The 88633-nt window shown below is 60.0% G+C and carries 77 protein-coding genes; 29 read left to right on the top strand and 48 right to left on the bottom strand.

Translation table 11 applies throughout. The features are described from left to right. Window positions 1-4: 4 nt before the first annotated feature. Complete coding sequence (gene dusA / locus C1X29_RS20000; protein ID WP_102718187.1) at window positions 5-991, top strand: tRNA dihydrouridine(20/20a) synthase DusA; 987 nt, start codon at window positions 5-7, stop codon at window positions 989-991. An 84-nt stretch (window positions 992-1075) separates the two neighbouring features. Further along, entirely contained in the window at window positions 1076-1447 is a 372-nt protein-coding gene (locus C1X29_RS19995) for a DUF2388 domain-containing protein (RefSeq protein ID WP_039772759.1), read from the top strand. Here C1X29_RS19995 and C1X29_RS19990 read toward each other — a convergent pair whose 3' ends face one another. Next, window positions 1448-2281, bottom strand: coding sequence for an undecaprenyl-diphosphate phosphatase (locus tag C1X29_RS19990; RefSeq protein WP_007951638.1), 834 nt, complete (start codon window positions 2279-2281; stop codon window positions 1448-1450). Window positions 2282-2787: 506 nt separating this feature from the next. Here C1X29_RS19990 and C1X29_RS19985 point away from each other — a divergent pair. From C1X29_RS19985 to C1X29_RS19975, 3 genes are all read left to right on the top strand, one after another. After that, entirely contained in the window at window positions 2788-3528 is a 741-nt protein-coding gene (locus C1X29_RS19985) for a winged helix-turn-helix domain-containing protein (RefSeq protein ID WP_102718186.1), read from the top strand. A gap of 290 nt (window positions 3529-3818) precedes the next feature. Then, on the top strand, window positions 3819-4478 hold the full coding sequence (locus tag C1X29_RS19980; RefSeq protein WP_102718185.1) for a helix-turn-helix domain-containing protein: 660 nt from the start codon (window positions 3819-3821) through the stop codon (window positions 4476-4478). 383 nt (window positions 4479-4861) lie between these two features. Next, on the top strand, window positions 4862-6256 hold the full coding sequence (locus tag C1X29_RS19975) for an undecaprenyl-phosphate glucose phosphotransferase (protein WP_074689221.1): 1395 nt from the start codon (window positions 4862-4864) through the stop codon (window positions 6254-6256). Window positions 6257-6644: 388 nt separating this feature from the next. Here C1X29_RS19975 and C1X29_RS19970 read toward each other — a convergent pair whose 3' ends face one another. The 6 genes from C1X29_RS19970 to galE form a co-directional block, all read right to left on the bottom strand. Further along, window positions 6645-8723, bottom strand: coding sequence for a YjbH domain-containing protein (locus tag C1X29_RS19970; RefSeq protein WP_102718184.1), 2079 nt, complete (start codon window positions 8721-8723; stop codon window positions 6645-6647). Next, window positions 8720-9451: a capsule biosynthesis GfcC family protein gene (locus C1X29_RS19965; protein ID WP_102718183.1), complete on the bottom strand. Its 732-nt coding sequence runs from the start codon at window positions 9449-9451 to the stop codon at window positions 8720-8722. The genes C1X29_RS19970 and C1X29_RS19965 overlap by 4 nt, the downstream gene beginning before the upstream one ends. A gap of 29 nt (window positions 9452-9480) precedes the next feature. Next, window positions 9481-10146 carry a YjbF family lipoprotein gene (locus C1X29_RS19960; RefSeq protein ID WP_102718182.1) on the bottom strand — a complete coding sequence of 222 codons (666 nt, stop codon included), beginning with the start codon at window positions 10144-10146 and terminating at the stop codon, window positions 9481-9483. An 11-nt stretch (window positions 10147-10157) separates the two neighbouring features. After that, window positions 10158-11273, bottom strand: a complete 1116-nt coding sequence (locus C1X29_RS19955; protein WP_173940200.1) for a polysaccharide biosynthesis/export family protein — start codon at window positions 11271-11273, stop codon at window positions 10158-10160. Between the two features lie 90 nt (window positions 11274-11363). Then, on the bottom strand, window positions 11364-11600 hold the full coding sequence (locus tag C1X29_RS19950; protein WP_003226528.1) for a hypothetical protein: 237 nt from the start codon (window positions 11598-11600) through the stop codon (window positions 11364-11366). Between the two features lie 227 nt (window positions 11601-11827). Then, a complete protein-coding gene (galE, locus tag C1X29_RS19945; protein ID WP_039772766.1) occupies window positions 11828-12844 on the bottom strand; it encodes a UDP-glucose 4-epimerase GalE in 1017 nt (338 codons plus the stop codon). A 380-nt stretch (window positions 12845-13224) separates the two neighbouring features. Between galE and galU the strand changes: the two genes are divergently transcribed. Both galU and C1X29_RS19935 read left to right on the top strand, forming a co-directional pair. Further along, a complete protein-coding gene (galU, locus tag C1X29_RS19940) occupies window positions 13225-14058 on the top strand; it encodes a UTP--glucose-1-phosphate uridylyltransferase GalU (RefSeq protein ID WP_011335161.1) in 834 nt (277 codons plus the stop codon). Between the two features lie 46 nt (window positions 14059-14104). Continuing rightward, a complete protein-coding gene (locus C1X29_RS19935; protein ID WP_007951628.1) occupies window positions 14105-14512 on the top strand; it encodes a hypothetical protein in 408 nt (135 codons plus the stop codon). A gap of 3 nt (window positions 14513-14515) precedes the next feature. Here C1X29_RS19935 and C1X29_RS19930 read toward each other — a convergent pair whose 3' ends face one another. From C1X29_RS19930 to C1X29_RS19895, 8 genes are read right to left on the bottom strand one after another with little or no spacing between them, the layout of a single operon-like run. Next, entirely contained in the window at window positions 14516-15664 is a 1149-nt protein-coding gene (locus C1X29_RS19930; protein ID WP_102718180.1) for a GDSL-type esterase/lipase family protein, read from the bottom strand. Window positions 15665-15676: 12 nt separating this feature from the next. Next, window positions 15677-16720, bottom strand: a complete 1044-nt coding sequence (locus C1X29_RS19925; protein ID WP_102718179.1) for an acyltransferase family protein — start codon at window positions 16718-16720, stop codon at window positions 15677-15679. Window positions 16721-16732: 12 nt separating this feature from the next. Further along, complete coding sequence (locus C1X29_RS19920; protein WP_011335164.1) at window positions 16733-17836, bottom strand: hypothetical protein; 1104 nt, start codon at window positions 17834-17836, stop codon at window positions 16733-16735. After that, the gene (locus C1X29_RS19915; RefSeq protein WP_102718178.1) at window positions 17827-19059 is read right to left on the bottom strand and encodes a polysaccharide biosynthesis C-terminal domain-containing protein; all 1233 of its coding nucleotides are present in this window, start codon (window positions 19057-19059) and stop codon (window positions 17827-17829) included. The genes C1X29_RS19920 and C1X29_RS19915 overlap by 10 nt, the downstream gene beginning before the upstream one ends. Next, window positions 19056-20168, bottom strand: coding sequence for a polysaccharide pyruvyl transferase family protein (locus C1X29_RS19910; RefSeq protein WP_039772772.1), 1113 nt, complete (start codon window positions 20166-20168; stop codon window positions 19056-19058). Before C1X29_RS19910 ends, C1X29_RS19915 begins: the two co-directional genes overlap by 4 nt. A 14-nt stretch (window positions 20169-20182) precedes the next feature. After that, the gene (locus C1X29_RS19905) at window positions 20183-21259 is read right to left on the bottom strand and encodes a glycosyltransferase (RefSeq protein WP_102718177.1); all 1077 of its coding nucleotides are present in this window, start codon (window positions 21257-21259) and stop codon (window positions 20183-20185) included. A 41-nt stretch (window positions 21260-21300) separates the two neighbouring features. Then, on the bottom strand, window positions 21301-23523 hold the full coding sequence (locus tag C1X29_RS19900) for a polysaccharide biosynthesis tyrosine autokinase (RefSeq protein ID WP_102718176.1): 2223 nt from the start codon (window positions 23521-23523) through the stop codon (window positions 21301-21303). Window positions 23524-23561: 38 nt separating this feature from the next. Then, the gene (locus tag C1X29_RS19895) at window positions 23562-24002 is read right to left on the bottom strand and encodes a low molecular weight protein-tyrosine-phosphatase (protein ID WP_102718175.1); all 441 of its coding nucleotides are present in this window, start codon (window positions 24000-24002) and stop codon (window positions 23562-23564) included. A gap of 290 nt (window positions 24003-24292) precedes the next feature. Here C1X29_RS19895 and C1X29_RS19890 point away from each other — a divergent pair, with 290 nt between their 5' ends. Then, window positions 24293-25237, top strand: coding sequence for a glycosyl hydrolase family 5 (locus C1X29_RS19890; RefSeq protein ID WP_102718174.1), 945 nt, complete (start codon window positions 24293-24295; stop codon window positions 25235-25237). A gap of 188 nt (window positions 25238-25425) precedes the next feature. Then, window positions 25426-26352, top strand: coding sequence for a transaldolase (tal, locus tag C1X29_RS19885; protein ID WP_102688112.1), 927 nt, complete (start codon window positions 25426-25428; stop codon window positions 26350-26352). Window positions 26353-26425: 73 nt separating this feature from the next. Here tal and rssC read toward each other — a convergent pair whose 3' ends face one another. The 3 genes from rssC to C1X29_RS19870 form a co-directional block, all read right to left on the bottom strand. Next, window positions 26426-26908, bottom strand: coding sequence for an anti-sigma factor antagonist RssC (gene rssC, locus C1X29_RS19880; RefSeq protein WP_003226553.1), 483 nt, complete (start codon window positions 26906-26908; stop codon window positions 26426-26428). Beyond that, complete coding sequence (gene rssB / locus C1X29_RS19875; RefSeq protein WP_041475374.1) at window positions 26908-28089, bottom strand: two-component system response regulator RssB; 1182 nt, start codon at window positions 28087-28089, stop codon at window positions 26908-26910. Before rssB ends, rssC begins: the two co-directional genes overlap by 1 nt. A gap of 322 nt (window positions 28090-28411) precedes the next feature. Then, window positions 28412-29101 (bottom strand): VacJ family lipoprotein, encoded by a 690-nt coding sequence (locus C1X29_RS19870; RefSeq protein ID WP_085748352.1) that lies wholly within the window; start codon window positions 29099-29101, stop codon window positions 28412-28414. Between the two features lie 186 nt (window positions 29102-29287). Between C1X29_RS19870 and C1X29_RS19865 the strand changes: the two genes are divergently transcribed. Continuing rightward, complete coding sequence (locus C1X29_RS19865; protein ID WP_102718173.1) at window positions 29288-29908, top strand: phosphatase; 621 nt, start codon at window positions 29288-29290, stop codon at window positions 29906-29908. 108 nt (window positions 29909-30016) lie between these two features. Next, window positions 30017-30280, top strand: a complete 264-nt coding sequence (locus tag C1X29_RS19860; RefSeq protein WP_039772780.1) for a DUF4404 family protein — start codon at window positions 30017-30019, stop codon at window positions 30278-30280. A gap of 63 nt (window positions 30281-30343) precedes the next feature. On the opposite strand, the gene queF is transcribed toward C1X29_RS19860, so the two are convergent. Beyond that, window positions 30344-31174 carry an NADPH-dependent 7-cyano-7-deazaguanine reductase QueF gene (gene queF / locus C1X29_RS19855; protein WP_085608218.1) on the bottom strand — a complete coding sequence of 277 codons (831 nt, stop codon included), beginning with the start codon at window positions 31172-31174 and terminating at the stop codon, window positions 30344-30346. A gap of 61 nt (window positions 31175-31235) precedes the next feature. Beyond that, complete coding sequence (locus C1X29_RS19850) at window positions 31236-31769, bottom strand: plastocyanin/azurin family copper-binding protein (protein WP_102688110.1); 534 nt, start codon at window positions 31767-31769, stop codon at window positions 31236-31238. Window positions 31770-31923: 154 nt separating this feature from the next. Between C1X29_RS19850 and C1X29_RS19845 the strand changes: the two genes are divergently transcribed. Next, window positions 31924-32604, top strand: coding sequence for a heavy metal response regulator transcription factor (locus C1X29_RS19845; protein WP_007951608.1), 681 nt, complete (start codon window positions 31924-31926; stop codon window positions 32602-32604). Beyond that, window positions 32604-33941 (top strand): heavy metal sensor histidine kinase, encoded by a 1338-nt coding sequence (locus tag C1X29_RS19840; RefSeq protein ID WP_102688109.1) that lies wholly within the window; start codon window positions 32604-32606, stop codon window positions 33939-33941. Before C1X29_RS19845 ends, C1X29_RS19840 begins: the two co-directional genes overlap by 1 nt. A gap of 119 nt (window positions 33942-34060) precedes the next feature. On the opposite strand, the gene C1X29_RS19835 is transcribed toward C1X29_RS19840, so the two are convergent. The 3 genes from C1X29_RS19835 to C1X29_RS19825 form a co-directional block, all read right to left on the bottom strand. Next, the gene (locus C1X29_RS19835) at window positions 34061-35305 is read right to left on the bottom strand and encodes a lipoprotein-releasing ABC transporter permease subunit (protein WP_011335181.1); all 1245 of its coding nucleotides are present in this window, start codon (window positions 35303-35305) and stop codon (window positions 34061-34063) included. A gap of 63 nt (window positions 35306-35368) precedes the next feature. Next, window positions 35369-36052, bottom strand: coding sequence for a lipoprotein-releasing ABC transporter ATP-binding protein LolD (gene lolD, locus C1X29_RS19830; RefSeq protein ID WP_167443782.1), 684 nt, complete (start codon window positions 36050-36052; stop codon window positions 35369-35371). A gap of 7 nt (window positions 36053-36059) precedes the next feature. After that, window positions 36060-37310, bottom strand: a complete 1251-nt coding sequence (locus C1X29_RS19825) for a lipoprotein-releasing ABC transporter permease subunit (RefSeq protein ID WP_039772786.1) — start codon at window positions 37308-37310, stop codon at window positions 36060-36062. 94 nt (window positions 37311-37404) lie between these two features. Between C1X29_RS19825 and C1X29_RS19820 the strand changes: the two genes are divergently transcribed. Continuing rightward, entirely contained in the window at window positions 37405-37986 is a 582-nt protein-coding gene (locus C1X29_RS19820; protein ID WP_039772787.1) for a PilZ domain-containing protein, read from the top strand. Window positions 37987-38000: 14 nt separating this feature from the next. After that, a complete protein-coding gene (locus C1X29_RS19815; RefSeq protein WP_007953017.1) occupies window positions 38001-38723 on the top strand; it encodes a glycerophosphodiester phosphodiesterase in 723 nt (240 codons plus the stop codon). A gap of 42 nt (window positions 38724-38765) precedes the next feature. Here C1X29_RS19815 and sthA read toward each other — a convergent pair whose 3' ends face one another. Together sthA and C1X29_RS19805 are read right to left on the bottom strand one after the other, a co-directional pair. Continuing rightward, window positions 38766-40160: a Si-specific NAD(P)(+) transhydrogenase gene (gene sthA / locus C1X29_RS19810; protein WP_102688107.1), complete on the bottom strand. Its 1395-nt coding sequence runs from the start codon at window positions 40158-40160 to the stop codon at window positions 38766-38768. Window positions 40161-40357: 197 nt separating this feature from the next. After that, window positions 40358-41407, bottom strand: a complete 1050-nt coding sequence (locus C1X29_RS19805) for an FAD:protein FMN transferase (protein ID WP_173940199.1) — start codon at window positions 41405-41407, stop codon at window positions 40358-40360. A 53-nt stretch (window positions 41408-41460) separates the two neighbouring features. Between C1X29_RS19805 and C1X29_RS19800 the strand changes: the two genes are divergently transcribed. Further along, a complete protein-coding gene (locus C1X29_RS19800; protein ID WP_102718172.1) occupies window positions 41461-42753 on the top strand; it encodes an MFS transporter in 1293 nt (430 codons plus the stop codon). A 65-nt stretch (window positions 42754-42818) separates the two neighbouring features. Here the strand turns inward: C1X29_RS19800 and C1X29_RS19795 are convergent, their stop codons facing one another. Further along, window positions 42819-44282 carry a glyceraldehyde-3-phosphate dehydrogenase gene (locus C1X29_RS19795; protein WP_007953026.1) on the bottom strand — a complete coding sequence of 488 codons (1464 nt, stop codon included), beginning with the start codon at window positions 44280-44282 and terminating at the stop codon, window positions 42819-42821. 354 nt (window positions 44283-44636) lie between these two features. On the opposite strand from C1X29_RS19795, the gene mfd reads away from it, so the two are divergent. The 3 genes from mfd to C1X29_RS19780 are packed head-to-tail and all read left to right on the top strand — an operon-like array spanning window position 44637 to window position 51365. After that, window positions 44637-48086, top strand: coding sequence for a transcription-repair coupling factor (gene mfd, locus C1X29_RS19790; RefSeq protein WP_102718171.1), 3450 nt, complete (start codon window positions 44637-44639; stop codon window positions 48084-48086). Window positions 48087-48096: 10 nt separating this feature from the next. Next, window positions 48097-48663 (top strand): CsiV family protein, encoded by a 567-nt coding sequence (locus C1X29_RS19785; RefSeq protein WP_007953029.1) that lies wholly within the window; start codon window positions 48097-48099, stop codon window positions 48661-48663. A gap of 11 nt (window positions 48664-48674) precedes the next feature. Further along, a complete protein-coding gene (locus tag C1X29_RS19780) occupies window positions 48675-51365 on the top strand; it encodes a DEAD/DEAH box helicase (protein ID WP_007953031.1) in 2691 nt (896 codons plus the stop codon). Window positions 51366-51406: 41 nt separating this feature from the next. Here the strand turns inward: C1X29_RS19780 and C1X29_RS19775 are convergent, their stop codons facing one another. The 3 genes from C1X29_RS19775 to C1X29_RS19765 all read right to left on the bottom strand — a co-directional run bounded on the left by C1X29_RS19775 (window position 51407) and on the right by C1X29_RS19765 (window position 54033). Further along, on the bottom strand, window positions 51407-52144 hold the full coding sequence (locus C1X29_RS19775) for an S-methyl-5'-thioinosine phosphorylase (protein ID WP_102718170.1): 738 nt from the start codon (window positions 52142-52144) through the stop codon (window positions 51407-51409). A 12-nt stretch (window positions 52145-52156) separates the two neighbouring features. Further along, entirely contained in the window at window positions 52157-53155 is a 999-nt protein-coding gene (nagZ, locus tag C1X29_RS19770; protein ID WP_169432674.1) for a beta-N-acetylhexosaminidase, read from the bottom strand. A gap of 170 nt (window positions 53156-53325) precedes the next feature. Beyond that, window positions 53326-54033 carry a TetR/AcrR family transcriptional regulator gene (locus C1X29_RS19765; RefSeq protein WP_007953037.1) on the bottom strand — a complete coding sequence of 236 codons (708 nt, stop codon included), beginning with the start codon at window positions 54031-54033 and terminating at the stop codon, window positions 53326-53328. Window positions 54034-54263: 230 nt separating this feature from the next. On the opposite strand from C1X29_RS19765, the gene lexA reads away from it, so the two are divergent. Beyond that, window positions 54264-54872 (top strand): transcriptional repressor LexA, encoded by a 609-nt coding sequence (gene lexA / locus C1X29_RS19760; RefSeq protein WP_007953044.1) that lies wholly within the window; start codon window positions 54264-54266, stop codon window positions 54870-54872. 10 nt (window positions 54873-54882) lie between these two features. Next, on the top strand, window positions 54883-55356 hold the full coding sequence (sulA, locus tag C1X29_RS19755; RefSeq protein WP_085748343.1) for an SOS-induced cell division inhibitor SulA: 474 nt from the start codon (window positions 54883-54885) through the stop codon (window positions 55354-55356). Between the two features lie 86 nt (window positions 55357-55442). Here sulA and C1X29_RS19750 read toward each other — a convergent pair whose 3' ends face one another. The 7 genes from C1X29_RS19750 to C1X29_RS19715 all read right to left on the bottom strand — a co-directional run bounded on the left by C1X29_RS19750 (window position 55443) and on the right by C1X29_RS19715 (window position 63891). Further along, on the bottom strand, window positions 55443-55676 hold the full coding sequence (locus C1X29_RS19750; RefSeq protein WP_007953047.1) for a hypothetical protein: 234 nt from the start codon (window positions 55674-55676) through the stop codon (window positions 55443-55445). A 106-nt stretch (window positions 55677-55782) separates the two neighbouring features. After that, a complete protein-coding gene (locus tag C1X29_RS19745; protein WP_085748342.1) occupies window positions 55783-56307 on the bottom strand; it encodes a DUF6586 family protein in 525 nt (174 codons plus the stop codon). Between the two features lie 172 nt (window positions 56308-56479). Further along, complete coding sequence (gene topA, locus C1X29_RS19740; protein ID WP_007953057.1) at window positions 56480-59110, bottom strand: type I DNA topoisomerase; 2631 nt, start codon at window positions 59108-59110, stop codon at window positions 56480-56482. Window positions 59111-59224: 114 nt separating this feature from the next. Beyond that, on the bottom strand, window positions 59225-59461 hold the full coding sequence (locus C1X29_RS19735) for a DUF1653 domain-containing protein (protein ID WP_007953059.1): 237 nt from the start codon (window positions 59459-59461) through the stop codon (window positions 59225-59227). 99 nt (window positions 59462-59560) lie between these two features. Further along, window positions 59561-60736, bottom strand: a complete 1176-nt coding sequence (gene fadA / locus C1X29_RS19730; RefSeq protein ID WP_007953060.1) for an acetyl-CoA C-acyltransferase FadA — start codon at window positions 60734-60736, stop codon at window positions 59561-59563. A gap of 29 nt (window positions 60737-60765) precedes the next feature. After that, window positions 60766-62913: a fatty acid oxidation complex subunit alpha FadB gene (fadB, locus tag C1X29_RS19725; protein WP_102718169.1), complete on the bottom strand. Its 2148-nt coding sequence runs from the start codon at window positions 62911-62913 to the stop codon at window positions 60766-60768. A gap of 540 nt (window positions 62914-63453) precedes the next feature. Further along, window positions 63454-63891: a hypothetical protein gene (locus C1X29_RS19715; RefSeq protein ID WP_102718168.1), complete on the bottom strand. Its 438-nt coding sequence runs from the start codon at window positions 63889-63891 to the stop codon at window positions 63454-63456. 103 nt (window positions 63892-63994) lie between these two features. On the opposite strand from C1X29_RS19715, the gene C1X29_RS19710 reads away from it, so the two are divergent. Further along, window positions 63995-64432, top strand: coding sequence for a universal stress protein (locus C1X29_RS19710; protein ID WP_011335197.1), 438 nt, complete (start codon window positions 63995-63997; stop codon window positions 64430-64432). 76 nt (window positions 64433-64508) lie between these two features. On the opposite strand, the gene C1X29_RS19705 is transcribed toward C1X29_RS19710, so the two are convergent. Continuing rightward, on the bottom strand, window positions 64509-66431 hold the full coding sequence (locus C1X29_RS19705) for an ATP-binding cassette domain-containing protein (RefSeq protein ID WP_102718167.1): 1923 nt from the start codon (window positions 66429-66431) through the stop codon (window positions 64509-64511). A 215-nt stretch (window positions 66432-66646) separates the two neighbouring features. On the opposite strand from C1X29_RS19705, the gene C1X29_RS19695 reads away from it, so the two are divergent. After that, on the top strand, window positions 66647-68575 hold the full coding sequence (locus C1X29_RS19695) for a transglycosylase SLT domain-containing protein (RefSeq protein WP_102718166.1): 1929 nt from the start codon (window positions 66647-66649) through the stop codon (window positions 68573-68575). Between the two features lie 93 nt (window positions 68576-68668). On the opposite strand, the gene C1X29_RS19690 is transcribed toward C1X29_RS19695, so the two are convergent. Then, on the bottom strand, window positions 68669-70462 hold the full coding sequence (locus C1X29_RS19690) for an ABC transporter transmembrane domain-containing protein (protein ID WP_173940198.1): 1794 nt from the start codon (window positions 70460-70462) through the stop codon (window positions 68669-68671). Window positions 70463-70721: 259 nt separating this feature from the next. Here C1X29_RS19690 and C1X29_RS19685 point away from each other — a divergent pair, with 259 nt between their 5' ends. After that, complete coding sequence (locus C1X29_RS19685) at window positions 70722-70901, top strand: PA1571 family protein (RefSeq protein WP_102688099.1); 180 nt, start codon at window positions 70722-70724, stop codon at window positions 70899-70901. 57 nt (window positions 70902-70958) lie between these two features. On the opposite strand, the gene pdxB is transcribed toward C1X29_RS19685, so the two are convergent. After that, the gene (pdxB, locus tag C1X29_RS19680) at window positions 70959-72101 is read right to left on the bottom strand and encodes a 4-phosphoerythronate dehydrogenase PdxB (protein ID WP_102718164.1); all 1143 of its coding nucleotides are present in this window, start codon (window positions 72099-72101) and stop codon (window positions 70959-70961) included. A 180-nt stretch (window positions 72102-72281) separates the two neighbouring features. Between pdxB and C1X29_RS19675 the strand changes: the two genes are divergently transcribed. Next, window positions 72282-73691, top strand: coding sequence for an MATE family efflux transporter (locus C1X29_RS19675; protein WP_007953077.1), 1410 nt, complete (start codon window positions 72282-72284; stop codon window positions 73689-73691). Window positions 73692-73741: 50 nt separating this feature from the next. Here the strand turns inward: C1X29_RS19675 and tusA are convergent, their stop codons facing one another. Further along, window positions 73742-73993: a sulfurtransferase TusA gene (gene tusA, locus C1X29_RS19670; RefSeq protein WP_011335204.1), complete on the bottom strand. Its 252-nt coding sequence runs from the start codon at window positions 73991-73993 to the stop codon at window positions 73742-73744. Window positions 73994-74058: 65 nt separating this feature from the next. Next, window positions 74059-75132 (bottom strand): 23S rRNA (cytidine(2498)-2'-O)-methyltransferase RlmM, encoded by a 1074-nt coding sequence (rlmM, locus tag C1X29_RS19665; protein WP_102688096.1) that lies wholly within the window; start codon window positions 75130-75132, stop codon window positions 74059-74061. 222 nt (window positions 75133-75354) lie between these two features. On the opposite strand from rlmM, the gene acnA reads away from it, so the two are divergent. After that, window positions 75355-78096, top strand: coding sequence for an aconitate hydratase AcnA (gene acnA, locus C1X29_RS19660; protein WP_102688095.1), 2742 nt, complete (start codon window positions 75355-75357; stop codon window positions 78094-78096). Between the two features lie 289 nt (window positions 78097-78385). Here the strand turns inward: acnA and C1X29_RS19655 are convergent, their stop codons facing one another. Beyond that, a complete protein-coding gene (locus C1X29_RS19655; RefSeq protein WP_085748365.1) occupies window positions 78386-79201 on the bottom strand; it encodes an aminoglycoside phosphotransferase family protein in 816 nt (271 codons plus the stop codon). Continuing rightward, window positions 79194-79682, bottom strand: a complete 489-nt coding sequence (locus C1X29_RS19650) for an SRPBCC family protein (protein ID WP_102688094.1) — start codon at window positions 79680-79682, stop codon at window positions 79194-79196. Before C1X29_RS19650 ends, C1X29_RS19655 begins: the two co-directional genes overlap by 8 nt. A 196-nt stretch (window positions 79683-79878) precedes the next feature. Between C1X29_RS19650 and C1X29_RS19645 the strand changes: the two genes are divergently transcribed. Together C1X29_RS19645 and C1X29_RS19640 are read left to right on the top strand one after the other, a co-directional pair. Then, window positions 79879-80796 carry an ADP-ribosylglycohydrolase family protein gene (locus tag C1X29_RS19645; RefSeq protein ID WP_102688093.1) on the top strand — a complete coding sequence of 306 codons (918 nt, stop codon included), beginning with the start codon at window positions 79879-79881 and terminating at the stop codon, window positions 80794-80796. Window positions 80797-80854: 58 nt separating this feature from the next. Further along, the gene (locus C1X29_RS19640; protein ID WP_007953090.1) at window positions 80855-81259 is read left to right on the top strand and encodes a lysozyme inhibitor LprI family protein; all 405 of its coding nucleotides are present in this window, start codon (window positions 80855-80857) and stop codon (window positions 81257-81259) included. 114 nt (window positions 81260-81373) lie between these two features. Here the strand turns inward: C1X29_RS19640 and peaD are convergent, their stop codons facing one another. The 5 genes from peaD to C1X29_RS19610 all read right to left on the bottom strand — a co-directional run bounded on the left by peaD (window position 81374) and on the right by C1X29_RS19610 (window position 86750). Next, window positions 81374-82495 (bottom strand): quinohemoprotein amine dehydrogenase subunit beta, encoded by a 1122-nt coding sequence (peaD, locus tag C1X29_RS19635; protein WP_102718163.1) that lies wholly within the window; start codon window positions 82493-82495, stop codon window positions 81374-81376. A gap of 23 nt (window positions 82496-82518) precedes the next feature. Then, entirely contained in the window at window positions 82519-82842 is a 324-nt protein-coding gene (qhpC, locus tag C1X29_RS19630; RefSeq protein ID WP_008016081.1) for a quinohemoprotein amine dehydrogenase subunit gamma, read from the bottom strand. A 1-nt stretch (window position 82843) separates the two neighbouring features. Beyond that, window positions 82844-84274 (bottom strand): quinohemoprotein amine dehydrogenase maturation protein, encoded by a 1431-nt coding sequence (peaB, locus tag C1X29_RS19625; protein WP_102718162.1) that lies wholly within the window; start codon window positions 84272-84274, stop codon window positions 82844-82846. Between the two features lie 94 nt (window positions 84275-84368). After that, window positions 84369-85949, bottom strand: coding sequence for a quinohemoprotein amine dehydrogenase subunit alpha (gene peaA / locus C1X29_RS19620; RefSeq protein WP_085748331.1), 1581 nt, complete (start codon window positions 85947-85949; stop codon window positions 84369-84371). Window positions 85950-86552: 603 nt separating this feature from the next. Further along, window positions 86553-86750 (bottom strand): hypothetical protein, encoded by a 198-nt coding sequence (locus tag C1X29_RS19610; protein WP_007953098.1) that lies wholly within the window; start codon window positions 86748-86750, stop codon window positions 86553-86555. 356 nt (window positions 86751-87106) lie between these two features. Between C1X29_RS19610 and C1X29_RS19605 the strand changes: the two genes are divergently transcribed. Continuing rightward, window positions 87107-88597 carry an aldehyde dehydrogenase gene (locus tag C1X29_RS19605; protein WP_102718161.1) on the top strand — a complete coding sequence of 497 codons (1491 nt, stop codon included), beginning with the start codon at window positions 87107-87109 and terminating at the stop codon, window positions 88595-88597. Window positions 88598-88633: the final 36 nt, after the last annotated feature.

The raw sequence follows: 88633 nt of genomic DNA, 5'->3' as shown, positions 1-88633 counted from the left end.
CCCAATCACCGCCACACCCGCCCCACTCTCCCGCCGTTTCTCCGTCGCGCCGATGATGGATTGGACTGACCGTCACTGCCGGTTCTTCCTACGCCTGCTGTCGAAAAACGCCCTGCTTTACACCGAGATGGTCACCACCGGCGCTCTGCTCAACGGCGATCACGAGCGTTTCCTTCGTCACAACGAAGCCGAGCATCCGCTGGCGTTGCAGTTAGGCGGTAGTGTTCCGCTGGACCTGGCCGCTTGCGCGCGTATGGCGCAGGAGCACGGTTACGACGAGGTGAATCTGAACGTTGGCTGCCCGAGTGATCGGGTGCAGAACAATATGATCGGGGCGTGCCTGATGGGGCATCCGCAGTTGGTGGCGGATTGTGTGAAGGCGATGCGGGATGCGGTGTCGATTCCGGTGACGGTGAAGCATCGGATCGGGATCAACGGGCGGGACAGTTATGAGGAGCTGTGCGATTTCGTCGGGACGGTGCGGGATGCCGGGTGCACCAGTTTTACGGTGCATGCGCGGATTGCGATTCTGGAGGGGTTGTCGCCGAAGGAGAACCGGGACATTCCGCCGTTGCGTTATGACGTGGCGGCGCGGTTGAAGGCGGACTTTCCGGAGCTGGAGTTCATTCTGAACGGCGGGATCAAGACGATGGAGGCCTGCCATGAGCATTTGCAGACCTTTGACGGGGTGATGCTGGGGCGCGAGGCGTATCACAATCCGTATCTGCTGGCCGAGGTGGATCAGCAGTTGTTCGGCAGCAGCGCGCCGGTGATCAGCCGGGCCGAGGCGCTGGCGCAGTTGCGGCCTTATATAGCCGAGCATTTGCTGGCCGGCGGCGCGATGCATCACATCACCCGGCATGTGCTGGGCCTGGGCACCGGTTTCCCGGGGGCGCGCAAGTTTCGTCAGTTGTTGTCGGTGGATATCCACAAGGCCAAGGATCCGCTGGCGTTGCTGGATCAGGCGGCGGAGTTGCTGGCGGGTCGTTGATCGATGCGTTGAATGTGCGGGCAACGAATGACTGTTGCCCGCTGATGTAATTCTTTTGATGTACTGACAGGATGTCTTTTGTTTATGCCCGCGTTGAATTTCTCTGGTTTCAAGCGTTGCACCCTCCTTGCCTTGTTTTGCGCCACGTCTAATGCCCAGGCCCACTGCGACGGGCTGTGTCTGGGTAACACCGATACGCCATGGGAGGTGACCAAGTTGTCTGGTTTCTCGCTTGCTTCCTTGCTGCTCACGCCTTTTACAGCCTCGCAAGAAACCACCGACAGCCATAAACGCGTTTACTCCGCCGAGGAGCTGGAAGACGCGCGGCTTTATCTAGCCAGCGACGGAATGCTGAAGGCTGCGTATTTCACTTCAGCCTTGCAGCGGTTTCGTCATGAATCGCCCGATACCGAGTTAAGCGACCTCGCCGTCGCTGCACTGATCAGCAGTCAGTGATCAGGCGGCTGCGGCAGCCGTCCAGTTCACCCAGCCAAATTGCCAGGTGGCAAGGATCAGCAAGCCGAAGGCGATGCGGTACCAGGCGAAGGTGGCGTAGCTGTGGTTTGCAATGAACTTCAGAAGGCCGCGCACGGCGATCATCGCGAAGATGAATGCTACGACAAAGCCCAAGGCGAAGACCGGCAGGTCGCTGCTCTGGAACAGTTCGCGGTACTTGTAGCCGGAATACACTGCGGCACCGACCATGGTCGGCATTGCCAGAAAGAACGAGAACTCCGTGGCGGCCTTGCGTGACAGGCCGAACAGCAAACCGCCGATGATGGTGGAACCGGAGCGCGACGTGCCTGGAATCATCGCCAGGCACTGTACGCAACCGATCTTCAGCGCGTCGGCCCACTTCATGTCGTCCACATGGTCGACGCTCACTACATGATCGCGCTGCTCGGCCCACAACATCACGATGCCGCCCACGACCAATGCAACCGCTACGGTGATCGGGTTGAACAGGTATTCATGAATCGTGTCGGCGAATAACACGCCGAGAATGACCGCCGGGAAAAAGGCGATCAGCAAATTGCGGGTAAAACGCTGGGCATTGCTTTGGGTCGGCAGGCCTTTGACGATCTCGAAGATCTTCGGGCGAAACTCCCAGACCACGGCCAGAATGGCGCCCAGTTGAATGATGATGTTGAACGCCATGGCGCGTTCGCCGCCGAACTCCAGCAAGTCGGCAACAATAATCTGGTGGCCCGTACTGGAAATGGGCAGGAACTCGGTCAGGCCTTCTACCGCCCCAAGAATCAGCACCTTGAACAAGGTCAGTAAATCCATTAATCCTCCGTCAGAACGCTCTTTGCGGGCGCCCTGTTAAATGCATTCAGGCATTGAGTATCTGAAGTAAAACAATTGGCAGATGTACACCCATTGCCCGACTCGGGGACGGAGAATATGTCTTATCAAAAGCCACACTCAAGGCATGTTAATAAACGTCCGTGTGTGAACTTGTCGACGTTATAGCCAAAACACAGGCCTGCCCATAAAATGTGACCCACCTCACATTGCTCTGATACGTATGCAGTTGAGTGATGGCCAAGGGACATAAAAACAGCTCGCGATAATCACAAAATAGTGGCACCATTCCATATTGCCACCATCTAACGACCTCAATTCCGTTAGTTCACAGCCCCGAAAAAATCAACTAAAAGCTTGAATCGCTTAATTATTGTTAGAAAACTCGGGAGCCACGTCTAAAATTCGTCCAAATGTTACCAATTGTCAGTCACAGATGAGAACCGGTGCTTTAACATCCCGATGTCAGCACCTTTTCGAGTCAATGCATGATGCTCACAGGTAACTTAGCGACTAGAAGCCCGCGCCGCACAAGCGACGAACCAGGTGTTCTCACCCTGGGTCGTACCCGTGGCGTGGCTGAACACTTTAGCGCGCTAATCGCAAAGCATGTGCAGAGCGGTGTGGCTGTTGAAGCCGACGCCTACATTAGTTCATATCAGCACAACGAATATCACGGGCTGTATCGGGCGATCTTCATTATCATCGACAGCCCTCAGGCACTCGAAGATAACCTTGCCCTGGTGGAAAACCTGCGCAACGACAACTTGAAGCCGATTATTTGTGCAGTGATCACAGGTCGTGGCGCCCACAACAAGATCAAGTATTTTCTGGCCGGTGCCGACTTCTGTATCAAACTCAATACCTTGTCCGATGAAAGCGGCGAGCTGCTGGGCGAGTTCTTCAACAGTGAAGAATGGCAGCGCGATATCAATCTGGTGCTGGACCCCACCCGCATCTGCCTCTCGGACACCAGCAAGAAACTGGATATCTCCTTTGCCGAAATGAAGATCCTGCAAGCCTTTGCGCAGACCGGCAATCACATTCTCAGCCACGATGAAATCGCCAGCATCATGGGGCTGAATACCCAATTCTACGACCCTCGGGCGCTGGAAAAATCCATCAGCCGCTTGCGTGGGAAAATCAAGGACGTGTACGGTACGAACGCCATACAGAGCATTCGCGGGTATGGCTATCGTCTGATGAGGGGTTTGATCTCAACCCCTTGATTCAGGGAAACACTCTTTTGCAGCATACGAGGGAACGTCTGATGCAACGCTTCAAACATCCGCTTTCTCATAGTTTTAACCGCGTCACATATCTAATAAAAAGCTGTCAATTGCATGAGCGCTGCAACACTTAAACATAACAATAAACCATTACTCTAACGCAGACCGAGTGGAACTTATCGAGGCCATCTTTGGGCCCAGACCCTGCCTGATCGATTAATTCCGAGGAAAACATTGCTCGCCTGCCATTATTTTTTCGCCAAATTTGGTGTGTACTTTAGGAGAGAGACATGGAAACCAGCACGACCCTCCCAAGAAAATACTTTGTTGTCGTGACTAACAGCTCAGCGTCGCAGCGCGAACTCGAGAGCATTCTCTCCAGTGAGCGTTTCAATTCGTTTGGCACGTCTCAGGCACAAATGTTTATTGAAGGTGTTGCTTCGCCCTCTTCCACTCCGATGCTGATGGAGTTCACTTACCCACGCGGCACAAGGAAGCATGTCGCACGCAGCATCGAACATGATACCCAGCGCATATTGGCCACCCTCGAATCGGAATGGCTGGCAGCACAATCGGCGCATTCATTCCACAATTCCACGGCCATGTCCGAAAACCCCACTGACACTTCCCGAACGATCGAATCCGACGCGCCCTGCACCGAAGCCTGGCATCTGGACAATGATCAGGGTGCATTGACCAAAGAAGGCGTCGAGATCAGTCTCACCGGGCTCGAAACCGCACTGGTCCGCAAGATGCTGCACCATGAAGATCGTGTTGTCAGTCGCGACGATCTGATCCTCAGCATCGGTCGCGAGCCGGAACAATATCGGGGGCTGGAAATGTGCCTGAGCCGTCTTCAAGACAAATTCAAGAACGCCAGCAACGGTGAACGATTGTTTCGTGCCGTGCGCAATCGCGGTTATTGCCTGATCCAGGAAGTTGTTGCCTAAACAACATCCCCCCCCTACAAGACAAACAGATACAAGTGCGATTACAAAAATAAAAAAGCACTCTGTTTGGTTTCACCCCTCCCTGGTTATACCCGCCTCCTGACCCCACCTACGATAGCAAACACAATATTGATTATTCACCCCCTGCCTTTCGACCTTTTCTAACGTTTGAATATTGGAAATTCAAATAAGTTGGCACTGTGCCATCTTGTTAGAACTCGTCAGACAGCATCCCCGACAATAACTTAGTCTATTGACTGACGACAGTTCCGCATTCCGGCGTTGTTACCTCAGGACACTGGCTCAAACAACAATAACAAGTCTGCTTAACAACTCGGTTTTCTACTGTCGAAACCTGAATGGACGTCTTTTGGGGATATCGTATGGATCTTTCTCTTCGTATCAATCGAAACACCGGCCTCAAGGGACTGACCTTTTGGGGCCAATGGGCGCTGGCACAGAGTTTCATTGTTTCCCTGTTGTTCATACTGGCCGAACAGCACACGGGCACCGTCGAGTTCTACTATCGGATGTGCACGATCCTGGCGGTACTGGCCTCGGTGCCGGCTTATACCTTCAGCGGCGCGTATCGAAAGCGAGACAATTACCTGACCGGGCTGGGTCGACTGTTCATGGGCTGGTTCATGACCATGGCCGGGCTGGCGTTCATCGCCTTCATCTGCAAGGCCGATGCGCTGTTCTCTCGCCAGGTCATCCTTGAGTGGGCGGTATACGGTTTCCTCGGTCAGGCGCTGCTGTACGCACCGCTGCATGCGTTCTCGAAGTTCTACCAGCGGTCGCGCAAAAGCGAACACAAGACCCTGATCGTCGGCACCGGCGAACTGGCGTTGGGCCTGGCGAAGAAGCTGAGCCAGCACGAAAACCTGCCGCTGGTTGGTCTGGTCAGCAACGGCGATACCCCGTCGCTGGAAGCGGACGCCCCGCGCGTTGTCGGCGCTCAGGACGAACTGCTCGAACTGATCCAGACCCACGACATCCGCCGCTTGTACATCACCCTGCCGCTGTCGGAAGCCGCCAAGATCGAGGCGATGTATGTGGACTTGCTGGATGCCAACGTTGACGTGGTCTGGGTGCCGGATCTGAACAGCCTGACGCTGCTCAATCACTCGGTGAAAGTCGTGGACGGCCTGCCGGCGATCTACCTCAACGAAAGCCCGCTGACCAGCCGCCCGACCGCTGCGCTGAGCAAGAGTCTGGTGGAGAAAGCCGTCGCCCTGCTGGCCATCATCCTGTTAAGCCCGGTGCTGCTGGCCGTGGCCCTGGCGGTGAAGCTCAACTCGCCGGGCCCGGTGTTCTTCAAGCAAGATCGCCACGGCTGGAACGGCAAGGTGATCAAGGTCTGGAAATTCCGCTCGATGCGCGTTCACGATGACCGTGACGTCAAGCAGGCCAGCCGCAACGATTCGCGCATTACCGCGGTCGGTCGCTTTATCCGTCGCACTTCGCTGGATGAGCTGCCGCAACTGTTCAACGTGCTGCAAGGCCACATGGCACTGGTCGGCCCACGCCCGCACGCCGTGGCGCACAACAACTACTACTCGGGCAAGATCCTCGCCTACATGGCCCGTCACCGAATCAAACCGGGCATCACCGGCCTGGCACAGATCAGCGGTTGCCGGGGTGAGACGGACACCCTCGACAAAATGGAAAAGCGTGTCGAGATCGACCTGAAGTACATCAATAACTGGTCGCTGTGGCTGGATCTGAAAATTCTGGTGAAGACGCCGTTCACCCTGCTTTCGAAGGATATTTACTGAGACGCAGCGCCTTGAGAAGGCAACATCGCAAGGGGACGAAAGTCCCCTTTTTTGTGGGCGGGATTTGGGGTTGGCGGAGGGTTCTGCGGCCTAGGAGAGTCTGATGTTTTGATGTCGGCTGAGCGGACGCCTTCGCGGGCAAGCCCGCTCCCACAAGGATTAGGGGAATGCCGAAGATTGCGGCCTCACCCGATAACCTGTGGGAGCGGGCTTGGTCCGGGCGGCGATCCGACGATGGCGCCGGATCATCCAACACCAGACTTGAACCTGCCAACCACCCGCAACACACCGACTCCCCCAGCAATCACGGCTGCATCAAGATCCCCCTTCACCACAAACCAAAACGGGAGCCCACAGGCTCCCGCTTTAACTCCCCGCTCCCCCGAACCTACTCAGTAATCTTCCCGAAGTTGCGGTAGAACATGTCCCCTTCCCGACTATCCGTCATGGAGTGCAGCTGGAAGCTGCGATTGAGCCGCGCGCCACCGTCACGGGTCAGCGGTGCCCACACCAGGTTGGCGCGGCGCATGGTCGACATGCTCATCATTTCGTCGAACGGAATCGACAGGTACAACCCCTTGTCGAAACTACCCTCGCCATACTCGGCGCTGCCGGCGGTGGTGATGGTCGCCCAGGCGCCAAAGCGCACGCCGTTGAAGAACTCGCGGGAGATATCCACCGTGCCGCCAAAGTCGCCCGCCAGGTAACGCCCGACGCTGACTGCGGCCAGCGTGTCGAACGGCAGGTCGGTGTAGCCGGTGATGTGACCGGTCCAGACCGAGTAATCACGCAGGCCGAAACCCTGGTCGAACTCACGCTGACGCACATAGTTCAGGTCCGCACCGATCGACCAGCGCTTGCCGGTCGGGCGAAACAGCACCTCGCCCCCGACCCCGGCGAACATCGATTCCAGATAACCGCCGTAGACCATGCCGTACAGATCCTTGTCCAGTTGCTCGGCGTGGCTGACCTGGAACAGCGGCATGGTGGTGTCCGACGTGGTCAGGTACTGACGCAAGTCGGTGCGCACACGCGGCAGGCCGCTGGGGGCGTCGTAGGTGAATTTGTCGAAGTTGTTGATCAGGTTCTGACTCAGCAGACCGTTCCACCAGGTGTTGCGGTTGAAGCGGTACTCGGCATCCAGATCCGCCGTGAACTGATAGAGCAAACCATCGGGGCCGCCGACGTTCTGTTTGAAGCCCAGGCCGACGCCGTAATTGAAGTGCTGCGGCGCTTCGGTGTAGAGGGTTTTCTCGTTGCGCGGCATCGCCGGGTTGATCTCGGTGGTGCGGTGCAGCGACTCCAGCGGTTCTTCGTTGTTGATCACTTCGCGGAAGGTCTGTCGGGGCACGCTGGTTTCTTCCAGCGGCAGGTCGTAGCGCTTGTTGACCACGGTGAACCAGTCGATGTCGTCGTTGACGCTGTTGTCGAGAATCCGGCTCGCGCGGCCGACGGCTTTGGGCGAATGGAAATAACGCTGCTGCTCGCCGTACACGATCAGTTCGGAATCGCGCTGGGTGATGCGCTCGACCTTGTAGCCCGCGTTCTGCTGCAAACGGCGCGACACGTCGGCCCAATTGACCTCTTCCATGGACGCGGTCGGCGCCTTCGCCGGCAGCGGCTCGGCCGGCGGATCAAAGGTCTTGGCCGGGGCCTTGCGGCTGACGAAATTGGTGTGGAACGTGATGCCGAACATCGCCGTGTTGCCGCGCTCCCAGGCCGCACTCACATCGACGGAATCGGTCACCTTGAACACCGCGCCGAGGTTGATCGGCGAGTCCTGCTTGATGATGTTGTCCTTGGGCTCGTGCTTGTAGTTGTTGCCTTCGTATTCGAGTTTCAGGCTGAGGCGGTCCCAGGGCGTCTGGTAACTCACGCCGCCGAAAAACGACGGCTTGCCGCGAAAGTACGAGCCGGCGTTGACGTCACCGGTGCCCTCCAGGTCAGGGCGGGTGTTGAAGCGGTCACTGATCGAACCCAACGGGTTGTCGACATCGCCGCGATTACCGATGTAACCCCAGGCGATGCCGGCGCTGAAATCGAAATTGTCCCAGCGCTTGTTTGCGACGAAGAATTCACTGGCAAACAGACCGGTACCGCCGATGTCTCGAAAGCCCAGCGCCACTTCCGGCGCCCAGTGGCTTTCCTGCCACAGCCGGACCTTGGCGTCGACCGCCTTGTCCTTATAGCTCTGGCTGCCGCTCAGCGCTTCGGAACCGTAGGGACGGTTGGTGATGGCGGTGTAGCGAAACGAACCTTCCAGCCAGTCGAGCGGCTGCAACGAAACGCTGTATCGGCTGTACGGTTCGGTGCGGTTGGCGTTGACGCTCAACTCACCGGCGGGCGACATGCGCGCGGTCGGGGTCTGCAACAGACCGACGCCGCCGAAGTCATTCTGGGTAATCCGTGGCTCGGCATGCACCAGGCCACACGGCAATAACAGCACAGCTGCAAAACGCAAATTCAACGAACCACCTCAGCCAACTGCGTGGCAATCAATTCGGCCAACTGCTGATTCAGTTCAGGGACAGGCGGATCCAGATCATCGTTTTTCACCGGCACCAGAATCTTGCTGCCGGCCACGGGCATCTGCCCGCTCTCGCGGTTCCAGTGGGCGATGCCGACCCGCCGCGATTCGCCGTTGGGCTGGATCAGCCACAGGTAATCGGCATCGGCGTCCGCCGTCAGCAACGTGCAGCCCTGCAGGTATTCACGGGCCTCCTGCAACGGCTGATAAGGCAGGCGGCACGGCTCGGCGACGGCGCCCAGCACTTCGACTTCGTCGACCCGTTTCGGGTAGATCAGTTGATCGCCATCGTCGAGACGGATGTTGCGGGCGAAGCCAACTTCCACCGCCACCGGATCGAGATCGGCGATCTGCCGCCCGGTCACCGGCATCTGCCGGACCTGCTCGGCCAGGCGCTGGGCCAGCGCCGCACGACTCGGCTTGTCGAACAGCATCGCCATGCGTTGCAGCACATCCAGATCGAACAGCACGCCGACCTTCAGCCGCGCCTGTTCCTCCAGCAGCGACTGACGCAACAGAACGCCCGCCAGCCAGTAGCCTTCGGCATTCGGTACGGCCTCGCCGATCACGTCGCGCAAACGCCCGCCCGCCGGCAATTCGATCGGGCCCGGGTTGGCGACATCACCGCTGACGATGACCGCTGCTTCGCTGCCCCCAGCGAGCAACATCAAACACGCCGACAGCGCTCTGAGCCGCTTCACGGGAGATGCCTGCGGTCAGGGGTCAGCTGCACGATCCTGACCCGCAACTGCGAGGTCAGTTGCTGTTCACTCTGCACAATGAAACCGTCCACCGGATCGACCCAGTAACGGTTGGTTGCGCGCAGGCCGATGGCCGGCGCGTCAATCTGCTCATCGACACGCAGCACGGAGTATTCCTTGTCGAGAATCTCGAGGGTTTCCAGGGATTTTCGGGCGAAGCGGCTGTTGACGATGATCCCGACTTCCTGACCCTTGTAGAGGTCGATCCAGCGGCGGCTGGTGTAGCCGTCGGTGATGCGATGCAGGCCCTGTTTGAACGGCGAGTCATCGGACAGACGCGTGCCGTCCAGATCGCCGTCCACGCCGAGGCCGACAGTGCGCATGGCCAGGCCGTCGCGCATCAGCAGCACCTGCTTGCCGGAGGCGACCCAGAACTGCAGGTCCTCGCGCTCGCGCACCAGCGCCAACACCCCGGAACCGGACGGTGTGGTCAGTTTGAGCTGGGGATACTTGACCCCGGCCACCTGCTCCGCCGACACATCGAGTTCATCCGGTCCGATGACGGCGGACTTGAGGTTGTTCAACGAAGCGCTCATCAGCGGATTGCAGCCACTCAACAAAACGGCCGCCATCAGGCACACGCCCACTTTCAACGTTTTCACAGTCGGCGGCCTTATTTGCTGTTGTTACTGTATTCGCTCCAGTTCTTCGCAGCGGAAGCCCCCGTCCCGACAATCGATGCCGACGGCACCAACTGGCTGATCAGGCGATTCCAGCGCGTCACGTTGGCAGGCCCGACATAGACCACGTCCTGAGGCCGCACTTCGAAGTGCGAGGCGAGCGCCATGGCGGTCGGCGATTCGGCTTCCAGCTGATAGATTTTCGCCGGCTCGACGTCGAGGTTTTCCACCCCGCGAATCACATACACGGCGTTGCCGTTGGAGGTGGTCTGGCTCAAGCCGCCAACCGAGCCGAGCACGTCGGACAGGTTCATGGTGGCGGTCTTGAAGCTCAGCGCACGGGGCTGGTTGACCTCGCCCATCACGTAGATGCGCTTGTTGTCGTTGTACGGCAGATACAGCTGATCGCCTCCCTTGAGGTAGACGTTCTGCAATTCGGAATCCTGCTGATTGAGCGCATCGAGATTGAGCGGATAGACCCGCCCGTTGCGCGTCAGCATCAGCCCGGACAAGTCGGCATTGTTGGTATCGACACCGGCCGAGCCGAGGGCCTCGACCACGCTCAGCGGGTTGGTCGATATCGCCTGGGGGCCGGCCTTGGTGACGGCGCCCGAGATCACGACTTTCTGGCTGGCGAAACGCAGCACCGCGACATCCACTTGCGGCTCGGCAATGAACGCCGAGAGACGTTGCTCGATGTCCGAACGCAGTTGCTGGATGGTTTTGCCGGCGGCCTGGACTTCCTTGATGTACGGGTAATACAAGGTGCCGTCGGAACGCACCAGACGACCGTTGGCGTCGATCTGCTGCTGCGCACCCGAAGGGGCTGTCAGCTCGGGGTGATCCCAGACCGTGATGTACAGCACATCGTTGCTGCCAATGCGGTATTCGGCCGGGGTCGCCAACAACTCCGCCGGCACCGACTCACGCTTGTACGTGGCGCGGTTCATGGCGATGAGCTTGGGGGTGATCGGAATGAGCTCGACCCGGCTGCTTTCGCTGGCGCCCTGGCGCGTGATGCTACTGGTGCTCAGGTACTGGCCGGGGGAGAACATGCAACCTTGCAAAGCGATACTTGCCAACAATAAAAGAGAAAAACGACGGGTCATAATGGCACTACGCTATTCAAGGGCGAATCCAAAAACAAAGTCACCCGACTTTCGTCGGGCGACCCTGTACTGCACCAACAGATACTTCAGTTAGTTGTGCGTGCCGGTTGTACCCGTGGTACCGGTGGTACCCGTTGTACCGCCGTTGGCACTTCCACCACTGTTGGACGCCGCGACAGCACTGGCGACCATGGCAGTACTGGCAGCAGGCGCTGTAGAAGCCGCAACACTGCCAGATACATTGGTCACTGCTGTAAGCGGCGCTTCAGCTGCGGAGGCCCAGTTGCTCAACATCGTCAACAGGGCGATCGCCATCACTTTCTTCATATCAACTCCTTTCTAACATTGCACCTGAACATCGGGTGTTGGTTAGAGGTGGTAGAGTTCAAGTCGCAAAAAGCGCGAACAAGATCCGTTGTTCTTTCACAGTCTTACGCAACTGATAAAAGTCGAACGGCAGGTTTATATCTACGGACTTGCAAAAGGCATTGCCAGTCTAATTTCCCGACGATATCTAACAACCTGACTGAAACTAACATTGCACTAAAACGCCATCATCCCTGATAACCCCGGGGATGATTCGATTGCCAGCGCCAGGTGTCGGTGACCATGTCCTGCAAGTTGCGTGTGGCTTTCCAGCCGAGTTCCTTGGCAGCCTTGGAGGCGTCGGCCCAGCTCTCGGCAATATCCCCGGAACGCCGTGGCATCACCCGGTAAGGTACCGGCTGCCCACAGGCCTGTTCGAAAGCCCGCAGCACCTGCAACACGCTGTAGCCGTCGCCGGTGCCGAGGTTCCAGGTATGAATGCCGGTACGGTCGGCGATGGTTTGCAGGGCTTTCAGGTGCCCGTCCGCCAGATCCACTACATGGATGTAATCACGCACGCCGGTACCGTCGACCGTCGGGTAATCATCGCCGAAGATCGACAACTCCTTGAGGCTGCCGACCGCCACCTGGCTGATGTAAGGCACCAGATTGTTGGGGATGCCGTTGGGGTCTTCGCCCATCTGCCCGCTGTGATGCGCGCCGATCGGGTTGAAGTAGCGCAGCAGCGCAATGCTCCAGCGCGGTTCGGACTGGCACAGGTCGCGCAGCACGTTCTCGACGATCAGCTTGGACTGGCCGTAGGGATTGGTCGGAGTGCCGGTCGGGAAATCCTCGCGGATCGGCATCTGCGCCGGCTCGCCGTAGACCGTGGCGGACGAGCTGAACACCAGCCGGAACACCCCCGCCGCTGCCATTGCCTGGCACAGCGTGATGCTGCCGCTGACGTTGGTTTCGTAGTATTCGAGCGGCTTGCGCACGCTCTCGCCCACGGCCTTGAGCCCGGCGAAATGCAGCACGGCATCGATGGCGTGCTGCTGGAAAATCCGGTCCAGCAGGGCCCGGTCACAGACATCTCCGCGAATCATCAGCGCACTTTTGCCGCAAATGGCTTCCACCGCGTGCAAGGCGGCGTCGCTGCTGTTGCAAAGATTATCCAGAACTACAACTTCATAACCTGCTTCAAGTAGTGCAAGTGTGGTGTGCGAGCCGATATAGCCGGCGCCACCCGTTACCAGAATCTTCATAGCGCGGTCCATAAGTGGGAAAAGTGCCAACTCGCGTGTCAAGCGCTGTTTGTTTAATGTGTGTCTTGATTCACACAAACAACGCGACAACAACCAGAAACAAAAACAGTTCAATCACTGGCTATAAATATTTTTACAAGCCAAACTGTATTGCCTGGTACTTATTAGCACTCCCGCGCATTCATCACTATCAACGGATGCCGACTAAAAATAACCAATAAGTGTCAAACCGACATCTCATAACATTGTCGTGTTTTACACTCATTGCTATTTGCCACTCATCTCCCGAGTCAGGTATTAAAGTACAGCTTCAATAACTTGCAACCTTTCGTTATTGCAATAAACGATGGCAGTGCGCCATGAATGACCAGGAAACTTTTATGATCCGTAAATGTTTGTTCCCCGCTGCCGGTTATGGCACGCGTTTCTTGCCGGCCACCAAAGCCATGCCCAAGGAAATGCTGCCGATCGTCAACAAGCCGTTGATCGAATACGCCGTTGAAGAAGCACGGGACGCCGGCCTGCAACACATGGCCATCGTCACCGGACGGGGCAAGCGCGCACTGGAAGACCACTTCGACATCAGCTACGAACTCGAACACCAGATTCGTGGCACCGAGAAAGAGAAGTTCCTGGCCGGCACTCGCGAGCTGATCGACACCTGCACGTTCTCCTACACCCGTCAGGTGGAAATGAAAGGCCTGGGCCACGCGATTCTCAGCGGCCGCCCGTTGATCGGCGACGAGCCCTTCGCCGTGGTGCTGGCGGACGACCTGTGCCTGAACCTCGAAGGCGACGGCGTACTGACGCAGATGATCGAGCTATACAAGAAATTCCGCTGCTCGATCGTGGCCATCCAGGAAGTGCCGCGCGACCAGACCCACAAGTACGGCGTGATCGCCGGCGAGGCGATTTCCGAGGGCATCTACCGGGTCAACCACATGGTGGAAAAACCGGCCCCGCAAGACGCACCGTCGAACCTGGCGATTATCGGCCGCTACATCCTCACGCCGGACATCTTCGACCTGATTGCCGACACCGAGCCGGGCAAGGGCGGCGAAATCCAGATCACCGACGCCCTGATGAAACAGGCGCAGAACGGTTGCGTGCTGGCCTACAAATTCAAGGGCCTGCGCTTCGACTGCGGCGACGCCGAGGGTTACCTGCAGGCGACCAACTTCTGCTACGAAAACGTTTACCTGAAGGGCCGCTGAGCGGCCCCACTGATCCATCGCAGCACGCACAGCCAACGAGGCAACCATGAACATTGCACAACATTCCGCAGAGATTGAACGTGAGGTGGACAACCTCGGGGTGATGAGCTGGTTATCCCGCCATCAGCCATTGCCCAGCGCCAACGGCCCGTGGCTGGGCACCCTGCTGCTGGTCGATCGCCTCGGCGTGTTTCCCTCGTCCGGAGACATACGCCGAGCGATGCGCGATCCCTATCCCCTGCTCGCCCACCTGAAACGAATCTACGGCGAACAGGCGCTGGAGGTCGATGACCGCGACGGCCTGAAAGTGATTTTCAGCGACTGGCGTTTTCGCGTGCGGATCTGCTGCAACGACCCGGCGATCATCGTCAACGTGGAAACCCGTTGCGTGACGCAGTTGATGCCGCAGAAAACCGCAGAGCTGCTGAGCCATCTGGATCTGTTCGACAACTGACGGCTACTTCGAAGTCTCGCCACAGTTGTCCTGTGGCGAGACTTTTTGCTGTCCGCCCACGAACCAGCGATAGAAGTAATCGGCAATCACCCGCCCACCCGTGGCCGGCAGCGGATGAATCTTGTCCGGCCCGATCATGGCCGCTGCGTAGCGTTTGACGTCCGTACCGAACGCGCATTGCAGATTGGCGTAACCCAGACGCTGCTCACGGGCCCAGGGCTCGATGACCTGCGCATAAGCCGACATCGGATAGGCGCTGGAGCGGGTGGTGTCCTGACGCAGGATCAGGTTGATGCTCGCTGCCGGTTGTATCTCGCGGAGCATGCCGACCAGCCCCTGAACGTTATGCAGATACTGCTCGGGCTTCACGCCAAAACCCTGATCGTTGCCACCGAGCATGATCAGGTAAATGTCTGCGGGTATCTTCGACACCACGGCTTTCCACTGCGCCTGCCAGCGAGCATCGTCGTGATAGAAATCAGCAGATGCCGCACCCGACGCGGCCAGTTTCGATACCCGAACCCCGTTCTGATCGTTACTCAGCCACAGGCCGAACAGGGTCGGTGCGCCCTTCACTACTTCCAGTCTGAACGCCCAATCGGTCGCTGCCGACGTGCCGGATAGCCGGACTTCCTGAACACCCTCGCCTGCGAGTTTCAACGGCTGCCAGTCGGCGGAGGGTGACCAGCGATAACGCAATTCACTGGACTCACCGTTGCCGAGGTAGAGCAGTTTCGCCTGAGTGACGGCGGTGTTGATGGCAGGCGTCGGGCTGGCGTTGACTTGCAGCCAGGCGCCGGGGCGCCCAGTCACCGTGCGGCTGTCAGGACTGGCCTGGCCGAGGCCGGAGACCTGCCAGTCGCCGCCGAAGTATTTCTCGCTAGTGCGGGTGTATTTGAAATGCGTGCCGCCCAACGCTGCGCCGTGGTTGAACCCGACATACCCCGGCCCGGAAAACCCGACCTCTCCGGCCACGCGCTGCACCAGTTTGTTCAGGTAGAAGTCCTGCCCCGCGCTGTAGCTGTCGCCGATCACCGAGATCGACAAGACCTTGCCGGCCTTGCCTTCACGCCACTGGCCAAACCGCTCGCGAGCGTCGCCGACTTGCACCACCGACGCCGCCACCGGCGGCACATCATCAACAGCCAGCATGAATCGCTTCCTTCATCGGATCTGCACCACCGGCGCGATGGTCGCCGCAGGTTTCTTCTTGGTCGCGGCACGTTCGCCGAGGAACAGCACGGAGGTGAAGTTGAACCGACTGAAAATCATCGACAACACCACCGGCCCGAGCAAGCCACACGTCACGCCGCAGAACACCAGCACGCTTTCGTCTTTCACGCCCAAGCGGCCGAGGATCGAGCGCGACGCGGCGGCGAACAGCACATGAAACAGGAAAATCGCATAGGAGTAACCGCCGAGCCAGGTCAGCGCCTTCGAACGCATGTCACTCGACAGCAACGCGATGCACGACACGCAGCCCACGGTCAGGCCGATCAGGCTGCGGCGGTCGACAATCAGCTCACGGTCCACCGACGCCACGTACAGCAGCGTCAGCGAGATCAGCACAAACACCAGCGGGCCGATCACCTTGAACGTCTGCTTCAGCTCGCTGACTTTCTCCTGGCCGATCATGCCCGCCACGAAGAACGGCAGCAGATAAATCGCCCCGTTGATACCGAATGCGTCCAGCGGAAACGGCGGCAACAGGAACACCGCCGCCGCGAACGCGAACAGCAAATACAGACGCGTCGGTGTACGCAACAAACCGCGCCATTCCAGCAGGCCGACGAACATGAAAATGATGAACACCGCCTGCAGAAACCAGAAGTGGTTGATCGGCACGTAGAACGACAACAGCGCGTCCATCACGCTGACGTCCTTGTTCACGCCCGGCCCGACCGCCTGCAACACCGAGAACGGTACACCCACGCAAAACAGCGGCACGATCAGCCGCCGCACCTTGCCGCTGAAGAACGCGGAAAAGTCATTGCCGCGAATCTTGTAGATGGAATAGATGTAGCCGGAGATGAAGGTGAACAGCGGCATGCGCACGTACACCATCGAATCGGCGATCACCCGGAACGGCGAGCCGATGTCGATTTTCAAACCACCGCCCAACGGCCCGATCACGTGATAAAGCACCAGCAACAGGCACGCCAGGCCACGCAGGGTTTCGATCTCCAGGGACTTTTTCTTGCTCGACATAAAGCACCCGCCTCAATTCAGAATTCTTGATTCAACCTTCACCGGTTTGTTCGCCCGCAACATCAACCCCAGGCCCACGAACAGCACCGGTACCACCATCGAAAAGTGCCGGGCGAACGAGCCGAAGTCCGGTTCGAACAAGCCTTGAACCAGCAGGAACGCCAGCGGAATCGCGATCAGTTCCTTGGGTTTGGTCTGGATCGGCGCGCCCTTGTAATCGGTCGAGGTGATGACTTTGAACAGCAGCAGCGCGGTCATGATCATCAACGCGACGAAGATCACCTGACCCGGCCCCGACAGCAGGATCAGCTCAACGGGGAACGACAAGCGGAAGAAAATGATCATCGAGTCCAGGGCCTGCGAGACGAAGTCGCTGCCGCTGAGCCACGACACGATCAGCGATTTGGACCCCTCCTCGCCCGCAGTGCGCAGTTCGTTGTTGCTGGCGCGAATCGACGACACCGGAAAGCCCAGCGCCAATTGGATCGCCATTGCAACCGCGAGATAGAACAGGAACAGCATCAGGAAGAAGGTGGTGCGCGAGACGTATTTCTTCATGACGCAGACGCCGACCCAGGACAGCGAAAACAAAATCCAGTAGGGCCGGATCAGCACGCCGTAGATCACCGCCGAGAGGAAAAATCCGCCGCGATATTTGCGTGTCAGCGAGCTGAACAGAATGCTCAACACCGCCACCGACACGATGATTTCCTTGGTCAGGTTTTCCAGGAAAAACGAACGCACGATGCCCCACAGGCACAGGGTTCCGAAGATGGTCAGCGGCATGCGCCGGAACACCACCACGGGAATCGCCGTGAGGAAAAAGTTGCAGAACATCCCGTAGGCCCAGGCGTTGGTCAGGTTGATCCCGGTGGGCCGCAGCAGGAACGCCGAACACTCGTAGGACGAGCGATCCGGCGAGAACGGGTTCCAGAAATTACAGTTGTCGGCCCGGGCATAGGACGACCACAGGGTCATCGCGTCCGGGCCCGGATCGCGCGGCACCAAGAGCGGCATCGCCACGGACAGAAACAGCCCGGTGAACAGGATCAGGAACGACAGCGACGAATCGAGACGGCGGCCGCGAAACTCGATGCACGGCAGTTTCAGGCCCATGACACGACAGCCTTTTTCGCGCGCGTGGCACGAGTCAGCAGCGCAATCACGGCGAGCTGCACGATGATCGCGAAGACGTTGCCCCAGGCCGCGCCGTAAATCGAGTAGTGCTTGATCAGCAGGTAACTGACCGGCACTGAAACCAGCAGACAAATGGCCGCGCTGGCCAGGGACACCCGACTGTTTTTCGAGGCGATCAACCCGCCCCAGACGATGTCGCCAATGGCGCGCAGGGCGAAGGAGAAAATCAGCACGCCGAGGATGCCGTTGTCCGGACGCGGAACGCTGGTGGCGACGTAATCGAGCACCACGTTGAAGAACAGATAAATCCCCACCGCGACTACCGCCGACACCGCCAGCGAACGTGCGACCCACTTGTTCACGAACAACTGCCGGACCGTGAACGGTTGCTGATCGGCCTGATAACGCTTGGCGAGCAGCGGAATGCCGACCACCGCCACCACCGCGTAGGACAGCGCTTGCAAGGTGTTGGCCGCCGACCACGCGTACACGTATTTACCGAGACTGGCGTAGGGCTCGAGATCAATGATCAGAAAGCGTTCGGCATACTGACTCAGGGCGATCAGGCCAGTGCCGAGGTAAAACGGCAACCCGGCTTTCCACACTGCGGCGGTGGCCAGCGTTCCCTCTTCCCGCCCACGATGAACATTCACCACGATCAGGTAACCGGCGACGATCACCAGCACGTTGGCGATGACCCACAGCCACAACACGCTGGCGATTGCGGACACCCAGCCGAGCGCCATCCCGCCCACGGCCAGCAACGCCCAAAGTCCGGTCTTGATGAAAAACAGCAGCGCACCCGCCGTGGCTTTCTGTGCGGAAAACACGAACGAGTTGATCTCGAACGACAGGTGTTCGGTGAGCAGCACCAGCGTCACGCAAGCGATCAGCGCGGTGGTTGCCTCCACCGACTGGAACAGTGAATAAATCACCACCGTCAGCACCGACAACGCCAGGCCCACGGCCAGGTACAGCAGCAGCACCTTGTCCACGACCCGTCGCGAACTGCCGCCCACGCTGATCAGCCGATTGATTTCGGAACTGAAACCGACGCTGTAGAACTTCGACGCGATCAACGACGCCGCGACCACCACGCCGTAAAAACCCAGCGCCTCGTAACCGAGGTAATGGGTAATGGCGAGCACCAGCAAGAACTTCGCGCCCAGTGCCCCGCCCCGCAGCAACAGCCGGAATATCATCGAATGACGCCCTTGATGATGTCGTCCATGGCCACGGTTTTCGCCTCGATCTCACGGCAGGTGTCGGTCAGGCGTTTGCCGAAATTCGACAGCGCGTCAGGCGCGTAAACCGTGTCGATGATGGTGTCGACATTGATGTCGCCGCCGTTGATGACCCAGTCTTCGACGCCCATGTCCTGATAGGCGCCGAAGCCTTTGCGCTCGTAGCTGATGTGATACGCCGGGACACCCGAGAGCAGCGATTCGATCGCGCCGTGCAGGCGTACGGAAATCACCAGGTCCGGTTGGTATTTGGCCAGCGTTGCCTTCAGCGGCAACAGGTCTTCGGTGATGCCCAGCTCGCGATAGAACGCGCCGTCATCATTACCGCGCACGGCGCTCTGTACGGCGCAGACCACTTTGCTTTTGTTCTTCAAACGCTGCAGCAGCACTTTCAGGTTGGCCACATAGGCGAGTTTCTTTTCCTTGCTCCACGCGGGCGGTTTGCGCAGCACTACGCACACCGTGGCCGGCGTCGAGGCGCAGCGGGTGAACTTGGGTTGCTGAAGGATCTTGCCGGCCAGCGCCTGCACCGCGAGGTCCGGTGCGCGGTAGACATTTTCACAGGCATCGAACAGCGCCGAGGAACGGTTATCGCGCACGAACACCGCGTCGGCGCTGGCGTAATGGCCGACGATCTTGTCGCTGTCGCCGTGGAACGGCCCGATGCTTTGCGGCAGGTACACCGACGGCACTTTGCTGAGGATCGCGGTTTCCAGCTGCTTGGCGTGGCCGAGTTTCAGCTTGATGTGCTCGAAGGCACTTTTCGAGCGCATGTAGCCGCCGCCGACACCGACGATCAGATCGGTTTTCTTCAACAGATCCGCCAACCCGGCGTAGGACTGATTGAGAAACACCGCCTGTTTGACTCGGCCCAAACCCTTGGCCGCCATCACCGGCGCGTCGAAACGCGGGTGCGGCAGGTACTTGAAAGAGTCCGGATCGGACGCCACGACGCTGATCGCGGTGTCTTCGCCAAAGTTGCGCTGCACCAGCGCAATGGCCAGATCGACCAGCAGACCATCGCCGGAATTGGAGGCACTGTAGCCATGCAAAATCGTTACGTTCATGAGCGGAGTTCTACTTAATAAGAGGGAGCGGAATACACGTCGTAGGTCTGGCGGATCATCAACGCGGCGCTGAAACGCTCGCGGACGATGCGCCGACCTTCGATGCCGAGAGCCGACAACGCAGGCTTCTGGATTTTCTTCAGGCGCTCGGCCAGCGCCTGGTGATCACCGGCGGGGAACACGTAACCGGACACACCATGGGTGACCAATTCGGGCAACGACGTGCAGTCGCTGGCAATCACCGGCAGGCCCAGAGCCATGCCTTCCAGCGGCACCATGGCAAAGCCTTCCCAGCGGCTCGGCACGATCAGCGCATCGGCTTTCTGATACAGCGCGTGCACTTCGGTTGGCGTCACCCAGGGCAGGTATTCCACCCCGTCCAGCGGCGGACATTCGACGACGTCCTCGTTCACCGCACTGCCCACCACCGTCAGTTTCAGGTCGCTGCGTTTTGCTTCGCTGTAGGCCTTGAGCAATACGTCGAAGCCTTTCTGGTAGTCGAGGCGACCGACGAACAGCAGATGAATCGGTGCCGGATCGTTGGCCTTGCGTTCTTCATGCTTGTGATCGATGCCGTTGTAGATCAGCGTCATGCGCTTGCGCTCGATGCCAAACTTCGCGGCCTTGTCCAGTTCGAACTGGCTGACGCAAATGATCTTGTCCGTGACCTTCTGCAGCACCCGCTCGATCCACGCATAGACTTTCTGCTTGATCGGCGAGCTTTCCATCAGGAACGAAAACGCATGGGGGCAGTAGACGATTTTCGGCTTGCGCCACGGCCGCAGGAGCACGCACACGCAACGGCCGATCACCCCGGAAAAGGTGCTGTGCAGATGCACCACATCGGGTTTTTCCTTGAGCAGGACCCGCGCCAGTTGCCAGGCAAAACGCAGCAGCGACGGCACATTCCGCCCGCTTCGGGCGAAGGTGCGGATCTGCTGTGCATCGATGCCGTGCAGTTCTTTCTTCTGGTCGAGCGGGACCAGATACACCAGCTCATAGCGCCCGTCTTCCGGAGCCGCCGAAATCGTGCGGATGACCGTCGCCACCCCACCTTTGATCGTTTCCGCCACGTGCAGTATTTTTTTCACAACCCACCCACTTTCATGCCTGTAAGGACCGTCGCTGAATTTCAGGACTGGTCGGACGCGTATTCGTAGTTGTAATAGCTGCCGTTGCCGTAATAGCTGGCCGCACGCTTCTCGACGCCGTTGAACACCGCGCCCTTCAACTCGATACCGTTCTGGGCGAAACGACGGATCGTCATTTCGATTTCCTTGGCCGGGTTCACCCCGAACCGCGCGACGATCAGGCTGATGCCGGCTTCGCGACCGACAATCGCCGCATCGGTCACGGCCAGCAGCGGTGGCGTGTCGATGATCACCACGTCATAGCGCTCGCTGAGTTGCGCCAGCAGTTCGCGGAAATTGGCGTGCATCAACAGCTCGGAAGGGTTCGGTGGAACCTGGCCACGGCTGATGAAGTGCAGGTTGTCGACTTCGACCTTGTTGATTGCCTGTTCGAGGGTGCAGCGCTTGACCAGCAGATCGGACAAACCGTTGGTGATCGGCGTGTTCAGCGTCTTGTGCAGATGCCCCTTGCGCATGTCGGCGTCGATCAGCACCACGCGCTGCCCGCTTTGCGCCATGACCGCTGCGAGGTTGGAAGAGACGAAGGTCTTGCCGACCTGCGGGCTCGGGCCGGAAATCATGATGCGGTTGTTGGTCGAATCCAGTGCGGCGAAGTGCAGGCAGGTGCGCAGGCTGCGGATCGATTCGATGGACAGGTCCGTCGGGTTGCGCAGGGCCAGCAGATACGCCGGCGTGTCCGCCGCGACTTTGGCCCGGACTTTTTTGCTGTCCTCTTCCTGTTGCAGGGCGCTGTAGGGGATCGACGCGTAGACCGGCAAGCCGAGCTGCTCGATGCCTTCCGGCCCTTCCAGGCCCTTGCTCAGGGATTTGCGCAACAGCACCAGCGCCACGCCGACGAAGGCGCCGAGGAAGGTGGCGATCAGCACGATCAGGGCTTTTTTCGGTTTGACCGGGCTGGTCAGGTCGACGTCCGCCGTATCCACCAGGCGCACGTTACCCACAGCACCGGCGCGAACGATGTCCAGCTCCTGGGATTTGTTCAGCAACTGGGTGTAGATCTGCGAGGCGACTTCGACATCGCGGGTCAGGTTGAGCAGTTCCTGCTGCGTGGCTGGCAGGTCCTGAACCTTGCCTTCCAGCGAGCGCTGTTGCTGGGTCAATTCGCCAATCTGGGTCATCAGCGCGCGGTAGGCCGGGTGCTGTTTGGTGAACTTGCGATCCATCTCCGCCTGTTGCAGTTTCAGCTCGGAAATCCGCGTTTCGAGCGCCACGGACTGGCCGAGCACCGATTGGGTTTCCAGCGAGATGTTCACGGTCTTGCCGTGGGTCTGGTAGGCGTTGAGCGCATCGCTGGCCTTGGCCAGATCGCGTTTGACCTGCGGCAACTGGCTTTGCAGGAAGGCCAGGCTCTGCGCCGCTTCGGCCGAAGTGCGGCGCACGTTCTGATCGACGTACAGCGAAGCGATCTTGTTGAGGATCTTCACCGCTTCGGCGGCGTCGCTGCTGGCCAGGGCCAGGCGGATGATGCCCGACTCCTTGCCTTGCTCGGAGATGTCCAGCGCGTCCTGATAACCCTGGATGGTCACGATGCGCGGGTAGCGCACCACTTCGAAACGGGTTCCGGGATTGGCCAACAGTTGCGCGACCTGCCCTTCTACGCCGTCCTGGGCGAAGGCTTCGCCCGCCACGCCTTCTACCAACAGGTTGTCGTTGTCGTCCAACAGCTGAAAGCGATGTTGTTCGCCGGCAATCAGGGTGAGTTTCTTGCCCAGCAGTTCCTTGGGCAGATTGAGCTTCGCAAACTCCAGACGCTCACCGCCCCAGGCGTAGCTGCTCAGGCCGAAACGCGGCGGCGCGACGCTGAGTTCGGTCTCACCGCGATAGCGCCGGGAGAGAAAGCCGCCGATCAGTGGAAAGGTGTTGGGGGTGACGTCGATATCCAGGCGCAGATCGTCGACCGTCTTGCCGATCACTGCGCGGGATTTGATGATGCCGATTTCGGTCACCGACGGCGATTGCCCGCCGAGCATGCTGTTGAGGTCGGAAAAACCGAGCATGTCGTTCTTTTTCGGTTCGACCTGCACCAGCGCGTTGGCCAGATACACCGGCGTGGCCAAAATCGCATAGGCCACACCGGTCATCATGAACGCGCCGGTGAACGCACCGATCAACCACTTCTGATCGATCAGGCTGCCGAAGATGCCGAGAAGATCAATACTGTCTTGATCATTTTCACGGGTGCCGATTACTGACGGTAACTGCATAAGTCTTTCTTACCATTCACTGAACTGAAGAATATTCATCAACGCGCCAGGCGTTGCGCCCATGAGCTAACAGCATCTTCAATCAATGCATGGGCATGAATAAAAGCGGCTTGCCCCTGACGATACGGGTCCTGTATTTCTCGTTCGCTCTGCCACTTGCCCAGCAGAAACACTTTGCCCCTGGCGTGAGAGGCAATCTTCAGTACTTGATTAACATGTTGTTTTTCCATGACCAGAATCAGGTCTGATTCATTGACGATGTCCGCTGTCAGTTGCCGCGCCGTGAACCCTTCGGCACTGTGTCCGCGGTCTTCCAGCACCTGGCGCGCGGTCGACTCCATGCCTTCGCCGACCCGTGCAGACAGGCCTGCGGAGGTCACGCTGATCGCCGAAGGTGTCAGTGCTTTGCGCAACAGAAGTTCCGCTGTCGGACTTCGGCAGATATTGCCTACGCAAACGACAAGAATCTTTTTGAACAAGGTTTACTTTCCCGTGTAATGTCAATCGGCCAACATGCCTTGCACATTCGAATGAACCCGCAAGACCTTCCCTCACTCGGAAATAGATTCACCCTTAATACCGATGCATTAAGTACCACGGCCTCTAAAAGTCCCCCAACCAGAATTACCGGACTAAAAATAACTGTGATTTTCGGGCGAAAGTTTTCCGACAAAAAATAACATTCGTGCACTTCGCGCCCTCTTCGTCATCGAAATACAGGCAACGAGATAACAATTGGCTAGATGTCATTCTCATCAGGAGAGCAGACATGAAATCAGCACATCTCAAACATCTTGGTGCCGCCGCCCTGTTGATGCTCAGTGCTACCGCGCAGGTTCACGCCAGCACGTTGTTCCCGTCACTGCCCGCCAGAACCATCGGCGTTCAGGTCAAGATCCAGAACTTCACCCCGGCCGACGCCGAGCAGATCAAGGCGGCGGGATTCAGTTTCGTGCGCTTCGGCGTGTGGAGCGACAGCCTCGGCGCCAAGGCCTATCAGAAACAGATCAGCGATGCGTTCGCGGCGGCGAGGTCCGCCGGCTTGCCGGTCTTGATGACTGTGCGCGCCACCAAGCCGTTGACCGGCGACCTGACAACCGCCGGTGAAGCGTTCGCCAACGCGGTGAGCGGGCTTGAGCAAGCATGGAGCACGCAATTGGTGGGGATCGAAATCTGGAACGAGCCGGATCTCGACACCTACTGGCCCACCGGAGACTTCAAAAACACCTTCGTGCCGTTCATGACGGCCATGTGCAAGACGCTGCAGGGCAAACCGCAATCGACGCCTCTGGTAGGCTTCGGTTTTGCCCGCCCGCCGACGGCCGGTTCCGCCTCGACCGTGGCACTCAACAGCATTCTCGGCACCTATCCTGAGTGCCTGGACGCCATTTCCTACCACCCCTACGGCATGACCGCGACACAGATCATTAACGCGCAGAACTTCATTCAGCAAAACTTCCGTCTGCCGGGCGTCATCAGTGAATGGGGCATCTCGGCGCTCGCTTCAAACGGTGGGCCGGAAGGGCAAGCCAGTAAAATCTCTGCGTTCATCGCGGATGTTAAAAAACTCAACATTCCGCTGACGTCGATTTATGAATGGAAGAACAGCGAGTCGGGGAGCAACGACCGGGAGAAGAATTTCGGCCTGCTGACCTCCGATGGCCAGCCGAAACCGGCACAGGCGGCGGTCTCGACGCATTTGAACGCCGATTAAGCCGTACAGCGGGTCGGTTGCTTTGAACCTGTGGTTCTTTTTGGCATCGTATTGATCGATAACGCGCCCCGCCTTTCAAACAGCCGTTTTCAGGTTGTTGCCACCGGGGCGCTCGATACGCCGACATGCCCTTGAGTGGCTGTCGGCGCTCGGGTAATGTCACCAGACCCATAGGACAGAGCACGCTCATGACTTCCAAGCTGGAACAACTCAAACAGTTCACCACCGTCGTGGCCGACACCGGCGACTTCGAAGCGATTGCCCGGGTCAAACCGGTCGACGCCACCACCAACCCTTCCCTGCTGCTCAAGGCAGCCGCGATTCCGGCCTACGCCGAACTGCTGAACGCCAGCGTGCGCGACTGCAAGGGCGATGTCGGCCTGGCCAGCGACCGTTTCGGCGTCGCAGTCGGTCAGGAAATCCTCAAGGTCATTCCGGGCCGCATTTCCACCGAAGTGGATGCGCGCCTGTCGTTCGACAAGGACGCGATGCTCAAGCGTGCCCATCGCCTGATCGAACTGTACGACAAGGCCGGCGTCGGCCGTGACCGCGTGCTGATCAAGATCGCCTCGACCTGGGAAGGCATCCGTGCCGCCGAAGTCCTGGAGAAGGAAGGCATCCAGACCAACCTGACCCTGCTGTTCTCCTTCGCTCAGGCCGCTGCCTGCGCCGATGCCGGCGTGTTCCTGATCTCGCCGTTCGTGGGCCGCATCTACGACTGGTACAAGAAGGCCAACGGCAACGACTACACCGGTGCCGACGATCCGGGCGTGCAGTCCGTGACGCGCATCTACAATTACTACAAGGCCAATGACTACAAGACCGTGGTCATGGGCGCGAGCTTCCGCAACCTCAATCAGATCGAGCAATTGGCCGGCTGCGACCGTCTGACCATCAGCCCGGACCTGATCGACAAGCTGGCAGCCGACACCGGTAAGCTGGAACGCAAACTCGCTCCGGGCCATGCCGGCGAAGCGCGCCTGAGCCTCAACGAATCGCAATTCCGCTGGTTGTCCAACGAAGACGCGATGGCCACCGAGAAACTGGCCGAAGGCATCCGTCAGTTTGCCCGTGACCAGGAAAAACTCGAGGCGCTGCTGCAAGCCAAGCTGTAATCGGCCGAGCGCAAATGCAAAAAGGGCGAACCCTCACAGGTTCGCCCTTTTTTGTGCCTCGCGTTCTGGCTGATCAGTGCCGTTCGAGGGCATTCACCAGGTCATGGAAGGCTTCGCGGTTGGAGTCGTTCAGGCCCATGAGGATCTTGTGCGCTTCGAGCACCTTGATCCGCACCACCTCTTCCGACTGATCCTGATCCGGCAGGTCATCGAGGCATTCCGGGCACGGCACGGGATGGTTGACGATATTGAACACCTGCTCGAAACCCATCGACTGCAACAGACGGGTAATGTCCTCGTGGGTGGTGACCACGGTCGGCAGCAGGCCGACCTTCTGCCGCGACAGGATCGACAGCTTGGCCAACAGGCCCAAGGTGGTGCTGTCGATGCTGCGGGTTTCGGTTAAATCGATCACGATCGCGTTGAAATTCAGCGCGGTGAAGATTTTTTCAATAGTCGCATCCAACGCCGAACACAGGGTCAGGCGAACTTCACCGACGAACTTCAGGACGAAGGTGCCATCCTGCTCGGCGAACTGGATTCTACCGGTACTCATCAAAGATTCCTGCTCAACACCAACAGGGCGATATCATCCGGCATCTCCCCTAGCGTGGCCAATCCAAAAACCTGCCGCAGACCATCCAGGCTGCCGCCCGCCGACTTTACCTTTTGCGGTAAAGCGGCTTCTTTCTCTTTGAGTGTGGGCTCTGGCAAAAGATCCAGAATGCCATCAGACATCAGCGTCAGGCTGAACGTCGGTGGCAGTTCGAGCACGTGGTCTTCGTAGGTGGCTTCATTGAAAAGCCCCACGGGCAGACCGCGCCCCTCGAGGTAGCGAACACTGTCAGGCGTGTACAACACAGGCAACGGCAGATGGCCGCCGATGCTATAGGTCAACAAACCGGTCTCCTCGTCGATGACTCCACCGACCATTGTGACGTGTTTACCCAGCTTACAACTGATCAGCCCCCGGTTGATATGACCGAGGACTTCCGAAGGCTTGAATTCCGGCAGCGTGCCGTTGCGCTTGGATTCGAACAACAAGCGCGTGGTCATGAACTTCAACAGCACGGTGACGAACGCCGAAGAGGCGCCATGACCGGACACGTCCGCCAGATAGAACGCCACCCGGCGCTCGTCAACCCGGAAGTAGTCGACAAAATCACCCGACAGGTACAGCGACGGGATGATCTGGTGCGCGAACCTGAATTCGTCGATGGCCCACGGACTTTCCGGCAGCATGTTCATCTGCACCTGGCGACCGGCGTTCTGGTCTTCCTGGAGCAGGTTCAGGCTGGCTTCGAGTTCGCGGTTGGCCTTTTCCAGCTTCTCGCGGTAGCGCTGGTTTTCCAGCAGCAGACGCGCACGATCCAGGGCCCGGCGCACGGAGTGCTCGAGCACGGCCAGATCTTCGAGAGGCTTGATCAGGTAGTCCGCCGCGCCCAGGCGCAGGGCCTCGACCGCGTCGTTCATCACGCCGGCGCCCGAGACCACGATCACCGGAGTCTGCGGTGACCGCTCAGTGACCTGACGGATGAGTTCGAGACCGCCCATCTGCGGCATGCGCAGATCGCAGATGACCAAGTCGGGCGTGTCTTGCTCGAATACCTGAAGACCCTGCTGGCCGTTACTGGCCTGCAAGACGCTGAAACCACTGTCTTCCAAATAGGCCGCGAGGCTCGCGCGCACTACTTCGTCATCATCGATTATCAGCAGCGTGGCACTGGTTTTTGGCATGTGGGCAAACGGCGCCAGAATTAGGTTGGCGTAGCAGGCGGGGCAACGGCCCGGCACAGACTACTGGATTCGCTTTCTAGCCTCTCTGCTGCACCGCTTCGGAGCGTTCGTCCCGCACACGGTTGCACCAGAGGTGCCCTTCTAAGGCGCAGACGGTACTCCCATCCTTCGAGCGTTTCAAGCATGCGCCGATGGTCGCTTGGAGACTTTGTTTGTCAAATCACTCGCAGTTATAAGAACGGCTTCAACCGTAACCCAATCATTGGACGCGCCCACAAAAAAGGCGACCTCGCGGTCGCCCTTTTGTACTGATCAATCGAGATCAGAAATCGTCTTCGACCTGCCCGTCCTTGACCTTGAACTCGCGGTTCTGCAGGTAGGCGTTGCGGATGAAGGTGTACTTGTCGCCGCTGATCAGCTTCTCGCTCGACAGCAGGCTGGCGCGGGTGTCGACGATGTTCAGGCCGAAAATCGAGTTACGCACCGGCACATCGTTGATGTAGCGGTACGGGCCGGTGAAGCTGTCGACGTACTTGGACGGCGCGTCGCGCAGGGTGCTCGGGCCCATCAGCGGCAGCATCACGTAAGGGCCGCTGCCGACGCCCCAATAGCCGAGGGTCTGGCCGAAGTCTTCGTCGCTGCGGTTCAGGCCCATTTTGGTGCCGACATCGAAGAAACCGAGCAGGCCGAAAGTGGTGTTGAAGATCAGGCGAGCGGTGTCGACGCCAGCGGCGGCCGGTTTGGCCTGAAGAATGTTGTTCGCCAGGTTGGTGACATCACCGACGTTGCGGAACATGTTGTGAATGCCGTCTTCCAGGAATTGCGGAGTAACAAATTCGTAGCCCTGCGCCAGAGGCTTCAGCGCATAGGTGTCGACGAAATCGTTGAACTGGAAGATCGGACGGTTGACGCTTTCCCAAGGGTCTTCTTCCGTTGCAGCCTGAGCGGCGAACGGCACCAGCGTCACGCTGGCACATACACAAAGCTGAGCAAGAGGATGGCTCCAGCGCATAGAAAACTCCTTGGATAGTACGGACGCAGCACCTGGGCCGCGGCGATTAGTGCGTCAGTATAAGACGGAAACGGCGCTTTAGGCAGTTCCCCCGGTGAAACCCACTGTAGGACGCTTCGTCATTGGCCTGTCATGCAACTGTCACCGACATTGCCTAGCCTGATCGCTATTTCAGGGACGTTTTCCATGCCTCAAGCCGAAGCCTTGCCCCTCGCGGCACCGACGCTGACCGCCGTGCTGTTCGGACTCAGTGGTTGTCTGGTGGACTTCGGCGCTCGCGCTCGTCATCACACCAGCGTCGGCCCGGAACACGCCGACGTCACACCCGGCGCCCTCGACAGCCTGCGCAGCCTGCAACGCCAGCAAATCCCCTGCGCCTGGCTTGATGAGCTGTCCACGGCCTGCACTCAGGTACTCTCATCGGCGCTACCTGACTGGATCAAACCGTCGCAACATTCGGCAACAATCAATCCGTGGCCGGCGCCCGATGCCTGCTGGCAAGCGTTGATGGGCTTGAATGTCGATCGCCTCGACGGTTGCGTGCTGGTCAGCGGCGAACCGCGCCTGCTGCAATCGGGTCTGAACGCGGGGCTTTGGACCATTGGCCTGGCGTCGTGCGGCTCGCTGTGCGGCCTGGCGCCGGGCGAATGGCAAGCCCTGAGCCAGAAGGAGCGCGAACAGCTGCGCGGCAAGGCGACGGTGCAGCTGTTCGGCCTCGGCGTGCACTCGGTGATCGATCATCTGGGCGAACTCGACACTTGTCTGGCGGACATCAGCCTGCGCCGTCTCAAAGGCGAAAAGCCCTGACCGGGATCATGCAGGTTGGCCAAGAGTGGATTAGTCTTAAGGAGAGACATAGACCTTTGGCGCACGGCTGCGGTCTATGCCAGTGCCTCTCGATAAAAGGAAACAACCATGCCCGCTCAAGAACTGCAGAAACAGCTCAATGCCCTGCGCGAGCAACTGGATCAAAATCCTCCGCTGACCGAAGCCGAGCGCGCTGATCTACATGCCCTGATGGAACAGATCGAACTGGAACTTGAACTGGAAACCAAAACCAAGGACTCCAACATTGCCGATGGCGTAAACCTTGCCGTTGAGCGCTTTGAAGTTGATCACCCCACCATCGCCGGCACACTGCGCAACATCATGAATTCCCTGGTCAGCATGGGCATCTGAAACCCGCGAATGCAAAAAAGCCCTGCCATCACTGGCAGGGCTTTTTCATGTCCGCGATGCGGGTTACTGACGAACCAGACGATGGTTCGGCAGTTGCACGCTTTCAGTGCTGCGATAAGGGTTGATGTCCAGCCCGCCCCGGCGCACATAACGCGCGAACACCGTGAGTTTTTCCGGTTTCAAAAGGCGCTGCAGGTCGAGGAAGATCCGCTCCACGCACTGCTCGTGGAAGTCCGAGTGCTGACGGAAGCTGACGATGTACTCCAGCAGGCTGGCGTGATCCAGCGCCGCGCCACGGTATTCCACCACCACGCTGCCCCAGTCGGGCTGACTGGTCACCGGGCAGTTGGATTTGAGCAGATGGCTGTGCACGCTCTCCTCCACCACCCGCGAATCGTCGCAGCGCAGCAGTTCAGGACGCGGGTGTTCGTAGTTGCTGACGCTGATATCCAGATCGTCGATGCACACGCCCGGCAGCGCGACAACGCCTTCGGCTTCGACGTCTTTCAGGCTGCGAACCCGCACGCCCACCGGTTTGCCGGCAGCAGCGGACAAGTCCTTGACCAGCGTCGCTTCAAGGCTCGCGATGTCGGCGAAAGGCGTCTGGTTCAGCGAGTTCAGGTAGAGCTTGAACGACTTGGATTCAATGATGTTCGGCGAATCCGCCGGAATGCTGAATTCACCGATCGCCACCACCGGTTTGCCCGACGGCAGCAGCCACGACAGTTCGAAGCAGTTCCAGAAATCCACGCCTTTATACGGCAGGGTTTCGGCGGTCAGGCCCAGCTCGGCCCATTTCGCGGTGCGCGGGATCGGGAACAGCAGGGACGGCGTGTACGTGGCGATGTATTCGCTGGATTTGCCCAGCGGCGAATGTTCGGCTGCGGGATGCATGGCGGAAACCTGACTGAAGAATCAGCGGATTCTACCAGCCTTTGCTCCCGCCTTTGAGTGCTTACTGACTGACTGTCAGTTTGCCGACCATTCCGGCCTGGTAATGCCCGGGAATGTTGCAGGCAAATTCCAGGTTTACCGCTTTGCTGAAGGTCCAGGTCAACTCGGCGGTCTTGCCCGGCTCCACCAGCACGCTGTTGGGGTCGTCATGCTTCATGCCGTGGCCCATCGAGCTGTGATCCATGCCCGCCATGTCGTGGGACATTTCCTTCATGCCGGTCGGCGTGAGCATGCCGCTTTGCTGCATCTGTAACATTTCCTGCTGATGTTTTGCATGCATCGCCGCGTCGCCGAGGTTGAATTCGTGCAGCAACTGGCCTTTATTCACCAGCACGAAACGAACGGTCTCACCGGCCTTGATCTCGATCGCCTTCGGATCAAAGCTCATGTCGCCCATCACCACTTCGATGCTGCGGGTGGCCTTGGCCGCCGGAGCCGGCTGGCCGAAGTCATAGGTGTGCGCCGGCGATGCCCACAGCGGCGAACTGAGCGCCAGCAGACACGCGGCAAGGGCCAGACGATTGCGCAAAAACATAGTCGTACTCCAACAAATCAAGGTTCAGCCTGTGGGAAACTCTAGCCCGCCTGCGCTGGCAGCGACCTGACAGGGAGATTACAACTTTGTCAGGTTGGCGCGCACCGCGTGAGCCCACGGTATAACGTCCTCGTTCCCGCAACCCGAGTCGCCAATGAAACTGCTCATCGTCGAAGACCAACCCAAAACCGGCCAGTACCTGCGCCAGGGCCTGACCGAGGCCGGTTTCAACACCGAACTGGTGGCCGACGGCACCACCGGCCAGCAATTGGCGTTGAGCGGCGACTATGCGCTGCTGATCCTCGACGTGATGCTGCCCGGTCGCAATGGCTGGCAGATTCTGCAAGCGGTGCGCAGCGCCGGTCTGGAAACGCCGATCCTGTTTTTGACCGCCAAGGACACCGTTGAAGACCGGGTTCACGGCCTCGAACTGGGCGCCGACGACTACCTGGTCAAACCGTTCGCCTTCTCCGAATTGCTGGCGCGGGTGCGCAGCCTGTTGCGCCGCGGCAGTTCCACGCCCCAGGAAACCAGTCTGCGCCTGGCCGATCTGAGCCTGGACCTGATCCGCCGCCGGGTCGAACGCAGCGGTCAACGCATCGACCTCACCGCCAAAGAGTTCGCTCTGCTGGAAATGCTTTTGCGCCGCCAGGGCGAAGTGCTGCCCAAATCGCTGATCGCCTCGCAGGTCTGGGACATGAACTTCGACAGCGACACCAATGTGATCGAAGTGGCGATTCGTCGACTGCGTCTGAAGATTGATGACGACTTCCCCCACAAGCTGATTCACACCGTACGCGGCATGGGTTACGTCCTTGAAGAGCGTGCCGACTGATGCGCCGACTGTCCTTGAGCGGTCGGCTGGCGCTTTTGTTCGCCGGCTGCACCGCCGTGGTTTCGCTGGTCGCCGGGGTCGTTTTCAATCGGGCCAGCGAGGGTCACTTCATCGAGCTCGACCAGCAACTGCTCGAAGGAAAACTGCTCAGCGTACGTCAGACACTGCTGAGTGGTAGCGACGCCGCGCACATCACCGATGAGTTGAGCCAACAGGGCGATGTCTCGCTGCGCATCAGCAGCCCTGAGGGACAACGCTGGTTCGGCCGTTCGTTGCATACGCCGGCGAATCTGCCGCAGCAACCCGGTCTGGCCACCATCAGCGACAACGGCACCGACTATCGCCTGCTCAACGCCGCGCTTGAACCGGAAAAACCGGATTCCCCGCAATTGACCTTGCTGCTGGACATCACCCACCACCAGCACTTCCTGCAACGCATGCAGCATCTGATCTGGCTGACCGTCGGCCTGTCGGCGCTGGCCACCGCGCTGCTCGGCGCCTGGGCGGCCCGCAGTGGTCTTCGCCCGTTACGCCGCATGAGTGCGGTGGCCCGTGGGATTTCGGCGCAATCGCTGAATGCCCGACTGCCGGAAGCGCGGATGCCCGCAGAACTCGCGGAACTGGCCCACAGCTTCAACGCCATGCTCGGACGCCTCGATGACTCCTTTCAGCGACTGTCAGCGTTCTCCGCCGACATCGCCCATGAGCTGCGCACCCCATTGTCGAACCTGCTGACCCACACGCAGGTCACTCTCACCCGCCCTCGCCCCCTCGAAGACTATCGCGAAGCGCTGCACAGCAACCTCGAAGAGCTGCAATGGATGGCGCAACTGGTCAACGACATGCTTTATCTGGCCAAGGCCGACCACGGCTTGCTGGTACCCAAGCGTGAACCGCTGGAGCTGGCGGAAGAAGCCGATGCGTTGCTGGAGTTTTTTGCGCCGCTGGCCGAAGACGCTCAGGTCAGCCTGAGCCGTGACGGTTATGGGCGGTTTGCGGGTGATCGCGCGATGTTGCGCCGGGCGCTGTCGAACCTGCTGGATAACGCGTTGCGCTTTACCCCTGCTAACGGCGAAGTACGCGTGCGGGTAGCCGAGCAGGCGAAATCCTTGAGCGTGACGGTGGAGAACAGTGGCGAAGGGATTTCTGCTGAGTTGCTGCCGCGCTTGTTCGACCGCTTCTACCGGGCGGATCCGGCGCGCCAGGAAGGCAGCAGCGAGCATGCGGGATTGGGGCTGGCGATTACTCAGTCGATCATCCGGGCCCATGGCGGGCAGATTCATTGCGAATCGGCTCAGGGCTGGACGCGGTTTGTGATTGAGTTGCCTCGAAGCTGATCGTTCCCACGCTCTGCGTGGGAATGCAGCCCGGGGCGCTCTGCGCCCCTTAAGAGCCGAACGCGGAGCGTCCGTTGATGCATTCCCACGCGGAGCGTGGGAACGAGCATCGCGTGAACTTACGAATAGCGCAACGCGTGCGCCGGTTCGATCTTCGCCGCTCGCCAGGCCGGGTAAACGGTGGCCAGGAAGCTGAGGATGAAGCCCGCCGAGCAGATCAACAGCACGTCGCCGCCCTGCAATTCCGATGGCAGGTTGCTGACGAAATAAACGTCCGAACTGAAGATGTGCTGCCCGGTCACTCGCTCGACCCAGCCCACCATCTCACTGACATTCAGCGCAGCAATCACGCCCAGCACGCCACCGATGATGGTGCCGACGATGCCGATCACCGTGCCCTGCACCATGAAGATCGCCATGATCTGCCGTGGTGTGGCGCCGATAGTGCGCAGGATCGCGATGTCCGCGCCCTTGTCGTTTACCACCATGATCAGGGTCGCGATGATGTTGAACGCCGCCACCGCGACGATCATCAGCAGCAACAGGCCGATCATGGTTTTTTCCATCTTCATCGCGCTGAACAGGCTGCCCTGGGTGTGGGTCCAGTCGTCAGCCTTGAAGTCGGCGCCGAGGCCGCTGGCGATGTCCGACGAAACCTTCGGCGCGGCGTACAGATCCTTCACCGCCAGACGCACGCTCTGCACCTGATTCGGCTCCCAGTGCTGCATGGTCGCGGCGTCGGAGACGTGGATCAGGCCCATGGAACCGTCGAGTTCGGCACCGACCTTGAACACGCCGACCACGTTCAGGCGCTGCATGCGCGGGGTGATGCCGCCCGGTGCGGTGCTGACTTCCGGCACGATCAGGGTAATCTTGTCGCCGACGTTGAGGCGGAAACGCCGGGCAGTGATTTCACCCAGCACTACGCCGAATTCACCAGGCTTCAAGGCATCGAGACGGCCCTGAACAATGTGCTGGGCAACGATCGACACCTTGCCTTCCTGAGCCGGGTCGACGCCGCTGATCTGGATCGGCTGCATCATGCCCTTGTAGGACAGCATGCCTTCCATCTCGGTGAACGGCACGGCGGCGGTCACTTCCGGGTTCTTCATCGCAGCGGCGGCCACTGGCTGCCAGTCGTCGATCGGCTTGACGCCGACGATGGTCGCGTGAGGCACCATGCCGAGGATGCGCGAGCTCATTTCGCGCTGGAAGCCGTTCATCACCGACAGCACCACGATCATCGCCAGCACGCCGAGGGCGAGGCCGATCATCGAGGTCATCGATATGAACGAAACAAAGCGATTGCGGCGCTTGGCGCGGGTATAGCGCGTGCCGATAAAGATCGATAACGGTCTGAACATTCGCTGGGGCACCGTATAAAAATAAAAGACCCGATGCCTTTTCAGGCACCGGGTTTCAAGCCGTCAGATGGGGGTCAGGCAACCTTCCTGCAATTGCAGGACGCGGTCCATCTGGCGAGCCAGGTTCATGTCGTGAGTCACCACCAGAAACGCCGTGCGCATCGAAGTGCTGAGTTCCAGCATCAGATCCTGAATGCCTTCGGCGGTGTGGGAGTCGAGGTTGCCGGTCGGCTCGTCGAGCATCACCAGCCCTGGATTGTTCACCAGCGCACGGGCGATGGCCACGCGCTGACGTTCGCCACCGGACAGTTCCGCCGGCTTGTGTTCCAGGCGATGGCCCAGCCCCACTCGCTCCAGCAACGCCGTGGCACGCTGACGCGCTTCCGGGATCGCGGTCTTGCCGATCAGCAGAGGCATGCAGACGTTTTCCAGAGCGGTGAATTCCGGCAGCAGGTGATGGAACTGGTACACGAACCCGAGGGCGCGGTTACGCAGCAGGCCACGCTTCTTCTCGCTCAGCGCCGAGAGTTCTTCACCGTCGAGCCAGACACTGCCCTTGGTCGGCGTGTCGAGACCGCCCAACAGGTTGAGCAAGGTACTTTTGCCCGAACCGGATTTGCCGACGATCGCCACCCGCTCGCCTGGATGCAGTTCCAGTTGCAGGTTGGCCAGCACTTCCACCGACTCCGGGCCTTCCTCGTAGGATTTGCCCAGGTTGCGGCAGCTCAAGATTGCTTTTTCACTCATGCCCGACTCACTCATAACGTAGCGCCTCCGCCGGCTGGGTGCGCGCGGCACGCCAGGCTGGATACAGGGTGGCGAGGAAACTCAGGACCAACGCAGCGGCGCAGACCATGACCACGTCCTGGCTCTGCACCTGCGACGGCAGGTAATCGATGAAATACACGTCGGCGTTGAGGAATTTGTGTCCGATCACGCCTTCGAGGGCCGAAATCGCGGCGCTGACGTTGAGCGCGGCGAAGATCCCGACCACGGCGCCGATGGCCGTGCCGACCACGCCGATCACCGTGCCCTGCACCATGAACGTGCGCATGATCGTGCCCGGCGTGGCGCCCAGTGTGCGCAGAATGGCGATGTCGCCCTTCTTGTCGTTCACCACCATCACCAGCGTGGAAATGATGTTGAACGCGGCAACGGCGACGATCAGCAGCAACAACAGGCCAATCATGGCTTTTTCCATGCGGATCGCCTGATACAGATTGCCGTGGGTACGGGTCCAGTCGCGGGCGTAGTAACGGTCTTCGCCGAGGCGTTGAGCGATGTTCCACGCCTCACGCGGCGCCTGGAACAGATCGTCGAACTTCAGGCGCAGGCCCTGTACCTGATCAGGCTTCCAGCGGTGCATCTTCGCCAGATCCTGCAGGTTGGTGACGCCCAGGTAACCGTCGAGTTCACCGGCGCCGACATGGAAGATGCCGACCACGGTGAAGCGTTTCATGCGCGGGAACATCCCGGCCGGGGTCACGCTGACCTCCGGCGCGACGAAGGTGATCTTGTCACCGAGGCCCACGCCGAGCTTGGTCGCGGCCTTGTCGCCGATCACGATGCCGAAGCTGCCCGGCGTCAGATCGTCGAGTTTGCCCTGCTTCATGAAGTTGTCGATGATCGAGACGTTGCGTTCCAGCGCCGGATCGATGGCATTGAGCAACACCTTGGACACCTGGCCGTTGTTGGTCAGCAATCCCTGCATCTGGGTAAACGGCGCAACGGCCGCCACCTGCGGGTTCTGCTTGACCTTGGCGGCCAGGCTCGGCCAGTCGTTGATGGCTTCACCGGACTCGATGGTCGCGTGGGGCACCATGCCCAGCACGCGGGTGCGCATCTCATGATCGAAGCCGTTCATCACCGACAGCACCACGATCATCACGACCACGCCAAGGGCGAGCCCGATCATCGAAGTCAGGGAAATGAATGACACAAAATGATTGCGACGCTTTGCACGGGTATAACGCGTGCCGATAAATACGAAGAGAGGTCTGAACATGTCGGGGCTTGTTCGGAGGGAAAAGGAACGTCCTTGTGGCGGGGGTCGATAACCAGCTTTACACTCAGACCACCGCCGCTACCATGGGTTCGCCATGTCGACATTAGATGAAGAAGATCGCCGCGAATACTACCGTATCGAGGACACGATCGCACTGGAAATTCGGCCCCTGTCCGCTCCCGAAGCCGCAGGCCAGGAAGTGTTGCAGGATGCTTCTCCACTGTTCAACCTGCTCAGCGAATTGCACCTGAGCGAATTCGAGTCGCAGCACCTGCTGCGCCAGATCAGCGAACGCGACCGCGCCATCGCGGCGTTCCTGAAATCCCAGAACAAACGCATCGACCTGCTCAGCCAGGTGGTCGCCCTGACCGTGCTCGGCCATATCGGCGAGCCGCAACCGGTGATCATTTCCGAGGGCGGCATCGACTTCCAGCACCCGACCCCGATCGCCACCGGCGCCCACCTGTCGGTGAAACTGGTGCTGATGCCCCAGGCGCTTGGCCTGTTGCTGCGCGCACGCGTCACCCATTGCGACCGCAAGGGCGACGGCTACGACGTCGGCACCGAGTTCGAACACCTGACCGACGCCCAGCGCCAGTTGCTCGCCCGCTATATCTTGCAGAAGCAGGCCCAGGAACGACGTCTGGCCCGCGAACAGAACGAATCAGGCATCTAAATTAAGGAAGAACCGTGACCCTTATCTACGGCCACCGCGGCGCCAAGGGCGAAGCACCGGAAAACACCCTGAGCAGTTTTCAGGAATGTCTCAAGCACGGCGTGCGCCGCTGCGAGCTGGACCTGCACCTGTCCAAGGACGGCGAGCTGATGGTCATCCACGACCCGACCCTCAAGCGCACCACCGACAGGCGCGGCAAGGTGGTCGAGCACACCGCCGCCGATCTTGTGACCTACGACGCGCGCAAAGGCGGCCCGGGCTGGATCAAGCCCTGCCCTATCCCGACGCTGGAAGAACTGTTCGAAAAGTGCGACTTCGAGCACTGGCAGCTGGAAGTCAAAAGCGCTTCGCGCACCCGCGCCGCGACCACCGTGCTGGCGATCCGTGAAATGGCGGTCAGACACGGGCTGCTCGACAAGGTGACAATCACCTCGAGTTCGCGGGAAGTCTTGAAGGCTGCGCTGGATCTGGTGCCCGACGTATCACGCGGCCTGGTGGCCGAATACGCCTGGCTCGACCCATTGAAGGTCGCGCAAAGTTACGGTTGCGAGATTCTGGCGTTGAACTGGACGCTGTGTACGCCGGAACGCCTGCAAAAGGCGCAGCGTCAGGGGCTGCATGTGTCGGTGTGGACCGTCAACGAGCCTGCGCTGATGCGCAGACTCGCCGACTTCGGCGTTGACAGCCTGATTACAGACTTTCCCGGTTTGGCCACTGCCACCCTCGGGAATTGCTGAAATCGGTCTCCCCGGCCGGCTCAGGCCACCGGCCGGAGCCCGTCAAAAAAGCCGGTTGAGGCCGTCGTACGCCGCTACCCGATAGGCTTCGGCCATGGTCGGGTAGTTGAACGTTGTGTTGACGAAGTACTTCAGGGTGTTCAGTTCGCCCGGCTGGTTCATGATCGCCTGACCGATGTGCACGATCTCCGACGCCTGATAACCGAAGCAGTGAACGCCCAGCACTTCCAGGGTTTCACGGTGGAACAGGATCTTCAGCATGCCTTGCGGCTCGCCGGCGATCTGTGCACGCGCCATGCTCTTGAAGAACGCCTTGCCCACTTCGTACGGCACTTTGGCCTGGGTGAGCTCCTGCTCGTTCTTGCCGATCGAGCTGATCTCCGGAATGGTATAGATGCCGGTCGGCACGTCATTCACGAAACGCCAGCTGCCATTGTCGACGATGCTGCCGGCGGCCGAACGGCCCTGGTCGTGGGCGGCACTGGCCAGACTCGGCCAGCCGATCACGTCACCGGCGCCATAGATGTTCTGCACACAGGTGCGGTAGTTCTCGTCGACTTCGATCTGGCCACGGCTGTTGACCTTGACCCCGATGTTTTCCAGACCCAACTGGTCGGTGTTACCCGTACGACCGTTGCACCAGAGCAAGGCGTCGGCCTTGATCTTCTTGCCGGACTTCAAGTGCAGGATCACGCCGTTGTCCACGCCTTCGACGCGGTCATATTCTTCGTTGTGACGCACGGTGATGTTGTTGTTGCTGAAGTGGTAGCTCAACGCCTGGGAAATTTCCGAGTCGAGGAAGCTCAGCAACTGACCGCGGTTGTCCACCAGCTCGACCAGCACGCCCAGACCGCTGAAGATCGAAGCGTATTCACAGCCGATCACGCCGGCGCCGTAAACGATCAGTTTGCGCGGGGTGTGGCCGAGGCTGAGGATGGTGTCGCTATCGTAGATACGCGGGTGGTGGAAATCGATGTCCGCCGGGCGATAAGGACGCGAACCGGTGGCGATGATGATGTGCTTGGCCACCAGTTTCTCGACCACGCCGTTGGCGCAGACCACTTCGATGGTTTGCTCGTCGGCGAAGCTGCCGGTGCCAATAAACACGTCCACGCGGTTACGGGCGTAGTAGCCGGTACGCGAAGCGACTTGTTTGGAAATGACTTTCTCGGCGCTTTTCAACACGTCCGGGAAGGAGAACCAGCGCGGCTCGCCGATCGCACGGAACATCGGGTTGGTGTTGAACTGCATGATCTGCCGCACCGAGTGACGCAGGGCCTTGGACGGGATGGTGCCCAGGTGGGTGCAGTTGCCGCCGACCTGGCGACGGCTGTCGACCATCGCCACCTTGCGCCCTGCTTTGGCGGCGTTCATTGCCGCGCCTTCTCCCGCCGGGCCGGAACCCAGCACCACCACGTCGTAGTTGTAGACAGCCATGCGTACTCCTCAGAACAGGCCGCGGTGCCAGCAGCACCGGCGGCTAAATCACGCCGAACGACGGCGCGAAGGAACAATTGGGGGCCAGTAGAAAACCCGGACACAGTCTATAGAAGCGTCAACGCCGCGCACATTAACCCTTGGTCGCGTCGTAGGCTACTTTTGCCTGCACTACAACGCCAGCTTTCGTACTGTTCTCAGTCAACTTTTGAGCCACTGAGCCGTTCGAAAGCGTGACTGGTGCGTGTGACGAAACCTGTATCGGCACGAATCACAAAGAATGCACCAATGTCGTGTTTTTCCGCATAGTCCCAGGCCCTTTCAGGCCCGAGAATCAGCAACAGCGTCGATAGTCCATCGGCCATCAGCGCTGAAGGATGAATTACCGTGACCGACGCCAGATCGTGTAGGACCGGCGCACCGGTCCGGGCATCGAAGGTGTGGGAATAGCGCCGGCCATCTTGCTGAAAATAGTTGCGGTAGTCGCCGGACGTGGACAGGCCATAGCCATCGACATTGATGACTCGCTCTGCCACCTGCTGATCGTCACGCGGTTCTTCCAGAGCGATACGCCATGGCGAACCATCAAGCTTTTTTCCGGACGCCTTGAGCTCGCCGGTGGCTTCGGCAAGGTAATCATGAATGCCCAGGGCCTCGAGCCGCGTGGCAATGGTGTCGACCGCGTAACCGGCGGCGATGCTGTTGAAATCCACCTCGACCGCCGCGTCCTTGCACAAGCGATCGCCGTCGATGCGCAGGTGCTGATGGCCGACCCGCTGCCGCACTTCGGCCAGCGCCGCCGCATCCGGGACTTTTTCTTCACGCCCTTGCGGGCCGAATCCCCATAGATTCATCAGCGGCTCAACCGTGAGATCGTAGGAGCCTTCGCTTTGTTGCGACAGCTGCTCGCCCACGCGGATCAATTCAAGGACCGGCGCGGGCATGACCTGACAGCGATCAGCCGGCAATGCATTGAAGCGCGAGATGTCGGAGTCCGCACGGTAAGTCGACATCTGCCGGTCGACATCCGCGAGGATTTTTTCCACTTCGACACGCACCTCCTGCGGCGCAGGCAGATTGGCATGGCGCACGTACTTGATCGAATAGGTGCTGCCCATCGTCGGGCCACCGAAAGCCTCGAGGGAATCGCCGTTGCCGCAGCCGGACAAAAACCCGGTCAGCAGCACGAGAATCCCCCACCGTCCAGTTAACAATTCTTCATCTCCCCGCAAAACCGCGCCGGCCATTATGGGCTACGAGCGCAACGCTTTCTTACAAGATTTAGAGCGAGTACCTACCCATGTCTTCCACGACCGGCAAAGGCAAGGCGATTTTTCGCGTTGTCAGCGGCAACTTTCTCGAGATGTTCGACTTTATGGTCTACGGCTTCTATGCCACGGCCATTGCCAAGACCTTCTTTCCCACCGACAGCGCCTTCGCGTCCCTGATGCTTTCCCTGGCCACTTTCGGCGCCGGCTTCCTGATGCGTCCGTTGGGGGCGATTTTTCTCGGTGCCTACATCGACCGACACGGCCGGCGCCGAGGCCTGATCATCACGCTGGCCATGATGGCGGCCGGCACCGTGCTGATTGCCTGCGTGCCGGGCTACGCCACCCTTGGGGTTGCCGCGCCGCTGATCGTGCTGTTCGGCCGATTGCTGCAAGGCTTCTCGGCCGGCGTGGAATTGGGCGGTGTGTCGGTGTATCTGGCGGAAATCGCCACGCCCGGCCGCAAGGGCTTTTTCGTCAGCTGGCAGTCCGCCAGCCAACAAGCCGCCGTGGTGTTCGCCGGCCTGCTCGGTGTCGCCCTCAACCACTGGCTGAGCCCGGTACAGATGGGCGAATGGGGCTGGCGCGTGCCGTTCCTGATCGGCTGCATGATCGTCCCGGTGATCTTCGTCATCCGCCGCTCGCTGGAGGAAACCCCGGAGTTCCAGGCGCGCAAACATCGCCCTACCCTGCAGGAAATCGTCCGTTCGATCGGTCAGAACTTTGGCATCGTCATCGCCGGCATGGCGCTGGTGGTCATGACGACGGTGTCGTTCTACCTGATCACCGCCTACACCCCGACGTTCGGCAAGGCGGAACTGCACCTGTCGGACTTCGATGCGTTGCTGGTGACCGTGTGCATCGGTCTGTCGAACTTCTTCTGGCTGCCGGTGATGGGCGCGGTGTCCGACAAGGTTGGACGTAAACCCCTACTGTTGGCGGCGACGATTCTGGCGATCCTGACCGCTTACCCGGCACTGTCGTGGCTGGTGGCGAACCCGAGCTTCAGCCACTTGCTGATCGTCGAGTTGTGGCTGTCGTTCCTGTACGGCTCGTACAACGGGGCGATGGTAGTTGCCCTCACCGAGATCATGCCGGTGGAAGTTCGTACGACCGGTTTCTCGCTGGCCTACAGCCTGGCGACCGCAACCTTCGGTGGCTTTACGCCGGCGGCCTGCACTTACCTGATCCATGTGCTGGACAACAAGGCGGCACCGGGGATCTGGCTCAGTGGCGCAGCCGTATTGGGCCTGATCGCTACGCTGGTGCTGTTCCGTGGCAACAGGCACGAACTGCGCACGGCACAAGCCGCCATCCCCCGCTGAGACAAATCGCGCACAAACAAAAACGCCCCGACCTAAGTCGGGGCGTTTTCATTTGCAGCTAAAGCTTAGCGCGGGAACGCTGGCGGGTTTACACCGGCCATGTCTTCCATCACGCGGATCACCTGGCAGCTGTAGCCGAACTCGTTGTCGTACCAGACGTACAGAACAACGCGGTTGTCTTGAACGATGGTCGCTTCAGCATCGACCACACCGGCGTGGCGCGAGCCCACGAAGTCGGTCGAAACCACTTCCTGCGAGTTGACGAAGTCGATTTGCTTGTGCAGATCGGAGTGCAGCGCCATGTAGCGCAGGTACTCGTTCATCTCTTCACGAGAGGCGGCTTTCTCAAGGTTCAGGTTGAGAATGGCCATCGACACGTTCGGCGTCGGAACACGGATCGCGTTACCGGTCAGCTTGCCGGCCAACTCAGGCAGGGCCTTGGCAGCAGCGGTGGCAGCACCGGTCTCGGTGATCACCATGTTCAGCGCGGCGCTACGGCCACGGCGATCGCCCTTGTGGAAGTTGTCGATCAGGTTCTGGTCGTTGGTGTACGAGTGAACGGTTTCGACGTGACCGTTGATGATGCCGAACTTGTCATTCACGGCTTTCAGCACCGGCACGATGGCGTTGGTGGTGCAGGAAGCGGCGGACACGATCTTGTCGTCAGCAGTGATTTCGTTGTGGTTGATACCGTGAACGATGTTCTTCAGCTTGCCTTTGCCAGGCGCGGTCAGAACAACGCGGTCGATACCCGGGCACTGCAAGTGCTGGCCCAGGCCATCGGCATCACGCCATACACCGGTGTTGTCCACCAGCAGCGCATCTTTGATGCCGTACTGGGTGTAATCCACTTCGGTAGGGTTCTTCGCGTAGATAACCTGGATCAGGTTGCCGTTGGCGGTGATGGTGTTGTTTTCTTCGTCGATGGTGATGGTGCCGTTGAACGAACCGTGTACCGAATCGCGACGCAGCAGGCTGGCGCGTTTGGTCAGGTCGTTTTCGGCGCCCTTGCGCACCACGATGGCACGCAGACGCAGACCGTCGCCGCCACCGGTTTTCTCGATCAGGATACGCGCCAGCAGACGGCCGATACGACCGAAGCCGTACAGAACAACGTCGGTGCCTTTGCGTGCCGAAGCGTTTTGCTGGCCAACCACGTCAGCCATTTCTTCGCGAACGAACTGCTCGGCGGTACGACCGTTGCCTTCGTTGCGGAATTTGTACGCCAGCTTGCCCAGATCTACCGAGGCCGCGCCGAGCTTGAGCTCGCTCATGGCCTTGAGCAGTGGGAATGTTTCGTGGACGGAGAGTTCGCTGTCGTCGGCAGAACGGTGGCGAGCAAAGCGGTGAGCTTTGAGAATCGCGATGACAGACTGGTTGATCAGGCTGCGGCCATAGATCGAGCTCACCACGTTGTTGTTGCGGTAGAGCTGACCGATAAGCGGAATCATCGCTTCTGCGAGTGCTTCACGGTCGATCCATTCACCAAGACACTGGTCGGGCTTCTGAGTCACGGTAACCTTCCACATGTAGGGGCAGAAAAAAGGGGCTACATTATGCCGCCGAGAACCTCTTGTAGCAATGCGCGCTTGTCGCGCAATCGGTAACAAAAATCCGTCCAAAAAAATAACGCTCCCCGCCAGCCCAGTAAAACCGGGGCTTCCAGCGCAGCCATTTTTTCGACGACTGTTAGACGATGTCTGTAACCCTCCGTAACACCACCAACATTTGGCACTACATAACCGTAAAAAAAGCGCTGGTTTTTATGGTTACCACTACATTTTTCCGAAACAGCGCAGATAGACGCATCCTGCAACTGACAGGCGGCACCGGACGCCGCTACAATTACCGACTTTGTCGCAACGCCTGGAGCTCAACCTTCCGTGCCTGTTCTGCGTCTACCGCTTCTCCCTGCCGCGGCAGGTAAACAGCACTGGGGCAACCTCCCCGGTGCCGCCCTGAGCCTGGCGATTGCCGAGGCTGCCAGCGCTGCCAAGCGCTTCACGCTGCTTTTGACCGCCGACAGCCAAAGTGCCGAACGGCTGGAGCAGGAGCTGAGCTTCTTCGCCCCGGATTTGCCGGTGCTGCATTTCCCCGACTGGGAAACCCTGCCCTACGACCTGTTTTCGCCGCACCAGGACATCATCTCCCAGCGCATCGCCAGCCTTTATAGACTGCCGGAGCTGGAACATGGCGTGCTGGTGGTGCCAATCACCACCGCCCTGCATCGTCTGGCGCCGACCAAATTCCTGCTCGGCAGCAGCCTGGTACTGGATGTCGGGCAGAAACTCGATGTCGAGCAAATGCGCTCGCGGCTCGAAGCCAGTGGCTATCGCTACGTCGACACGGTCTACGAGCACGGCGAGTTCACGGTGCGTGGCGCACTGATCGACCTGTTCCCGATGGGCAGCAAACTGCCCTATCGCATCGATCTGTTCGACGACGAAATCGAAACTCTGCGCACCTTTGATCCGGAAAACCAGCGTTCCATCGACAAGGTCGATTCGGTCAAGCTGCTGCCGGCCAAGGAATTCCCGCTGCAGAAAGACGCGGTCACCCGCTTCAAGGCGCGCTTTCGCGAGCGTTTCGACGTCGACTTCCGTCGCTGCCCGATCTTTCAGGACCTGAGCAGCGGCATCACGCCGGCGGGTATCGAGTACTACCTGCCGCTGTTCTTCGAAGAAACCTCGACCCTGTTCGATTATCTGCCGCAGGACACGCAAGTGTTTTCGCTGCCGGGTATCGAGCAGGCGGCAGAAAACTTCTGGAACGATGTGCGCAATCGTTATGAAGAGCGCCGCGTCGATCCTTCGCGTCCTTTATTGCCGCCTGCCGAACTGTTCCTGCCGGTGGAAGACTGCTTCGCCCGCCTGAAGAACTGGCCGCGCGTGGTCGCCAGTCAGCAGGACGTTGAATCCGGCGTCGGTCGTGAGCGCTTCCCGGCGCAGGCCTTGCCGAATCTGGCGATCGAAGCCAAGGCCACCCAGCCGCTGGCCGCGCTCTCGGCATTTCTCGACGAATTCCCGGGACGCGTGCTGTTCACCGCCGAATCCGCCGGTCGTCGCGAAGTGCTGCTGGAGTTGCTGGATCGCCTGAAGCTGCGGCCGAAAACCGTCGACAGCTGGCCGGACTTTGTCGCGAGCAAGGATCGCCTGGCGATCACCATCGCCCCGCTCGACGAAGGCCTGATGCTGGACGAGCCGGCGTTGGCACTGGTCGCGGAAAGTCCGCTGTTCGGCCAACGCGTGATGCAGCGTCGTCGCCGCGAAAAACGCGCCGACGCCAACAACGATGCGGTGATCAAGAACCTCACCGAACTGCGTGAAGGCGCGCCGGTGGTGCACATCGACCACGGCGTCGGTCGCTATCTCGGCCTGACGATTCTGGAAATCGACAATCAGGCCGCCGAATTCCTGACCCTCGAATACGCCGAGAACGCCAAGCTTTACGTGCCGGTGGCCAACCTGCATTTGATCGCCCGTTACACCGGCAGCGACGATGCGCTGGCTCCGTTGCACCGCCTCGGCTCCGAGACCTGGCAGAAAGCCAAGCGCAAGGCCGCCGAACAGGTCCGCGACGTGGCTGCCGAATTGCTCGACATCTACGCCCGTCGCGCCGCCCGCGAAGGTTATGCGTTTGCCGATCCGAAGGCCGATTACGCAACCTTCAGCGCCGGTTTCCCGTTCGAAGAAACCCCGGACCAGCAATCCACCATCGAAGCCGTGCGCGAAGACATGCTCGCGCCGAAACCGATGGACCGACTGGTCTGCGGCGACGTCGGTTTCGGCAAGACCGAAGTGGCCATGCGCGCCGCGTTCATCGCGGTGCATGGTGGTAAGCAAGTGGCGATTCTGGTGCCGACCACCTTGCTCGCCCAGCAGCATTACAACAGCTTCCGCGACCGCTTCGCCGACTGGCCGGTGACCGTGGAAGTGATGAGCCGCTTCAAGTCGGCCAAAGAAGTGAACGCTGCGGTGGCCCAACTGGCCGAAGGCAATATCGACATCGTCATCGGCACGCACAAGCTGCTGCAGGACGACGTCAAAATCAAAAACCTCGGGCTGGTAATCATCGACGAAGAGCACCGTTTCGGTGTCCGTCAGAAGGAACAGCTCAAGGCCCTGCGCAGCGAAGTCGACATTCTTACACTGACCGCCACGCCGATTCCGCGCACGCTGAACATGGCGGTCTCGGGCATGCGCGACCTGTCGATCATCGCTACACCGCCAGCACGACGCCTGTCGGTGCGCACCTTCGTCATGGAGCAGAACAAGAGCACGGTCAAAGAAGCCTTGCTGCGTGAGCTGTTGCGCGGCGGTCAAGTCTATTACCTGCACAACGACGTGAAGACCATCGAGAAGTGCGCCGCCGGACTGGCCGAACTGGTGCCGGAAGCGCGGATCGGCATCGGCCACGGGCAGATGCGCGAACGCGAACTCGAACAGGTGATGAGCGACTTCTACCACAAGCGCTTCAACGTGCTGATCGCCTCGACCATCATCGAGACCGGCATCGACGTGCCGAGCGCCAACACCATCATCATCGAGCGTGCCGACAAGTTCGGTCTGGCGCAGTTGCACCAGCTGCGCGGTCGCGTTGGTCGTAGCCACCACCAGGCTTACGCCTACCTCCTGACCCCGCCGCGCCAGCAAATCACTGGCGATGCGGAAAAACGCCTGGAGGCGATTGCCAATACTCAGGATCTGGGCGCTGGCTTCGTGCTGGCCACCAACGACCTGGAAATCCGTGGCGCCGGCGAACTGCTGGGCGACGGCCAGAGCGGTCAGATTCAGGCCGTGGGTTTCACGCTGTACATGGAAATGCTCGAGCGCGCGGTGAAATCGATCCGCAAGGGCGAACAGCCGAACCTCGATCAACCGCTCGGCGGTGGCCCGGAGGTCAACCTGCGGGTGCCGGCGCTGATTCCGGAAGATTATCTGCCGGACGTGCATGCACGCCTGATCCTGTACAAGCGCATCGCTTCGGCCACCGACGAGGAAGGTCTGAAAGATCTGCAAGTGGAGATGATCGACCGCTTCGGTCTGCTGCCGGAGCCGACCAAGAATCTGGTGCGCATCACGGCGCTGAAATTGCAGGCAGAACAGCTGGGCATCAAGAAAGTCGATGGCGGCCCGCAAGGTGGGCGCATCGAGTTCGCGGCGCAGACGCCGGTCGATCCGATGACCCTGATCAAACTGATCCAGAGCCAGCCAAAACGCTACAAATTCGAAGGCGCCACGATGTTCAAGTTCCAGGTGCCGATGGAGCGCCCGGAAGAGCGCTTTAATACTGTGGAGGCGCTGTTCGAGCGCCTCATCCCGAAAACTGCTTGAAGGACGCCGCATGCGCCTGTTTCGCTCTCTGACTTTGCTACTGACTCTGGTGGCACCTACGGCGTTTGCCGATGACCTCTATCAGGTCGAAATGATTCTGGTACGCCAGAACGCCGTGCCGGCGATTGTCAGCCGCGCTGCACCGGAAGACTGGGCGGCTGGCGCTCAGCGTTTGGGCGATGACAGCAAACGCACCCCGGCGCTGAACGATGTTGTGACCAAACTCACCGCCAGCGGCGAGTACAGCGTGCTGATGCACAAAGCCTGGCAACAGACGCTGGGCGAGACACCGGCGAAGGTTGCAGTCAGCGAAGGTCAGGAGCAATTCGGCCAGTTCCCCATCGAAGGCACGATTGAAATGAAGCTCGGGCGCTTCACCGACGTGAACGCCGACTTCTGGGTCAATCAGATCGACGCCAACGGCATGGTCACCGCCAGCGAGCGCCTGAAACAGGACAGCCACACCAAGAACGGCCAACTCAACTACCTCGACAACGGCCACCTGGCCCTGCTGATCAAGATCACTTCACTGACGGCGCCCGCGCCTCGGGAAGCGCCTGAAGTCGTTCCGGACTGATCGAAGTCCTTATGCCCCCGCCACTGAGTAAACCGCTGGCCTCCTCCTGGGTCAGCCGATTCAAGGAACAAAGCCTGGAGCGTGGCCGCCGCTACGCGCTGGAAAACCGGGTGCGATTCGTACAGGTCGGCGACGCGACCATTACCGCCAGCTGCGAAGGCTCTGGCGGTAACGTCTACCGTCAGACGATTCATCTGCGCGAGTCAGCCAAAGGCACGCTGCTGATGGTCGACGCCACCTGCACCTGCCCAGTCCACAGCAACTGCAAACACTGTGCGGCGGTATTGCTGCAAGTGCAGGAAACCCTCGAATACCCCGCCGCCGCCAAAGACGCCGAACTGCTGGAAAAACTCCAGGCCGTCCTGGAAAACCGCAGCCCGAAGGCGCCACCGCAAGTGCTGGTGGACAACGTGCAACCGGTACCGCGCCTGTGGCTGGCCAGCGTCGAATTCAGCGCGTTCGAACCGCGCAACGGCAAGATGCAGCGCTACATCCAGCACCGTGCGGCGCTGTCCTTCAGCTATCTCGACGAATACGTCAGCGGCCAGAAGAACAGCGACATTCTGATTCGCCAGGAAGCCCAGACCTTGCGGGTCAAACGCCATCCGGATGTCGAGCAAAGCTACCGCGAGCAGCTGCGAATTCTCGGCTTCCGCATCGCCACCCGGCAGAGCAAGGCCCTGCCGGAAAGCGCCGGCGAACTCTACGAGATGGTCAACGACAGCGCCTGGCTGACCTTCACTCTCAATGATCTGCCGAAACTGCGCACCCAAGGCTGGGAGCTGTTGGTCGACGATGAATTCGGTTTCGACCTGACCGCCGTCGACGACTGGTACGCCACTGTCGAGCAGACGCCGGAACGCGACTGGTTCGATCTGGAGCTGGGGATCATCGTCAACGGTGAGCGCCTGAGCCTGCTGCCGATCCTGCTCAACCTGATGCGCTCGCACACGGAAATACTTAATCCGGAACGTCTCGCCCGCCGTCGCGACGATGAGCTGATTCTGGTGAACATCCCGCAACGCAACAGCGAGCACGGACCGTTGCAAGTCGCCCTGCCCCTCGGCCGGCTGAAACCGGTACTGGCGACCCTTGGCGAGTTCTATCTGCAGGAGCCGGGCGAAACCACCCTGCGCCTGAGCAAGGCCGACGCCACGCGCCTGAATTCGCTGGAAGGTATTCCGCTGCTGTGGGAGGGTGGCGAGCAGATTCGCAGCTTCGCCCAGCGCTTGCGTGATATCCGCGATTACAGTGCCAAAGCACCGAAGGGGTTGAATGCGACGCTGCGTCCTTATCAGCTCGAAGGCTTGAGCTGGATGCAGTCGCTGCGACAACTTGAAGTCGGCGGGATTCTCGCGGACGACATGGGCCTGGGCAAAACCTTACAGACCTTGGCGCACATTCTCAGCGAGAAGAACGCCGGGCGTCTGGATCGGCCGTGCATGGTAGTAATGCCCACCAGCCTGATTCCCAACTGGCTCGACGAAGCGGCGCACTTCACGCCACAGCTCAAGGTTGTCGCGCTGTACGGTGCCAGCCGTAAAAAGCATTTCGAGCATCTGGCCGACTACGACCTGATCCTCACGACCTATGCGCTGCTGCCCAAGGATGTCGAGCGTCTGGCCCAGCAGCCGCTGCACGTACTGGTGCTCGACGAAGCGCAGTACATCAAGAACCCGAACAGCAAAGCCGCCCAGGCTGCCCGTGAACTCAATGCTCGTCAGCGCCTGTGCCTGAGCGGGACGCCGCTGGAAAATCACCTGGGCGAACTGTGGTCGCTGTTTCACTTCCTGCTGCCCGGCTGGCTCGGCGACGTCAAAAGCTTCAACGCCGATTACCGCGTGCCGATCGAAAAGCGCGCGAGCGAAGTCAGACTTCAGCACCTCAACGGCCGGATCAAACCATTCCTGCTACGCCGCACCAAGGAACAGGTTGCGACCGAGCTGCCGCCGAAAACCGAGATCATCCATTGGGTCGAGCTCAACGAGGCCCAGCGCGACGTATACGAAACCATGCGTCTGGCGATGGATAAGAAGGTTCGCGACGAGATCACTCGCAAAGGTGTGGCGCGCAGCCAGATCATCATTCTCGAGGCATTGCTCAAGCTGCGGCAGGTCTGCTGCGACTTGCGCCTGGTCAACGACGCCACCCTGCCCGCTCGCGGCAGCACATCGGGCAAGCTCGACAGCCTGATGGAAATGCTCGAGGAGTTGTTTGAGGAAGGCCGGCGGATTCTGCTGTTCTCGCAGTTCACGTCGATGTTGTCACTGATCGAGGACGAGCTGAAAAAACGCAATGTCGCCTATGCGCTGCTGACGGGACAGACTCGGGATCGGCGAACGCCTGTGAAGGAATTCCAGAGCGGCAAGCGTCAGATCTTTCTCATCAGCCTGAAGGCTGGCGGCGTGGGCCTGAACCTGACGGAAGCGGACACGGTGATTCACTACGACCCGTGGTGGAACCCGGCGACCGAGAATCAGGCAACCGACCGCGCGTATCGTATTGGTCAGGAGAAGCCGGTGTTTGTCTACAAGATGATTGCCCGGGGCACGGTCGAGGAGAAAATTCAGCATCTGCAGAAGGAAAAGTCCGACCTGGCGGCCGGCGTGCTGGATGGGCGCAAGGCCGGGGACTGGAAGCTGCAGAGTGATGATATCGAGGCACTGTTTGCGCCGTTGCCGGACAAGTTTGAAAAGCGCTGAGATCCTCAGCGCTTTTCATTCAAGTCATTGCGGAGCCAGAATCAGCCCTTGAGTACGCGCGCCAGCGTCGACTTCACCTTGCCCATGCCGTCATGCAGCGCCTGCTCGATCTCGGCCATGGTGATCACTTCAGTGGTCTTGCCCGCCGCCGGGTTCACCACCAGAGACAGGCAGGCGTAATCCAGATCCAGCTCTCGGGCCAGCGCCGCTTCCGGCATGCCGGTCATGCCAACGATATCGCAGCCATCACGCTCCAGACGCACGATCTCGGCCACGGTTTCCAGACGCGGGCCCTGTGTGCAGGCGTAAACGCCCTGATCGCTGTACTCGCAACCTTCAGCGGCCAATGCAGCAATCAGTTGCTGACGCAGCGGTTCGCTGTAGGGAAAGCTGAAGTCGATGTGTGTGACATGTTCCAGGTCATCGGCGAAATAGGTGTGCTCGCGACCGCTGGTGTAGTCCACGATCTGATGCGGCACGCAGAAATGTCCGGTGCCCATTGCAGGATGAATCCCACCCACGGCGTTGACCGCGATGATCGCTTGGGCTCCGGCCTGCTTCAACGCCCACAGGTTGGCGCGGTAGTTGACCTTGTGCGGCGGGAAGCGATGCGGGTGACCGTGACGAGCAAGGAACAGCACTTCCTTGCCGGCGTACTCACCAATCTGAACCTCGGCCGATGGCGCGCCATAAGGCGTGTCCACCGCCAGCGACTGACGAATGCTCAGGCCTTCCAGCTGGGTCAGGCCGGTGCCGCCGATGATTGCGTAAACCGTCATAGCGAAAAATCCTTAATCGATCAGTTGAGCGTCTTTGAGCGCGCCGACAGCGGTCAGCCAGCGCGGATCCTGACGGTATTCGGTGTTGGCGAACGCCTGACCGCGCATACGTGCGATACGCGGCGACGGCTTGACCTTCATGCGCTGCGCGGCGCTCAGGGCCAGTTCGGCGGCCGCGCGATCGTTGCACACCAGGCCCATGTCACAACCGGCACTGAGTGCCGCTTCGATACGGCTGGCGGCGTCACCGACCACGTGCGCGCCGGCCATCGACAGGTCATCGCTGAAGATAACGCCGTCGAACTGCAGCTCGCCGCGCAGGATGTCCTGCAACCAGCGCCGGGAGAAACCGGCGGGCTGCGCATCAACTTGCGGGTAAATGACGTGGGCCGGCATGACGGCGGCCAGTTGCTTGCTGAGCCTGGCGAACGGCACGAGGTCGTTGGCGCGGATCTCTTCGAGGCTGCGCTCGTCGTTGGGGATTGCGACGTGGGAGTCGGCTTCCGCCCAGCCATGGCCAGGGAAATGCTTGCCGGTGGCGGCCATGCCGGCGCTGTTCATGCCTTTGATGAATGCGCCGGCGAGTAGCGCGGCGCGCTCCGGGTCGCCTTCGAACGAACGGGTGCCGACGACGGCGCTGCGCTGGTAATCCAGATCCAGCACCGGCGCGAAGCTCAGGTCGAGGCCGACCGCCAACACTTCGGTGGCCATGATCCAGCCGCACTGCTCGGCCAGATACTCGGCGTTCGGGTTATCAGCAATGGCGCGCATGGCCGGCAAACGGACGAAGCCCTGACGTAGGCGCTGGACGCGACCGCCCTCCTGGTCGACAGCCAACAGCAAGTCCGGACGAATGGCACGGATCGCCGCGCTCAGTTCGCGCACCTGGCGCGGATGCTCGATGTTGCGGGCAAAGATGATCAGGCCGCCCACTTCGGGCTGGCGCAACAATTGGCGATCTTCGGCCGTCAGCCAGGTACCGGCGACGTCCACCATCAACGAGCCTTGCAGGCCAGCAGTCATAGAGATTCCTTGAAAACGAAAAACCCGTCGCTCACGAAATCACCACCAGGGGCATGGCCCGGCGGGTCGGTGATTTCAATGAGAAACGGGTTCAGAACGAGAGTCGACATGGGCGGCTAGCTTAGCGGATGTCAGCTGCCGCGCCCACCCATGGACGGTTAAACCTTGGCAGGTGCCGGCGCGGACTTGCTGCGTGGTCGCAACTGCGCGGTGGCCATGGCCGTGTCGGTGACGCCGGTTTCGGCACGCATGCCGGCTGCCAGGAATGGCACCATCAGACGCATCACCTGTTCGATGGAGGTGTTGACACCGAAATCGGTCTCGGCAATCGCGCGCAGGGCCTTGATACCCGACATGCTGAACGCCGCAGCGCCGAGCATAAAGTGCACGCGCCAGAACAGTTCGATCGGAGGAATGCGCGGTGCAGCTTCGTTCACCAACAACATGTAGCGGCGGAATACTTTGCCGTACATGTCTTCCAGATAACGACGCAAGTGTCCCTGGCTCTGACTGAACGCCAAACCCAGCAGGCGCATGAAAATTGACAGATCGTTGCCGCTGCGTGGCTGAACCACCAGCGCTTGCTCGACGAGGATTTCCAGCAGCTCTTCGAGCGAAGGCTTGTTCTCTGGCTTGGCCTGGCGGCGCTCCAGCTCTTTGTCGAGACTGATGCAGAACGGACCGAGGAAGCGCGAGAAAACTGCCTGGATCAGCGCCTTCTTCGAACCGAAGTGATAGTTCACCGCAGCGAGGTTGACCCCTGCCTTGCTGGTGATCAGACGCAATGAGGTTTCAGCGAAACCTTTTTCCGCGAACAGCTGTTCTGCAGCATCAAGAATGCGTTCAACGGTTTCCGACTGGGCCATGGCTACTCCGCCTGACAAACACTTGTTTGAAACATACGTTTCAGCCTATGCCTTGTCAAGCCTGCCAGTTCGTTTTGGGAATGGTCGGTCAGTTATTTAACCACAACAAGGACGCCACATTAATCAGCGTCGTCACTGACCGTCCGGCGGCATGGCAAAAAACGATCATTGCCAAGACTGCTTCACTGTATATAATCCCAGTCACTGTATAAAAAGACAGAGCGATCAATATGCTTAAGCTGACGCCACGCCAAGCCGAGATTCTGGCCTTTATCAAACGCTGCCTCGAAGACAACGGCTACCCGCCGACCCGTGCGGAAATCGCTCAGGAACTGGGTTTCAAATCGCCCAACGCGGCCGAAGAGCACCTCAAGGCGCTCGCTCGCAAAGGCGCAATCGAGATGACTCCCGGTGCCTCTCGCGGCATTCGCATCCCAGGCTTCGAAGCCAAGGTCGACGAATCCACCCTGCCGATCATCGGTCGAGTGGCTGCCGGCGCGCCGATTCTCGCCCAGCAGCACATCGAAGAGTCCTGCAACATCAACCCCGCCTTCTTCCATCCACGCGCCGACTATCTGTTGCGCGTCCACGGCATGAGCATGAAGGACATCGGCATTTTCGACGGCGACCTGCTGGCGGTTCACACCACCCGCGAGGCGCGCAACGGTCAGATCGTGGTTGCGCGGATCGGCGACGAAGTTACCGTCAAACGCTTCAAGCGTGACGGCAGCAAAGTCTGGCTGATTGCCGAAAACCCCGAGTTCGCCCCTATCGAAGTCAACCTGAAAGACCAGGAACTGGTGATCGAAGGCTTGAGTGTCGGCGTAATCCGCCGCTAAAGGAGGCTTTATGCAGTTCCCACACGTACCTCAGCAAACACAACTGCCGTTGTTCGAGGCATTTCTGGCGCAGCCCCTCGCCCCCATCCTCAAAGATGTCGTCGAGCGTCCGTGGAATACCGAACCTGAAGCGTTCAGCGAGCTGTCACTGCGCGGCGCGACCGGGAACTGCCTGAGCCTGCTGGCACCGATTCTTCGCGAACTGAGCGAGGATCAGGACGCACGCTGGCTGACCCTGATTGCACCGCCTGCCAGCCTGACCCAGACCTGGCTACGGGACGCAGGATTGAATCGCGAACGCATCCTGCTGTTACAACCGCGCGGCGCTCAAAGCGCCCAGCAACTGGCCTGCGAAGCATTACGCCTGGGCCGCAGCCACACGGTCGTCACGTGGCTGAACACACTGAGCGCAGGGTCACGGCAACAGCTGATCAGCGCCGCCCGCACCGGGGACGCTCAAAGCCTGAACATTCGTTTGGGGTGATTCAGCAACAATGTGCGCCATGTAAAGCGCAGGGCTTCTCCAGGGATAGAGAAGCCGATCTGGAGCAGTAACTGACAGACAGCGGATCAATGAAGAACCCGCGGCCCCTCATCCTTATCGAATTCGCCTTCAACCATACGCCCCGCCATTTGCACGCCGACGCTCAACATCGCTTTGGCAATTTCAACGTGCTGGCCCTGCAGAAACGCCTTGGCATCCTCGGAGAAATCCAGAGTCACCAGAGAACCCTCGTCCTCGGCCCTGCGCAGTTCGATTCGGCCGTCTGGTAGCTCGACAATTTCTAGAAAGGACGTTGGCATATGGGTCTGTTCTCCACGAAAGGCAGGGATTATATAGACATCATTCAGGCTTCGCTCGGGATCTTGACCAGCAGCACGCCTCTCGTCGCCGCCAGTCCAAAGTTCCTCAGCACTCGTTCAAGCCTTCACGGAAGCGAATCGCCAGCCCTTTGAGGTTCTGCCGCCAGCTCTCGAGCTCTTCGCGGCTCAGCTCTTCAACCACCTCTTCTTCATCCAGATTCACGGTCTGAATCAACGGCTGCGTCACATCGCCCTTCGGTTTGTGTGGCACCCGTGGTGGCTGAAACAGCGCCGAGTGCGCAGCCAGCAATTTAGCCAGCCAAGTCTCCGGGTTGCCTGCCAGCTCAATCATTTCCGCCAGCTCTGGAATGGCAATCGACTCCAGCACTTCGCGGGTCAGCAAGGCTTCCGCCCGCGACGCATTGGCTTGCGGCAGACGGTAGAAGCCGGCGATTTCATGACACAGCCCCAACAACGCACCGTAGAGATGAAACAGTGCGGATTCGCGCCCGGCCTGAATCAGCGCCAGCGAATTCATCGCCCGCCCCTCTTCGGCCCTGGCCAGCGCTTCCAGCGACAAACCCGCGAAATAGATCTTCTGATTGGTACGGGTATAGAGCTCGTGGGCCATGTCGGCACTCTCCACAACGAAATAATTGCTTCACACAGGCCGGACAGTGTCATGGATCAGCCGATCCGACCGCAAGCATTAAACAAAAAGGCCGCATGAAAACCCGAAGGTTGTCATGCGGCCTTTTGTGTTGAAGATGCCCAGTCAGGACCACCTTCAGATCAACGCCTGCTCAAGCCTTGGCTTTCGCCGGACGCTTGTCTTCAACCGTCCACTTGCCACCGTCAAAGAACGCTTTCCAGCCTGTCGGCTTGCCGTCGACTTCGGTCTGAACGTATTGCTCCTTGGTCTTGCGGCTGTAGCGGATCACGGCTGGCAGACCATCCGGATCCTTCTGCGGCGCTTCACACAGGAAATGATACTTCGGATCGATCTCGTCCTTGTGCGGCAGAATCTCGATCACCAGCGGAGCACGGGTCTCGCGGTTTTTCGGGAACTGACTGGCCGCCAGGAACAGGCCGGACGCACCGTCACGCAGGATGTAGGTGTCGTTGACCTTCTCGCATTTCAGCTCAGGCATCTTCACCGGATCCATCTTCGGCGGCGCCGCATCACCGCTCTTCAGCAGCTTGCGGGTGTTCTTGCACGTCGGGTTGGTGCAACCGAAGAACTTGCCGAAACGGCCGGTCTTGAGCTGCATCTCGCTGCCGCACTTGTCGCATTCCAGGCTAGGACCTTCGTAGCCCTTGATGCGGTAGCTGCCTTCTTCGATTTCGTAGCCGGCGCAATCAGGGTTGTTACCGCAGATGTGCAGCTTGCGCTTCTCGTCGAGCAGGTAGGCGTCCATCGCTGTGCTGCAGATCGGGCAGCGATGCTTGCCGCGCAGTACCAGGGATTCCGACTCACCCTCGTCATCCGCCGCGATTTCGTCGCCCGGCACCAGGTTGACGGTGGCCTTGCAGCGCTCTTTCGGCGGCAGGCTGTAGCCCGAGCAGCCGAGGAACACGCCGGTCGATGCAGTACGGATCTGCATTGGACGGCCGCAAGTGGTGCATGGAATATCGGTCATCACCGGCTGGTTGGCACGCATGCCGGCTTCCGGATTCTCCGCCACTTCGAGTTTTTTCTTGAAGTCGCCGTAGAACTCGTCCAGCACGTTTTTCCAGTCGCGCTCGCCCTGAGCCACGTCATCGAGATTCTCTTCCATGCCGGCGGTGAAGCCGTAGTCCATGAGATTCGAGAAGCTTTCCGACAGACGCTCGGTAACGATGTCGCCCATCTTTTCCGAATAGAAACGACGGTTGTGCAGGGTCACGTAGCCGCGATCCTGAATGGTCGAGATGATCGCTGCGTAGGTCGAAGGACGACCGATGCCGCGCTTTTCCATTTCCTTCACCAGGCTGGCTTCCGAATAACGGGCCGGCGGCTTGGTGAAGTGCTGGGACGGATCGAGCTTGATCAGCTTCATCACGTCGCCCTGCGCCATGTCGGGCAAAACGTCGTCATCGCCAGGCTTGGTGATTTGCGGCAGCACGCGGGTGTAACCGTCGAACTTCAGAATGCGGCCCTTGGCGCGCAGCTCGAAGTCGCCGGCAGCGACGCTGACGGTAGTCGACAGGTACTGCGCCGGCAGCATCTGGCAAGCCAGGAACTGGCGCCAGATCAGCTCGTAGAGGCGCTCAGCGTCGCGCTCCATGCCGGCCAGCTTGGCTGGCGTGGTGTTGGCGTCAGACGGACGAATCGCTTCGTGAGCCTCTTGTGCGCCTTCCTTGCTGCTGTAGACGTTCGGCGACTCTGGCAGGTACTTCTTGCCGAATTCGGTTTCGATGTAATCGCGCGCCATCGCCACGGCATCAGCCGAGAGGTTGGTCGAGTCGGTACGCATATAAGTGATGTAGCCGGCTTCGTAGAGACGCTGGGCCATCATCATGGTTTTCTTCACACCGAAGCCCAAGCGGTTGCTCGCGGCCTGTTGCAGTGTGGAGGTGATGAACGGTGCCGACGGTTTGCTGCTGGTCGGCTTGTCTTCACGCTTGACGATACTGTAGCTGGAGGATTTTAGCTTCTCCAGCGCGGCCGTGGCCTGCGCTTCGTTCAGTGGTTTGAAGGCTTCGCCTTTCTCGCGAGCCACTTCGAAACGCACGGTCGAACCTTTGGCGGTGCCGAGATCGGCATGCACTTCCCAGTACTCTTCCGGGTTGAACGCACGAATCTCACGCTCACGCTCCACCACCAGTTTCACGGCAACCGATTGCACGCGACCGGCAGACAGGCCACGAGCGATCTTGGCCCACAGCAGCGGCGAGACCATGTAGCCGACGACGCGGTCGAGGAAACGACGGGCCTGCTGCGCGTTCACTCGATCAATGTCGAGTTCGCCCGGCTCCGAGAAGGCTTCCTGAATCGCCTTCTTGGTGATTTCGTTGAACACCACGCGCTTGTAGCGGCTGTCGTCACCACCGATGGCTTCGCGCAGGTGCCAGGCAATGGCTTCCCCCTCGCGATCCAAGTCGGTTGCGAGATAGATGGTGTCAGCATCCTTGGCGAGCCGGCGCAGCTCTTCGATGACCTTTTCCTTGCCCGGGAGGATCTCGTACTTGGCTTTCCAGCCATGCTCGGGATCGACACCCATGCGCGAGACCAGCTGCTTGCGCGCCTTCTCTTTCGGCGACAGCGCTGGCGCTTCGCCCGCAGCAGCCTTGCCGCGCTTGGCGGCAGGCTCCTTGCTGGCGCTAGCCGAACCGCTGGTGGGCAGGTCTCGGATATGGCCGATACTCGACTTCACCACGTATTGGTTGCCCAGATACTTGTTGATGGTCTTGGCCTTAGCCGGGGATTCCACAATGACCAGCGATTTGCCCATGGATCAGAAAATTCCTGAATTCTAGAAGTGAAAGGCGGTTGGCGCCTGACGCGGCACCGCTATATATAGTGGCTACAAGGTGAGGTCAAGCGCAGGGTTTTGCGCGCACTCGCCTTACGGCTTCGAAAAAAGGCTCGGTTCGGCTTGCACCAAAGCAAAGCGTGGGACCTGCTCCCCGTCAACCTCGACGGACTCCAGGAACATGCTCAAGGGACGCACCCAAAAGCCGTAATCGCCATACAGGGCTTGGTAAAAGACCACTTCTTCTTCGGTCTCGGAATGCCGCGCAACACTGAATACGCGGTACTGCGGACCTTTGTAATGTTGGTAGAGCCCAGGTTGTATCGGCATGCTTCGGCCCTCACTCAAATTTTTTCAAAATAAAAACAAAAATAAATCCGCAAAAACAAAAACCGGGGCACTTGGCCCCGGCTTCCATCGACGAGACGCTTAAACGCGTTCGAAGACGGTGGAGATGCCTTGGCCGAGGCCAATGCACATGGTGGCCACCCCGAAGGTGCCGCCATTCTGCTTCATCACGTTCAGCAAAGTGCCGGAAATACGGGCACCGGAGCAACCGAACGGGTGACCCAGGGCGATCGCGCCGCCGTGCAGGTTAACCTTCTCATTCATCTTGTCGAGCACTTTCAGGTCTTTCAGCACTGGCAGGGCCTGTGCGGCGAACGCTTCATTGAGCTCGAAGAAGTCGATATCGTTGATACCCAGGCCGGCACGTTTCAGTGCTTTCTGAGTAGCCGGTACCGGACCATAGCCCATGATGGCCGGGTCCACACCCGCTACCGCCATCGAGCGAATCACGGCCAGAGGCTGGATGCCCAGGTCTTGCGCACGCTGTGCCGACATCACGATCATGCACGAAGCACCATCGGTGATCTGCGACGAAGTACCGGCCGTTACGGTGCCGCCCTTTGGATTGAACGCCGGCTTCAGAGCCGCCAGACTTTCCAGGGTGGTTTCCGGACGAATGGTTTCATCGTAGTCGAAGGTTTTCAGGAAACCGTTCTCGTCGTAACCCTGCATCGGGATGATTTCGTCCTTGAACTTGCCTTCCACAGTCGCCTTGTGGGCCAACTGGTGGGAACGCACGCCAAAGGCGTCCTGCTGTTCGCGGGTGATGCCGTGCATTTTGCCCAGCATTTCAGCGGTCAGGCCCATCATGCCCGAGGCTTTCGCCGCGTACAGGGACATGTGCGGGTTCGGATCGACACCGTGCATCATGCTTACGTGGCCCATATGCTCGACGCCGCCAACCACGAACACGTCACCGTTACCGGTCATGATCGCTTGCGCAGCAGTGTGCAGCGCGCTCATCGACGAGCCGCACAGACGGCTGACGGTCTGGCCGGCCGAGGTGTGAGGGATCTGGGTCATCAGCGACGCCATGCGCGCGATGTTCCAGCCTTGTTCCAGGGTCTGGTTCACACAGCCCCAGATCACGTCCTCGACTTCGGCAGGATCGACCTTGGTGTTGCGTTCCAGCAGTTTGCTGATCAGGTGCGCCGACATGTCTTCGGCGCGGGTGTTGCGGTGCATGCCGCCCTTGGAGCGGCCCATCGGAGTACGACCGAAGTCGACAATCACGACGTCTCTAGGATTCAAGCTCATAAGTTCACTCTCACTCTAGTTGGGGGCGCTTAACCGAAGAAGCTCTGGCCGTTCTTGGCCATTTCGCGCAGCTTCGCGGTCGGGTGGTACAGCGCGCCCAAATCAGCGTACTGGTCGGCCAGGGCAACGAACTCGGCAACACCGATCGAGTCGATGTAGCGCAGCGCACCGCCACGGAATGGAGGGAAACCAATACCGTAGACCAGACCCATGTCGGCTTCGGCGGCGGTTTCGACGATGCCGTCTTCCAGGCAACGCACGGTTTCCAGGCACAGCGGGACCATCATCCAGTTGATGATGTCTTCGTCAGTGACTTCGCGCTGCTCGTAGACGATCGGCTTGAGCACTTCCAGTACCGACGGATCGGCGACTTTCTTCTGTTTGCCTTTCTTGTCGGCCTCGTAGGCGTAGAAGCCCTTGCCGTTCTTCTGACCCAGACGCTTGGCTTCGTAAAGCACGTCGATGGCCGAACGACGGTCGTCCTTCATCCGGTCCGGGAAGCCTTCAGCCATTACGTCGCGACCGTGGTGGCCGGTGTCGATGCCGACCACGTCCATCAGGTACGCCGGGCCCATCGGCCAGCCGAATTTTTCCATGATCTTGTCGATACGGACGAAGTCCACACCGGCGCTGACCAGTTTGGCGAAGCCGCCGAAGTACGGGAACAGTACGCGGTTGACCAGGAAGCCCGGGCAGTCGTTGACGACGATCGGGTTCTTGCCCATTTTCTTGGCGTAGGCAACGGTGGTGGCGATGGCCAGCTCGCTGGACTTCTCGCCACGGATCACTTCCACCAGCGGCATCATGTGCACCGGGTTGAAGAAGTGCATGCCGACAAAGTTTTCCGGACGCTTGAGGGCCTTGGCCAGCAGGCTGATGGAAATGGTCGAGGTGTTGGACGCGAGGATGGTGTCCTCTTTGACCTTGTCTTCGACTTCCGCCAGAACGGCTTGCTTGACCTTCGGGTTCTCGACCACGGCTTCAACGACCAGGTCGACGTGACCGAAATCGCCGTAGGACAGCGTAGGACGAATGCCGTTGAGCACTTCAGCCATTTTCGCGGCGGTCATGCGGCCTTTATCAACGCGACCGACCAGCAGCTTGGCGGCTTCAGCCAGACCTTGCTCGATGCCGTGCTCGTTGATGTCCTTCATCAGGATCGGCGTACCTTTGGAAGCCGACTGATAGGCGATACCGCCACCCATGATGCCGGCGCCCAGTACGGCAGCCTGCTTCACGTCTTTGGCGATTTCGTCATAGGCCTTGGCCTTTTTCTTCAGTTCCTGATCGTTCAGGAACAGACCGATCAAGCTCTGCGCGGCAGAGGTCTTGGCCAGTTTCACGAAACCTGCGGCTTCGACTTCCAGCGCCTTGTCACGACCGAAGTTCGCGGCTTTCTGGATGGTCTTGATCGCTTCAACCGGGGCCGGGTAGTTCGGGCCGGCCTGGCCAGCCACGAAACCTTTGGCGGTTTCGAAAGCCATCATTTGTTCAATGGCGTTCAGCTTGAGCTTTTCCAGCTTAGGCTGGCGCTTGGCCTTGTAGTCGAACTCGCCGGAGACGGCGCGCTTGATCAGCTCAAGGGCGGCATCCTGCAGTTTTTCAGGGGCAACCACGGCATCGACGGCGCCGACTTTCAGCGCGTCTTCAGGACGGTTTTCCTTGCCGGCGGCGATCCACTCGATGGCGTTGTCGGCACCGATCAGGCGCGGCAGACGCACGGTACCGCCGAAGCCCGGGTAGATGCCCAGTTTGACTTCCGGCAGACCGATCTTGGCCTTGGTCGACATGACGCGGTAGTCCGCTGCCAGGCACATTTCCAGACCGCCGCCCAGGGCGATGCCGTTGATCGCGGCGACGGTCGGAACGTTGAGGTCTTCGAAATCGCTGAAGATCTTGTTGGCTTCGAGATTGCCAGCAACCAGCTCGGCATCCGGCAGCTTGAAGTTGTCGACAAATTCGGTGATGTCGGCGCCGACGATGAATACGTCCTTGCCACTGCTGACGATCACGCCCTTGATCGAAGCATCTGCCTTGATGGTGTCTACGGCCTGACGCAGTTCGTTCAGGGTAAGACGGTTGAACTTGTTGACGGACTCACCCTTGAGGTCGAATTTCAATTCGACGATGCCACTTTCAAGAGCTTTAACCGTGATGGCTTTACCTTCGTAAATCATCAACTGATCTCCACGATATGGAAGCTGAACAGTACACGTCGGACGCAGGCAAATGGCTCGGCAGGACGTTTTTTCGTCGATGCTGACACTCATCCACCCGGCACACCCGCCAACGCGATAGTCGGGATTCTGTAGGAGCAGTCTGCAATACAAACGCTCAATTCATACGCCCGTTTGATTTGGGTACGCCACCTTCACGGAATTTCCGACAATTGTCAATCGCCCTAAATACGGGTTGAAATTCGACTTTGCGGTCATTTCTGTAGGACGCAGCCCGGCCACACACGCTTGCATGTGAGGGCATTCATAAGATTAATAGTTAGAAAAGTCGCCCTAATTCGCCGCAAGCCTTGTTTAACAGGCTACGCTGGCTGGACTACGAAGGAAAACACGCGCAGATTTGCTGACCGGATGACGTCGGTTCAACGCCAAAAAGAATTTCCGGCCTGCCTGGCCAACCCCGCCCGATGAATCATGTCGGGCTTTTTATTGCGCGTCTGCCGGGCGTTTCGCACCGTTGCAGCGCGAAAAGTCCGCAAGTCATGCCAGCGCTTTCAGCGTGGCATCAATCTCCAGCAAAACCGACGCATCCCCCTTCTCGCCCCAATAGAGGGCGATCATCTGCTTGTCGGCGTCGACCTTGAAAACGTTGCCCGGCAATTTTTCGAAATGATTGAGCAACAGCGGATCGTCACAGACTTCCTGCCACTGATTCACCCAAACCCCCGGGGATTTCTGCCAATACGTCCAGCACGCCGGCTGCTTGCCTCGGCGTGGCCGATGGTATTGAGCGCACGGGTTTGGCGGCTCCTGAGACATCCAGTGCGGCCACTCCTGAGGCGCCAGCTGCATGGCCAGACCGATACGTCGGGCCTCAGTGCGCAAGGCTATCCGGCCACTCTGTGCACGTGACGGACGCAACCACGCCAGCGGACTCAACACCACCAGCAGGATTGACACCACCAGCCAGACCGTCATATCTCTACTCCCGTTTTGTCATGAGCCCATTGCGTCACTTTGGAACCAATGCGCTTGAAACCAGCCATACTTAACAATATTGATCCCTCACGAGGAGCACCTCATGCCCTACCACCATATCCTGGTCGCCGTAGATCTGACCGAAGAGTGCGACCCTGTGATCCACCGCGCCCGAGAGCTGTCGGTGAGCAATGGCGCCAAGCTGTCGCTGGTGCATATCGTCGAACCGATGGCCATGGCCTTCGGCGGTGACGTACCGATGGATCTGTCACAACTGCAACAACAGCAATTCGATCAGGCCAAGGAACGCCTTGAACGCCTGAAGCACAAGTACACCGAGCTCGAAGGCGCCAACTGCCACCTGACCTACGGCCAGCCGCGTCAGGAAATCCACCATTTCGCCAAGGAACAGCAATGCGACCTGATCGTGGTCGGCAGCCATGGCCGGCATGGTCTGGCGCTGTTGCTGGGCTCGACCGCCAACGACGTGCTGCACGGCGCACCGTGCGATGTGCTGGCGGTGCATCTGGTCAAGCGCTGATCCCAGGCACTTGTGAAAAGCTAAAAAAGCCCGACGCCCATCACTGGACGCCGGGCTTTTTCATACATTGAAACAATCAGGTGTCCAGTTCGGCCCAACGCTCCACCAGTGCATCCAGCTCGGCCTGCAACTGCTCCAGAGAAGCGATCACCTTGGCCGTCTCGGCCGGCGGACGCTGATAGAAGCCGGCCTCGGCCATTTCAGCCTCGACAGCAGCAATCTGCTGTTCTTTAGCGTCGATGTCGCCCGGCAGCGCTTCCAGCTCGCGCTGAAGCTTGTAGCTCAACTTCTTCTTCGCAGCCGGTGCCGCAGCAACCGGCGCGGCAACCGGTGCCGGTTCGGCAGTGACCACCGCCGAGTTCAGGTCGGCCTTGCCGGACTTGCTTTCGGTCACGCCCAGCAGACGCGGCGAGCCGCCCTGACGGATCCAGTCCTGATAGCCACCGACGTATTCGCGAACCTTGCCTTCACCTTCGAATACCAAGGTGCTGGTGACCACGTTGTCGAGGAATGCCCGGTCGTGGCTGACCATCAGCACAGTGCCGTTGAAGGTCAGCAGCACTTCTTCGAGCAGCTCGAGGGTTTCCACGTCGAGGTCGTTGGTGGGTTCGTCGAGTACCAGCAGGTTCGCCGGCTTGCTGAACAATTTGGCCAGCAACAGACGCGCACGCTCGCCACCGGACAACGCCTTCACCGGCGTGCGGGCACGCTGCGGGCTGAACAGGAAGTCGCCGAGGTAGCTCAGCACGTGGCGGCTCTGGCCGTCGATATCGATGAAGTCGCGACCTTCGGCGACGTTGTCGATCACGGTCTTTTCCAGATCCAGCTGATGGCGCAACTGGTCGAAGTAGGCCACATCGATCTTGGTGCCCTCTTCCACTTTGCCGCTGGTCGGTTGCAGACCGCTGAGCATCAGTTTCAGCAGGGTGGTCTTGCCGGTACCATTGGCGCCGAGCAGACCGATCCGGTCGCCACGCTGCAGCACCATGGAGAAATCACGGATCAGGAACGGACCGCCAGGATGCGCGAAGCTCACGTTATCCAGCACCATCACCTGCTTGCCGGACTTCTCCGCTGTTTCCAGCTGGATGTTGGCCTTGCCGGTGCGCTCGCGACGCTCGCTGCGCTCCACGCGCAATGCTTTCAGCGCACGTACGCGGCCTTCGTTACGGGTGCGGCGGGCCTTGATGCCCTGGCGAATCCACACTTCTTCCTGGGCCAGACGCTTGTCGAACAGCGCGTTGGCGGTTTCTTCGGCCGCCAGTGCGGCTTCTTTATGAACGAGGAAACTGGCGTAGTCGCCGTTCCAGTCGATCAGGCCACCCCGATCCAGTTCGAGGATGCGGGTGGCAAGGTTTTGCAGGAAGGAACGGTCGTGCGTGATGAACAGCACGGCGCCCTGGAAATCCTTCAGCGCTTCTTCAAGCCAGGCAATCGCACCGATGTCCAGGTGGTTGGTCGGTTCGTCGAGCAGCAGCAGATCCGGCTCGGACACCAGCGCCTGCGCCAGCAGCACACGACGACGCCAGCCGCCGGACAGTTCGGCGAGGGTCTTGTCGGCCGGCAATTGCAGGCGGCTCAGGGTGCTGTCGACCAGGGTCTGCAAGCGCCAGCCATCGCGGGCTTCGAGGTCGTGCTGAACGTGCATCAGCTTGTCCAGATCGGCATCGGTGACGATGTTCTGGCTCAGGTGATGGTATTCGGCGAGCAAGGCGCCGACGCCGTCGAGGCCTTCGGCAACCACGTCGAACACTGTCCGCTCGTCGGCCACCGGCAATTCCTGTGGCAATTCACCGATTTTCAGACCGGGGGCACGCCACACCGAGCCGTCATCAGGCTTCTGGTCGCCCTTGACCAGTTTCATCATGCTGGATTTGCCAGTGCCGTTGCGGCCGATGATGCACACCCGCTCACCACGGGCGATCTGCCAGGACACCTTGTCCAACAACGGCATCGCGCCGAATGCAAGGGACACATCGCTGAATTTGAGCAGGGTCATGAGCTTCTCCAAAAACCGGGCGCGCATTCTACCTGAATCGGGGCCCGAGCAGGCCGGCAATTTCGCCGCTGACGCACTCTGCACAACAATTGTTGCGAACTTGTGCTGCAAGGCCGGCAAAGCTTTCGCCGCCTGCTGGCAAAAGGCTAAGCTACAGACAATTCAGTGCGGGTTTTGGGCCGGCACTTGTCATGATTTCTCTGCCCGGATGTCTCATGCGCAGTCGCCTCTTCAGTGTTTTGTCATGTTTGCTGCTTTCCGCCGCTGCCGTTCAATCCGCCCAGGCGGTGGACCTGTCCACCCAACGCCAGTATTACGATGAAGCCAAGCGCGCCCTGGCCAAGGGCGACACCGGCCCGTATTTCCGTTACAGCCAGGCCCTCGCCGATTATCCGCTGGAGCCGTACCTCGCCTACGACGAGCTGACCGCCCGGCTGAAAACCGCCAGCAACGCGGAGATCGAAAAATTCCTCGCCGAACACGGTGACCTGCCCCAGGCCAACTGGATGAAACTGCGCTGGCTGCGCTGGCTGGCCGATCGCGGCGACTGGGCGACGTTCGTCAAGTATTACGACCCCAAACTGAATTTCACCGAACTGGACTGCCTCAACGCGCAGTACCAGATCAGCCACAACAAGAAGGCCGAGGGCTACGCCAACGCCGAGAAACTGTGGCTGACCGGTAAATCCCAGCCCGCCGCCTGCGATGCGCTGTTCGGAATGTGGGCCGCCGAAGGTCAGTTGACCGAACAGAAACGCTGGGAACGCGCCAAACTCGCCGCCCAGCACCGCAACTATCCGCTGGCCAACAGCCTGGTCAACGGCCTGACCACCCTCGCCCCGCGCGGCCGCCTGCTGGTGGACGTGGCGCAGAAACCGGAATTGCTCAACCAGCCGTCGCGCTTCACGCCGGCCGATGAACCGATGTCGGACGTGGTCAGCCTCGGCCTGCGCCGCCTCGCGCGTCAGGACCCGGACAAGGCCATGGCCCTGCTAGACGGTTATGCCAGCAGCATGCATTTCTCCCGGGATGAAAAAGTCGCGATCGCCCGGGAAATCGGCCTGACGCTGGCCCGCCGCTTCGACAGCCGCGCGCTGGACGTGATGACCAAATACGATCCGGAGCTGCGCGACAACACCGTGTCCGAATGGCGCCTGCGTCTGTTGTTGCGTCTGGCGCGCTGGGATGACGCCTACCAACTGACCCGCCGTTTGCCACAGGACCTGGCCACCACCAACCGCTGGCGCTACTGGCAGGCCCGCAGCCTGGAACTGGCGCAACCGCAGAACCCGGAAGCACAGACGCTGTACAAGAACCTGTCGCGGGAACGTGATTTCTACGGCTTCCTCGCCGCTGACCGCTCGCAATCGCCGTACTCGCTGAACAACAAGCCGCTGGTGCTCAGTCAGACGCTGATCAACAAAGTGCGCAACACCCCTGGCGTACGTCGTGCACTGGAGTTCCACGCCCGTGGGCAGATCGTCGACGGTCGCCGCGAGTGGTATCACGTCAGCCGGCATTTCAACCGCGACGAGATGGTCGCCCAGGCAAAACTGGCCTACGACCTGAAATGGTACTTCCCGGCTATCCGCACCATCAGTCAGGCGCAGTACTGGGATGATCTGGACATCCGCTTCCCGATGGCTCACCGCGACACTCTGGTACGCGAAGCCAAGGTGCGCGGCCTGCATTCGAGCTGGGTGTTCGCCATCACCCGCCAGGAAAGTGCGTTCATGGACGACGCCCGCTCCAGCGTCGGCGCCAGCGGCCTGATGCAACTGATGCCCGGCACCGCCAAGGAAACCGCGCGCAAGTTCAGCATTCCGTTGGCCTCGCCGCAGCAAGTGCTGGATCCGGATAAAAACATCCAGCTCGGCGCCGCCTATCTGAGCCAGGTGCACAGCCAGTTCAACGGCAACCGCGTGCTCGCCTCCGCCGCCTACAACGCCGGCCCCGGCCGCGTGCGCCAATGGCTGCGCGGCGCAGACCACCTGAGCTTCGACGTGTGGGTGGAAAGCATCCCGTTCGACGAAACCCGCCAGTACGTACAGAATGTGTTGTCCTATTCGGTGATCTACGGCCAGAAACTCAACTCGCCACAGCCGCTGGTGGACTGGCATGAGCGGTATTTCGACGATCAGTGATCGGGGCGCGTATCGCCGATAGATCGATGTAAACAAAAATGCCCGCATCAAGAGATGCGGGCATTTTTTATGGCGCTCTACTAGGTCGGTTACTTAGTCGGTTACTTGGTCGGTCAAAGCCTGATGACCATCACTGAACTGCAACGCCGCCAGCCGCGCATAGAGCGGATTGCTCGCAATCAGCTCCTGATGCGTACCAATCGCCACCAGTTTGCCCTGATCCATCACCGCGATCCGGTCGGCGTTTTTCACCGTGGCCAACCGGTGGGCGATCACCAGTGTGGTGCGGTTTTGCATCAGGCTCGGCAGCGCTTGCTGGATCAGGTGTTCGCTCTGGGCGTCGAGGGCGCTGGTGGCTTCGTCAAGCAACAGGATCGGTGCATCCACCAACAGCGCCCGGGCGATGGCCAGGCGCTGGCGTTGGCCGCCTGACAGGCCGAGGCCGCCGTCGCCCAGGTGGGTCTGGTAACCGTCGGGCATCTGTTCGATGAAGTCGTGGGCGTGGGCAATTTTCGCAGCTTCCCGCACCTGCTCCAGCGTGGCGGTCGGGCAGCCGTAGCGAATGTTCTCTTCGACACTGCCGAAAAACAGCGCCGGAGTTTGCGAGACCAACGCGAAGCAACGACGCAGGTCCAGCGGATCAAGGCTCGTCAGCGGCACGCCATCAATAAGGATTTGCCCTTCCCGGGGATCGTAGAAACGCAGCAACAAGTCATACACCGTGGACTTGCCCGCGCCGGAGGGCCCTACGAGCGCGAGAGTTTCGCCGGCGTTGATCGTCAGACTCAAGCCATCGACGGCGAGGCTTTCGGGACGCGAAGGGTAGGAAAAACGCACTTCCTGCAGTTCCAGCTCGCCTTCGACCCGTTCCGGCAACGTCACTAGTCCGGTGGTCGGGGGCTGGATGATGTTCTCCGAACGCAGCAGTTCGGCGATGCGCTCGGCAGCGCCGGCTGCTCGCTGCAATTCACCGATGACCTCACTCAACGTGCCAAACGCACTGCCGACGATCAGGCTGTAGAACACGAACGCCGCCAGTTCACCCGCAGAAATCCGCCCCGCAATCACGTCCATGCCGCCGACCCACAACATCACCGCGACGGCGCCGAGCACCAGCACGATCACCAGGGTGATCAGCCAGGCCCGCTGGAAAATCCGTTTGCGCGCGGTTTCGAACGCCTGCTCGACAGTACTGGCGAAACGCTCTTCATCCTGCACCTGATGGTTGTAGGCCTGTACGGTCTTGATCTGGCCAAGAGTCTCCGAAACATAGCTGCCAATGTCAGCGATCCGGTCCTGACTCAGCCGGGAGAGGTTACGCACGCGGCGGCCGAAAATCAGGATCGGCGCAATTACCAGCGGTAGTGCGATCACCACGATGCTGGTGAGCTTGGGGTTGGTGATGAACAGCAGCACCACCCCGCCGATGACCATCAGCAAATTGCGCAGGAACAGCGACAGCGACGAGCCGATCACCGATTGCAGCAGCGTGGTGTCAGCGGTCAGCCGCGACTGGATTTCCGAACTGCGGTTGTCCTCGTAAAACCCGGGATGCAGGTACACCAGATGGTTGAATACCTGTCGACGGATGTCCGCCACCACGCGCTCACCGATCCACGACACCAGATAAAAACGCGCAAACGTGCCGACCGCCAGGCCGAATACCAAAAGCATGAACAGGCCTATGGATTGATTGAGCAGGTGCGGCGACTGGGTCATGAAGCCTCGATCGACCAGCAACTTGATGCCCTGCCCCATCGACAGGGTAATGCCGGCCGTGACGATCAGCGCGAGCAGTGCGCCGAAGGCCGGCCAGCGATAGGGAGCAAGGAAATGACTGGTCAGGCGCAAGGCCCGGCGGTGGCGCGAGGAAAGCATCGGGATCATTCAGATTCACGTCGTGTGCTGATGGATAGGGCCAGCCTACAGACTCAAATGGGGTGGAACTCTGTAAATCACAATGAGTCAGGTTAAATATGACCGGTCCGACTACTCCCTAGATGCTATTGGTCTAAGGTCCGGGTTGAGACAGACGGTCATTTCTGTTTGAGTGGAGATGCCGTTCCGGACCGACCGCAGGGAGTTGTCACAGCCTGGTCACCTGACGGTTTTAATCTAGGCACACAACCTGATGAGGAGACAGGCCATGTCCTTGCAAAACAGCAGCGATGACAAAATTGAAGTGATCCGCACCAAGCCCGGCCAACCTCTGGGTTGCTCGATCATCGATAAGGATGGGCGCGAAGTGCCAATCACTGAAGACATGATCCAGGACGCCTGCCGCGAACTGGAGAAGCGATTGGTCAAGCCTGCCGAACAAGAGTGATATCGCCACCGTCTTCCTGACCCGGCCCCTGCAGGCCGGGTTTTTTCTGCCCGCTGTTTATACGGCCACAGCGCCCAACGCGGTCACGATCTGGCGCAAGGCCGGCGAATCACCGTCGATCCGCACTTTCAAACCTTCGATCTCGCGTCGCGACGGATACTGTTTGCGCAGCAAATCAAACGCGGCACGTTGCTCACCGACGCCGCCCAGCAGCGTGCGACGGAAATCCGCGTCGTCCCGGCGCGGGTCGTACACGCCACGGCACAACATCGCCAGCGCCCAGGCCGGATCGCTGTCGGCATGCAGGGAAACTTCCGACAACCATGGTGCCGGCAGCAGATCACCGAGCTGAATGCTGGCGGGCTCACCGATAAATTCGCAGTACGCCTGATAGATCTGCGCGGTGCCGCGCTGTTTGCCGTCGAGGCTGTAACCGGCAATGTGCGGCGTTGCCAGCACGCAGAGTTCGGCCAGCGCGACATCGACTTGCGGCTCGGCCTCCCAGACATCGAGCACCGCTTGCAAGTCTTCACGCTCCAGCAGCACTTCGCGCAACGCGGTGTTATCCACCACCGGACCGCGAGCCGCGTTGATCAACCAGGCGCCGGGCTTGAGCTGCTGCAAACGCTGCTCGTCGAACAAATGCCAGGTCGCACCGTCACCGCTGCGGGTCAGCGGGGTGTGCAGGCTGATCACGTCGCACTGCGCGATGACGTGCTCCAGGCTGACATAGTCGCCGCCCTCGGCCGCCTGACGCGGCGGGTCACAGACTTTCACGTTCCAGCCCAGGCCTTTGAGCACCTTGATCAGGCGACCGCCGACCTCACCGGCGCCGATCACACCGTAAGTGCGCTCACGCAAATCGACACCTTCGATTTCAGCCAGGGTCATCAGACTGCCGAGTACGTAATCAACCACGCCCCGGGCATTGCAGCCGGGCGCGCTGGACCAGGTGATCCCGGCCTCATTGAAGTAATCGAGATCCAGATGATCGGTGCCGATAGTGCAGGTGCCGACAAAACGCACCTTGCTGCCTTCAAGCAGTGCGCGGTTGACGTTGGTCACCGAGCGCACCAGCAATACATCGGCCTGTTCGACCGTGGCCCGGTCGATGGAACGGCCCGGTATCCGGCGAATCTCACCGAAACCGGCAAAAAAGGCATCGAGCAGCGGGATATTTTCGTCGGCAACAATCAGCATGGCGGGGCTCCTTGGGCGGATCGGCAGTGTAGGCGCTGGGACTGCGATGAGCCAGCAGGCTGTTCTTTCTTGATCGGTCGAAGGCGATTACAAATCCGCAACAGAGGATTTTTCCTGACCACAACGTCAGCGGCGTAGAATGCCCGGCCTTGCGCATCAACCCCTGTGGACGCTTTGCCTGTGAATTCCGTGACTGACCGCCCCGCTGCCGTTTCCCTCAACCGCCCTGCCCGGGTTCGCCTGGAGCTGAAGAATCTGCTCGGCCTGGCCCTGCCGATCATGATCGCGCAACTGGCGACCACCGCCATGGGCTTCGTCGATGCGGTGATGGCCGGGCGCGTCGGGCCGAAGGATCTCGCGGCCGTGGCGCTGGGCAACTCGATCTGGGTGCCGGTGTTCCTGCTGATGACCGGCACCCTGTTGGCCACCACGCCTAAAGTCGCCCAGCGCTTCGGCGCCGGCACCCACAGCGAAATCGGCCCGATCGTGCGCCAGGCCTTGTGGCTGGCACTGGTGGTGGGCCTGATGGCGACTACGATGCTGTTCAGCGCCGAACCGATCCTGCACCTGATGAAAGTCGATCCGGAGCTGATCGGCCCGTGCATGCAGTACCTGCACGGCATCGCCAGCGGTCTGCCAGCCGTTGCCTTCTACCATGTGCTGCGCTGCACCAGTGATGGCCTCGGCCGCACGCGGCCGGCGATGGTGCTGGGCCTGTGTGGGCTGGCGCTGAACATTCCGCTCAACTACGTGTTCATTTATGGTCACTTCGGCGTTCCGGCCATGGGCGGCGTCGGTTGCGGCTGGGCCACGGCCATCGTGATGTGGGTGATGGCGCTGGGTCTGGCCGGTTACGAGCGCTGGGCGCCGGCCTACAAGTCGAGCGAACTGTTCAGCCGTTTCGACTGGCCGCAATGGGCGGTGATCAAGCGTTTGCTGGCCATCGGTCTGCCGATCGGCATCGCGGTGTTTGCCGAGTCGAGCATTTTCGCGGTGATCGCGCTGCTGATCGGCAGCCTCGGCGCCACCGTGGTGGCCGGGCACCAGATCGCGCTGAACGTCAGCTCGCTGGTGTTCATGATTCCGTATTCGCTGGGCATGGCCGTGACCGTGCGCGTCGGCCAGGCTCTGGGCCGTGAAGAACCCCGTGAAGCGCGATTCGCAGCGGGCGTCGGCATGGGCACTGCACTGGCTTACGCCTGCCTGTCGGCGAGCATGATGCTGCTAATGCGCGAACACATTGCGGCGATCTACACGTCGGATCCGATGGTGATTCACATCGCGGCGATGCTGATCGTGTATTCGGCGCTGTTCCAGTTTTCCGACGCGATTCAGGTTACTGCCGCCGGTGCGTTGCGCGGATATCAGGACACTCGCGTGACGATGATCCTGACCCTGTTCGCCTATTGGGGCATCGGCCTGCCGGTAGGTTACGCCCTCGGCCTGACCGACTGGCTCGGCGAGCCACGCGGCCCGAGCGGCTTGTGGGAAGGCCTGATCGTCGGCCTGAGCTGCGCGGCGCTGATGCTGTCGATCCGCCTGACGCGCAGTGCACGCAAACGCATTCGCATCAGCCGTTCGATGGGCTGACCGGCCATAAAAAAAGACCTGCACATGCAGGTCTTTTTTTTGCCTTCCGATCAACCGGACTTCTTGCGAATCCAGTACAGATAGGTCCCGGCTTCTTCGTGCTGCCCCACCAGTTCATGGTCGAGAAACACGCAGAACTTGGGGATGTCGCGACGGGTCGACGGGTCGGTGGCGATCACCTTGAGCAGGCCGCCGGGCACCAGGTCACGGATGTGCTGGTGCAGCATCATCACCGGCTCCGGGCAGTTGAGGCCCGTAGCGTCGAGGGTGCCGTCGACCGGCGTATTGATCATTTCACTCATGATTCACTCCTGAAACTGGCCGGCATTGTCGCCCAATGCCGGGTGTTCGGTCACCTGTCGCGCGCTCAGCGGGCTTTGGTTTTCTTCACGTCATGGCGGCGCAAATGGCAGGTCACTTCCTCGCGGTCGTGGTAAAGCTGCTTGCAGCCGATGTCGACCTTGATCCCGCGGGCCTTGAAACCGTCGGCGATGCGTTCGAGCAGGCGCTTCACTTCAGCGTAACGCTGCTTCATCGGCAACTTGAGGTTGACCACCGCTTCCCGGCAATGCCCCTCGCCGATCCACTCTTCGAGCATCGCGGCATTGCGCGCCGGCTTCTCGACGATGTCGCAGACCATCCAGTCCACCGGTTGCTTAGGTTTGAAGGTAAAACCGTCGGCCATCAAGTGCTGCACCAGACCGGTGTCCATCAGGCTTTCGGCCATCGGGCCGTTGTCGATGGCGGTCACCAGCATGCCGCGATTGACCAGTTGCCAGGTCCAGCCGCCCGGCGCCGCGCCGAGGTCGACGCCGGTCATGTCGCTGTGCAGGCGATCTTCCCACTGATCGCGCGGGATGAAGTGGTGCCAGGCCTCTTCCAGCTTCAGGGTCGAACGGCTCGGCGCCTCACGAGGGAACTTCAGACGTGGAATGCCCATCGGCCACATCGCCGAGTTACCGGCATCGGCCAGACCTAGAAACACTTCACGGCCGCTCTTGAAGGTCAGCAGCAGACGCGGCTTGCTGGCGTCCTCCACCAGTTTGCCGGCGCCGGTCAGGGCCTTGCGCAGCGGGCCTTCGAACTTCTTGCAGAAGTTCGACAGCTCCTTGCCATCGTTGGTGTCGACGACTTCCAGCCACAGGCTGCCACACACCGGGAATTCAGCCATGTGCGCGAGGATCACGCTGATGCGGTCGGTTTCCGGCAGATCGATGAAAAACCCGCGCGCCCACTGGCGCGGGAAGATCAGCTCGGCGAAACGCTGACCGCGCATCAGGCGCTCGGCACCGTCTTCTTCGGTGCAGACGAACTCGGCGCAAGCGGTGGCCGGTTTGGCCTTGGCATAGCCGGCCACGTTGAGTTGGGCGGCGAGGTCGGAAATCTCCGAACAGACTTCGCCTTCGAAGCCTGGCCGGCAATGCATGAATAGGGTGTTCATTCTTACTCCTGGGCAGAGGGCGATCATTCATCCCCTGCGCGATGCCCAGACCCTGCATTGAAGCAAAGCCTGTCACGAAAACCGGCGCATGATAGCCCATGTCGGAACCTTGGTTCTGTCCATAGAGTCCAGTTATTAGCCAGCTACTGAAAACAGGGCTACGTTGATAGCTCTGCCCGTCCCCTCAATCCGTAGCCGTGCGGATTCAAAGGAGTGATCGTAATGCCGTCCCTCGATAGTCTGAATTCTCTGAAAACCCTCAAAGTCGATGACAAGACTTACCACTATTTCAGCCTGCCGGATGCTGCCAAAAGCCTGGGCGATCTCGACAGGTTGCCGATGTCGCTGAAAGTCCTGCTGGAAAACCTGCTGCGCTGGGAGGATGAAAAAACCGTCACCGGCGCCGACCTCAAGGCCATTGCCGCGTGGCTCAAGGAGCGCCGCTCCGATCGCGAAATCCAGTACCGCCCTGCCCGCGTGCTGATGCAGGACTTTACCGGCGTTCCCGCCGTGGTCGATCTGGCCGCGATGCGCGCCGCTATGGCCAAGGCCGGCGGTGATCCGCAACGAATCAACCCGCTGTCGCCGGTGGATCTGGTGATCGACCACTCGGTGATGGTCGACAAATTCGCCAGTGCCAGCGCCTTCGAACAGAACGTCGACATCGAAATGCAGCGCAACGGCGAACGCTACGCCTTCCTGCGCTGGGGCCAGAGTGCGTTCGACAATTTCAGCGTGGTGCCGCCGGGCACCGGGATCTGCCACCAGGTCAACCTCGAATACCTCGGCCGCACCGTATGGACCAAGGACGAAGACGGCCGCACTTATGCCTTCCCCGACACGCTGGTCGGCACCGACTCTCACACCACCATGATCAACGGCCTCGGCGTACTCGGTTGGGGCGTCGGCGGGATCGAGGCGGAAGCGGCGATGCTCGGGCAACCGGTGTCGATGCTGATTCCCGAAGTGATCGGCTTCAAACTCACCGGCAAGCTCAAGGAAGGCATCACCGCCACCGACCTGGTGCTGACCGTGACCCAGATGCTGCGCAAGAAAGGCGTGGTCGGCAAATTCGTCGAGTTCTATGGCGACGGCCTCGCCGACCTGCCGCTCGCCGACCGCGCAACCATCGCGAACATGGCTCCGGAATATGGCGCGACCTGCGGATTCTTCCCGGTCGATGACGTGACCCTCGACTACCTGCGCCTGTCCGGCCGTCCGCCTGAAGTGGTGAAACTGGTCGAGGCCTACACCAAGGCTCAGGGCCTGTGGCGCCTGCCCGGTCAGGAACCGGTGTTCACCGATAGCCTGGCGCTGGACATGGGCAGCGTCGAAGCCAGCCTCGCCGGGCCTAAACGTCCGCAAGACCGTGTCTCGCTGCCGAATGTCGGCCAGGCGTTCAGTGACTTCCTCGACTTGCAATTCAAACCTACCAGCAAGGAAGAAGGACGCCTGGAAAGCGAAGGCGGCGGTGGCGTGGCGGTGGGCAATGCCGATCTGGTCGGCGAAACGGACTACGAGTACGACGGCCACACCTATCGCCTGAAAAACGGCGCCGTGGTGATTGCCGCGATCACCTCCTGCACCAACACCTCCAACCCCAGCGTGATGATGGCCGCCGGCCTGCTGGCGAAAAAAGCCGTGGAAAAGGGCCTGACCCGCAAGCCGTGGGTGAAGAGCTCACTGGCACCGGGTTCGAAAGTCGTCACCGATTACTACAAGGCCGCCGGATTGACTCAGTACCTCGATCAGCTCGGTTTTTCGCTGGTCGGTTACGGCTGCACCACTTGCATCGGCAACTCCGGGCCGCTGCCGGAACCGATCGAAAAAGCCATTCAGAAAGCCGACCTGACCGTGGCTTCGGTGCTGTCCGGCAACCGCAACTTCGAAGGTCGGGTGCATCCGCTGGTAAAAACCAACTGGCTGGCCTCGCCGCCGCTGGTGGTCGCTTACGCCTTGGCGGGCAGTGTGCGCACCGACATCAGCAGCGAACCGCTGGGCAATGACCAGCAGGGCAATCCGGTTTACCTGCGTGACATCTGGCCGAGCAGCAAGGAAATCGCCGACGCGGTGAATCAGGTCAACACCGCAATGTTCCACAAGGAATACGCCGAAGTGTTCGCCGGTGACGAACAGTGGCAAGCCATCGAAGTGCCGCAAGCCGCGACCTACGTCTGGCAGGCGGATTCGACTTACATCCAGCACCCGCCGTTCTTCGACGACATTGCCGGGCCATTGCCGGTGATCGCCGATGTGAAAGGTGCGCGAGTGCTGGCGCTGTTGGGCGATTCGGTGACCACCGACCACATCTCCCCCGCCGGCAACATCAAGGCAGACAGCCCGGCCGGGCGTTACCTGCGCGAACAAGGCGTCGAGCCACGGGACTTCAACTCCTACGGTTCGCGCCGGGGCAACCACGAAGTGATGATGCGCGGCACCTTCGCCAACATCCGTATCCGCAACGAAATGCTCGGCGGCGAAGAAGGTGGCAACACGATCTACATTCCGACCGGCGAGAAACTGGCGATCTACGACGCGGCCATGCGTTATCAGGCCTCAGGCACGCCGCTGGTGGTGATTGCCGGGCAAGAATACGGCACCGGTTCCAGCCGCGACTGGGCGGCCAAGGGCACCAATCTGCTGGGGGTGAAAGCGGTGATCGCCGAAAGCTTCGAGCGGATTCACCGTTCCAACCTGGTGGGCATGGGCGTGCTGCCGTTGCAGTTCAAGCTGGATCAGAACCGCAAAAGCCTGAACCTTACCGGCAAGGAAACCCTGGATATTCAGGGGCTGAGCGGTGTCGAGTTGACGCCACGGATGAACCTGACCCTGGTTATCACCCGTGAAGACGGGCGTCAGGAGAAAATCGAAGTGCTGTGTCGCATCGACACCCTGAACGAGGTGGAGTACTTCAAGTCCGGCGGGATCCTGCATTACGTGTTGCGCCAGTTGATCGCCTCGTAAAACCTGCAGATGCAGAAACACCGCCAATTGGCGGTGTTTCTGTTTGGGCACGGCACTTTCCTGTGGACGAAAAAAAACCCGCCGAAGCGGGTTTTTCCCAAGACCATTATCGACTCCCTGTCGGCAGCGATCCTTGCTAATGGTCGATCATCCGTGATCCTGAAACACTCCCTGTGCTTCAGTTGATGAGGCTAGATTACGCTGTGGATCCAATCGGCAATAGTCGAAATAGCTACCATCGCGTGTAAGACATTCGCTATAGCGGGCCTTCCGAAAACCCTTAGACGTGTCAGGCATCGAGCGCAGAAGCCGCCAGCTGCGCGACTTTCAGCTGCCCTTTTGCCGCAGTTTGCTCGTCATCCTCCAGAAACCATGCGGCAGACAGTCCGGCGAACGCCAGTACCCATTGCAGCAGGCGTTTTCGCTCGATTCCCGCTGCTTCGCAGATCACGTCGACTTGTCTCCGAAAGCGCTCGGGGTCGGTGGCGGTGGGCAATTCCGGGTTGCAGATCAGGTTGGCATAGTCATAACCGCGCTCGCCCTGCACCCGCTTGGGGTCGATGGCCAGCCAGCCCCGTGGGCCGAAATCGAGGACGTTGTCGTGGTGCATGTCGCCGTGCAACACCACCACATCCTGCGGTTCGGCAAGCAAGGCCTGGGCGGTTTGCAGGCAATCGGCATATGGGCCGCCGTATCGGGCTGCGGCCACTCGTAATGAAGCGAACCAAGGCGTCAGTTCCACTAACGGCGGTGGCGGCGTTGGTCGCGGTGCGTGTAGGCGCGCCAGCGCTCGGCACATGATCCGCGTGGACTCGTCGTCCTCGCCGTTGAGCGCCATGTGCATCAGCGAGCGCTGGCCCATCGCCCGCTCCAGCAACAGGCCTTCGTCGTGATGGGCGAGCACCCGGGCGGCGCCGTCGCCGTCCCACCAGGTCATCAGCAGGTTGCCGTATTTTTCTTCGTCGTCCACCGCGACTTTCAGCATCGCCGGAGTATCGTCCTGACGCACCGGCAACAGGCGGCTGCCCGGGGTGATGATCGGCTCGCCGTCCGGCGCCAGCGCCCAGCGTTCAAGCCACGGCGTAAACAGGTCGGGATCAGCCACCTTCACGCTCACGGGCCCGGTCGCTCTCCGCGAGGAAGCGCTCCAGCCGACTCAACTGTTCCTCCCAGCCCCGACTGTCCATGTAGTACGCCTCTTTCTGACGCACGTCGGGAATGTGTGCAAAACCTGACTCGGAGACTTTCAGCAGCGTGCCGTTCTCGTAGTCCTGCAGTTCGAATCTGACCAGGGTGGTCGGTTCCTGCGAGTAGTCGATTTTCGGATTTACCGCATAGGGATGCCAGCGGAAGGAGAACAGTTGCTGCGGCTCGACCCGCTCCACCAGCACGTTCCAGAGCACATGTTCATAACCGGGGTATGTGACCTGCCCCTGCGTCCATTCGCCGGCGATAAACCGCCGGCCCTCCAGCGCAACGCCGAACCACTGGCCGAACGCTTCGGCATCGACCAGGGCGCGCCAGACATGGGAGCGCGGCGACCTGAGCATGATTTTACGTTCAAAGCTGTTGGGTACTGGTTTCATACGTCACCTCCTGTTTTGAACAGTAGGCTTGTATGACCACATGTCCAATCCGAAGTTGTATCAATCCGGTGCAACGGTCAGGTCTGATTGAAATATCCGGCAGTATTTTGCGGCGCCGGTTCGTCAGAATGCGCACGGATCAGCGCTGCGAAACTGATAACGTTCGCAGCGAACTGAACGACACAAGGACGTCATCATGCAGCCTTCTCTCCCCGAACGTTACCGTGGCGCCCTCCTCGGCCTGGCCTGCGGCGATGCCGTGGGAACCACCGTCGAATTCCAGCCGCGCGGCAGCTTCCTGCCCCTGACCGACATGGTCGGTGGCGGGCCGTTTCGCCTGAAGCCCGGTCAATGGACCGACGACACCTCGATGGCGTTGTGCCTGGCGGAAAGTCTGCTGAACAAAAACGGCTTCGATGCCGCTGACCAGATGGGCCGCTATCTGAACTGGTGGCAATGGGGCTATCTGAGTTCGACCGGCGAATGTTTTGATATTGGCATGACCGTGAGTCAGGCGCTGGATCGCTATCAACACACCGGAGAGGCGTTTGCCGGCTCCACCGATCCCTACAGCGCCGGGAACGGCTCGTTGATGCGACTGGTGCCCGTGGTGCTGTTTTATTTCCCCGATGCCCGGAAAACCAGGCGATTCGCCGCCGACAGTTCACGCACCACGCACGCGGCGCCCGAGGCCATCGAATGTTGCCAGCTGTTTGCCGAACTGCTTGGCAAGGCTCTGGAAGGCGCATCGAAAGCGCAACTGCGCACCCTGCCGCAAACAGCCTTCAGTCAGCCCAAGGTGGCGGCGATTGCCCGGGGCGAGTACCTGCACAAGACCGAGCGCGACATTCGCGGCAGTGGCTACTGCGTCGAATCCCTGGAAGCAGCGTTAGGGTGCTTCCAGCACACCGACAGCTTTGCCGCGGCCGTCCTGCAAGCGGCGAATCTGGGCGATGACGCGGACACCACGGCCGCCATCGTCGGCCAGTTGGCCGGCGCCTTTTACGGCGTGCAGGGAATACCGTCAGGGTGGCTGGAAAAACTGCATGACGGAGAGGAAATTGCCGCGACAGCGGAGCGGTTGCTCAACGCATCAAGGCAGCATAAATCCTGATGGCGCCACGAAGTCGCTAAACTGCCCGGCACGTTCATTCACCAAAGCGAGATGACTCATGTCCCCACGCCTGCTTCTGGCCCTGACACCCTTTCTTTTCACTTCTGTTGCTCACGCTGCCGTGGACTGCGCCAATGCCAGCGATCAGGCGACGATGAATCAGTGCGCTGCGCAGGAAAACAAGGCGGCGGACAAGGAGTTGAACACGGTTTATCAGCAGATCACTGCTCGGTTGAAGGACAACCCTGATGGCAAGAAACTGCTGGTGAGCGCGCAACGGGCATGGATCGGCTTTCGCGATGCCGAGTGCAAGTTTTCGGCATCCGGCGTGGCAGGCGGGAGTGTTTATCCGTTGATCTACAACAATTGCATCGCCTCGGTGACAAAAACGCGAACCGAGGCGCTCAAACAGTATTTGAAATGCGAAGAAGGTGACATGAGCTGCCCAGTGCCCGGGGCCTGATTTTCGGGGCGGTTTAGAGAGCCCCTTCGCGAGCAAGCCCGCTCCCACATTTGAACCGCATTTCAAATGTGGGAGCGGGCTTGCTCGCGAAGGCGTCATCCCTGACGCCGCTAATTACCGAACAAAAATCTGCGCCGTAGTAATCGCCATATCCCCACCCGGCAACTTGATGCTGCCGGTCTGTTTCATGGTCTCGGCATCAAAGATCGCCACGTCGTTGAAGGTCCCGGCCAGATAGATCTTGCTCCCGTCCTTGTTGAACGAAATGCAGTAGTAGGAATGGTCCAGTGTCGCCGCCTGTATCAGCTTTTTCTGCTTGATATCGTACTTGGCCAGACGATTGAGCACGCCGAACATCAGGTTCGGATCCTTGGGCGAGCGCATACCGCTGAAGTAGATCTCGGTCAGCGGGCCGAAATCGGTGGTTTCGGTCTTGCCGGTTTTCAGATCGACGCTGAACAAGCCGTACAGGTATTCAGCGGTGGCCGGGTCCTGCTTCTTGTCCTTGAACCTGGCGGCGGTGTACAGCAGCGAGAAATCGTGGCGGTAAGTCTGCTGGTTCCACACGTAAAGCACGTCCGGCGCGCTGTAGTTCGGGCGTTTCCAGTGACGGCTGGGGATCAGCACGTCGAACTTGCCGCTCTTCACATCGACCTTGTACACATCAGCGCCAGCCACATAGAGCGTGCCGTCATCGCCGCTCTGCATGATCGTCAACTGCCGTGGCGCCGGGAAGCTGCGCACCGGTTTGGCGTCCATCCCGGCGTCGGTGGCGTAGACATCCAGACGCGGTTGTTTGACCTCGTAGCGGTCGTTGAGCATCTGGGTCGGGTTGGCGATGGTGTACAGCTCCTTGCCGTCATGGCTGACGGTAAAGGCGAACATTGACCGCGCTTTCTCCCCCGGCTGCTGGGTGATGCTGGCGTGGAACACCTGCTTGCAACTGTCCAGTTCGACACCGTAGACATCAGCGTAATGGTTGTTCAGCACGTACGCGGTCTTCCGATCCGGCGACAGCTGCACGGTGCCGGGGCCAAAGGCGTCAGGCATCTTGCAGGTCTTGTACAGGCTGTCGGTCGCCAGGTCGATGACGTGCAGGTTGTTCGGATAGTTAGTGGTCAACATGTACTCGTGACCGTCTTGTAGCGCGGTGTTCTCATCGGCCAGAACCGGGAGCGAACAGGCGCTCAGAACCGCGAGTGCGGCAAGGCCGCAGGCTTTGTTGAGGCTAGGCATGCTGGAATCCTTCTTCTTAGCGATCACTTGTCTTTCGGGAAGACAGTGCCGAGGTTGCGCCAGTTGTCGTTGGACGCCTGGGCATCCTTGTTCCAGTCCGGGTAGGTGCTCATCATGTCCGGCACCTGAGCCGGCCACCAGCACGGATCGGAGCAGCCGTAGAGGTCAGCCTCCATCGGCTGGCACAGCGACGACACCCCGCCGAACGCATCGATTTCCCAACCCGGGTCGGTGGTCGAGGCACAGCCGGCGACGGAGCTCATCGCCACCACTTCTTCGATGCGGTTCTCGTCCGCGGCCTGATCCAGCTTCAACGCTTTGTTATTGATTGCCTTGAGATGTTTCATATCAGTGAGCCTTGCGCGGAGTGATGTAGCTGCTGATGAACGCAGGGTTGTTGGCCATGATCCGGGTGTAGACTTCAATGCCGAAGTCGACCCAGTCACGCATCAGTTCGCAGTAGTGATAAGTCGGGTGCGCCGGATCGCCGTAGCGGGCATAACTCTCGTGGTAGCAGCCGCCGGAGCACAGGTTGCGGATCTGACAGTCATGGCAACCGGTGTTGGTGCGATCCAGGCGCTGGGACAGGAAGTCGTTCAACTCAACCTGCTTAACGCCGCTGTGGACGTTGCCAAAGGTCGGCAGCGACGAGCCGGTGAAGCGATGGCACAGGTTGAGTTCGCCCTTGTGATCGACCGCCAGCATCTTCAATCCGGCACCGCACGGCAGGGCTTTTTTGTGGCCTTCGTGGATATCGGTGATCAACTGATGCAGGTTGGAAAAACCAATGTTGCGGTGCTCCAGCGCAGCCTCCAGATAACGCCGACCGAGGCGTTTCATGCTGGCAAAGACTTCGATCAATTCGTCAGTGGTCAGGTTGAAGCTGCTGATATCGCCGGAGGTCACCGGAGCAAATCCGACCTCGGCAAACCCCAACTCGTTGAACAGGTGATCCCAAATGGTTTCAACGTCGGTGACGCCCGTGGTCAGGGTCACCCGCGCACCGACCGGACGGCTGTTGTAACGCGAAAGCAGCATTTCAGCCTTGCGCCGCACCACGTCATAGGTGCCCTGCCCGCCCACGGTGATGCGATTGCGGTCGTGCACGGTTTTCGGTCCGTCGATGCTCACTGACAAGCCGAAGCGGTAGGCATTCAGGTAGTCCACGGTTTCTTCGGTGAGCAGCGTGGCATTGGTGGTCATCACGAACTCGACGAACTTGCCGGCCTCGGCAAACCGCTTTTCGCAGTAATCGACCATGTACTCGATCAGCTTGCGATTGCTCAGCGGCTCGCCGCCGAAAAACACCACGGTGAACCGCTCTTCGTCGGGGGACTCACGCAGCAACATTTCCACCGAGGCGATGGCGGTTTCGACGTCCATCTTCTTGCCGGCGGACGGCTTGTCGAGGTCTTCCTTGTAGCAGTAGGTGCAGCTCAGGTTGCAGCCGGTGTTGACGTTGAGCACCACGGTGTTGATCGCCGTGCGCTCGACACGTTTGACCGCGATGTCCGGCGTCAGCGGCGAGCCGTCGCTGACCAGTTCCAGCGAAATCAGCTCGCGCAGGGTCTCGTTGATTTCCTCGCCGTTGAACCGCGCGCCGAGGCGCTGGATCAGGTCTTCCGAGGAGCAACCGGGGCCGCGCAACGCATCAATGATAGTCCCGGTCAGTTCATCGCTGGCGAACAGCGAACTGCTGGGGATGTGGAACAGCATGCGGTCGGCGTCGACGTGCACTTCGTGCAGATTACGTTCGACCAGATTCAAGATAGCGCCCATTGCAAACCTCCTGTGCAAGCCCCGCTTGGGGGACTTGCGGTCATTCCGAAAAGTGTCTGAATCGCTGTCGCTCAGCTCAACTCACGTTTCAACATCAGGGAATGGGTGGATTGTTCCAGCGTTGCACGGTGACGATCAGGTGGCCTTCGCCGGTCAGGGATTTCCCTGCGTCGTCGACGGCGGCGATCACCTTGAGGTTGCCGGCATTGTTGGTGGACATCTTGCGTGCCGGATTCGGCCCGGCATCGCCCGGGGTGAACACGCCCGCGTCGGTCTGCATGGTGCCGGCGAACTTGACGTCCTCGTCCTCTTTGGCGCGCTCGTCGAAGGCTTCGACTTTCCATTGCGCCGGGAACACGCCGATGCGATACGGCTTGCCGTCGGCACCCTTGCCCCAGGCTTCGGCATCGAAGCGGCCCTGGACTTTCGGCGTCGAACCGCCGCCCTCGCCGATCCGTGCCACCGAGAATTCCGGCACCACTTTGACCGAGGCGATCCTGCTGTACACCGACAGGCTCGGGCCTTTCAGGCTGCCGACGCTGACCGCGCGCAGGCCCGGCTGGGCATTCGCTGCCGCTTTTACTTTGACCTTGATCCGGTCGGCGTTCTGCTCGACCACTTCGACCACGTCCACGCCTTTACCGAAGTTCGGTTTGCCGCTCAGACCGCTGCCAATCAGGGTCACTTCAGTTTCGCTGCCTGCCTTCACATAACCTGGCTGCACCGCCAGCAAACGCTGCGAACCCTGTTTGGCGGCGACAAAGTCCAAACCGCGCTCATCGTGCTCGGCCTCGAACATCCGGCCCTGCATGGCGTTGCCTTGTGCGGCGAACACCTGACGCATGGTCACGCCATCGACGGTCACGTTGCCGCGCCATTCGTAGCCGCTGTAAAGGATTGCGCTGCCATCGCCGTTGAACGGGCTGCCGTCGGCGTACTGACCTTTGACGGCGACCTTGAAGGTGTCACTGCCATCGGCGGTGACGCTCATGGTGCCGGCCAATTCACCCTTGCCCGGCAAGTGGCCGCTGAAGCTCCAGTCGCCGACCAAAGCTTCCGCTTTCGGTGCGGTTTTGATCCAGGACTGCCACGCCGGGTTGTCCAGCGGATAACGCTTGGCCAGCAGCGGGACCATTTCCTTGCGGGCGATATCGAACCAGTCACGATCACGGGACATGGCCTGATATTCCAGCGACGGCCATTGACCGAGGTGGAAATTCACCAGACGTTCCCATTCCTGAGCCGGACGCCGTTGCAGGGCGATCCGCGCACCGGAGTGGCAGCGTCCGCACATCTGCGCGGTTTTCTCGTCGAACTGCTCGACGGTGTTCAACCGCCGTTCCAGTGCGTAACGCACGCCATCGGTTTCGCTGGGCGCCAGGCCCTGGGTGTCGGCGAGGTATTTGACCAGCGTGCGACGGTCGTCATCACTGATCTGCAAACCGTGCATGGTCTGCATCCGGGCGATGCTCATCAGCCAGCCTTCCGGGGTCTTGCGCTGGTGGCTGATGCGGCTCAACTGGTCGCCGGCTTCAGGGGTGTGACAGCCCTGGCAGGTTTCCTTGAGGATGGTCTGGGCATCGCGGGCTGCCAGACTGTACGGCGAATGCAGGGCCACGCAAGCGGCCACGGCCAGCAGGCTGGCGCTCATGCCTGATCGGAGTTTTCTCTTCATCAACGTCGAACCTCGCACGGTGCTTTCTTATTGTTGTGGCTTATCGTTTTTATGGTTTCTGCCGTTCGTGGCGATGCACGAACGGAGGCAAGCGAAACGTCTGCTGTGAGCAATACACGGAGCGTGCCAGCTTGCCGATAAGCTTTTCAATCAAGCAGTTACGTGAAGATCAAGGCGAAGTGGCGGTGCCGCCGGTGCTTGCCGGCGTCCAATTTCGCGACAGCTGTTGCAGTCTGAGACAAGCATAGTTGTTGCGGCGTCAGCGACATTGCGTCACGCGACAGATGACCCGGAGCTGGCAGTATCCCCCATGAAAAACCTCCAGAAGAGTGACGCCTGCCGAACCCGCACGAAAACAAGCCCCGCCAATGACGGGGCTCTTGTATTGGTTGTTTACCCGCGCCTAGCGAACAGAGTTGTCCGGGTGAACCTTGTAACGCCCACAATGGTTGCAAACCATCGAGCATTCACAGTGGGCGCCGGCCTTGGCTGCCAATGCCGCGGAATCACGCTGGGCCGCTTGAATTCGACGATCCCGGTGATACGCATACATGAGCAGCATACTGACGCCCATACACCACAGCCCCACAATTAAAGCCGCCATCATTTTCCCTCCATCATGGCAACACCGAATGAGGTAACGATTACGAAAAAACTGGTTGAAGCCATCCACGCACCTGCCCGAATCGTATCGACATCGGTCAAGTCGCCGATCAATAGCGCCGCAATCCCTGTCACCAGAAATCCAGTCCCCACGCCCATCGTAAAATTGGTTAGCCATCGAATGGTTAAGTTGTTCATCGACATCCCTGTGAAGACACTGACCCGCCAAATCCGTGGCAGGAAAACCCTATACACCAAGCAACTTAGCTCGTACCTCATGCCTCCACCAGTCGGTAAAAACTGTCAGACGCGCGACTTTTCCTACACCTGAAACGGCCCGACTTCGCCAAGGCCCCGTGACAGCTGGATTGGCTTTGTAGGACGCGTATCTTGCTTCTCAACGGGTGTCGCGTTTTGAGACAAATTCACCCTCATTGCCACTCAAACTCTTCCTCCTTTCGCCCGTGCAACCGGGCTGTGCGCCACCTTCGAGCATTTGGCACAACCATTGCGAAAGCCCCTCTCGATCCCATCGAACAACAAGAGGTTTCGCCATGCCCCTGCCCTATCTGCTCCCTGCCACCTCGGCCTTTATCCAGCGCCCGCCACGCATGCTGATCGGCGGCGACTGGGTCGAAGCCACCGACGGCCAGACCATGCCGCTGCACAACCCGGCCACCGGTGAAGTGCTGTGCGTGGTACCGCGCGCCACGCCGGAAGATGTCGACCGCGCGGTGCTCGCCGCCCGGCAAGCCTTCGATGATTCAGCCTGGAGCCGAACCCGTCCGCGCGAGCGGCAGAACCTGCTGTGGAAACTCGCTGACCTGATGCAGCGCGACGCCGAGCTGCTGGCGCAACTGGAATGCCTGAACAACGGCAAGAGCGCGGCGGTGGCGCAGGTGATGGACGTGCAACTGGCCATCGACTTCCTGCGCTACATGGCCGGTTGGGCGACCAAGATCGAAGGTTCCAGCGTCGACGTCTCGTTGCCGCTGATGCCCGGCGATCAGTTCCACAGTTTCATTCGTCGCGAAGCGGTGGGCGTGGTCGGCGCCATCGTCGCCTGGAACTTCCCGTTGCTGCTGGCCTGCTGGAAGCTCGGCCCGGCGCTGGCCACCGGTTGCACCGTGGTGCTCAAACCGGCCGACGAAACCCCGCTGACCGCGCTGAAACTGGCGGAGCTGGTGCTGGAAGCGGGTTACCCGGAAGGCGTGTTCAACGTGGTCACCGGCACCGGCATCACCGCAGGCTCCGCCCTGACCCACAATCCGCTGGTCGATAAGCTGACCTTCACCGGCTCCACCGCCGTGGGCAAGCAGATCGGCAAGATCGCCATGGACTCGATGACCCGGGTCACCCTGGAACTGGGCGGCAAATCACCGACCATCGTCATGGCCGACGCCGACCTGAAAACCGCCGCGGCGGGTGCGGCCAGTGCGATTTTCTTCAACCAGGGCCAGGTCTGCTGCGCCGGTTCGCGCCTGTATGTGCAGCGCAAGCATTTCGACAATGTGGTGGCCGATATCAGCGACATCGCCAATGCGATGAAGCTCGGCAACGGCCTCGACCCAAGCATCGATATGGGCCCGCTGATTTCCGCGCGTCAGCAGGAGCGGGTCTACAACTATATCGAAATGGGCCGGGAAAGCGGGGCGACCATCGCCTGCGGTGGCGAGCAGTTCGGGCCGGGGTTCTTCGTCAAGCCGACGGTGATTGTCGATGTCGATCAGCGGCATTCGCTGGTGCAGGAAGAGATCTTCGGGCCGGTGCTGGTGGCGATTCCGTTCGATGACGAGGCCGATGCGCTGCGCATGGCCAATGACAGCCCTTACGGATTGGGCGCGAGCATCTGGTCGAACGACCTGGCGGCGGTGCACCGGATGATTCCGCGGATCAAATCGGGATCGGTGTGGGTCAACTGCCACAGCGCGCTGGATCCGGCGCTGCCGTTTGGCGGCTACAAGATGTCCGGAGTCGGGCGCGAGATGGGGTATGCGGCGATCGAGCATTACACCGAACTGAAGTCGGTGTTGATCAAGTTGTAGGAGATCAAGATCAAAAGCCCACCCTCACCCCAGCCC

It is taken from the genome of Pseudomonas sp. GW456-12-10-14-LB2 (assembly GCF_002884345.1).
GTDB classification, from domain to species: Bacteria; Pseudomonadota; Gammaproteobacteria; order Pseudomonadales; family Pseudomonadaceae; genus Aquipseudomonas; species Aquipseudomonas paraglycinae.
Note: the sequence above shows the minus strand (reverse complement) of the source record. Positions and strands in the feature narration are given on the sequence as shown.

Excerpts from the sequence above, each read along its gene's own strand:
- peaB (WP_102718162.1), bottom strand. The coding sequence starts at position 84,274 with ATGGGCGCTATCTTGAATCTGGTCGAACGTAATCTGCACGAAGTGCAC.
- C1X29_RS19780 (WP_007953031.1), top strand. The coding sequence starts at position 48,675 with ATGCCCCCGCCACTGAGTAAACCGCTGGCCTCCTCCTGGGTCAGCCGA.
- C1X29_RS19865 (WP_102718173.1), top strand. The coding sequence starts at position 29,288 with ATGCCTCAAGCCGAAGCCTTGCCCCTCGCGGCACCGACGCTGACCGCC.
- C1X29_RS19640 (WP_007953090.1), top strand. The coding sequence starts at position 80,855 with ATGTCCCCACGCCTGCTTCTGGCCCTGACACCCTTTCTTTTCACTTCT.
- rssB (WP_041475374.1), bottom strand. The coding sequence starts at position 28,089 with ATGCCAAAAACCAGTGCCACGCTGCTGATAATCGATGATGACGAAGTA.
- C1X29_RS19930 (WP_102718180.1), bottom strand. The coding sequence starts at position 15,664 with ATGCTGGCTGTTGATGATGTGCCGCCGGTGGCGGCGTCGGTGGTGCAA.
- galE (WP_039772766.1), bottom strand. The coding sequence starts at position 12,844 with ATGAAGATTCTGGTAACGGGTGGCGCCGGCTATATCGGCTCGCACACC.
- lolD (WP_167443782.1), bottom strand. The coding sequence starts at position 36,052 with ATGAGTGAAAAAGCAATCTTGAGCTGCCGCAACCTGGGCAAATCCTAC.
- C1X29_RS19695 (WP_102718166.1), top strand. The coding sequence starts at position 66,647 with ATGCGCAGTCGCCTCTTCAGTGTTTTGTCATGTTTGCTGCTTTCCGCC.
- peaA (WP_085748331.1), bottom strand. The coding sequence starts at position 85,949 with ATGAAGAGAAAACTCCGATCAGGCATGAGCGCCAGCCTGCTGGCCGTG.
- C1X29_RS19645 (WP_102688093.1), top strand. The coding sequence starts at position 79,879 with ATGCAGCCTTCTCTCCCCGAACGTTACCGTGGCGCCCTCCTCGGCCTG.
- C1X29_RS19985 (WP_102718186.1), top strand. The coding sequence starts at position 2,788 with ATGATGCTCACAGGTAACTTAGCGACTAGAAGCCCGCGCCGCACAAGC.
- sulA (WP_085748343.1), top strand. The coding sequence starts at position 54,883 with ATGCAGTTCCCACACGTACCTCAGCAAACACAACTGCCGTTGTTCGAG.
- C1X29_RS19915 (WP_102718178.1), bottom strand. The coding sequence starts at position 19,059 with ATGATATTCCGGCTGTTGCTGCGGGGCGGGGCACTGGGCGCGAAGTTC.
- C1X29_RS19610 (WP_007953098.1), bottom strand. The coding sequence starts at position 86,750 with ATGAACAACTTAACCATTCGATGGCTAACCAATTTTACGATGGGCGTG.
- C1X29_RS19975 (WP_074689221.1), top strand. The coding sequence starts at position 4,862 with ATGGATCTTTCTCTTCGTATCAATCGAAACACCGGCCTCAAGGGACTG.
- topA (WP_007953057.1), bottom strand. The coding sequence starts at position 59,110 with ATGGGCAAATCGCTGGTCATTGTGGAATCCCCGGCTAAGGCCAAGACC.
- C1X29_RS19965 (WP_102718183.1), bottom strand. The coding sequence starts at position 9,451 with ATGTTGCTCGCTGGGGGCAGCGAAGCAGCGGTCATCGTCAGCGGTGAT.
- tal (WP_102688112.1), top strand. The coding sequence starts at position 25,426 with ATGACTTCCAAGCTGGAACAACTCAAACAGTTCACCACCGTCGTGGCC.
- pdxB (WP_102718164.1), bottom strand. The coding sequence starts at position 72,101 with ATGCTGATTGTTGCCGACGAAAATATCCCGCTGCTCGATGCCTTTTTT.
- C1X29_RS19900 (WP_102718176.1), bottom strand. The coding sequence starts at position 23,523 with ATGCAGTTACCGTCAGTAATCGGCACCCGTGAAAATGATCAAGACAGT.
- C1X29_RS19795 (WP_007953026.1), bottom strand. The coding sequence starts at position 44,282 with ATGTGGAAGGTTACCGTGACTCAGAAGCCCGACCAGTGTCTTGGTGAA.
- tusA (WP_011335204.1), bottom strand. The coding sequence starts at position 73,993 with ATGAGTGAAATGATCAATACGCCGGTCGACGGCACCCTCGACGCTACG.
- C1X29_RS19825 (WP_039772786.1), bottom strand. The coding sequence starts at position 37,310 with ATGTTCAGACCTCTCTTCGTATTTATCGGCACGCGTTATACCCGTGCA.
- C1X29_RS19785 (WP_007953029.1), top strand. The coding sequence starts at position 48,097 with ATGCGCCTGTTTCGCTCTCTGACTTTGCTACTGACTCTGGTGGCACCT.
- C1X29_RS19705 (WP_102718167.1), bottom strand. The coding sequence starts at position 66,431 with ATGACCCTGCTCAAATTCAGCGATGTGTCCCTTGCATTCGGCGCGATG.
- C1X29_RS19715 (WP_102718168.1), bottom strand. The coding sequence starts at position 63,891 with ATGACGGTCTGGCTGGTGGTGTCAATCCTGCTGGTGGTGTTGAGTCCG.
- C1X29_RS19690 (WP_173940198.1), bottom strand. The coding sequence starts at position 70,462 with ATGATCCCGATGCTTTCCTCGCGCCACCGCCGGGCCTTGCGCCTGACC.
- C1X29_RS19775 (WP_102718170.1), bottom strand. The coding sequence starts at position 52,144 with ATGACGGTTTACGCAATCATCGGCGGCACCGGCCTGACCCAGCTGGAA.
- C1X29_RS19950 (WP_003226528.1), bottom strand. The coding sequence starts at position 11,600 with ATGAAGAAAGTGATGGCGATCGCCCTGTTGACGATGTTGAGCAACTGG.
- C1X29_RS19750 (WP_007953047.1), bottom strand. The coding sequence starts at position 55,676 with ATGCCAACGTCCTTTCTAGAAATTGTCGAGCTACCAGACGGCCGAATC.
- lexA (WP_007953044.1), top strand. The coding sequence starts at position 54,264 with ATGCTTAAGCTGACGCCACGCCAAGCCGAGATTCTGGCCTTTATCAAA.
- C1X29_RS19890 (WP_102718174.1), top strand. The coding sequence starts at position 24,293 with ATGAAATCAGCACATCTCAAACATCTTGGTGCCGCCGCCCTGTTGATG.
- C1X29_RS19955 (WP_173940200.1), bottom strand. The coding sequence starts at position 11,273 with ATGACCCGTCGTTTTTCTCTTTTATTGTTGGCAAGTATCGCTTTGCAA.
- C1X29_RS19605 (WP_102718161.1), top strand. The coding sequence starts at position 87,107 with ATGCCCCTGCCCTATCTGCTCCCTGCCACCTCGGCCTTTATCCAGCGC.
- C1X29_RS19685 (WP_102688099.1), top strand. The coding sequence starts at position 70,722 with ATGTCCTTGCAAAACAGCAGCGATGACAAAATTGAAGTGATCCGCACC.
- qhpC (WP_008016081.1), bottom strand. The coding sequence starts at position 82,842 with ATGAAACATCTCAAGGCAATCAATAACAAAGCGTTGAAGCTGGATCAG.
- C1X29_RS19845 (WP_007951608.1), top strand. The coding sequence starts at position 31,924 with ATGAAACTGCTCATCGTCGAAGACCAACCCAAAACCGGCCAGTACCTG.
- C1X29_RS19820 (WP_039772787.1), top strand. The coding sequence starts at position 37,405 with ATGTCGACATTAGATGAAGAAGATCGCCGCGAATACTACCGTATCGAG.
- C1X29_RS19920 (WP_011335164.1), bottom strand. The coding sequence starts at position 17,836 with ATGGGCCTGAAACTGCCGTGCATCGAGTTTCGCGGCCGCCGTCTCGAT.
- queF (WP_085608218.1), bottom strand. The coding sequence starts at position 31,174 with ATGCATCCCGCAGCCGAACATTCGCCGCTGGGCAAATCCAGCGAATAC.
- C1X29_RS19910 (WP_039772772.1), bottom strand. The coding sequence starts at position 20,168 with ATGAACGTAACGATTTTGCATGGCTACAGTGCCTCCAATTCCGGCGAT.
- C1X29_RS19805 (WP_173940199.1), bottom strand. The coding sequence starts at position 41,407 with ATGGCCGGCGCGGTTTTGCGGGGAGATGAAGAATTGTTAACTGGACGG.
- fadA (WP_007953060.1), bottom strand. The coding sequence starts at position 60,736 with ATGAGCTTGAATCCTAGAGACGTCGTGATTGTCGACTTCGGTCGTACT.
- C1X29_RS19735 (WP_007953059.1), bottom strand. The coding sequence starts at position 59,461 with ATGCCGATACAACCTGGGCTCTACCAACATTACAAAGGTCCGCAGTAC.
- C1X29_RS19860 (WP_039772780.1), top strand. The coding sequence starts at position 30,017 with ATGCCCGCTCAAGAACTGCAGAAACAGCTCAATGCCCTGCGCGAGCAA.
- sthA (WP_102688107.1), bottom strand. The coding sequence starts at position 40,160 with ATGGCTGTCTACAACTACGACGTGGTGGTGCTGGGTTCCGGCCCGGCG.
- peaD (WP_102718163.1), bottom strand. The coding sequence starts at position 82,495 with ATGCCTAGCCTCAACAAAGCCTGCGGCCTTGCCGCACTCGCGGTTCTG.
- C1X29_RS19935 (WP_007951628.1), top strand. The coding sequence starts at position 14,105 with ATGAACATTGCACAACATTCCGCAGAGATTGAACGTGAGGTGGACAAC.
- fadB (WP_102718169.1), bottom strand. The coding sequence starts at position 62,913 with ATGATTTACGAAGGTAAAGCCATCACGGTTAAAGCTCTTGAAAGTGGC.
- C1X29_RS19765 (WP_007953037.1), bottom strand. The coding sequence starts at position 54,033 with ATGGCCCAGTCGGAAACCGTTGAACGCATTCTTGATGCTGCAGAACAG.
- C1X29_RS19870 (WP_085748352.1), bottom strand. The coding sequence starts at position 29,101 with ATGCGCTGGAGCCATCCTCTTGCTCAGCTTTGTGTATGTGCCAGCGTG.
- C1X29_RS19800 (WP_102718172.1), top strand. The coding sequence starts at position 41,461 with ATGTCTTCCACGACCGGCAAAGGCAAGGCGATTTTTCGCGTTGTCAGC.
- C1X29_RS19925 (WP_102718179.1), bottom strand. The coding sequence starts at position 16,720 with ATGTCGAGCAAGAAAAAGTCCCTGGAGATCGAAACCCTGCGTGGCCTG.
- C1X29_RS19850 (WP_102688110.1), bottom strand. The coding sequence starts at position 31,769 with ATGTTTTTGCGCAATCGTCTGGCCCTTGCCGCGTGTCTGCTGGCGCTC.
- C1X29_RS19980 (WP_102718185.1), top strand. The coding sequence starts at position 3,819 with ATGGAAACCAGCACGACCCTCCCAAGAAAATACTTTGTTGTCGTGACT.
- galU (WP_011335161.1), top strand. The coding sequence starts at position 13,225 with ATGATCCGTAAATGTTTGTTCCCCGCTGCCGGTTATGGCACGCGTTTC.
- rssC (WP_003226553.1), bottom strand. The coding sequence starts at position 26,908 with ATGAGTACCGGTAGAATCCAGTTCGCCGAGCAGGATGGCACCTTCGTC.
- C1X29_RS19840 (WP_102688109.1), top strand. The coding sequence starts at position 32,604 with ATGCGCCGACTGTCCTTGAGCGGTCGGCTGGCGCTTTTGTTCGCCGGC.
- C1X29_RS19710 (WP_011335197.1), top strand. The coding sequence starts at position 63,995 with ATGCCCTACCACCATATCCTGGTCGCCGTAGATCTGACCGAAGAGTGC.
- C1X29_RS19990 (WP_007951638.1), bottom strand. The coding sequence starts at position 2,281 with ATGGATTTACTGACCTTGTTCAAGGTGCTGATTCTTGGGGCGGTAGAA.
- C1X29_RS19745 (WP_085748342.1), bottom strand. The coding sequence starts at position 56,307 with ATGGCCCACGAGCTCTATACCCGTACCAATCAGAAGATCTATTTCGCG.
- C1X29_RS19835 (WP_011335181.1), bottom strand. The coding sequence starts at position 35,305 with ATGTTCAGACCGTTATCGATCTTTATCGGCACGCGCTATACCCGCGCC.
- C1X29_RS19650 (WP_102688094.1), bottom strand. The coding sequence starts at position 79,682 with ATGAAACCAGTACCCAACAGCTTTGAACGTAAAATCATGCTCAGGTCG.
- C1X29_RS19995 (WP_039772759.1), top strand. The coding sequence starts at position 1,076 with ATGCCCGCGTTGAATTTCTCTGGTTTCAAGCGTTGCACCCTCCTTGCC.
- acnA (WP_102688095.1), top strand. The coding sequence starts at position 75,355 with ATGCCGTCCCTCGATAGTCTGAATTCTCTGAAAACCCTCAAAGTCGAT.
- rlmM (WP_102688096.1), bottom strand. The coding sequence starts at position 75,132 with ATGAACACCCTATTCATGCATTGCCGGCCAGGCTTCGAAGGCGAAGTC.